This is a genomic window from Streptomyces sp. NPDC048566 (assembly GCF_043199735.1).
Lineage (GTDB): Bacteria > Actinomycetota > Actinomycetes > Streptomycetales > Streptomycetaceae > Streptomyces.
Window position 1 is genome coordinate 1 of sequence record NZ_JBICWL010000026.1, and the last position, 84462, is coordinate 84462.

General features: G+C 74.3%; 73 protein-coding genes, 2 pseudogenes and 1 riboswitch. Of the genes and pseudogenes, 41 read left to right on the forward strand and 34 right to left on the reverse strand.

All coding sequences use genetic code 11. The annotated features are described in order from the left end of the window. A pseudogene (locus tag ACGFS9_RS27605) lies at positions 1-96 on the forward strand (carbohydrate ABC transporter permease); the annotation flags it as partial. Positions 97-188: 92 nt separating this feature from the next. Then, positions 189-356 carry a hypothetical protein gene (locus ACGFS9_RS27610; RefSeq protein ID WP_393256921.1) on the forward strand — a complete coding sequence of 56 codons (168 nt, stop codon included), beginning with the start codon at positions 189-191 and terminating at the stop codon, positions 354-356. Positions 357-382: 26 nt separating this feature from the next. Here the strand turns inward: ACGFS9_RS27610 and ACGFS9_RS27615 are convergent, their stop codons facing one another. Then, positions 383-2368 (reverse strand): hypothetical protein, encoded by a 1986-nt coding sequence (locus ACGFS9_RS27615; protein ID WP_393256922.1) that lies wholly within the window; start codon positions 2366-2368, stop codon positions 383-385. Positions 2369-2735: 367 nt separating this feature from the next. Here ACGFS9_RS27615 and ACGFS9_RS27620 point away from each other — a divergent pair, with 367 nt between their 5' ends. Together ACGFS9_RS27620 and ACGFS9_RS27625 are read left to right on the forward strand one after the other, a co-directional pair. Then, positions 2736-3092 (forward strand): YciI family protein, encoded by a 357-nt coding sequence (locus ACGFS9_RS27620; RefSeq protein ID WP_393256923.1) that lies wholly within the window; start codon positions 2736-2738, stop codon positions 3090-3092. Then, entirely contained in the window at positions 3089-4288 is a 1200-nt protein-coding gene (locus ACGFS9_RS27625; protein WP_393256924.1) for an RNA polymerase sigma factor, read from the forward strand. The genes ACGFS9_RS27620 and ACGFS9_RS27625 overlap by 4 nt, the downstream gene beginning before the upstream one ends. A gap of 273 nt (positions 4289-4561) precedes the next feature. Here ACGFS9_RS27625 and urtE read toward each other — a convergent pair whose 3' ends face one another. The 5 genes from urtE to urtA all read right to left on the reverse strand — a co-directional run bounded on the left by urtE (position 4562) and on the right by urtA (position 9352). After that, positions 4562-5254, reverse strand: a complete 693-nt coding sequence (gene urtE / locus ACGFS9_RS27630; protein ID WP_393256925.1) for an urea ABC transporter ATP-binding subunit UrtE — start codon at positions 5252-5254, stop codon at positions 4562-4564. Then, positions 5254-6072, reverse strand: coding sequence for an urea ABC transporter ATP-binding protein UrtD (urtD, locus tag ACGFS9_RS27635; protein ID WP_393256926.1), 819 nt, complete (start codon positions 6070-6072; stop codon positions 5254-5256). The genes urtE and urtD overlap by 1 nt, the downstream gene beginning before the upstream one ends. Next, entirely contained in the window at positions 6069-7184 is a 1116-nt protein-coding gene (urtC, locus tag ACGFS9_RS27640) for an urea ABC transporter permease subunit UrtC (protein ID WP_393256927.1), read from the reverse strand. The genes urtD and urtC overlap by 4 nt, the downstream gene beginning before the upstream one ends. Continuing rightward, complete coding sequence (urtB, locus tag ACGFS9_RS27645; RefSeq protein WP_393256928.1) at positions 7181-8077, reverse strand: urea ABC transporter permease subunit UrtB; 897 nt, start codon at positions 8075-8077, stop codon at positions 7181-7183. The genes urtC and urtB overlap by 4 nt, the downstream gene beginning before the upstream one ends. Before the next feature lie 63 nt (positions 8078-8140). Further along, positions 8141-9352 (reverse strand): urea ABC transporter substrate-binding protein, encoded by a 1212-nt coding sequence (gene urtA / locus ACGFS9_RS27650; RefSeq protein WP_393256929.1) that lies wholly within the window; start codon positions 9350-9352, stop codon positions 8141-8143. Between the two features lie 630 nt (positions 9353-9982). Here urtA and ACGFS9_RS27655 point away from each other — a divergent pair. Further along, positions 9983-11305 (forward strand): aldehyde dehydrogenase family protein, encoded by a 1323-nt coding sequence (locus ACGFS9_RS27655; RefSeq protein ID WP_393256930.1) that lies wholly within the window; start codon positions 9983-9985, stop codon positions 11303-11305. 80 nt (positions 11306-11385) lie between these two features. Here ACGFS9_RS27655 and ACGFS9_RS27660 read toward each other — a convergent pair whose 3' ends face one another. The 4 genes from ACGFS9_RS27660 to ACGFS9_RS27675 form a co-directional block, all read right to left on the reverse strand. Then, entirely contained in the window at positions 11386-11979 is a 594-nt protein-coding gene (locus ACGFS9_RS27660; RefSeq protein WP_393256931.1) for a hypothetical protein, read from the reverse strand. A 668-nt stretch (positions 11980-12647) separates the two neighbouring features. Beyond that, complete coding sequence (gene gndA / locus ACGFS9_RS27665) at positions 12648-14090, reverse strand: NADP-dependent phosphogluconate dehydrogenase (RefSeq protein ID WP_393256932.1); 1443 nt, start codon at positions 14088-14090, stop codon at positions 12648-12650. A gap of 227 nt (positions 14091-14317) precedes the next feature. Further along, positions 14318-15115: a bifunctional hydroxymethylpyrimidine kinase/phosphomethylpyrimidine kinase gene (gene thiD, locus ACGFS9_RS27670; protein WP_393256933.1), complete on the reverse strand. Its 798-nt coding sequence runs from the start codon at positions 15113-15115 to the stop codon at positions 14318-14320. A 170-nt stretch (positions 15116-15285) separates the two neighbouring features. Then, positions 15286-16689, reverse strand: coding sequence for a purine-cytosine permease family protein (locus ACGFS9_RS27675; RefSeq protein ID WP_393256934.1), 1404 nt, complete (start codon positions 16687-16689; stop codon positions 15286-15288). Then, positions 16681-16775: riboswitch (TPP riboswitch) on the reverse strand. It overlaps the preceding gene by 9 nt. 236 nt (positions 16776-17011) lie before the next feature. On the opposite strand from ACGFS9_RS27675, the gene ACGFS9_RS27680 reads away from it, so the two are divergent. After that, positions 17012-17833: an alpha/beta fold hydrolase gene (locus tag ACGFS9_RS27680; RefSeq protein ID WP_393256935.1), complete on the forward strand. Its 822-nt coding sequence runs from the start codon at positions 17012-17014 to the stop codon at positions 17831-17833. A gap of 109 nt (positions 17834-17942) precedes the next feature. Further along, complete coding sequence (locus tag ACGFS9_RS27685) at positions 17943-18869, forward strand: aldo/keto reductase (protein WP_393256936.1); 927 nt, start codon at positions 17943-17945, stop codon at positions 18867-18869. A gap of 186 nt (positions 18870-19055) precedes the next feature. Here ACGFS9_RS27685 and sph read toward each other — a convergent pair whose 3' ends face one another. Further along, the gene (gene sph / locus ACGFS9_RS27690) at positions 19056-20051 is read right to left on the reverse strand and encodes a sphingomyelin phosphodiesterase (RefSeq protein WP_393256937.1); all 996 of its coding nucleotides are present in this window, start codon (positions 20049-20051) and stop codon (positions 19056-19058) included. Positions 20052-20538: 487 nt separating this feature from the next. Here sph and ACGFS9_RS27695 point away from each other — a divergent pair, with 487 nt between their 5' ends. Beyond that, positions 20539-20931, forward strand: coding sequence for a VOC family protein (locus ACGFS9_RS27695; protein WP_393256938.1), 393 nt, complete (start codon positions 20539-20541; stop codon positions 20929-20931). Between the two features lie 73 nt (positions 20932-21004). Beyond that, positions 21005-22069, forward strand: coding sequence for an adenosine deaminase (locus tag ACGFS9_RS27700; protein ID WP_393256939.1), 1065 nt, complete (start codon positions 21005-21007; stop codon positions 22067-22069). Here ACGFS9_RS27700 and ACGFS9_RS27705 read toward each other — a convergent pair. Together ACGFS9_RS27705 and ACGFS9_RS27710 are read right to left on the reverse strand one after the other, a co-directional pair. Beyond that, a complete protein-coding gene (locus ACGFS9_RS27705; RefSeq protein WP_393256940.1) occupies positions 22057-22566 on the reverse strand; it encodes a DinB family protein in 510 nt (169 codons plus the stop codon). The genes ACGFS9_RS27700 and ACGFS9_RS27705 overlap by 13 nt on opposite strands. A 67-nt stretch (positions 22567-22633) precedes the next feature. Beyond that, positions 22634-23524, reverse strand: a complete 891-nt coding sequence (locus ACGFS9_RS27710; RefSeq protein ID WP_393256941.1) for a LysR family transcriptional regulator — start codon at positions 23522-23524, stop codon at positions 22634-22636. 244 nt (positions 23525-23768) lie between these two features. On the opposite strand from ACGFS9_RS27710, the gene mgrA reads away from it, so the two are divergent. Then, positions 23769-24761, forward strand: coding sequence for an L-glyceraldehyde 3-phosphate reductase (gene mgrA / locus ACGFS9_RS27715; protein WP_393256942.1), 993 nt, complete (start codon positions 23769-23771; stop codon positions 24759-24761). 256 nt (positions 24762-25017) lie between these two features. Here the strand turns inward: mgrA and ACGFS9_RS27720 are convergent, their stop codons facing one another. Beyond that, positions 25018-25395, reverse strand: a complete 378-nt coding sequence (locus ACGFS9_RS27720; RefSeq protein WP_393256943.1) for a nuclear transport factor 2 family protein — start codon at positions 25393-25395, stop codon at positions 25018-25020. 373 nt (positions 25396-25768) lie between these two features. Between ACGFS9_RS27720 and ACGFS9_RS27725 the strand changes: the two genes are divergently transcribed. The 4 genes from ACGFS9_RS27725 to ACGFS9_RS27740 all read left to right on the forward strand — a co-directional run bounded on the left by ACGFS9_RS27725 (position 25769) and on the right by ACGFS9_RS27740 (position 30469). Continuing rightward, positions 25769-26179, forward strand: coding sequence for a hypothetical protein (locus tag ACGFS9_RS27725; RefSeq protein ID WP_393256992.1), 411 nt, complete (start codon positions 25769-25771; stop codon positions 26177-26179). 68 nt (positions 26180-26247) lie between these two features. After that, complete coding sequence (locus ACGFS9_RS27730) at positions 26248-28590, forward strand: FHA domain-containing protein (RefSeq protein ID WP_393256944.1); 2343 nt, start codon at positions 26248-26250, stop codon at positions 28588-28590. A gap of 6 nt (positions 28591-28596) precedes the next feature. Beyond that, positions 28597-29430, forward strand: a complete 834-nt coding sequence (locus ACGFS9_RS27735; protein ID WP_393256945.1) for a hypothetical protein — start codon at positions 28597-28599, stop codon at positions 29428-29430. Between the two features lie 34 nt (positions 29431-29464). After that, positions 29465-30469, forward strand: a complete 1005-nt coding sequence (locus tag ACGFS9_RS27740; protein ID WP_393256946.1) for a serine/threonine-protein kinase — start codon at positions 29465-29467, stop codon at positions 30467-30469. An 88-nt stretch (positions 30470-30557) separates the two neighbouring features. Here ACGFS9_RS27740 and ACGFS9_RS27745 read toward each other — a convergent pair whose 3' ends face one another. Beyond that, positions 30558-31850, reverse strand: coding sequence for a streptophobe family protein (locus tag ACGFS9_RS27745; RefSeq protein WP_393256947.1), 1293 nt, complete (start codon positions 31848-31850; stop codon positions 30558-30560). Between the two features lie 170 nt (positions 31851-32020). On the opposite strand from ACGFS9_RS27745, the gene ACGFS9_RS27750 reads away from it, so the two are divergent. Together ACGFS9_RS27750 and ACGFS9_RS27755 are read left to right on the forward strand one after the other, a co-directional pair. Next, positions 32021-33319 carry a DUF6777 domain-containing protein gene (locus ACGFS9_RS27750; protein ID WP_393256948.1) on the forward strand — a complete coding sequence of 433 codons (1299 nt, stop codon included), beginning with the start codon at positions 32021-32023 and terminating at the stop codon, positions 33317-33319. 150 nt (positions 33320-33469) lie between these two features. Then, on the forward strand, positions 33470-33964 hold the full coding sequence (locus tag ACGFS9_RS27755; protein WP_393256949.1) for a helix-turn-helix domain-containing protein: 495 nt from the start codon (positions 33470-33472) through the stop codon (positions 33962-33964). A gap of 36 nt (positions 33965-34000) precedes the next feature. Here ACGFS9_RS27755 and ACGFS9_RS27760 read toward each other — a convergent pair whose 3' ends face one another. Continuing rightward, a complete protein-coding gene (locus ACGFS9_RS27760) occupies positions 34001-34603 on the reverse strand; it encodes a ClpP family protease (RefSeq protein ID WP_393256950.1) in 603 nt (200 codons plus the stop codon). Position 34604: 1 nt separating this feature from the next. Then, on the reverse strand, positions 34605-35258 hold the full coding sequence (locus tag ACGFS9_RS27765) for an ATP-dependent Clp protease proteolytic subunit (RefSeq protein WP_393256951.1): 654 nt from the start codon (positions 35256-35258) through the stop codon (positions 34605-34607). A 200-nt stretch (positions 35259-35458) separates the two neighbouring features. Between ACGFS9_RS27765 and ACGFS9_RS27770 the strand changes: the two genes are divergently transcribed. Next, a complete protein-coding gene (locus tag ACGFS9_RS27770) occupies positions 35459-35941 on the forward strand; it encodes a VOC family protein (RefSeq protein ID WP_393256952.1) in 483 nt (160 codons plus the stop codon). 116 nt (positions 35942-36057) lie between these two features. Here ACGFS9_RS27770 and ACGFS9_RS27775 read toward each other — a convergent pair whose 3' ends face one another. Beyond that, on the reverse strand, positions 36058-37299 hold the full coding sequence (locus ACGFS9_RS27775) for a PP2C family protein-serine/threonine phosphatase (protein ID WP_393256953.1): 1242 nt from the start codon (positions 37297-37299) through the stop codon (positions 36058-36060). Positions 37300-37455: 156 nt separating this feature from the next. Between ACGFS9_RS27775 and ACGFS9_RS27780 the strand changes: the two genes are divergently transcribed. The 3 genes from ACGFS9_RS27780 to ACGFS9_RS27790 all read left to right on the forward strand — a co-directional run bounded on the left by ACGFS9_RS27780 (position 37456) and on the right by ACGFS9_RS27790 (position 39714). After that, a complete protein-coding gene (locus ACGFS9_RS27780) occupies positions 37456-38253 on the forward strand; it encodes a VOC family protein (RefSeq protein WP_393256954.1) in 798 nt (265 codons plus the stop codon). A gap of 177 nt (positions 38254-38430) precedes the next feature. After that, entirely contained in the window at positions 38431-38970 is a 540-nt protein-coding gene (locus ACGFS9_RS27785; RefSeq protein ID WP_393256955.1) for an ArsR/SmtB family transcription factor, read from the forward strand. A 39-nt stretch (positions 38971-39009) separates the two neighbouring features. Then, entirely contained in the window at positions 39010-39714 is a 705-nt protein-coding gene (locus ACGFS9_RS27790) for a ribonuclease H (protein ID WP_393256956.1), read from the forward strand. 10 nt (positions 39715-39724) lie between these two features. Here ACGFS9_RS27790 and ACGFS9_RS27795 read toward each other — a convergent pair whose 3' ends face one another. Then, a complete protein-coding gene (locus tag ACGFS9_RS27795; RefSeq protein WP_393256957.1) occupies positions 39725-40549 on the reverse strand; it encodes a tyrosinase family protein in 825 nt (274 codons plus the stop codon). A 33-nt stretch (positions 40550-40582) separates the two neighbouring features. Then, positions 40583-40978: a tyrosinase cofactor gene (locus ACGFS9_RS27800; protein ID WP_393256958.1), complete on the reverse strand. Its 396-nt coding sequence runs from the start codon at positions 40976-40978 to the stop codon at positions 40583-40585. A 338-nt stretch (positions 40979-41316) separates the two neighbouring features. Here ACGFS9_RS27800 and ACGFS9_RS27805 point away from each other — a divergent pair, with 338 nt between their 5' ends. The 3 genes from ACGFS9_RS27805 (at position 41317) to ACGFS9_RS27815 (ending at position 44692) form a co-directional block, all read left to right on the forward strand. Beyond that, the gene (locus ACGFS9_RS27805) at positions 41317-42522 is read left to right on the forward strand and encodes an FAD-dependent monooxygenase (RefSeq protein WP_393256959.1); all 1206 of its coding nucleotides are present in this window, start codon (positions 41317-41319) and stop codon (positions 42520-42522) included. 95 nt (positions 42523-42617) lie between these two features. After that, positions 42618-44075, forward strand: coding sequence for an MFS transporter (locus tag ACGFS9_RS27810; protein WP_393256960.1), 1458 nt, complete (start codon positions 42618-42620; stop codon positions 44073-44075). Between the two features lie 5 nt (positions 44076-44080). After that, a complete protein-coding gene (locus tag ACGFS9_RS27815; RefSeq protein WP_393256961.1) occupies positions 44081-44692 on the forward strand; it encodes a TetR family transcriptional regulator in 612 nt (203 codons plus the stop codon). Between the two features lie 55 nt (positions 44693-44747). Here the strand turns inward: ACGFS9_RS27815 and ACGFS9_RS27820 are convergent, their stop codons facing one another. Both ACGFS9_RS27820 and ACGFS9_RS27825 read right to left on the reverse strand, forming a co-directional pair. Then, positions 44748-45374 carry an alpha-ketoglutarate-dependent dioxygenase AlkB gene (locus tag ACGFS9_RS27820; RefSeq protein WP_393256962.1) on the reverse strand — a complete coding sequence of 209 codons (627 nt, stop codon included), beginning with the start codon at positions 45372-45374 and terminating at the stop codon, positions 44748-44750. Between the two features lie 158 nt (positions 45375-45532). Further along, positions 45533-46240 carry an SDR family NAD(P)-dependent oxidoreductase gene (locus ACGFS9_RS27825; protein ID WP_393256963.1) on the reverse strand — a complete coding sequence of 236 codons (708 nt, stop codon included), beginning with the start codon at positions 46238-46240 and terminating at the stop codon, positions 45533-45535. A gap of 103 nt (positions 46241-46343) precedes the next feature. On the opposite strand from ACGFS9_RS27825, the pseudogene ACGFS9_RS27830 reads away from it, so the two are divergent. The 4 genes and pseudogenes from ACGFS9_RS27830 (at position 46344) to ACGFS9_RS27845 (ending at position 51946) form a co-directional block, all read left to right on the forward strand. Further along, positions 46344-47184: pseudogene (locus ACGFS9_RS27830) on the forward strand (helix-turn-helix transcriptional regulator). A 436-nt stretch (positions 47185-47620) separates the two neighbouring features. Further along, a complete protein-coding gene (locus ACGFS9_RS27835; protein ID WP_393256964.1) occupies positions 47621-48676 on the forward strand; it encodes a tetratricopeptide repeat protein in 1056 nt (351 codons plus the stop codon). Further along, on the forward strand, positions 48673-49752 hold the full coding sequence (locus ACGFS9_RS27840; RefSeq protein ID WP_393256965.1) for a polyprenyl synthetase family protein: 1080 nt from the start codon (positions 48673-48675) through the stop codon (positions 49750-49752). Before ACGFS9_RS27835 ends, ACGFS9_RS27840 begins: the two co-directional genes overlap by 4 nt. A 418-nt stretch (positions 49753-50170) precedes the next feature. Beyond that, complete coding sequence (locus tag ACGFS9_RS27845) at positions 50171-51946, forward strand: M4 family metallopeptidase (protein WP_393256966.1); 1776 nt, start codon at positions 50171-50173, stop codon at positions 51944-51946. A 103-nt stretch (positions 51947-52049) separates the two neighbouring features. Here the strand turns inward: ACGFS9_RS27845 and ACGFS9_RS27850 are convergent, their stop codons facing one another. Next, positions 52050-52727 (reverse strand): AIM24 family protein, encoded by a 678-nt coding sequence (locus ACGFS9_RS27850; protein WP_393256967.1) that lies wholly within the window; start codon positions 52725-52727, stop codon positions 52050-52052. A gap of 126 nt (positions 52728-52853) precedes the next feature. Continuing rightward, the gene (locus tag ACGFS9_RS27855; protein ID WP_393256968.1) at positions 52854-53417 is read right to left on the reverse strand and encodes an NAD(P)H-dependent oxidoreductase; all 564 of its coding nucleotides are present in this window, start codon (positions 53415-53417) and stop codon (positions 52854-52856) included. Positions 53418-53553: 136 nt separating this feature from the next. Between ACGFS9_RS27855 and ACGFS9_RS27860 the strand changes: the two genes are divergently transcribed. Continuing rightward, positions 53554-54225: a TetR/AcrR family transcriptional regulator gene (locus ACGFS9_RS27860; protein ID WP_393256969.1), complete on the forward strand. Its 672-nt coding sequence runs from the start codon at positions 53554-53556 to the stop codon at positions 54223-54225. Between the two features lie 87 nt (positions 54226-54312). On the opposite strand, the gene ACGFS9_RS27865 is transcribed toward ACGFS9_RS27860, so the two are convergent. Next, the gene (locus tag ACGFS9_RS27865; RefSeq protein ID WP_393256993.1) at positions 54313-55476 is read right to left on the reverse strand and encodes a glycoside hydrolase family 64 protein; all 1164 of its coding nucleotides are present in this window, start codon (positions 55474-55476) and stop codon (positions 54313-54315) included. Positions 55477-55717: 241 nt separating this feature from the next. Here ACGFS9_RS27865 and ACGFS9_RS27870 point away from each other — a divergent pair, with 241 nt between their 5' ends. The 7 genes from ACGFS9_RS27870 (at position 55718) to ACGFS9_RS27900 (ending at position 65715) form a co-directional block, all read left to right on the forward strand. Further along, positions 55718-56332 carry a GMC family oxidoreductase gene (locus tag ACGFS9_RS27870; protein ID WP_393256970.1) on the forward strand — a complete coding sequence of 205 codons (615 nt, stop codon included), beginning with the start codon at positions 55718-55720 and terminating at the stop codon, positions 56330-56332. A gap of 127 nt (positions 56333-56459) precedes the next feature. Next, complete coding sequence (locus ACGFS9_RS27875) at positions 56460-57083, forward strand: hypothetical protein (RefSeq protein ID WP_393256971.1); 624 nt, start codon at positions 56460-56462, stop codon at positions 57081-57083. A 703-nt stretch (positions 57084-57786) separates the two neighbouring features. Next, positions 57787-58881 (forward strand): DUF1996 domain-containing protein, encoded by a 1095-nt coding sequence (locus ACGFS9_RS27880; protein WP_393256972.1) that lies wholly within the window; start codon positions 57787-57789, stop codon positions 58879-58881. A gap of 97 nt (positions 58882-58978) precedes the next feature. Beyond that, entirely contained in the window at positions 58979-60730 is a 1752-nt protein-coding gene (locus ACGFS9_RS27885) for a discoidin domain-containing protein (protein ID WP_393256973.1), read from the forward strand. Positions 60731-60778: 48 nt separating this feature from the next. After that, the gene (locus ACGFS9_RS27890; RefSeq protein WP_393256974.1) at positions 60779-63589 is read left to right on the forward strand and encodes a glycoside hydrolase family 3 C-terminal domain-containing protein; all 2811 of its coding nucleotides are present in this window, start codon (positions 60779-60781) and stop codon (positions 63587-63589) included. A 62-nt stretch (positions 63590-63651) separates the two neighbouring features. Beyond that, on the forward strand, positions 63652-64692 hold the full coding sequence (locus ACGFS9_RS27895) for a LacI family DNA-binding transcriptional regulator (protein WP_393256975.1): 1041 nt from the start codon (positions 63652-63654) through the stop codon (positions 64690-64692). A gap of 150 nt (positions 64693-64842) precedes the next feature. Continuing rightward, positions 64843-65715 carry a universal stress protein gene (locus ACGFS9_RS27900; RefSeq protein WP_393256976.1) on the forward strand — a complete coding sequence of 291 codons (873 nt, stop codon included), beginning with the start codon at positions 64843-64845 and terminating at the stop codon, positions 65713-65715. Positions 65716-65944: 229 nt separating this feature from the next. Here ACGFS9_RS27900 and ACGFS9_RS27905 read toward each other — a convergent pair whose 3' ends face one another. Next, positions 65945-66298 carry a hypothetical protein gene (locus tag ACGFS9_RS27905; RefSeq protein ID WP_393256977.1) on the reverse strand — a complete coding sequence of 118 codons (354 nt, stop codon included), beginning with the start codon at positions 66296-66298 and terminating at the stop codon, positions 65945-65947. Positions 66299-66405: 107 nt separating this feature from the next. Between ACGFS9_RS27905 and ACGFS9_RS27910 the strand changes: the two genes are divergently transcribed. Beyond that, a complete protein-coding gene (locus tag ACGFS9_RS27910) occupies positions 66406-67071 on the forward strand; it encodes an NUDIX domain-containing protein (RefSeq protein WP_393256978.1) in 666 nt (221 codons plus the stop codon). A 154-nt stretch (positions 67072-67225) separates the two neighbouring features. Here the strand turns inward: ACGFS9_RS27910 and ACGFS9_RS27915 are convergent, their stop codons facing one another. Beyond that, entirely contained in the window at positions 67226-69781 is a 2556-nt protein-coding gene (locus ACGFS9_RS27915) for a SpoIIE family protein phosphatase (protein WP_393256979.1), read from the reverse strand. A gap of 190 nt (positions 69782-69971) precedes the next feature. Next, positions 69972-70889 (reverse strand): LysR family transcriptional regulator ArgP, encoded by a 918-nt coding sequence (locus ACGFS9_RS27920; RefSeq protein WP_393256980.1) that lies wholly within the window; start codon positions 70887-70889, stop codon positions 69972-69974. A 66-nt stretch (positions 70890-70955) separates the two neighbouring features. Here ACGFS9_RS27920 and ACGFS9_RS27925 point away from each other — a divergent pair, with 66 nt between their 5' ends. The 4 genes from ACGFS9_RS27925 (at position 70956) to ACGFS9_RS27940 (ending at position 74511) form a co-directional block, all read left to right on the forward strand. Further along, positions 70956-71567 carry a LysE/ArgO family amino acid transporter gene (locus ACGFS9_RS27925; protein WP_393256981.1) on the forward strand — a complete coding sequence of 204 codons (612 nt, stop codon included), beginning with the start codon at positions 70956-70958 and terminating at the stop codon, positions 71565-71567. Between the two features lie 234 nt (positions 71568-71801). After that, entirely contained in the window at positions 71802-73115 is a 1314-nt protein-coding gene (locus ACGFS9_RS27930; RefSeq protein WP_393256982.1) for an MFS transporter, read from the forward strand. Positions 73116-73152: 37 nt separating this feature from the next. Continuing rightward, positions 73153-73971, forward strand: a complete 819-nt coding sequence (locus ACGFS9_RS27935; protein ID WP_393256983.1) for a methyltransferase domain-containing protein — start codon at positions 73153-73155, stop codon at positions 73969-73971. Positions 73972-74061: 90 nt separating this feature from the next. Next, on the forward strand, positions 74062-74511 hold the full coding sequence (locus tag ACGFS9_RS27940; protein ID WP_393256984.1) for a DUF6479 family protein: 450 nt from the start codon (positions 74062-74064) through the stop codon (positions 74509-74511). Positions 74512-74662: 151 nt separating this feature from the next. Here ACGFS9_RS27940 and ACGFS9_RS27945 read toward each other — a convergent pair whose 3' ends face one another. Both ACGFS9_RS27945 and ACGFS9_RS27950 read right to left on the reverse strand, forming a co-directional pair. Continuing rightward, a complete protein-coding gene (locus tag ACGFS9_RS27945; RefSeq protein WP_393256985.1) occupies positions 74663-75628 on the reverse strand; it encodes an ATP-dependent DNA ligase in 966 nt (321 codons plus the stop codon). Positions 75629-75709: 81 nt separating this feature from the next. Next, positions 75710-76603, reverse strand: coding sequence for a Gfo/Idh/MocA family protein (locus ACGFS9_RS27950; RefSeq protein ID WP_393256986.1), 894 nt, complete (start codon positions 76601-76603; stop codon positions 75710-75712). 237 nt (positions 76604-76840) lie between these two features. Here ACGFS9_RS27950 and ACGFS9_RS27955 point away from each other — a divergent pair, with 237 nt between their 5' ends. Beyond that, complete coding sequence (locus ACGFS9_RS27955) at positions 76841-78268, forward strand: M1 family metallopeptidase (protein ID WP_393256987.1); 1428 nt, start codon at positions 76841-76843, stop codon at positions 78266-78268. A gap of 30 nt (positions 78269-78298) precedes the next feature. Here ACGFS9_RS27955 and glgB read toward each other — a convergent pair whose 3' ends face one another. The 4 genes from glgB to ACGFS9_RS27975 all read right to left on the reverse strand — a co-directional run. Next, a complete protein-coding gene (glgB, locus tag ACGFS9_RS27960; RefSeq protein ID WP_393256988.1) occupies positions 78299-80536 on the reverse strand; it encodes a 1,4-alpha-glucan branching enzyme in 2238 nt (745 codons plus the stop codon). A gap of 115 nt (positions 80537-80651) precedes the next feature. Beyond that, a complete protein-coding gene (locus ACGFS9_RS27965) occupies positions 80652-82028 on the reverse strand; it encodes a maltokinase (protein ID WP_393256989.1) in 1377 nt (458 codons plus the stop codon). Positions 82029-82072: 44 nt separating this feature from the next. Beyond that, positions 82073-83794, reverse strand: a complete 1722-nt coding sequence (gene treS, locus ACGFS9_RS27970; RefSeq protein ID WP_393256990.1) for a maltose alpha-D-glucosyltransferase — start codon at positions 83792-83794, stop codon at positions 82073-82075. Further along, positions 83791-84462: DUF3459 domain-containing protein (locus ACGFS9_RS27975; RefSeq protein WP_393256991.1), on the reverse strand; the 672-nt coding region annotated here is incomplete at its 5' end. The genes ACGFS9_RS27975 and treS, both read right to left, overlap by 4 nt.

Consider the following 84462-nt stretch of genomic DNA (forward strand, 5'->3'; position numbering starts at 1 on the left):
TACCAGCGCGTCGCCGACACCATCCCGGTGTGGGACTACGCCCTCAACTCCCTGAAGGTGGCCGCGGCGAACGTGGTCACCAACTGCACGGGCTCACGAACCTGACATGTCTCGGTGAAACGCGGGCAACCGCATTCCACGGGACCCTTGCTCCGGGTCCGAGGTCATAGGTGGAGGTGCCTGCCGCTATGGGGACGAAGGTGCTCGAACAATTTCCCGCGGGGGCGCCCCGCGGTTCCTGGACCGCCGAGGAGTACGCCGCCCGGCGGCGCACCGAGGGCCTGCCGGCGACGGTCGTGATGGACCTGAAGTCGGACGCCTTCCTCGTGGTCGTCCCCGCCGGCGAGGAGGACTGACCCCCGCGGCGGAGGGCCGTACCGGGTCACCGGCTCGCCCCGCCGCCGACCGGAGCCAGTGACGAGCCGCTCTCCAGACGGGCCGTCAGCCGGGGCCGCGCGCCCCGCGGAGCCCGCACGGCGAGCGTACGGCCGTCCTGCCGGGCCGTGACCGCGCCGGTCACCTCGATCCGCGTGACGGCCCTGCTGCCCGCGGCCAGCAGGTACCAGTGCCCCGCGTCCGACCTCCAGTGGGCGGAGGCCACCACGTGCTGGCCGAACCGGCTGCAGGCCGCCGTGGACCGGGCCCGCGCCACGTCGCGGGCCGGGGCGGACGCGGAGGCGGCGGGCAGCCGCAGCATGATCCGTACGTCTCCCGGACCCCGCCAGGTGCCGGCCCGCGCGCAGGACCAGACGGCGCGCCCGCCGTTCTCCGGCAGGTTCTGCTCCGCGAAGTCCCAGGCGTTGACCTCCCGGACCCCGCTCCCGCGCAGCGTCTCCAGCCCGCACGCCATGTGCGCCCACGCCACCAGCGCGGGGGTGCCCGTCGCCTCCCGTGGCCGGCGGGCCGGAGGGGTCCCGTGTCCGGGCGGCGGGGTGTACGTGAGGTGCACGGGCGACGGCTCGCCCAGGTCGGTCAGCAGGAAGGCGTGCCGCTCCACGATGCGCTCGGACGACCGCAGCTGGAGCACCGGCCGGTGCTCGCAGGCCGCGCCCGCGGTGGGCGCCGCCACCGGCGCGGTGACGCCGTCGGGCGCCACGTCCACCGGGCGCGCGGGGGCGTCCGGCCGGAGCAGGTCGCGGGTCCCCGCCTCAGCGATCCAGGGAGCGAGCAGGAACCTCGTCCCCCGGGCGCCGCGCCCGACGACCAGGGCCGCGGCCGTGGTCACGTCCGCGTCGTCGGTCCGGGCGAAGGCGAGCGAGCCGCGCCCCGGCGCGTCCCGTGGTTCGCTGTAGCGCACCACGCGCTGTCCGTCGTGCAGCAGCACCACGGCCTCGCCGCCGACGTTCCCCGCGTAGAGCAGCCGCGGCGTCCGGGGCGGCGGGTCGAGCGGGGTGGCCGCCGTCCTGGTCACCCGGGCGGCGCGGGCGGGCCGGGACCAGGCGGACAGCGCCCGGCCCAGCAGGTCCCGGTCGCCGGTGCGGCCGCCGCGCGGCGGCCACGCCGTGAAGTCGACCCGGGAGGTGTCGGCCCAGGCGTCCGCCGGTGTGCGCAGGAGGTCCGCGGGGCCCGGCAGCGACGCGCCCGCGGGCCGCCCGGGCCCGTCCGGCACCCGGCCGGGTCCGGGCAGCGACACCACCAGCAGCACCGCGCTCAGCACGACGAGGGACAGCGCGCCCCACAGCAGCCGGAACCGGCGCCTGCGGCGCAGCAGGTCGGTGGGCGCGGTCCGTACCGTGCAGGCGTCGAACTCCCGTGACCTCAGCAGCGTCCGGGCCGTGTCGCCCGCGCTCTCGCCGAGCCGGGCGGCGGAGCGCAGGGCACCGTCGACATCGGCGATCCCCGCGGCGCGCAGCAGCGTCGCGATCGCGGTGTCGGTCCGCCCGTCCACGCTGCCGAGGACGAAGGCGGCGCGCCCGGCGGCCGTCGTCCCCGACAGGGCCTGACCGAGCGCGATCTCCTCGGCGCCCCCGGCGCCGGGGAACAGCCGCAGACCCCAGACGACCGGCAGGGCCGGCAGCAAAGTGCGCGGCGACGGCAGGCGGCGGGGCCAGCCGCGCGGCGACCGCCCGTAGGCGACCGAGGCGCGCACGACCGCGGCGCGCAGCCGGTCGTGCTCGGCCACGGACCGGCGGGCCGTGCCGCGCGGGGTCGGCACGTGCGGCCCCGGATACCGGTCCCGGGCGCCGGGCAGGGACCGCTGCACCACGGAGTGGGCGACCAGGATTCTGCGATGCCTGTTCATCGAGGGAGGCAGCGTGAGGTACGCGAGACGCACCAGGTCGCCGTACTCCTCGACAAGGGCGGACTCGGCCCGGTCGAGTGCGCTCCGGCCGCGGAGGACCGTACGCGGTAGCGAGGGGATGGGCATGGAACGAATGCCTTCCGACGGAGCTGACGTCGTGTCACGCCGCTCCGTCAAACGAGTGACTCATCGGATGGTCACAGGACGGCCGCCCGGGGCGGTGACCGGACGGAGCGCGCGTCGGGGCCTCGCGGGGCCCCGGCGCGCTCACCGCGAGGAGCCCGGGCACCTGCGCCGCCTCGACGCCGCCGACCGGGACCGAGCCCTGGTCCGCGGCCCGCGCGCGGGCAGGCGCGCCACGGCGACGAGCGGATGCGGCGAGGCGGTCCTCGAAGAAGAATCTCCCGCGGGCTTGGCGGTGTGTGTCGATCCGGCCGTCGCCCGTTCGTGTAGTCGGTGGGACACCGCCCGACCACAACCGAGGAGACACGTCATGACGTACTACCTGCTCAGTGTGATGCAGCCGCAGGGCGAGCCGCCCGAGCCCGAGATCCTGCGCGCGATCACCCGCGACCTGGAGGTGTTCCACACGGAGCTGCGCGAGGCCGGGGCCTGGGTGTTCGCCGGCGGCCTGCACGGACCGGACGCGGCCACCGTGCTGCGCGCCCGCGACGGCGACGTCGTCGTCACCGACGGGCCCTACACCGAGAGCAAGGAGTTCCTGGGCGGCATCTGCCTGATCACGGCGCCCGACCTGGACGCGGCGCTCGCCTGGGGGCGCAAGGCCGCGCTCGCGACCACCCTTCCCATCGAGGTGCGGCCGTTCCTGCACGAGGCCGACGACCGGTGACCCCGGACGCCGCCGGGGTGGAGGCCGTCTTCCGGGCCGAGTACGGCCGGGCGGTCTCCGTCCTCATCCGCCTCCTCGGCGACATCGACCTCGCCGAGGAGGCGGTCCAGGACGCCTTCACCACGGCGGTCGCCCGATGGCCCGAGTCGGGAACCCCGCCGAGCCCGGCCGGCTGGATCATCACCACCGCACGCAACCGCGCCGTCGACCGGCTGCGCCGCGAGGCATCCCGCCGGTCCCGGCAGGCCGAGGCGGTGCGCCTGCTGGCCCCGGACCCACCCGTGGAGGAAGGCCCCGTGCGCGACGACCGGCTCCGCCTCATCTTCACCTGCTGCCACCCGGCGCTCGCCCCGCAGGCACAGGTGGCCCTCACCCTGCGGCTCCTGGGCGGCCTCACCACGCCGCGCATCGCGCGCGCCTTCCTGGTCCCGGAGTCCACCATGGCCCAGCGCATCGTCCGCGCCAAGGCCAAGATCCGCGACGCGGGCATCCCGTACCGCGTCCCCCGGGACGCCGACCTCCCCGACCGCGTCCGCGGGGTCCTCGCCGTCATCTACCTGATCTACAACGAGGGGTACGGCGGCCGGGAGGAGCTGTGCGCCGAGGCGGTACGTCTGGGGCGCCTGCTGGCCGACCTCATGCCGGACGAGCCGGAGGCGCTCGGCCTGCTCGCGCTGATGCTGCTCGTCGAGGCCCGCCGGCCTGCACGCACCGGCGCCGACGGCGAACTCGTCCTCCTCGCCGACCAGGACCGCACCCGCTGGGACGCCGGCCTGATCGCCGAGGGACAGGACCTGGTGCGCCGCTGCCTCCGCCGGAACCGGCCGGGCCCGTACCAGATCCAGGCCGCCGTCAACGCCGTGCACGGCGACGCCCCGACTCCGGACGCCACGGACTGGGGGCAGATCGTCCGGCTCTACGACCAGCTCATGGACCTCGCGCCCACCCCCGTCGTGGCCCTCAACCGGGCGGTCGCCGTCGCCGAGACGGAGGGGCCCGCGGCAGCCCTCGCCCTCGTCGCGGACCTCGGTCTCGACGGCTACCCGCCCTTCCACGCCGTACGGGCGGACCTGCTGCGCCGGCTCGGCCGCACGGACGAGGCCGTCGCGGCGTACACCGCCGCCGTCGCGCTGACCGACAACGCGGCGGAACGCGCCCACCTCCGACGGACGCGGGACGCACTCGTCGACAACTGACCGTGCGAACCGCCCCGTTCGCGGGCGGACGCCCCGGCCGGGCCGGTGGCGGCGCGTCCGCGCGCCCGAGCGGTCGCGCGCGTCCCGCGCCCGCGGCCCGTCCCGCGACCGGGACCGCCGGCCCTCCGGGCGTCGCCCCGACCCGCGCGCCGCGCCGGCGGACGTGATCCGGCGCGCCCGGGTGCCGGGAGGGGGCGCCGCCCGCGCGGCCCGTACGCTGCGCCGGCGGGCGTGCACGGGCCGCACCCGAGCATCCCTGGGGCAGCGGGGGCGTCACACGCTGAGCGCCTCCCGCACCGCATGCTCCGCCTCCCGGCCGGCCTCCCCGGACGAGGTGACCCGGCCCGCCTCCAGTACGTGGTACCGCTGGGCCGCCCGCATCGCGAAGTCGACGTGCTGTTCGACCAGCAGCACCGACAGTCCGCCGCGGGCCGACAGGGACAGGATCGTCTCCTCGATCTCCGCGACCACCGAGGGCTGGATACCCTCGGTCGGTTCGTCGAGCAGCAGCACCCGCGGTTCCGTCACCAGCGCCCGCGCGATGGCCAGTTGCTGCCGCTGGCCGCCGGACAGCAGTCCCGCGCGGCGGCCGGTGAGCGCGCGCAGCGCCGGGAACAGGTCGAGCGCCTCGGTGACGGCCCGCTGCCCGCGCCGCCGTCCGTCGGCGACCAGCCGGAGGTTCTCGGCCGTGGTGAGATGCGGGAACACCTGCTGGCCCTGGGGCACGTAGGCCATGCCGCGTGCCACCCGTTCGTGCGGGCTGCGGCGGGTGATGTCCTCGCCGTCGAGGCGGACGGCGCCGCTCCGCGGTGTGAGCAGGCCGACGGCGGCGCGCAGCAGCGTGCTCTTGCCCGCTCCGTTGTGCCCGAGCACGACGGTCACCCCGTCCCGGGGCACCTCGACCCGGACGCCGTGCAGCACGAGGCTGCGGTCGTACCCGACCCGGACGCCGTCGATCTCCAGCATCACGCCTCCCGCACGGCGTTCGGTGCGGGCGCGGTGGCCGCCGGCGCCCCCGGTTCCGGTTCCGGTGCGGGCCGGTGCCCCAGGTAGACCTCCTGCACCTGCGGGTCGGCCTGCACCCGGGCCACCGTCCCCTCGCTCAGCACCCGGCCCGCGTGCAGCACGCTGACGCTGCGGGCGAAGGAGCGCATGAAGTCCATGTCGTGTTCGATGACGACGACCGTGCGGTCCGCGCTGATCCGCCCCAACAGCTCGCCGGTGGACTGCCGTTCGTCGTGGCTCATGCCCGCGACCGGCTCGTCGAGCAGCAGCAGCCGTACGTCCTGCACCAGCAGCATGCCGATCTCCAGCCACTGCTTCTGCCCGTGCGCGAGCGTGCCCGCCGCCCTGTCGGCGTGACCGGTGAGGCCGACCGTCTCCAGCGCGCGGGCGACGGACTCCGGCACCTGCCTGCGCCGCCGCAGCATGGTCAGGGCGCCGCGCCCCGCGCCAGCGGCGATGTCCAGGTTCTGGAGGACGGTCAGTTCCTCGAAGACGGTGGCCGTCTGGAAGGTGCGGCCGATGCCCGAGCGGGCGATCCGGTGCACGCTCCGCCCGAGGACCTCGGCGCCCCCGAAGCGCACCGAGCCCGTGGCCCGCACCAGACCGGTGACCGCGTCGACCAGCGTCGTCTTGCCCGCGCCGTTCGGGCCGATGAGGAAGCGCAGGTCGCCCGGCAGGACGTCCAGGTCCACCCCGTCGACCGCGGTGAACCCGTCGAAGGCCACCCGCAGGTCCCTGATCCGCAGCCCCGCGGGCCCGTCGTCCCGGTCAGCCGTCATACCGTCTCTCCGGCGAGTGCGCGGCCCGCCCGGCGCCGCCTGGCGACGGCGGCCAGCGAGGCGAGTCCGCCCGGCAGGAACGCCAGGGCGACGATGAACAGCAGGCCCTGGAAATAGGTCCAGGCGGCGGGGAACTCCTCCGACAGGGCCGTCTTCGCCCAGGCGACGCCGATCGCGCCGAGCACCGCGCCCGCCAGGCTGGCCCGGCCGCCGACCGCCGCTCCGATGACCAGCTCGATCGACGGCACGATCCCGACCAGTGCCGGGGAGATGATGCCGACGGCGGGCACGAACAGCGCACCCGCGAGCCCGGCCATACCCGCCGCGACCACGTACGCCACCAGTTTGACGTTCGCCGGGTCGTAGCCGAGGAAGCGGACCCGCTCCTCCGAGTCCCGCACGGCGACGAGGAGTTCGCCGTAGCGGCTGTGCATCAGCTGGCGGGCCGCCGCGACGAGCAGCAGCAGCACCGAGGCGATGACGAAGTACACCATCCGCTGATTGGCCGGGTCGTCCAGGGCGTAGCCGAAGAAGCCCCGGATGTCGGTCAGCCCGTTGGTGCCGCCGGTGGTGGCCTGCTGGCCGACCAGCCAGATGGCGAACGCCGCCGCGAGCGCCTGGCTGAGGATCGCGAAGTAGGCGCCCTTCACCCGCCGCCGGAAGACGAACGAGCCGAGGACGGCCGCGACCGCCATCGGCAGCAGCACCGTCGCCGCGAGGGCGAACACCGGGTCGGCGAACGGCCGCCACCACCAGGGGAGGCGGGTGGCGGTGCCGTACAGCTGCATGAAGTCGGGCAGGTTCCCGGGGCCGGCGTCCGCGATCTTCAGGTGCATGGCCATGGCGTAGCCGCCCAGTCCGAAGAACACGCCCTGGCCGAGCGTCAGCAGGCCGCCGCGCCCCCAGGCCAGCGCGATCCCGACCGCGACCATCGCCGTGCACAGGTACTTGGCGAGCAGGCCGAGCCGGAAGTCGGACAGGAGCAGTGGTGCGACGGCGAACAGAGCCAGTGCCGCGGCGGCGAATCCGGCCGCGGGCCTCGCCGCGCCGAGACGGCCCCGGACGGCCGTCGCCCGGCGCGACTTCGGGGGGAGGGGAGCGGTGGCGGTCATACGAGACTCCTCGTGCGCAGGGTGTACAGGCCCTGGGGCCGCCACTGGAGGAAGGCGACGATGGCCACGAGCACCAGCACCTTCGCCACACTGACGGTCGTCGAGTATTCGAGGACCGACTGGAGCACGCCGAGCGCGAACGCGACGATCACGCTGCCCCGGAGCCGGCCGATGCCGCCGACCACGATCACCAGGAACGCGTCGATGATGACGTTGGTGCCCATCGTCGGCCCGATCGGGCCGACCAGGGTGAGCGCGACCCCGGCGACCCCCGCGAGCCCCGAGCCGATGAAGAACGCGGTGCGGTCCACCCGGGCGGTGGAGATGCCCGACACCTCCGCCAGGTCCCGGTTCTGCACCACCGCCCGAATCCGCCGCCCGAGCGGGGTCAGCCGGAGGGTCAGGGACAGGGCCACCACCGCGGCCACCGCGAGCGCGAGGATGAACAGCCGGCTGTTGGCGAAGGTGAGCGGATCGTCGCCGCCGGCCACGGTGACGTTCCCGGTGAGCACGTCGGGGGCGCGGGTCTGGACGTTGGGCGCGCCGAACAGGTCCCGGGCGAGCTGCTGGAGCATCAGGGAGACGCCCCAGGTGACGAGCAGGGTGTCGAGGGGCCGCAGGTAGAGGCGACGGATCAGCAGCCGTTCCAGCAGCGCGCCCAGCGCTCCCGAGACGAGGAAGGCGACCGGCAGGGCGACGACGAGCGACACGCCGGCGCTGGAGATGGACTTCTGCAGGACGTAGGTCGTGTAGGCGCCGGCCATGATGAACTCGCCGTGGGCCATGTTGATGACGTTCATCTGGCCGAAGGTGAGCGAGAGGCCGAGCGCGATGAGCAGCAGGACGGCACCGATGCTGACGCCGGTGAACACCTGCCCGAGGATCACGGTCACGGGGCGGCTCCGGGGAGTCGGGACGCGGGGGCCTTCGCGCGAAGGCCCCCGCGGCACGGGCGGTCAGGACAGGCCGGTCGCCCAGTCGTAGCCCTTGAGGTAGGGGTCCGGCTTGATCGGCTTCCCGGAGTCCCAGATCTGCTCGATGAGCCCGTCGGAGCCGATCCTGCCGATGCGCGCCGTCTTGTAGAGGTGCTGGGTGGCGCCGTCGACGGTCACCTCGCCCTCGGGGGCGTCGAAGGTGATGCCGTCGGAGGCGGCCTTGACCTTCGCGGGATCGAAGGACTTCGCCTTCTCGACCATCGCCTTCCACAGGTACACCGAGGTGTAGGCGGCCTCCATCGGGTCGCTGGTCGGCTTGTCCCGGCCGTAGCGGGCCTTGTACGCCTTCACGAAGCGGGTGTTCGCCGCTCCCGCTGTGGTCTGGTAGTAGTTCCAGGCCGTCAGCTGGCCCGCGAGGTACTGGGCGCCGATCGACTTGACCTCCTCCTCGGCGATCGACACCGAGACCACCGGCATGCTCCCGGCCGTCAGGCCGGCGGACTTGTACTCCTTGAAGAAGGCCACGTTGGAGTCGCCGTTGAGCGTGTTGAAGACGGCGTCCGCCTTCGACGCCTTCACCTTGTTGGCGATGGTGCCGAACTCGGTCGAACCGAGCGGCGCGTAGTCCTCGCCGAGCACCTTCATACCGTTGGCCTTCGCGTACGCCGTGATCTCCTTGTTGGCGGTCCGCGGGAAGACGTAGTCGCTGCCCACCAGGTAGATGCGCTTGCGGCCCTGGGACTTGAGGTAGTCGAGGGCGGGGACGATCTGCTGGTTGGTGGTGGCGCCGGTGTAGAAGATGTACGGCGACTGTTCGAGGCCCTCGTACTGCACGGGGTAGAAGAGCAGCGACCTGTTCTTCTCGAACACCGGCTTGACCGCCTTGCGGCTCGCCGACGTCCAGCAGCCGAAGGTGGCCGCGACCCGGTCCTGGCGGATCAGCTTGCCCGCCTTCTCGGCGAACGTCGGCCAGTCCGAGGCGCCGTCCTCGCTGATCGGCCTGATCTTCTTCCCGAGCACGCCGCCCGAGGCGTTGATCTCGTCGATGGCCAGTTTCAGCGAGTCGCGGACGGTCACCTCGCTGATCGCCATCGTGCCCGACAGCGAGTTGAGCAGACCGACCTTGACGGTGTCACCGCCGACGTCGGCCCGCGCGGCCTTGTCGGACGTGCCGTCCGCGTCGGTCTTGGCGCCGCACCCACAGAGCGCGACGACGGCCGCGAAGGCGGCCACGCCGGCTGCCGCCCGGCGCCGTGGAACACGAGTACCGCTGGACAATGGAACCCCCTCGGGCTGTGGAGGAGACGACCTCCCGCACTGCGGTCCACAGCCTCAAGTCACGCTGTTTCCATGGCGTTTCACCGCACTTTCCCGGTCGTATCTTCCCGCTCCCGGGGAGGCGGAGGGCGGGTGAGCGGGACCAGGGGGAACGCCAGGGGCGGAATGCGGCACGCCGGATGCGCGGCGGGCGTCGCGCGTGACGAACGCTCCCCTCCGTCAGGGGCGGGTGCGGGAGCGGACCGTCCACCGGCGGACCCGCGTGCGCACAGGCGGCGCGTCCACCCCCGCCACACACTCGCATCCGCGCGCCGCCGGCGCCGCGGGAGACCGCCGCGGCCCGGCCCTCCCGGGACGTCGGGCCGCCGCCCTCCGGCGCCGGAGCGTTCGGCGGACACACGCGGCGCGGCGGGGCGCCGGCGCCACTCTCCGAAGCGGAGCGTCGCGGAAAGTAGTGGGGCCGACCCGGAATGCGCCCGCCCGAGAGAAGGTTGGCATATACATCCAGCTGTGGTCGGCGTGTGCCGCCGGCCGCGGAGAGCCGCGCGCCCCCCCCGGGGGGCCGCGCCCGACGAGCGAGGCACCGTGAACCACCCGACCACCGAAGCGCCCGCCGACACCGTCTCCCGGCTGCGCGCCACCTTCCGGTCCGGCCGCACCGCGCCCGTGCAGTGGCGCACCGGGCAGCTCCGGCGGCTGCGCGAGCTGCTGACCACGCACGGCGAGGAGCTGGCCGCAGCCCTCCACACGGATCTCGGCAAGAGCTCCGCGGAGGCGTTCCGCACCGAGATCGACTTCACCGTGCGGGAGATCGACCACACCCTGGAACACCTCGACGGGTGGCTGCGCCCCGAGCCGGCTCCCGTCCCCGCGCACCTCGGCACGGACGCCACCGCCTGGACGCGGTACGACCCGCTGGGCGTCGTCCTCGTCATCGCCCCCTGGAACTACCCGGTCCAGCTCCTGCTCACCCCGCTGCTCGGCGCGCTGGCCGCGGGCAACGCGGTGGTGGCCAAGCCCAGCGAACTGGCACCCGCGACCTCGGCGGCCCTCGCCCGGCTCGTCCCGCGCTACCTGGACACCGACGCGGTCGCCGTCGTCGAGGGCGGCGTCCCCGAGACGACGGCCCTGCTGGCCGAGCGGTTCGACCACATCTTCTACACCGGCAACGGCACGGTTGGGCGGATCGTGATGCGCGCCGCCGCCGAGCACCTCACCCCGGTCGCCCTCGAACTGGGCGGCAAGTCGCCCGCGTTCGTCGACCGCGGCACCGACCCGGCCCAGGTCGCCGAGCGGCTCGTACGCGGCAAGTTCCTCAACGCCGGACAGACCTGCGTCGCGCCCGACTACGTCCTCACCGACCCCGAGACCGCCCGCGCGCTGGAGCCGAGGCTCGCCGAGGCCGTCGAGGCGCTCTTCGGCACCGAGCCCAAGGAGTCCGCGGCGTTCGGCAGGATCGTGAACGAGCGGCACTTCGACCGGCTCGCGGCACTGCTCGGTTCCGGACGCACCGTCACGGGCGGCGACAGCGACCGCTCCGCCCGGTACATCGCCCCGACCGTCCTGGCCGACGTCGATCCGCGGTCGCCCGTCATGGGGGAGGAGATCTTCGGCCCGATCCTGCCGATCGTCACCGTGGCCGGCCTCGACGAGGCCATCGCCTTCGTCAACGACCGCGACAAGCCGCTCGCGCTCTACGTGTTCACCGAGTCGGACACGACACGGGAGCGGATCGCCGCCGAGACCTCGTCCGGCGGGCTCGGCTTCGGCCTGCCGCTCGCCCATCTGACCGTCTCCGACCTGCCCTTCGGCGGAGTCGGCGAGAGCGGTATGGGCAGCTACCACGGCCGGTACTCCATCGACACGTTCAGCCACCGCAAGGCCGTGCTGGACAAGCCGCTGGCCTGACCCTCACGCGCTCCGGAGCGCCGGGCGCGGGACCGCCCGGAGACCGCGTCGCGGGCGGACCGGCCGGGCCGGGGCCGCCGTCACGGCGTCTTGCGCCCCCACTGCGGTCCCAGGCGCTCCCATTCGCGCGCCCACCGGTCGTAGCGGCGCTGGTCGAGCCGCCACCGGGCGAGTCCGCCGACCGCGAGGGCCAGTCCGCCGAGCGCCACGGCCGCCCCGGCACCGAGCAGACCCGCCTCGGTGGCCGCCGCGCCGGCGCTCGGCGGCGCCCCCGTGAGCCGGCCCGCGTCGTCCATCCAGACCACGACGTGCGCACCCGCCTTGTGCCCGGACTCCACTAGGGCGCGGCCGGTCCGCGGCGTGCCGTCCGCGGCGGTCCACCGCACCGTCGCGCGCACCTGTTCGTAGCTCGATCCCTCGCCGGAGGGGACCGCCGCGCCCGTGCCGTCGACCAGCACGGCCGGCACCGGGTGCCTCTCGTCGCGCAGCCGGTCGAAGGAGTCGCCCGCGGCACGCGCCGTGACCAGTCCGGCCGCGGCGCCGCCCAGCACGATCACCGTCCAGACGACCAGCACGATCCACGCTTCGACGACGTCGTCACGGCGGCGCAGCGGATTCCTCCGCCAGCGCCAGCACCACTGCCTCGCACCCCGTGGTCCCTGTGCTCCGCGCATGGCACCGCACCTCCTCGCTACACCACCCACAGTGCAAGCCGATCCCGGCGGGCGCGAGCGGGGGCGCCCGCCGACGCCGAGGCCCTCGCGCCCCGGACGGGCGGCGAGTCCCGCATCGTGCCCGGTCAGAGCGGCGTCACGGCTCGGCCGGGGTTCCCTCACCGGACGCCGACGCGGACCGCGAACCGCCCGTGCCGAGTCCGAACGTTCCCCACGCCGTCCAGGCCGGCCGCGCCGTCCGTGACCTCCTCGCCCCGTCCGGGCTGTCCGCGCCGCCGGTGACCTCCACGCCGTCCGAGCTGTCCGGGTCTGCCCGGGCCGTCCGTGCCGCAGGGCGCACGCCTGCCCACGTGCCCAGGCGTCGCCGGAACCCTCCGAGGCTGCTCACCGGCCGCCGAGCGCGCGGCCGGGCCGCGACGCCGGGACGCGGGCGCGCGCCCCCGGCCCTCCCTCGCGCAGCGGCGCATCCGGACCCGGCGCGCATCCGGACCCGGCGCGCATCCGGACCCGGCGCGCATCCGGACCGGGCGCGGGACGCCCGCCGTCGCGCCCGCCCCGATGCGGCCCCGCCCGCCGGCGGCGGAGCCGGCCCGCACCGGCGAGGACGCCCGGACACCGCGGTGCCCGGGCCGGTCCGCTCCCGCCGGCGACCGGCGCGGCTCCGACGGCTACAGCACCTCGGTCTCCTCGCGCGCCGCCTCGCCCCAGAGGGTGTGGAAGCTGCCCTCGCGGTCGGTGCGCCGGTAGGTGTGGGCGCCGAAGAAGTCCCGCTGGCCCTGGGTGAGCGCGGCGGGCAGCCGGTCCGCGCGCAGCGTGTCGTAGTACGACAGCGCGGCGGAGAAGGCGGGCACCGGGACACCCCGGCGGGTGGCGGTGGAGACCACCTCGCGCCACGGCACCTGCGCGTCCTTGATCTCGCGCGCGAAGCCGGCGTCCGACAGCAGGCTGACCAGACCGGGATCGACGGCGTAGGCGGCCCGGATGCGGTCGAGGAACGCCGCGCGCACGATGCAGCCGCCACGCCAGATCTTCGCGACCTCGCCGAGGTCGATGTCCCAGCCGTACTCGGCGGCGGCGTCCAGGATCATCTTCCAGCCCTGGTCGTAGGCGATCAGCTTCGAGGCGTACAGGGCGTGTTCGACCTGGCTGGTGAACCGCTCGGCCTCGGTGGCGGACAGGTCCCAGTGGGTTCCGCCGGGCAGGTCGCGGTAGGCGGCCCGCAGCGCCGCCTGACCGGAGGCGGCGCGCGCGAACGTCGCCTGAGCGATCGCCGTGACCGGGGAACCCAGGTCCAGGGCGGTCTGCACCGTCCAGCGCCCGGTGCCCTTCTGCCCGGCGGAGTCGACCACGACGTCGACGAACGGTTCGCCGGTGGCCCCGTCCTTGTGGGCGAGGACCTCGGAAGTGATCTCGATGAGGTACGAGTCCAGGCGGCCCCGGTTCCAGCGCCGGAAGATCTCCGCGATCTGCGCGGGCTGGTAGCCGCCCACCCGGCGCAGCAGATCGTAGGCCTCGCCGATGAGCTGCATGTCGGCGTACTCGATGCCGTTGTGCACCATCTTCACGAAGTGGCCCGCGCCGTCCGTGCCGATGTGGGTGGCGCAGGGCTCGCCGTCCACCTTGGCGCTGATCGACTCGAACATCGGGCCCAGCGAGGCGTACGACTCCGGGGACCCGCCCGGCATGATGCTCGGACCGTGCAGCGCGCCCTCCTCGCCGCCCGACACGCCCACGCCGACGAAGTGGATGCCGCGCTCGCGCAGCGACTGCTCACGGCGCCGGGTGTCGGCGAAGTGCGCGTTGCCGCCGTCGATGATCATGTCGCCGTCCTCCAGGAGCGGCGCGAACTCCTCGATGACGGCGTCGGTGGCCGAACCGGCCTGCACCATGATCATCAGCCGGCGGGGGCGCTCCAGCGCCGCGACGAGGTCTGCCGCCGACTCGGCCGGCACGAAGGAGCCCTCGTGCCCGAACTCCTCCATCAGCGCCTTGGTCCGGGCCGGGGTGCGGTTGTGGACCGCGACGGTGTAGCCGTTCCGGGCGAAGTTGCGGGCCAGGTTGCGGCCCATCACCGCGAGCCCTGTGACGCCGATCTGCGCGGTCGCCTTCATGGTGTGCTCCTAGGGTCCGGATCTGCGTCCCCGCGTACCTGACGGGCGAGCAGACGACTGTCGCTGTGCCGATCAGTACGCACGGCGGGGGCCGGGTTGTTCACCGCGGCCGCGTCCCGCCGGACGTGCGGCCGTCGGGGCCGGGCGGCACCGCGGCGGGCACACCGCCGCGCGGGACGCGGCGGCCCGTGCGCGCGGGCCGCCGACGCGGACACCCGCGGACCCGTTCACGGGCTTCGGCGCAGCGCCCATCCGTGGTCGACCGGACCGATACCGGCGCCGAGCGGGAATCCGGCCGCGATCGCCGCGGTGACGTACTCCTTGGCCCGCCGTACGGCGTCCGGCACCGCGCGGCCCTCGGCGAGGCCCACCGCGAGTGCCGAGGCCAGGGTGCAACCGGTGCCGTGCGTATGCCGGTTGTCGTGACGCGGCGCCCGCAGCCAGTGCTCGGCCGTCCCGTCGGTCAGCAGGTCGACCGCCTGACCCGGCAGGTGACCGCCCTTGACCAGCACCCAGCGCGGGCCGTACGCCAGCAGCCGGCCCGCGGCCCGCAGCATGCCCGCCTCGTCGGCCACCCGCACGCCCGTCAGCTGCGCCACCTCGTCCAGGTTCGGGGTGGCCACCGTGGCCCTCGGCAGCAGCCGGGTCCGCACCGCGTCGAGGGCGTCCTCCGCCAGCAGCCTGTCCCCGTGCTTGGAGACGCTCACCGGATCGACGACGACGGGCACGTCCGCGTCGGCCAGCAGCTCGGCGACCGTCGAGACCAGCGACGGCGACGCCAGCATGCCGGTCTTCACGGCCTGGACGCCGATGTCGTCGACGACGCTGCGGTACTGCGCGCGCACCGACTCCCCGGTCAGCTCCCAGGCACCCTGCACACCCACGGAGTTCTGCGCCGTGACCGCGGTGAGCACGCTCATCCCGTGGGCGCCGAGCGCCAGCATCGTCTTCAGGTCGGCCTGGATCCCGGCGCCTCCGCCGGAGTCCGATCCGGCGATCGTCAGGACACGGGGCGGCGTGGTCATGAGGGTGTTCCTCTCGGAGTACGGCACCGGTCCCGCCTGCCCGAGGGGCGGACGAACCGGCGCGAGGCGGAGGTCGGGGCCGTGCCGGGACCGGCGCGGCCCGGCGCTGGGGCGTGTCGCGCGCCCCCTCTGCCGCCCTCCGGGCGAACGAGGGACGTCGGCGACACGCCCTAGACCCGGCGGCGGCGCAACCGCAGCGGGGCGTAGAGGACGAGGGCGACGAGGAACGCCACGTAGTACGAGAGATCGGCGCCGTGCAGGGCGGCTGCCACCGGGCCCACGTACAGGCCGGTGTCCATGAACGGGACCGCGGCGGCGAAGGCGCCGGCGAAGGCGAGTACCGGCGGCCCCACGGCAGGACGCCGGGCCGACTCCTCGGCGAGGTCCGGCGGGGCGCCGCCGCGCTCGCGCGCACGCGCCGCCCAGTCCACGCCGACCACCGCGACGAACCCGGGAATCCAGTACCCCACGAACAGCAGGACGTTCTGGAAGCGGGCCGCGGTGTCGGCGGCGTGCATCCACAGGACGAGCGGGAAACCGAGCGCCGCGGCCACGGCGGCGGCCACCGGGCGCGGCATCCGCACCCCCAGCGTCTGGAGGGCCAGCGAACCGCTGTAGTCGTTCATCGCGTTGCTGCACACCGCCGCCAGCGCCACGGCGAGCAGCCCGAACGCGCCGGCCGCCCCGCCGCCCAGCACCCTCTCCACGCCCGCCGCCGTCTGGTCGGTGAGCACGGACGCGCCCCACAGGCCGAGCACCTGCACGGAGACGAACGACGCGACGAGACCGAGCAGCGTGCACCAGAACATCCGGGGGCGCGAGGTGGCGCGCGGCAGGTAGCGGCTGAAGTCACTCGCGTACGGGGCCCAGGACAGCGACAGGCTCAGCGCGACGGTACTGGTGAGCACGAAGGCGCCCGCCCGGTCGGCGCCGTGCGCGGAGCCCGTCGCGGCGGGGTGGACGCCGTCCAGCATGCGCCACGCGATCACCGCGAAGGCGACGGCGAGCACGAAGGTCATCACGATCTGGAGCCGGTGCACCGCTTCGTAGCCGAGGACGCCGAGCGCACCCTGCGCGGCCATCACGACGAGGACGCCGACCCAGAACGGCCAGCCGCACAGCCGTGCCAGCGCGTCCCCGCCGAACAGCCCGATCAGCGCGTCCCAGGCCACCGAGGACGCCCACTGCAACAGCCCGGGAAGCACCACCGCCCTGCCGAACGCAAGCCGTGCCAGGGGGAGTTGACCGATCCCGGTGAGGCTGCCCCAGGTGCACAGCACGGCGGTGGGCAGCGCTCCGACCACCGTCCCGAAGACCACGGCCGCCAGAGCGGTGCGGAAGTCCAGGCCGAGGGCGATGCCGATGGTCCCCGTGAACACACCCGTCATCGTCAGGTTCGGGGCGAACCACACGGTGAACAGCCGCCAGGGCCCGCCGTACCGGTTGGCCTCCGGCACCGGCCCGATGCCGTGGCCCTCCACCCGCAGGTCGCCGGGGGCGGCGGGCATCGCCCCGTCGAAGACGGCCGCCCGTGCGTCGACGGGCAGCCCGTCGGAAACATGCGCCGATGGCATGGAAGACATCCCTCCGCCAGTACGAACTGGTTCAGGTTCGACGGGTGTGATCTCAGCCCTCGGTCGGGGCACCCCGTGTCCGGTACGACGGACACACTAACCCCATCCCCGGGCTCGCGTGCACGGCGGACCCGCGCCCTCCGGCCGCCTGCGCGGACCACCCGGAACCCCGTGCCCCGCCCCCGTACACCTCACCGGACCCGGCCGGGCCGCCTGCAGCGCGCGGTGTGCCGCCCCTCGGTACTGTCGGAGGTGATCGCCGCCCGCTCTCTCGTTCCCGGGCTCCCGGACCCGGGTGGCCGGGCGGAAGGAGGCAGGCGCCGTGACCGTGATCTCCCTGAAGACCGCGCGACTGCGCGAGGGGCCGACCCTTCCGTACGCGGAGGCCGGCTACCCCGGCGGCACCCCGGTCGTGTTCGTGCACGGCCTCGCCGACTCCTGGTGGTCCTTCGAGCCGCTGCTGCGCCGGCTGCCGCCCTCCCTGCACGGGTACGCGCCCACCCAGCGCGGCCACGGAGACGCGGAACGGCCCCCGGACGGCTACGCCCCGGAGGACTTCGCCGCCGACCTCGTCGCCTTCCTCGACGCCGCCGAGATCCCGCGGGCCGTGCTCGTCGGGGCGTCCAGCGGAGGCATAGCCGCCCGCATCGTCGCGGGCAGCCACCCCGACCGCATCGCCGGACTCGCCCTGCTCGGCGTCCCCGCGACCCTCGCCGGCAACGCCGCCGCGGACGCCTGGGCGGAGCGGCTGGACGGCCTCGCCGACCCCGTGCCCCGCGCGTTCGCCGAGGAGTTCGTCGCCGCGATGTCGGCCGGCCCGCTCGCCCGGGGCTTCGCCGAGACGATGGTCGAGGAAGCCGTCAAAGTCCCCGTCCGCGTCTGGCGGGAGACCGCCCACGCGCTGCGCGACACCGACCTGCGCGCGACCCTCGGCGGCATCCTGGTCCCCACCCTGGTGGTCTGGGGGGAACAGGACCCGTTCCTGACCCGCGACGACCAGCAGACGATCCTCGACGCGGTGCACGGAGCGGCCTTCCTCTCCTACGAGGGCACGGGCCACGCCGTCCACTGGGAGCGGCCGGAACGCGTCCTCGCCGACCTCACCGCCTTCGCCACCCGGGTCGCGCCGGCCGGCCCGGCCTGAGCCGCGGGCCGGCGGACCCGGCCCGCGCATCGCCGCCCACGGCCGGCGGGCCGTGCCGCGGTGGCGGCGACCCCGCGCATCCCGCGGGAGCGTGTGCGAGACTGCCGCGATGACCGCAGAGACGATCACCGCGGCCGCCGCGGGCACCTGGACGCTGGGCGATCTCACCGTCAACCGCATCGGTTTCGGGGCCATGCGGCTGACCGGCAGCGCGGCCTTCCACCACGGCACGCCCAGCGAGCGGGACCGCTCGATCACCGTCCTGCGCACGGCGATCGCGTCGGGCGTCGACCACATCGACACCGCGGCCTTCTACTTCTCCGCGCTGCGCTCCGCCAACGAACTCATCAACAGCGCACTCGCCCCGTACCCCGACGACCTGGTCATCGCCACCAAGGTGGGGCCCTTCCGCGACTACTCGGGGGAGTGGGGGACCTCGGCCCGTCCGGACCAACTGCGCGCCCACGTCGAGGAGAACCTGCGCCAGCTCGGCCGTGACCACCTGGACCTCGTGTACCTGCGGCGGATGCGGCAGGCGTCCGTCGCCGAGCACTTCGGCGCCCTCGCCGAACTGCGCGAGGCCGGGCTCGTCCGGCACCTCGGCCTGTCCGACGTCTCGGTCACCCACCTGGAGGAGGCCCGCGTCATCGCGCCCGTGGTCGCCGTCCAGAACCGCTACGGACTCGGCGGCACCACAGAGGCCGACGAGGACCTGCTGCGGGTCTGCGGCGAACTCGGCATCGCCTTCGTGCCGTTCTACGCCATCGCCGGCCGAGGCGGAGAACTGGGCCCGAAGGAGGACCCGACGGACGACGCGGTGCGCGCGGTCGCGGCGGCGCACGGCGCGAGCCCCGCGCAGGTCCGCATCGCCTGGACCCTGCGGCGCGGCCCGCACGTGCTCGCGATCCCCGGCACGGGCGACCCGGACCACCTGGCGGAGAACATCGCGGCGGGCGCCCTGCGCCTGACGGACGAGGACCTCGCCCGCCTCGACGCGTCGCAGGCGGACCCGGCCGGCGGGTCCGGGACCCGATGAGGCGGGCCCCGGACGCGCCGCACCGACGCGGGCGGCGGGGCTAAGCCACGGCTGCCCGGTGCCCGGTGCCCCGTGCCCGTTGCCCGTTCCCGGGGCGCCGGACGCCGGCGACGGGCCGGCCGGCGAGGGGCGCCTCGCACGAGCCGGCGGCCGGGCCCCGCGGAAGGGACCGGCCGATCCGCCCGCTCAGCCGGCGTAGGCCCTCAGCGGGTAGTGGTCCGAGAGGTTCGTGTACGTGTAGTCGGTGCCCCAGCTCGACACCGTCCAGGGCGCGCACCGCTCCTGCACGACCTCGTTCTTCCAGACGGCGGGACGCGCGTGACCGGCCCGGTGCAGCACGTGGTCGAGATCCTCGCGGGGGTCGTCCGGATAGCGGTCGTGCGCGATCGAGTTCTCCCGGGTGTCGAAGGAGTACGGATGCCCGGTGCGCTCGTCGGCGCCCACCAGGCCTGCGTCCGCGAGCATCGAGGAGTACTCCGCGCTCCGCGAGTCGACGTTCATGTCGCCCGCCACCAGCACCTGTTCGTCGGCCGGGATGTGCCGGGCGTCGAGGAACGCGTCGATGGCGCGGAACTGCCGGGCGCGCACCGCGGCGGCCTCGCCCGCGCCGCAGCCGGGGTCCGTCGACTGGGCGTGCGTGCCGACGACGTGCACCCGCACGCCGTTCACGTCCAGCACCACGTAGGCGAATCCCTTGTCGGACCACCAGTCCGAGCCGCAGGCGTCCTTGTACACGTACTGTTCCCGGTGCAGGATCGGCCACTTGCTCAGGACGGTCACCCCGCCGTCCTCGGGTGTGGCCGAGGAGTAGGCGCCGCCCGTGGCGTCCCAGCCGCTCCTGCCGCGGCCCACCACGGGGGTCTGGTACGGGTACTCGGCCGCCGCGGCGCTCTTCAGCGCGTCCGAGGTCGTGTTGTCGAAGGCCTCCTCCAGCACCACGACGTCGTTGCCGCGAAAGAACGAGGTCTTCGGGATCTCGGCCGCCCGGTGCTGCTGGCCCCAGTTCGGATAGAGGCTCCGGCTCATGAGGAAGACGTTGTAGGTGAGCACGCTCAGCGAGGGCGTCGTCCCGCTCGCGGGGGCGGAGGCCGACGCCGGCGGCGCGCCGACGAGCAGCGCGGCGGTCAGCGACGACGCGAGGGCGGCAGCGCACCGCGCACGGCGCGGTGAGGAGTGCGGCACTGGGGCTCCCTGGGGGTGAGGGGGGTCGGTGTGGCGCCGCACATCCCATCATTCGGGACTACCCCCTGGTAACTCCCGTGCAGGGAAAGGATGTCGAGGAGAAGTACGTCCGGCGACCACCGCCGGGACGGTCCGCGCGCCGACGCGGCGTCGGCCGAGCAGCTCGTACCGGAACGGCGCGGTGCTCGTCCGGGCGTGCTCAGCCCGCCATGCTCGGCCGACGCCGACGCCGACGCCGACGCCGACGCCGACGCCGCCTCTGTGTGTGTGCCTCCGTTCGAAGCGGCCGTGCCCGGCCGGGCACGCCCCCGTCACCCCACCGCCCCCGTCACCCCACCGCCCTCGGCGGCCCGCCCGCCGGTGAGCGGGCACGTGCCGGGGAAGACGACGGCGCGCGGCCGGGGCGAGGGTGGCGGACGGGAGGGGTTCCGGAGCACTTGACGGGATGCCGTACGCTACGTGTTACGTATAACTCCGGAGAGGTCCGATGAGACGCATCGCACTGGTCACCCTGGTCGTGGACGACTACGACGAGGCGATCCGCCACTACACCGAAGCCCTCGGGTTCCGGCTGGCCGAGGACGCCCCCCGGCCCGACGGCTCCCGCTGGGTCGTCGTCGAGCCCGGCAGCGCGGGCGGTGGGACCGGGCTGCTGCTCGCCCGCGCCCGCGGCGACGCGCAGCGCGGCCGGATCGGCGACCAGACCGGCGGCCGGGTCGGCTTCTTCCTCCACACCGACGACTTCGCCCGCGACCACGCCCGGATGCTCGCCGCCGGCGTGACCTTCCTGGAGGAGCCCCGCCACGAGCCGTACGGGTCCGTGGCCGTCTTCCAGGACCTCTACGGCAACCGCTGGGACCTGCTCCAGCCCGCGGAGTGAGCCCCGCCCTCCGCCGCCCGACCTCCCCGCTCCGCTCCTTCCGCTCCGAACGACCTGCCGAGGAACTCCGCACATGACCGCGTCCCGCATCGACATCGACACCATCCGCCGGCTCCCCAAGGCGGTGCTGCACGACCACCTCGACGGCGGTCTGCGCCCGGCCACGCTGGTCGAGCTGGCCGGGGCCGTCGGCCACGCCCTTCCGACCACCGACCCGGAGGAACTGGCCGCGTGGTACTACGAGGCCGCCAACTCCGGCGACCTGGTGCGCTACATAGCCACCTTCGAGCACACCCTCGCCGTGATGCAGTCCCGCGAGGGCCTGCTGCGCACGGCCGAGGAGTACGTGCTCGACCTCGCCGAGGACGGAGTCGTGTACGGCGAGGTGCGGTACGCGCCCGAGCTCATGGTGAACGGCGGGCTGACGCTGCCCGAGGTCGTGGAGGCCGTCCAGGAGGGGCTCGCCGCCGGCATGGCGAAGGCCGCCGCCGCGGGCACCCCGGTACGGGTCGGCACCCTGCTGTGCGGGATGCGGATGTTCGACCGCACGCGGGAGATCGCCGACCTCGCGGTGGCCTACCGGGACGCCGGCGTGCTCGGGTTCGACATCGCGGGCGCCGAGGACGGCTTCCCGCCCGCCGACCACCTGGCGGCCTTCGAGCACCTGCGCAGCGAGAGCGTCCCGTTCACCATCCACGCCGGTGAGGCGCACGGGCTGCCCAGCATCCACCAGGCACTCCAGGTGTGCGGCGCCCAGCGCATCGGGCACGGTGTCCGGATCACCGAGGACATCGTGGACGGCAAGCTCGGCCGACTGGCCGGCTGGGTCCGCGACCGCCGCATCGCGCTGGAGATGTGCCCCACCTCCAACCTCCAGACGGGCGCCGCCCGGTCCATCGCCGAGCACCCCATCACGGCCCTGCGCGACCTCGGCTTCCGCGTCACGCTGAACACCGACAACCGCCTGGTCTCGGGCACCACGATGACGCGCGAGATGGCCCTGCTCGTCGACGAGGCGGGCTGGGGCCTGGACGACCTGCGCACGGTCACGGTGAACGCGGTCAAGAGCGCGTTCATCCCCTTCGACGAGCGCCGGGCGCTCATCGAGGACGTCGTACTCCCGGGCTACGCGCGCTGAAGCAGTCCGCGGACGTAGGCGGCCTGTCCGACGTGCTGGAGATCGTCGGACAGGACGCTGACCAGGCGCACCCCGAGGGTGACGGCCGGGTCCCAGCGGTCGTCGACGACGCGGTCCAGGTCCTCACCGGTCAGGGTGCCGAGGAACGCCAGCGTGCGGTCCCGGACGGCGTCGTGGTAGCCGGCGAGCAGCTCGCCCGACACGCCCCGGACCCGCGCGACCCGGTCGGTGGTGTGGCCGTACCCGGTGTCCCGCGGGGGCAGGTCGAGAGCGAACCGCTCCGACCAGTCGCCGCTCAGCCAGACCTGCGGGGTCCCGGCGGCGTCGGCCACGTGGTCGTCCTGGATGCGGGTGAGGTGCCAGACCAGCCAGGAGATCGAGTTGGCCGTCCCACCGGGGCGGGCGTCGAGGTCCTCGGGCGCGAGGCCCTCGACAACGGCGTGGACTTCTTCGCGGATGCGGCCGAACGCGTCGATGAGGATGTCCTGTGAGTGCATCACTCCACCATCGCCCATCCCGCCCGGGCCCGCGTCCGCCCGGGCCCCGCGTCCGCCGCGTGCGGTGTCAGTCCTGACCCCCGGGGCCGAGCAGGGCCATGAGGGCCCGGGCGGCCGGGCTCGTGGCCTGCGGCGGGGGCAGCATCGCCACCGTCTCGTACGAGGTCTCCGCAGCGCCCTTGAACGGCAGGGCGGCGAGCCCGTCCGCCTCCCGCTTGAGGCCGAAGTGGCGCGGGACGACCGCGATGCCGAGGCCCTCGCGGACCAGCTCCAGCAGGCTGTGCACGTCGTTGACCTCCAGGGCGACCGTGCGCCGCACCCCGGCCGCCGCGAACGCCGCGTCCGTGACGCGCCGCGGACCCCAGTCCGGGTGGAAGTCGACGAAGTCCTGCCCGCCCAGTTCCTCGGGCGTGACCGCGCAGGCCGCCGCGAGGGCGTTCTCCGGGTGGCACAGCACCGTCATCGGCTCACCGGCCAGCGGCACCGAGCGCAGGTGGTCGGAGTCCGCCCGGGTCCGTACCGCGAACGCCAGGTCGAGGCGGCCGGCCGCGACCTCCTCGGCGAGCGCCTCCGCACCCGCCTGGCGCAGCCGGATCTCCACGTCGGGATGCCGGCGGCGGAACGCGGCGAGCAGGGTGGCGCAGTGGACGCCCGCGATGCACTGCTCGGTGCCGAGGGCGAGCGTGCCGCGCAGCACCCCCTGCACGGCGGCCACCGCGTCGTGCGCCGAGCGGACTTGGGCGAGGATCCGCTCCGCCTCGACCAGCAGCGCCCGCCCGGCCTCCGTGAGGGTGACCCGGCGGGTGGTCCGGACGAACAGGGGCGCCTGGAGTTCGCGTTCCAGCGACCGGATCGACGAGGAAAGGCCCGACTGCGAGACCATCAGCCGCTCGGCCGCCCGGGTGAAGTGCTGGTCCTCGGCGACGGCGACGAAGTGCTGGAGGTGACGCAGTTCCATGGGGCACAAGGGTAGACGGCCGGTTGGTACGGCCCCGGACCGATCCCGCCCGCGCTCCCGGGGCGGCGCGGGCGCGGCGGGCGGCCGGTTCGCGGCGCGCCGTCCCGGCGGTGGGTGTCGGGCAGGCCGGGAGCCGACGGATTGAGCGGTTGGACCGCTCAATCCCATCCGATCCTGCTGTTGGACCGATCCCCGGCGGGCGCGCGAGAGTGGAGTCCCCGTTCCCGGCCCCCTGGAGCACGCGTTGTACACCCCCGCCCCCGACCGCTACGCGGACATGCCCTACCGGCGCACCGGGCGCAGCGGCCTCAGGCTCCCCGCGCTGTCGCTCGGACTATGGCACAACTTCGGGCCGGACCGGCCGGCGGAGACCCAGCGGGCCATCCTGCGCCGGGCCTTCGACCTGGGCGTCACGCACTTCGATCTGGCGAACAACTACGGCCCGCCGCCCGGCGCCGCCGAGTCCGCCCTCGGGGACGCCCTGCGGACCGACTTCGCGCGCCACCGCGACGAACTGGTCGTCTCCACGAAGGCCGGCTACCTCATGTGGCCCGGCCCGTACGGCGAATGGGGTTCGCGCAAGCACCTGCTGTCCTCGCTCGACCAGAGCCTGGGCCGCCTCGGCCTGGACCACGTGGACATCTTCTACTCGCACCGCCCCGACCCGGACACCCCCCTGGAGGAGACGATGGGTGCCCTGCACTCGGCGGTCCGCCAGGGCAAGGCGCTCTACGTCGGCGTCTCCAACTACTCGGCCGAGCAGACCCGCGAGGCCGCCCGCATCCTGGCCGATCTCGGCACGCCCCTGCTCATCCACCAGCCGCGCTACTCGATGCTGGACCGGCGGCCGGAGGAGGAGGGGCTGCTGGACACGCTCGACGAACTGCGCGTGGGGTCCATCGCCTACTCGCCGCTGGAGCAGGGCCTGCTCACCGGCCGCTACCTCAACGGCATCCCCCGGGACTCGCGGGCCGCGGGCGACAGCCCGTTCCTCAGCGCGGACACGGTCACCGGGGAACTCGTGGACCGGCTCCGCGCGCTGAACGAGATCGCCGCAACCCGCGGCCAGTCCCTCGCCCAGACAGCGCTGGCCTGGGTCCTGCGCGGCGGCCGGGTGACCTCCGCGCTGATCGGGGCGAGCAGTCCGCGGCAGCTGGAGGACAGCGTCGCGGCGGTCGGCAACCTGGACTTCGACGCGGACGAGCTCGCCCGCATCGACGCCCTGGTCAAGCCGTAGGACCCTCCCCGGGCCGGACCGGACCGGACCGGACCGCGACCCGGCGCGCGGCGCCGGTGCCCCCGCACCACGGCCCGCCGCAGCGTCCGGCGCCGGTGCGGCGGCCCCGGCTGACCGCGTCCCGGCCGTGGAGCGGGGGCGGCTCGCGCGGGGGCGAGCGGTTACCGGTGGCCGCCCGGGTCCTGCCGTGCCCCGGCGGCCGGGCCGCGCGGTCCTCCTCGGCCGCGCATTCCGGCCGCCGCGGTGCCCGCCCCGCTCAGACGGCCGGCACGCGGTCCAGGAAGCCGTGCACACTGCGGATGCGACCGTGGTCGTCCAGGACCACCACGTCGAAGCCGGCGACCGGGGCCGAGCCGTCGGCCTCGGAGACCAGCTCCCAGGCGAAACGGGCCGTGTCGTGATGCCCGTCGACGGTGCCCAGCTGTTGGAACACGTATCCCGGGAACTGCTCGCGGGCGGCCGTGATCACGGCCGCGATGCCGTCGTGTCCCCGTGCGTCGGCGAGCGGGTCGGTGTACCGGCCGTCCGGGGCCCACGCGGCGGCGACCGCCTTCGCGAGCGCGTCCGGCGCGCCCGTGTTCCAGGCGTCCAGGTAGCGGGTGACGGCGGTCGTGTAGCGGTCGGAGCGGGACATGGTGAACCAGCCTCCATCGAGGGACGTATCCGTGGTCGGAACCGATCCGCGTCCCGGCGCCCGTCGTGCCGCTCCGGTCCGCGTGGTGACCAGCCTGACGGGGGTCCCGCCGGCGGTCGATTACCTCGCGGGTCATGGCCGTCGCGGGCCCCCGATGCCGGCCGGCCGACGGCCGGTTCCGTTTCGGCCAAGAGCCACCCGGAATATGCCAGGAGACTGGCTGGAATCGCATGGTGACAGAGTGTCAAGAGTGGCGATACTCAAGTGACAGGGTGATGCAGTCACGCCCTGGCACCGTGACGGTGCCGTGCACATGAGCCGCAGGGAAAGCGAGGCCGGACCGGCGACGAGCGACGCCTATGGGGGAACGATCGTGCACGACGAATTCCTGTGCCACGTCACCGCGTACGGAGTATGCGGAGGTCGGCGCGTCGGCGTACCCCTCGGCACCTACCGCGCTCCCACGCTGGCGCTCGCCCTGTGGTGGATGCGGGACCGCGCGGCCTGGATGGCCGAGCGGCTCGACCCGCAGCCCGAGGACTCCACCTTCCCGCCCGGCGCGATCGCACCGGTGGGGGAGGGGGTGCCCGACGTCCCCTCCATGCTCCGCGCCTGGTGCGGTGACACCAGTCAACAGGAGCTGGTGGCGGAGGAGTTGGCGGCGGGAAAGCTCGTCCGCGTCTCCACGAGCGACGACACCACCGAGTACGAGCTGCTCGCCGAATCGGTCGACGCGCTGCGCATGCACCGCACCGCCGCCGCCCTCGGTGTCCCGGCCGCCTGACGTCCCGCACGCGGCGCCCGTCCCGTCCCGGGCAGGCACGGACAGGGGCGAATAGCTAGAATTCAGGCATGGCAGAGAGGCCGCTCGCGGCGACTGCACCCGAGCTCGTCCTCGAAACCGAGGCGGGCTCGACGGTGATGAGTCCGGGCCACGACTACCACGTCGGCCGTGATCCGCTGTGCGACATCGTGATCGACGACGTCCGGGTCTCGTGGCACCACGCCGTGCTGCGGCCCGACTCCGGCCACTGGACGCTGGAGGACGAGAACAGCACCAACGGCACGTACGCCGACGGCCGCCGCATCCACGAATGGGGCGTCGGGCCCGGCAGCGTCATCCGCTTCGGCAGTCCCGCCGACGGCCCGCGCGCCGTCCTCGTCGGCCGCCCGCCTCCGGTCGTCGAACGCCCCTCGGCCGTCTCCGTGCCCGCCGCGACCGGCACGTTCCGCCGGCCGACCACGGTCCGGCCGCTGCCGTCCCGCACCGTCCGGATCGGCCGCGGCGGCGACAACGACCTCGTGGTGGACGACCTGATCGTCTCGCGGCACCACGCCGAGCTGCTCGCCCGCCCGGACGGCAGCTACGAGATCGTCGACCTCGGCAGCCACAACGGCACGTTCCTCAACGGCCAGCCCGTCGACCGCGCTCCGGTCACTCAGGGTGACATCGTGGGCATAGGTCACTCCGCGTTCTGTCTCGTCGGCGACGAACTCCAGGAGTACGTCGACAGCGGTGAGGTCTCCCTCGACGTGCAGGACCTCGTCGTCGAGGTCGACCGGGGCCGCAAGACGCTGCTGGACGACGTGTCGTTTCCCGTCGGCGAGAAATGCCTCCTTGCGGTCGTCGGCCCGAGCGGTGCCGGAAAGTCCACCCTGCTGAACGCGCTGACCGGTCAGCGGCCCGCCGACCACGGCACCGTCCTCTACGACGGCCGCGACCTGTACCGCGACTACGCCGAACTGCGCCAGCGCATCGGCCTGGTCCCGCAGGACGACATCCTGCACGCCCAGCTCACCGTCCGCCGGGCCCTCGGCTACGCCGCCGAGCTGCGCTTCCCGCAGGACACCGCCAAGGAGGAGCGGCGGGCCAGGGTCGAGGAGGTGATCGGCGAACTGGGGCTGGAGCAGCGGGCCGACCAGCCCATCCACAGCCTCTCCGGCGGCCAGCGCAAGCGCGTCAGCGTCGCCCTGGAACTGCTGACGAAACCGTCCCTGCTCTTCCTCGACGAGCCGACCTCCGGCCTCGACCCCGGCATGGACCGGTCGGTCATGCACATGCTGCGCGGGCTCGCCGACGACGGCCGCACGGTCATCGTCGTCACCCACAGCGTGCTGAGCCTGGACGTCTGCGACCGGCTCCTGGTCCTGGCCCCCGGAGGCCGGATCGCCTACTACGGACCGCCGGACGACACCCTCGCCTTCTTCGGGTACCGGCAGTGGCCCGAGGCGTTCGAGGCCTTCGAGCGGGACACCGACCGGAACTGGGCGGGGGAGTACCGGGACTCGCCCTTCCACCGCCAGTACGTCGACAACTCCACCTCGCAGCCCCGGCGCGCCGACGACACCGCCGCCGCCGCGGTCGGACCACCCCCCAAGGCGCAGAGCTGGGGTGCCCAGCTCCGCACCCTGGTGCGCCGGTACGCCGCCGCGCTCGGCGCCGACCGGACGTTCCTCGCCATCATGATCGCGCTGCCCTTCGTCATGGGCGCGATGGCCCGGGCGCTGGCCGGCAGCAGGCTGACGCAGGAGACGGCGATGAACGCGCTGCTCATCCTGTGCGTCGGCGGCGTCCTGACCGGAGCGGCCAACGCCGTACGGGAACTGGTCAAGGAACGCGTCATCTACCAGCGAGAACGGGCCGTCGGCCTGTCCAGATCGGCGTACCTGATGTCCAAGGTCGTCGTGCTCGGCACCATCACCGTGCTCCAGGCCGTCGTGCTCACGCTCGTCGCCCTGTACGGCGTCGACCTCAACGCCCCCGGCGGCGAGGGGGTCCTGATGCCACCGCTCGTCGAGATCACCCTGGCGGTGGCGCTGCTCGCCTTCACCGCGATGATGCTGGGCCTCCTCGTCTCCGCGCTGGTGCGCAAGGAGGAGGTCACGATGCCGCTGCTGGTGCTCCTCGCCATCGTCCAGGTGGTGTTCTGCGGGGCCCTGCTGAAGCTGCACGGCGTGCCCGGCCTGGAGCAGCTGTCCTGGCTGATCCCCTCCCGCTGGGCCCTTGGCGCCATGGCGGGCACCATCGGCCTCGCCCGGATCGTGCCCGGCGAACTCACCGGCGATCCGCTGTTCCGGCACTCGACGGGCGTCTGGCTGCTGAACATGGGCATGCTGGTCGTGCTCTCCGTCTTCTTCGGCTACCTGGTCGCCCGGCTGCTGCGGCGGCACGAGCCCGCCGTCATGCGGAAGTAGGCGCCGATGACGAGCCCCGCCTTCCGCCCCACGCACGTCGTGCCGCAGGACGGCCTTCCCGCCTGGGAGTCCCCCGACCCGTCCCGGCCCACGGCCGCGCTGGACGCGCTGCTGCCCGTCCAGCTCGTCGACCGCCTCGGCGACTGGGCGCGGATCGTGTGCGCGAACGGCTGGTCCGCGTGGGTCGACGGCCGGCTGCTGGTCGGCGTACCGCAGACGCCGCCCGCCGCGACCGGGCCGGTCACCCGCACCGCCGACCCGCGCCCGTTGCTGGCGCAGGTGGAGGAGGCCCTCGCCCGGTACCGCGAGGCTGCGGGGGAACTGGCTTCCGGACGGCTCGACGGGGAGGAGTTCCGGGCCCGGACACAGGGCCGGCGGATCGGCGTGGTCGTCGACGGCGAGTCGATGTGGCTGTACGACGGCGCGCACGAGCGCTGGGTGTACTGCGACGGGGCGCGGTTGAGCACCTTCGCGGCCGAGCGCAGCCCCGGTACCGCACCCCGTGCGCCCGCGCCGGAGACGCCCGGCGGGCCGGGGGAGCCGGATGCGGCGCTCGGGTCCGCCCCGGGTCCGCCGCCCGTGAAGCCGCCGCCACCGGCCCGGCCGGCCGGGCCGGAATCCGAGCCCGCCGCCTCCGGGCCCGGGCCTGACCCCGAGCGGCGGCCCGCCCCGGACCGCGGCCACGAGCCGACCCGGGTCGTGGCCGAGGAGCCTGCGGAGGAGAGCGGGCCGGCCCGCGGCCGCCGGGACGAGGAGACGCGGGCCGTACCGGAAGCCGCCCCCGGCGGGCACGAGCCCACCCGGGTGGTCGCCTTCGACGACGAGGCGGACCGGTCCTGATGGCGGGCCCCCGCCGCACGGACGGTGACGGCTGATGACGGACGACGGGTCCCGGCGGGAGACCAGCCCGTTCGCCGGACGGCCCTCCGACCTGATCGGGCGGCGCATCGCGGGCTACCGCATCGAGCGGGAGATCGGCCGCGGCGGCATGGCCGTCGTCTATCAGGCCAAGGACCTGCGGCTGGACCGGACCGTCGCCCTGAAGCTGCTCGCCCCGGAACTCGCCCGCAACGACACCTTCCGCGGCCGGTTCACCCATGAGTCGCGGGTGGCGGCGGCCATCGACCACCCGCACATCGTTCCGGTGTTCGAAGCTGGCGAGACCGACGGCGTCCTGTACATCGCCATGCGCTACGTCGCCGGCCGCGACCTGCGGCACCTCCTCGACCGGGAAGGGCCCCTGTCGGTCACCGTGGCCGCACGCATCGCCCTCCAGGTCGCCTCGGCGCTCGACGCGGCCCACGACCACGGGCTCGTCCACCGGGACGTGAAGCCGGGCAACATCCTGGTCGCCCAGGGCACCGACAGCGACCACCCCGAGCACGTCTACCTCACGGACTTCGGGCTGACCAAGAAGTCGCTGTCGCTGACCGGATTCACCAGCGTGGGCCAGTTCGTCGGCACCCTCGACTACGTGGCGCCCGAACAGATCTCCGGCAAGCCGGTCGACGGCCGGTGCGACGTCTACAGCCTCGGCTGCGTCGTCTACGAGACCATGGCGGGGCGCCCGCCCTTCCAGCGCGACGACGACATGGCGCTGCTGTGGGCCCACCAGTACGACCAGCCGCCGGCGCTGACCGCGAAGCGCCCCGACATCCCGGACGAGGTGGACGCGGTCCTCGCCCGGGCACTGGCGAAGAGTCCGGAGGACCGCTACGACTCCTGCCTCGGCTTCGTCGGCGCACTGCGCTCCGCCGCCCGCGGGGCGGCGACCGGCGGCGGGGGGCCGCTCGCCGCCACCGGGGCGCCGGCCGCCGGCGGTCCTCCCGGCCCGCCCCCGGGCGCCCCCGGCTGGGCCCGGCCGGTGTTCCGCTCCTGACCGCACGCTCCCGACCGCGCACCCGGCGCGGGCGGCCGGGTGCGCACCGGGGCGCGGGTGGGGGCGGGGGCGGCGGACCGGCGGCCGGTCAGCGGGCCGGGACCTCGCCGCCCCGCCGCACCCGCCGGGCGAGGAGGGCGCCGAGGAAGCCGCCGACGAGTCCCCACAGCACCGCGAAGCCGAGCGCACCCCCCACCCGCGGCGTGAGCTGCACCTCGCCCTTCAGCCCCCCGCCGATGTCGCCGAGGCCGAGGATGGACAGGCCGTAGTGCGCCGACAGGCGGCCGACGAGACAGATCGTCAGGACCGTGAGCGCCAGCGCGAGGGCCAGGTGGAGCGCGTGCTGCCAGGAGCGCGTCCGGGCCGGTGAGCGCGCCGCGGCCAGGAAGGCGACACCGAGCACGAGCACCGCGTCGACGGCCACCAGCCACCAGACCCGCCCGTCCTGGGCGGCGAGGCTGCGCAGGTTCAGCGTGGAGACGTCCGGCGTGCGCAGGACCTCGTCCAGCAGGCGCGGCATGGGCAGCCCGAAGGGCCCGTCGACACGTCCGTTCCAGGTGGCGCCCAGCCCGATCGTGAACACCGGCCACACGAGGTTGGGCAGACCGAGCAGCAGCACGGCGAACGTCTCCCGCGCGTGCCCGCGGGTCGCGGCGACCACCAGCCCGACGACCAGGCCGATGCCGACACACGCAAGCAGCAGGACCACCATGGCGTAGGCGGCCGGGCGCACCGACTCCTGGAAGCGCAGCAGGCGCGGAGGCAGCGGCGCGCCCCGCGACACCAGCAGCGCGACGACGAACACGCCCGCCAGCCACAGCAGTCCGAAACCGATCGTCGGCCCCGTCTCCGCCCGGAAACCCACCCTCGGTGTCGCGCCGAACAGGTCGCCGATGGCGCCGATGGTGCCGTCGCCGAGGGACACCGTGAAGTCCTGCCGTGCGGCGAGCGTCAGGCCGACCAGGGCGAGTACCCACAGCAGCGCGATCCGCCCGGCCCACCCGGCCAGTTCCGCTGTGCCGGCGACGGCGCGGTGCCGCAGGGGCCGCAGGAAGCCCGCGGCGAGCACCACGACCCCGACGAGCGTCACCGACAGCGGTACCACCGTCAGCCCGGCCCTGGTGTCGGCGATCGCCCCGGCGTCCCCGGTGAACGTCAGGGTGCCGCCGACCGCGCTCACGACGGTCGCGGCCACCACCCGCGGATAGGCGTTGTCGGGCAGCTCCGTGGCTCCGGACGCCCACAGCCCGAGGGCCGCGACGACTCCCATGGCGACCAGGCCCGCCAGCACGGCCGCGAGGGCCTGGAGCCAGCCGTGCCGGGCCGCCCTGCGGCCACCACGGCGGTCGGTCTGCCGGTCGGACGGTGTCTGCGCACTCACACCGCCACGCTAGGCAGCCGCGGCACGTTCCGCCCCCCGGGTGGGCCGACCGCGTCGGCTTGCGGGCGGATGCGGACCGGAGCACACAATGGGGTCGTCGCGGAACATGAGGGCGCACAACGGTGGAAAACACCGCGTCGTGACGCCCCCTCCACCGGGAAGAGGAGCTCGTGAGCGTCGAACCGCCGTCCTCCGGCCGTCCCACCGGCCCGCCCTCGGGGCCGCTGTCGGGTCCCTCGCAGCCCGGTCCCACCGAACCGAGCCCCACCCAGCCGAGCGGCAGCCCGCCCTCCGGCCCGCCCAGCGGCGCCTCCGGTGCGGGCGGGTCGGGACCCGGCGGCCCCGGCCCGGGTGACGGGGCGGGCGGCGGCCCGGGCGAACCTCCCGGGCCCGGCGACTCCGCGGGACCGGGCGGCAGCGGCGGGGGACCCGGCCGGCCCTGGTGGAAGTCCGCGCCGCGCGTCGCGCTCATCACCGGCCTCGTCGCTGCGGCGGTGATCCTCGGCGTCGTCTTCACCGGAGGGGGCGGCGACGGCGGCGGCGGGACGGGGACGGGCCGGACCCAGAACGCCGGCAGCGAGGTCTTCCTCCAGTCCGCCGACACGACGGGACCCGAACCCTTCACCGAGTCGACCGCGAAGGACAGTTCCATCGCGCCGCGGACGCCGACCGCGCCCGGCTCCTCCGAGCCGTCCAACGTGACCCGCGCCGTCGACGGCTCCGCGCCCGGTCTCTACGGGGGCACCCGGGACGTCGCGAGCTGCGACGTGGAGCAGCAGATCACAGCCCTGTCCGCCGACCCCGCGAAGAACAAGGCGTTCGCCTCCGTGGAGGGCGTCCAGCCGTCCGCGGTCCCCGCCTACCTGCGCTCCCTGACCCCCGTACAGCTGCGCATGGACACCCGTGTCACCAACCACGGCTACCGCGACGGCCGTCCCACCGCGTACCAGGCCGTCCTCCAGGCCGGGACGGCCGTCCTGGTCGACGCGCACGGCGTCCCCCGGGTCCGCTGCGCCTGCGGCAACCCGCTCCTGGCACCGGTGCCGCAGAAGGGCACCCCGAAACCGACCGGGGACAGCTGGCCCGGCTACCGGCCGCAGAACGTCGTGGTCGTCGAGCCGTCGAAGACGGTCGTGGAGGTGTTCGTCATCTTCGACCCCGAGACCGGCGAGTGGATCGCCCGGCACACCGGCGCCGACACCCGGCGCGACGAGAAGACCGAGCCGCCGCCCAACCCGTCGCCCTCGGTGAGCGATTCGACCTCCGCGTCCCCCTGCGTGCCGGGTGCTGACTGCCCGCCCTCGTCGGCCGCCCCCGACAGCTCGTCGCCCTCCGCCCCCTCCTCGCCGCCGTCCTCACAGGCGCCCGAGCCCCCTTCCAGCGCGCCTGCGTCCCCCGCGACCGAGTCCGCGCCGGCCTCGGGTTCTGCCGCCGCGGACCTCACCCCTCCGTCCTCCCCGGCCTCCTAGACCCCTCCGGTTCAGAACGGCCGGCGACACGGACCCCGGCGGCGGAGAAGCCGCCGGGGTCCGTGTCGCCGGACCCGGCCGCGTGCCGAATTCACCGAGAGCGCAACGCAGACGGCTTCTCCCGCGGCCCGGCGCTCCTAGTCTGAGAGCGTGAGCGACCACGTGCCGAACGAAGCCCGCGCCATCCCGCCGCGCCCGGTTCCGGCCCGGCGGCCGGGAGCCGTCCCCGGTCTCCGCCCGCTGCGGACCCCGGCGGCCGGTGGCCCGCCCGCCCGGTCACCCGCGGGCCACCGGCCGCCCCAGGGGCGGCCGGCACCGGCAGGTCGCGCTGCCCCGGAGCCGCTGTGGCGGGACCTGGTCGGTGACGTCCTGCGGCGCGAGCGGCTCGCGCAGGAGCGCACACTCCAGGACGTGGCCGACGCGGCACGCATCTCCATGCCCTACCTGTCGGAGGTGGAACGCGGCCGCAAGGAGGCGTCCTCGGAGGTCCTCGCCGCCGCCGCGCGCGCCCTCGGACTGGGGCTCACCGATCTGCTGTCGCTGGCCCAGCGGCAGTTGGCCGGACCCCCCTCCATGCGAGGCATGTCCGGCCGGGACCGCTCCGCCCCGGCCTCCCGCCGCGACGGCATGTGCCTCGCCGCCTGACGACTCCGCGGCCGGACCGTCCGGACGCCCGGACGGTCAGGCCGGTGCCAGCCGGCGGCTCAGCACCTCGTCCGCGAGCCCGTACGCCACGGCCTCGTGCGCGGTGAAGACCTTGTCCCGGTCCGTGTCCGCCCGCAGGGTCGCCGGATCGTGGCCGGTGTGCCGCGCCAGCACCTCCTCGACCTGCGCACGGATCCGGATCATCTCCTTGGCCTGGAGACTGAGGTCGGACACCGTGCCCTGCCGTCCGCCGCTGGCCGGCTGGCCGAGCAGGACCCGCGCGTGCTCCAGGACGAAACGCCGTCCGGGGTCGCCTCCGGCCAGCAGGACCGCCGCGGTCGACGCGGCCTGCCCCACGCAGAACGTGGAGATCGGCGCCTGGACGAACGTCATCGTGTCGTAGATGGCCATCAGCGAGGTGAACGAGCCGCCGGGCGAGTTGATGTACACGGCGATCTCGGATTCCGGACTCGCCGACTCCAGGTGCAGGAGTTGCGCGATGACGACGTTGGCGACGCCGTCGTCGATCTCCGTGCCGAGGAAGATGATCCGTTCGGCGAGCAGCCTGCTGAACACGTCGGAGGACCGCTCGCCCTGCGGGGTGCGCTCGACGACGCTGGGAATCGTGTACGTCGCCATGTCAGAGCCCCGCCCGTCGACGTCCCGCGGCCGGCCGGACGTCGGCCAGCGACTCCACCACCCGGTCCACCATGCCGTACTCGCGGGCCTCTTCGGCCGTGAACCAGCGGTCGCGGTCGCTGTCGCGGGAGATCGTCTCCACGCTCCGGCCGGTGTGCTCCGCGGTGATCCGCTCGATCGCCCGCTTCGTGAACTCCAGGTTCTGCGCCTGGATCTCGATGTCGGCGGTGCTGCCGCCGATGCCCGCGGAGGGCTGGTGCATCATGATCCGTGCGTTGGGCAGCGCGAAGCGCTTGCCGCGCGTCCCCACCGTGAGCAGGAACTGGCCCATGCTCGCGGCGAAGCCCATCGCGAGGGTGGAGACGTCGTTCGGGATGAGCCGCAGGGTGTCGTAGATGGCGAGGCCCGCGGTCACCGAACCGCCCGGGCTGTTGATGTAGAGGGCGATGTCCGTGCGCGGGTCCTCCGCCGACAGCAGCAGCAGTTGGGCGCAGACCCGGTTGGCGGACACCTCGTCGACCTGGGTGCCGAGGAGTACGATCCGGCGGCCCAGGAGCTGGGCGGCCAGGTGGTCGTCGAAGCGGGTCACCGCGGTGTCCCCCTCCTCGGCCCGCGGGGCGGGCGCCGGGGACCGGCCGGAGACGAGTGGCGTCATGGTTCCTCCTGGTCGTCGGGCGACGGGCGTCGCCGCACACCTCACTGTCGACCGGGCCGCGCCGTCCGAGCCGCTTTCTCGGCCCTCGGCAGATTCGCCGAGGGCGGAGCGGCGGCTCATCCGCACCGCGCGGCAGATGAGTTCTCCGCCTCAGGACGGTCGACAGTGGTGACGACACCGCTCCACCCGAGGAGGAACCCATGCCCGCCGACGGTTTCACCACCTGTCTCTGGTTCGACGGCCAGGCCGAGGAGGCCGCGCACTACTACGTCTCCGTCTTCGAGAACTCCGCGCTCGGCAGGATCGGCCGCTACACCGAGGCGGGTCCGGGCCGGGCCGGCACCGTGCTCGCGGCCGAGTTCACGGCCAACGGCCAGAAGTTCGTCGCGCTCAACGGCGGCCCGCAGTTCACGTTCGACGAGGCGATCTCCTTCCAGATCCACTGCGCCGACCAGGAGGAGGTCGACCACTACTGGAACCGGTTCGTCGGGGACGGCGGCGAGGCCGGGCCGTGCGGGTGGGTGAAGGACCGGTACGGGCTGTCCTGGCAGGTCGTCCCCGCCCGGCTGATCGACCTTCTCGGCGACCCCGACCCGGTCAGGGCCGCCCGCACGACCGAGGCGATGCTGGGGATGTCCAAGCTGGACATCGCGGCCCTGGAGAAGGCGCACGCGGGGGAGTAGCCGCGCCGGCCGGGCCGCGGTGCGCTCCCGGGCGCCGGGACGGCCGCCGTCCCTCGGCGCGGCGTCCACGCCCACGGCGTCCCCGCCCGTGACGGGCCGTCCCGGCGGCTCGCCGCTCAGCCGGAGGCGCCGGAGGGGTGCCGCGGACGGATGCGGGCCGCGACGACGGCGACGTCGTCCTCGGCGTGCCGGGCGTCGAGCCGGTGCAGGACCTCGTCGAGCAGCGCGCCCACCCCCGTCCCGAGCGGAAGCCGCAGCGACGCCAGCCGGGCGAGCGAGACGTCGATGTCCTCGCCGCGCCGCTCCACCAGCCCGTCGGTGTACATCACCAGGGTGTCCTCGGGGCCGAGCGCGCGCGTCACCTGTTCGTACCCGCCCACCCCCGTGCCCAGCGGCGGTCCCACCGGAAGGGACAGCAGTTCGCCCGAGCCGTCGCCGGCGAAGACCACCGGGGGCAGATGGCCGGCGCCCGCGATCGCGGCGGTGCCGCGGGCGGGATCGACCCGTACCAGCAGGCAGGTCGCGGGGCGCCGGGTGCCCTCCTCGGCGACCGCCGCGTCCAGTCGGCGCAGCACCCGGTGGGGCGGCAGGTCGGTGGAGGCGACGTACCGGAGCATCGACCGGTACGCGTTCATGTCGACCGCCGCGTCCAGACCGTGCCCCATCACGTCGCCCACCACCAGCAGCGTGCGCCCGTAGTGCAGCCGCACGGTCTCGAACCAGTCGCCGCCCACGAGGGTGCCGCCGCCCGCCGGAAGATGGCGGACGGCCAGGTCGAGGTTCGGGTGAGGCCGGCCAGGTTCGGCGAGCAGCGCGCGCTGCAGATCCAGGACCGTCTCGCGCAGCGCCCGGTGGCGGCGGGCGTGGCCCAGGTGCACGGCGGCGAGGCGTGCGGCGGCGTACAGCGACGCGATGTCCGCGCCCGAGAAGCCCGGCTCCCGCCGGACGGCGACCAGCCTCCCGTGCCCGCCCCCGCGGTCGGGCAGCGGCGCCGACACGATCCGGTGCCGGGCCCGGTCCGGCGACCCGGCCGCCCCCGTGACCGCGGCGCCCTCGGCGGGCGCTTCGCGGGCGGGGGCGGGCGGCGCCGAGGGTGCGGGGAGCAGGTCCGTGCGCCCCACCGCCGCGATCCGGGACAGCGGGGTGTCCCGGCCCGGTTCCGCGGCGGGAGCGTCCGGCGCGGGCAGGTCGACGGCGGCGGCCTCGGCTCCGCGGCGCAGCGCGTACGCGGCGAGTTCCTCGCAGGTGGTGTGCTCGTCGAGCGTGGTGCCGATCGCGTCGACGGCGTCGGCGGGCAGCGCGGCGCCCGCCGCGTCCTCGCCGCCCAGGCCCGTCATCGCACCTCCACCACAGCTCACGCCCGGCTCCATCCACGCACGGCGGCGGCGCCCCCGCACGCCCAGCCGCCCGACGCCGCGCCCGGTGCCGGCCCGCGCGCGGTTCGGCGCGCGACCGCGGCGAAGCCTGGTTAGCGTGAGGAGCGCAACCGTCACCGAACCGAGAAGGTCCTGGCCATGGCCGTAATGCCTGAAGGAACGCCCTGCTGGGTGGACGCGATGTTCAGCGACGTCGAGGGTGCCAAGAGTTTCTACGGCGACGTGCTCGGCTGGACGTTCGGCGACGCGTCCTCGGAGTACGGCAACTACACGCAGGCCTATTCCGACGGGAAGGCCGTGGCGGCGGTCGTCCCGCCGATGCCGGGGCAGGAGGGCCAGTCCGCCTGGTGCCTGTACCTGGCCTCGCCGGACGCCGCGGCGACCGCCGAGAAGATCAAGGACAACGGCGGCGAGGTGCTCATGGAGCCGATGCGCGTCAGCGACTTCGGCACCATGTCCCTGGCCCGCGACCCGGGCGGCGCAGTCTTCGGCGTCTGGCAGGCCGGCGTCCACGAGGGTTTCGAGAAGATCGGCGAACCCGGCGCCTACGCCTGGGCCGAGGTCTTCACCCGCGACCCGGGCAAGTCCGACCCCTTCTTCCCCGCCGTCTTCCCCTTCGGCGCCCAGCAGGTCCAGGACGACAACGTCGACTTCCGGGTCTTCGGCATCGACGGCCGGCCCGTCCTCGGCCGGATGGCGATGACGGACGACTTCCCGCCCGAGGTCCCGTCGTACGTCAACGTGTACTTCGCCGTGGACGACTGCGACGCGGCGGTGGAGCGGGCGACCGCGAGCGGCGCGACCCTGCGGTTCGGACCGGTGGACAGCCCCTACGGCCGGTTCGCGGCGCTCAGCGATCCGCAGGGGGCCGCGTTCTCGGTCATCGACATGTCCACCACCCAGGGCGAGGTGCCCGGGATGGCGGACGTGTCCTGACGCCCCGCCCCGGACCCCCCGCCCGCGGCTGGCCCGCGAGCTCAGCCGGCTGCGCAGTCCCGCCCGCTGCCGGCCTGGACCGACGGGCTCGGCCGCCCCGGCGGCGACACGCTCGGGCCCCTCGCGTCCGCGCTAGCGGCCTACTTCGACACCCTGCTCAAGCCCTACTGGTCGCAGGTGAACGCTGCCGTCGGCAACGACGTCGACCTGCGCTCGCGGACGGTGCTGGACGGCGGTACCCGGGCGCTGTTGGAGGGGCTGCGCCCGCTGGCCCGGTGGCGGGCGCCCGTCCTGGAGGTGGACTATCCCACCGAGCGCGACCTGCACCTGGAGGGACGCGGACTCCTTCTGGTGCCCTCGTTCTTCTGCTGGCGCCGTCCGACCGCGCTGGCCGATCCGGGCCTCGACCCCGTGCTGGTCTACCCGGTGGAGAAGACCCCGCCGGCCCTCGCCCGCACCACGCAGGACGGCGTCGAGCGGCTCCTCGGCCGCACCCGTACCGCCGTCCTGGCCGAGGTCGCCGTCGGCGGCTCCCGCACCACCTCCGACGTCGCCCTGGCGGTGGGGATCGCGATGGCCAGCGCCAGCTACCAGCTGGGCGTCCTGCGCGACGGCGGTCTGGTGGCCTCCCGTCGCGACGGGAAGTACGTGCTGCACCGGGTCACCCCGCTCGGCCTGCGGCTGCTGGCCGTCACCGGGCACCCGGCGCGGTCCTGAGGCCGCTCCCCGTGCACCGGCGCCGCGATCCGGCGTGGCATGATCGGGGCCATGCCTGAACGCGTTGTGGCCGCCTGTGACGGGGCCTCGAAGGGAAACCCCGGACCTGCCGGATGGGCCTGGGTCGTCGCCGACGAGGGCGAGACCCCGACCCGCTGGGAGGCGGGCCCGCTCGGCACGGCCACCAACAACGTCGCCGAACTGACGGCGCTGGAGCGCCTGTTGTCGGCGGTCGCGCCCGAGGTCCCGCTGGAGATCCGGATGGACTCCCAGTACGCGATGAAGGCCGTGACCACCTGGCTGCCGGGCTGGAAGCGCAAGGGCTGGAAGACGGCGGCGGGCAAGCCGGTCGCCAACCGCGAGCTGGTCGTCCGGATCGACGAACTCCTCGCCGGCCGGAGCGTCGAGTTCCGCTACGTCCCCGCGCACCAGGTCGACGGAGACCCGCTGAACGACTTCGCCGACCGGGCCGCCAGCCAGGCCGCCGTCGTGCAGCGGCCCGCCGGCAGCGACCAGGGCTCCCCGGAGCCGCCGGCGTCGTCCGGCACCTCCGGTCCCCCCGCGCCGGCCCGCCGCCGCACGGCCGCCAAGACGTCCCGGCCGGGGGCGACCGGCCGCACCCTGACGGCGAAGTTCGCCGGCCGCTGCGTCTGCGGGCGGTCGTACGCGGCGGGGGAGACCATCGCGAAGAACCCCAAGGGCTGGGGGCACCCCGAGTGCCGTGCGGGGGCGGGCGACGCCTGAGCGGCGGCGGTCAGTCCGTGTCGAAGGTGTAGAACGCGGTGTGGTCCAGGAGGTCCGAGGGCCGGACGTCGTTCCACGGCTTCATCGTCTCGTCCAGGTCGACGACGTCGGGTGTCCCCGCGCGGGGCAGGTAGCCGGAGCCGGGATGGCGCCGCCGCCACCGCGCCCACAGCTTGTCCACGAAGGCGTGGTGCAGCCAGAACACCGGGTCGTTGGGGGACACGCCGGTGCCCATCTGGCCGCCCACCCACACGTGCACCCGGTTGTGCAGGTTGACGCCCCGCCAGCCCTCCAGGTGGTTGCGGAAACCGTCCGAGGCGCTGTTCCAGGGAGCCGTGTCGTAGGTGTCCATCGACAGCACCGACTCCACCTCGGCGCGGGTGGGCAGCTCCCGGACCCCCGCGCCCAGCGCCCGGCGCAGATAGGTCCGGGTGTCCACGCGCACGCTCACCGGCCAGTCGCCGGCCGACGCGGCGAACGGGCCGTCCGTCACCCGTCCGTCGAGGCTGCGGCCCGTTCCCCCGAGGAAGTCCGGTGCCCACAGCGAGGACCGGGCGGAGCGGTCGGCGGTCCAGTCCCAGTACGGCAGCGCCACCGAGGGGTCGACGGACTGCAGCGCCCGCTCGAACTCCAGGAGGAATCTGCGGTGCCAGGGCAGGAACGACGGTGAACGGTGGCCCGTGCGCTCACCGTGGTCGGTGTCGCCGAGGATGAAGGCGTTGTGCGTCGTGACGAAGGCGTCGTAGCGGCCACTGCGCTTGAGCTGGATCACGGCGTCGACGAATCGCCGCTTCTCCTCCCGGGTCAGGTTCGCCTGGTTCTTGCGTACGGTCATGTGCGGAACTCCACGATCTGCTTGCGGGACGGCTCAGTTGGCGGCGAAGGGCACGAGGGGTGCCCCCTGCAGCTCCACGACGGCGGCGCGGGCGGCGGCCCGCGGGGTCGGCACGGGGTCGTAGTGGCTGACGACGCTGATCCAGCTGCCGTCGGCGTTGCTCATCACGTGCAGTTCCACGCCGTCGACGAACACCGCGTAACCGCCGTGGTGGTGGCCGCCCCCGCTGACCGGGCGCCCCGTTATGCGGCGTCCCTGGAAGACCTCGTCGAAGGCCTCCGGGCCGCCGTGGTGGTGGTCGCCGGCCGCGGGGCCGGCGGGTGCGGCAGGCGACGCCGACGCCGAGGGGGTGGTGAGGGCCTGGGCGCCGGCGGCCGTGACGAGTGCGGCGGCTGCCGAGAGGGCGCCGCGGCGGCTGAGGTCCGGCATGCGGACTCCTTCCGGATTCGGTTGGGTTGCGGACCCGATATGCCTATCCGACCGTCGAACAGCACCGGAAATCGCCGCATGCCGGTTGGCCGCGATCAGGACAATCCCGCACATGTCGTGCAGGATTGAACGAAGATGATCTTGCTGTTCCGGGTGGTCCGCGTGGGCGGCGGGAAGCAAATCCTGCGGTGGCGGCCGATGTTGCCGTCGATCTTGCCGGGGCGCCCCGCGGTGAGTGGCGGCGCTCACGCTCCCGAAGTGGCGTGAATTCCGGGAGGGTCGACCCCTGCTACTCTTCGTGGTCAATTGACCGCTTTGTGTAGTGCAAGGGAGTGCTCGTGAAGATCGCGTGCGTCGGTGGCGGACCCGCGGGCCTGTACTTCGCGATCCTGATGAAACTCCAGGACCCGTCCCACGAGATCACCGTCCACGAGCGGAACCCGGCCGGCTCCACCTACGGCTGGGGTGTCACCTACTGGTCGGGCCTGCTCGACAAACTGCGCGCGGGCGACCCGGTGTCGGCCCTCGCCGTCCGCGAGAACTCGGTGAGCTGGCGCGAGGGCGTCGCCCACGTCGGCGGCCGGACGACCGTGCACCCGGGCGACGAGGGGTACGGCATCGGCCGTCGCCGGATGCTCGACCTGCTCGCCGAGCGGGCCCGGTCCCTCGGCGTGCGGGTCGAGTACGAGCGGGAGATCACCCCCGGCGACCTGCCCGAAGCCGACCTCGTCGTGGCCGGCGACGGGGTGAACAGCGCGCTGCGCGAGAGCCACGCCGACCACTTCGGCACCGAGGTCTCCCTCGGGCGCAACCACTACCTGTGGCTCGGCACCACGCGGGTCTTCCCGTCCTTCACCTTCTCCTTCGTGGAGACGGACCACGGCTGGGTCTGGTGCTACGCCTACCGGTTCGCGGAGGACCGCAGCACCCTCGTCGTGGAGTGCTCCCCGCAGACCTGGTCGGGCCTCGGGCTCGACCGGGCGAGCGAGGCCGACAGCCTGGCCCTTCTGGAGAAGGTCTTCGCCGACCTGCTCGACGGGCACCCGCTGATCGGCCGGTCGCAGCCCGACCGCGCCGCCGCCTGGCTCACCTTCCGGACCCTGACCAACCGGACCTGGCACCGCGGCAACCTCGTCCTGCTCGGCGACGCCGCCCACACCACCCACTACTCGATCGGCGCCGGCACCACCCTGGCGCTGGAGGACGCCATCGCGCTGGCCGCCGCGCTGCGGGACCACCCCGACCTGGGCACCGCGCTCGACGCCTACGGGCGGCGGCGCAGGGCGGAGCTGCTGTCGGCGCAGAGCGCCGCCCGCCACAGCGCCCGCTGGTACGAGAACCTGCCGCGCTACATCGGCCTGCCGCCGGACCAGATGTTCGCCCTGCTCGGCCAGCGGCACTCCCCGCTGCTGCCGTACGTGCCGCCGCAGCTGTACTACCGGATCGACCGCGCCGCCGGACGGCTGGAGGCGCTGCGCCGCCTCAAGCGATGGATCGGGCCCAAGGTGGCGCGCGGAGTCCAGTCGCGCACGCGCCGGGGGTGACCCGCGCCCGATGGGGCCGACTGGGGTGAATGACGATTCACCGATAAGGTGAATTGTCATTCACCCCAGTTTTCGTCTCTCCACCGGGAGCGTTCATGGCGGCTCTGCGCGAGCGGCTCGCAATCCCCGTCCTCGCCTTCGGCGGGATTCTCATGGCCGTCATGCAGACGGTGGTCGTCCCGCTGCTGCCCGACCTGCCCCGGCTCACCGGCGCCTCGGCGGGAGCGGTCTCCTGGACGGTCACCGCGACTCTGCTGTCCGGAGCGGTACTGACCCCGGTCCTCGGGCGCGCCGGCGACATGTACGGCAAGCGGCGCGTCCTGCTCATGGCGCTCGGGCTGATGACCACGGGTTCCCTGATGTGCGCGCTCACCTCGGACATCGGCGTGCTGATCGCGGCGCGCGCCCTCCAGGGCGCGGCGGCGGCCGTGGTCCCGCTGTCGATCAGCATCCTGCGTGACGAACTGCCGCCCGAGCGGACGGGCTCCGCCGTCGCCCTGATGAGTTCCACGGTCGGCATCGGCGCCGCCCTGGGCCTCCCGCTCGCCGCCCTGATCGTCCAGTACGCGAACTGGCACGTGATGTTCTGGGCCACGACGGTGCTCGGCGTCCTCGGACTCGCGCTGGCCTGGTGGGCGGTCCGCGAGTCCCCGGTGCGCGAGACCGGCCGCTTCGACATAACCGGCGCGCTCGGCCTGGCGGCGGGCCTGGTGTGCCTGCTCCTCGCCGTGTCGCAGGGCGGCACCTGGGGCTGGACCAGCCCGGGGGTCCTGGGTCTGTTCGCCGGCTGCGTCGTGATCCTCGCGCTGTGGTGGCGACAGCAGTTGCGGACCGCGAGCCCCTTGGTCGACCTGCGCCTGGCGGCCCGCCCCCGCGTCGCCCTGCCGCACGTGGCCGCCCTGCTGACCGGCTTCGCGTTCTACGGGAACTCCCTGGTCACGGCGCAACTCGTGCAGGCGCCGGCGGCCACCGGGTACGGGCTGGGACTGTCCATCGTCGCGACCGGCCTGTGCCTGCTGCCGGGCGGCCTGACGATGCTGCTGCTCTCGCCCGTCTCGGCCCGCATCTCGGCCGCGCGGGGCCCACGGATCACCCTGGCCCTCGGCACGGCGATCATCGCCGCCGGATACGCGCTGCGCGTCCTCGACAGCCGCGACCTGTGGATGATCATCGTCGGGGCGACCGTCTGCGCGGTCGGCACCACGTTCGCGTACTCCGCACTGCCGACGCTGATCCTGCGTGCCGTGCCCGCGGGCCAGACCGCGTCCGCGAACGGGGTCAACGTCCTCATGCGCACCATCGGCCAGGCGGTGTGCAGCGCCGCGGTGGCCGCCGTGCTGGTGCACCACACGAGCGTCTTCCACGGCGCTCCCGTCCCGACGCTGCACGGCTATCTGCTGGCGTTCGTCATGGCGGGCACGGTCGCCCTCGTTGCCTGCGCCGCCGCCCTGTCGATCCCCGGGGACCGCGCCCGGCGGGCGACCCCGCGCGGCGACGGCCCGACCGGCGGCCGCACCGGCGCCTCCCGTGACGAGGCACTCGAAGGAGCCTGAACACCGTGACCACCCCCTCCACCGCCCGCGCCGAGGATCGGACCGCCGAGGCGGCCACCCCGGGCGCGGCCCCCCGCCGCGACGCCGAGGCGAGCCGGGCGGCCATCCTGCGCGCCGCCCGCCATCTGCTCGCCCGGCACGCCCACGCGGACATCACCCTGAAGGCGGTCGCCGACCGGGCCGGGGTGAGCGCCCCGCTGATCCTGAAGTACTTCGGCAACAAGGACGCCCTGTTCGCCCGCGTCATGTCCTTCGAGTCCGACGCCGACGCGCTGCTGGACGCGCCGTTGGAAGACCTCGGCCGGCACATGGTCCGCCATCTGCTCGAAGGGCAGACGCAGCGCGGCGCCGACCCCGTGCTGCGGATCGTCTTCGCGCCCCTGCACGGGGAGCAGGGCGACATACTGCGCGCCAACTTCCGCACCCAGGTCAGCGAGCGCCTCGCCGAGCGGATCGGCGGACCCGGTGCGGGCCTGCGGGCCGAACTCGCGGTGAGCACCCTGCTGGGGCTCGGGGTGATGTACGGCATCGCGCGGGGCACACAGCTGCGCGCGACGCCGATCGACGACATCGTCGACCGGTACGCGCCGGCGGTGCAGGCGCAGCTGGCGCCCTGATCCCGCCGACCGCGCCCGCCCTCCGGGACACCTGCGCGGGCGGGAGCGCTGCCGTTCACCGCACCCCGGCCGGCCGGAACTGGACGCTGATCCGGGGGCCGGTCGCCCGAGCCGACTTGGGGATCGCGTGTTCCCAGGTGCGCTGGCACGAACCGCCCATCACGATGAGGTCGCCGTGCCCCAGCGGGCGCCGCAGGGCCGGCCCGCCGCCCCGGGGCCGCAGCAGGAGGTCGCGGGGCGCGCCCACCGACAGGATGGCGACCATCGTGTCCTCGCGGGAACCCCGCCCGATCCTGTCCCCGTGCCAGGCCACGCTGTCGCGGCCGTCCCGGTAGTAGCACAGCCCCGCGGTCGTGAAGGGTTCGCCGAGTTCGGCCGCGTAGTGGGCGGACAGCGCGTCCCGGGCCTCGGTCAGGACCGGGTGCGGCAGCGGCTCGCCCGCCCCGTGGAAGGACAGCAGCCGGGGCACGTCCACCACCTGGTCGTACATGGGGCGCCGCTCAGCCCGCCACGGGACCTCCGCGGCGAGCCGCGCGAACAGCTCGTCGGCCCCGCCCAGCCAGCCGGGCAGCAGGTCGATCCAGGCGCCGGAGCCCAGCTCGGTGCGGCGGGTCCCGTCGAGCGGACCCAGGTGCAGTTCGTCCCGCTGGTCGAAGAGCGACCCCTGGAGGTGCATGGCCATGCGACCAGCGTACCCCTGTAATCGAATATGCGTTCTATCCGGCATGTTCTGGCAGGTCACGGCACCGCATCACGGCACCGACCCTGCTCCGGTCGGGGCGCCCCGCGGCGGCCGGACCGGCGCGGGGCGAGGCCCCGGCGGGTGGGCGCCCCGGCCGGTCACCAGGGCAGGGAGCCCTGGGCGTCGACATAGCGGCCGGTGGGCCCGTCCCGGCCGACGCGTGCCATGCGGACGATGATCTCGGCGCCCTGCTGCACGCTCTGGACCCCGGTGTTGCCGTTCAGGTCGGTGGCCGTGAAGCCGGGCTCCACCGCGTTGACGCGCAGCTCGGGGAACGCCTTCGCGTACTGCACGGTGATCATGTTGACGGCCGTCTTGGACGCGGGGTAGGCGATGCCGGGGTAGAAGTGGCCGGGCGAGGCGGGATCGCTCATCCCGCCCAGGGACGCCAGGCCGCTGCTCACGTTCACCACGACCGGCGCCGTCGACCGCCGCAGCAGCGGCAGGAAGGCGTGGGTGACGCGCACGACGCCGAAGACGTTCGTCTCGAACAGGTCGCGCAGGGTGTCGGCGGTGGTGTCGGCCGCGCCGACGATGCCGTTCGCCTCGCCGCGTCCCTCGACGCCTGCGTTGTTGACCAGGACGTCCAGGCCGCCGTCCGCCTCGACCGTCCTCGCGGCGGCGGCGACCGAGGCGTCGTCGGTGACGTCGAGGACGAGGAGCCGCGCGCCCAGTTCCTCCGCGGCGCGCCGTCCGCGCCCCGGGTCGCGGCTGCCCACGTAGACGCTGTGTCCCGCCGCGACGAGCCGGCGGGCGGTCTCGAACCCGAGACCCTTGTTCGCTCCGGTGATCAATGTGGTGGTCATGAGCGCCACCCTCCACCGGTCCGGAGGGGGCAGCCAGGCGTCCGGTCTTCCTGGGACCGCGGGTACCAGGCACCCGTGCGCGCCGGGGTGCACAGTGGGAGGCATGGCGAGCACGGAGTTCGGCAGGACGGTACGGCGCTGGCGCGACCGGGTCGCCCCGGAGGCGGCGGGGCTGCCGGGCGGCGGGCACCGGCGCGCGGCGGGACTGCGCCGTGAGGAACTCGCCCTGCTCGCCGGGATCTCGGTGGACTACATCACCCGGCTGGAACAGGGTCGGGCGGCCAACCCCTCGGAGCAGGTCGTCGAGGCCCTCGGCCGGGCCCTGCGGGTGTCGGCGCCGGAGCGCGAGCACCTGTTCCGGGTGGCCGGTCTGGTCCCGCCGGGGCCGCGGCACGGTGCCCACGCACATCACGCCCGGCGTCCACCGCCTGCTGGACCGGCTGACCGGGACGCCCGTCGGGGTCTACGACGCGGCATGGAACCCGCTGCTGGCCAACCCGCTCTACACCGCCCTCCTCGGCGACCCCTCCGAGCGGCACGGCCGCGAACGCAACGGCGTCTGGCGCAACTTCGTCGGGCCCGGCACCCGGGTGCGGCACACGCCGGAGGAACTGCGGACCTTCCAGGCGACACTCGTCGCCGACCTGCGCGTGACGGCGAGCCGCTATCCCGCCGACCCGCGCCTTCGCCGCCTGGTCGACGAACTGCGCGCCGCCAGCGAGCGGTTCGCCACGCTGTGGGACACCGGGACGGTCGCCTCCCACCGGGCCTCGCGCAAGACCGTCGACCACCCGCGGGTCGGCGCGATCACCCTGGACTGCGACGTGCTGGGCGTCGCGGGCGCCGACCTGCGGATCATGGTCTACACGGCCGAGCCCGGCACCGAGGACGCCGAACGCGTCGCGCTGCTCGGCGTTCTCGGGAACCAGGCGATGGTGGACTGAGGGCGCCCGCCCCGGGCCGCCCGGCACGCCTCCGGCACCACCCGGAGCGCGCTCCGGCCCGGGGCGGGCGAACCGTGCGGCCGGCGGGCCGCGGGCGGGAATCCCCCCGGTGCGCATCGGGCGGGCCGCCGCCGGTGCCGCCCCCACCGGGAGGCGAACGGCCCTCCGCCCGCAGTCCGTTCCGCCACATGCCGTGCCGGGAGAGGCAACCTCACGGACCGCGGTGCCGTCTTGATCCGAGACGGGCGACAGGCGCCACGTCCCCACCGAGCGGAATCGCACCGGCACAGGCCGGACCGACTATGAACCGCGCGTATACATGCTGTGTATACACGGAGGTGGGGCCGGCTCCCGCCCACCCGATCCGACGACCGGCCACAGCACCGCCGCCGGACCGCGCCGCCCGCGGCCGGACGGCGAACGACGAAAGGCATCCATGTACGGCAAGGCATCCGCCCCGGAGTACCAGGGCGCCCTGACCACCCTGTCCGTGAACTCCTCGCTGACCGACGTCCTCGCGGCGGGCACCGAGCAACTGCGCGCCGCCGAGCGGGCGGGGCAGCGCGCCGAGGCCGCCCGCTCGGGCCTCGCGGTCGCCGAGGCGCACCGCAGGCTCGGGCAGGTGGCCGAAGCGGACCGCGCCTGGAAGGCGAGCTACCGCACCGCCCGGGACGCGGGCGACGGCGCCGCGATGGCCTGGGCGCTGTGGAGCGGCGGCACCCTGGCCCGTCAGCGCGGCGCGTTCCCGCTGGCCTGGCGGCTGCTGCGGCTGGCCGCCGAACTCGGCGGCCGGTCGGGGGACGTCGTGGTCCGTGGCTACTCCCTCGCGGGCATGGCCGAGACCGGCCGCATCCAGGGCGACTACGAGGCGGTGACCGCCCTCCACGAACAGCTCCTCGCCGAGGCGCGACGACGCGGCGAGGCCCGCCACACCGTATGGGCCCTGGAGGGCATCGCCCAGATCCACCGCAACTCCGGTGCGTACGACACCGCGTACACCCTCTTCGAGGAGGCCGCCGGGATAGCCGCCGCGGCCGAGGACCGGCGCGGGCACGCCTGGGCCCTGCGCGGCCTCGCCGACATCGTCTCCGTCCGGGACGGCGACACCGGGCGCGCCCTGGACCTGCTCACCGAGGCGGAGCGGTCCTGCCGGGCCATGAACCTGTCCGGCGCCCTCGCCTACAACCACAAGATGCGCGGCAACGTCCTCTACCGGGCCGGGCGGTACGGCGAGGCCCGCGACGTCTACGCCCGTGCGCTCGCCGAGTTCGAGGAGATGAGCGAACCCCGCGGACGGGCGCTGTGCCGGCTCGGTCTGGCCAAGGCCCTGGCGCGGCTCGGCCGCGACCGTGCGGAAACGGCCGCCGAACTGGACGAGCTGGCGGTCGCGCTGGACGCCATCGGGCTGCGCCACGCCCGGCGCATGGTCGAGCAGGCCAGGACGGAACTCGGCCTGACCGCCGCGCCCGCGGACACGGAGGCCGCGCGATGACCCCGACCGCCCTGCGCCGCGCGACGCCGCCGGTCGCCGGACCCCCCGCCTCCGACGAGTCCTTGTCCACCGCCGCACACGTCCTGCGCCGCTGCCGCTCCCTCGCGGCGCCCGCGCTCGCGGCGGCCGTCGGCCAACTCCACCCGTGGGTCGCGGAGATGGCCCGCTACGCACTGGGCCGGGACGCGGGCGGCGACGTCGGTCACGGGGGTGGCAAGGGAATCCGCCAGGCGCTCGCCGTCCTCGGCGCGCAGGCCGTCGGCGGCGAGCCGCGGGCGGGGGTGCCCGCCGCAGTGGCGGTGGAACTCGTCCACACCTTCTCGCTGCTCCACGACGACATCATGGACGGTGACGCGCTGCGCCGCGGCCGTCCCGCCGTGTGGAAGGCGTACGGCACCGGACCGGCCGTGCTCGCCGGTGACGCGCTGTTCGCCCTGGGAGTGGACACGCTCGCCGCCGCACCGCACGCGGGACCCGCCGTGCACCGGTTGAGTGCGGCCCTCAAGGACCTGACGAACGGTCAGGCGGACGATCTGCGGTTCGCCGAGCGGCCCTGGACCGGCTCCACGTCGGTCGGCGCGGACGAGTACGCGGCGATGGCGGAACGCAAGACGGGATCGCTGCTCGGCTGCGCGCTCGCCCTCGGGGCGCTGCTGGGCGGCGCGCCCGCCCCCACGGTCGCCTCGCTCGACCGCGCGGGCCGCCACCTCGGCGTCGGCTTCCAGATCGCCGACGACGTGCTCGGCATCTGGGGCGACCCCTCCCGCACCGGCAAGCCGGTCCACGGCGATCTGCTCCGGGGCAGGAAGACCCTGCCGGTCCTCGCCGCCCTCGGTGCGGCTCCCGAGGGCGGTGAACTCGCCGACCTGCTCACCGCTCCGGGTGCTCTCGACGGTGCCGGTGCCCGCCGTGCGGCGGAGCTCGTGGAGCAGGCGGGGGGCCGCGCCCACGCCGAGCGCGAGGCGCGCCGCCGGCTGGCCGCGGCGGACGCGCTGCTGGCGTCCTCGGATCTCGCTCCCGGCCCCCTCGGTGAACTGCGGTCCCTGGTCTCGGCGTTGTCCGGACGGACGGTCTGAGAAGCCCGGTCCGCCGGTGACCGGAATCGGAGCGGCCCGCCCCGGGGCGCTCCGATCGAACGGCGCCCCGCCCCACCACGCTCCGCCGAGGGGGCCGGCACCGCGGGCGGTACGCGCCGGAGGGGGCGTTCCGCATGCCCCGAGCGCATCCGCCCCGTCCGGCCTCCGAACCGCCGGCGCCGCCGTCGGCCGGGCCGCTCCGCCCGGTCCGGCCGACGCGTGCGATGTGTGTCACATCCGCCTGTCCGCCGGGGAGTTGAGGCAACCGCGGGGTGGGCGTCCGCCTCTGTCCGGTCGACGCGCCGCCCGGTCTCCGGAGCGGTCGGCGCGCCGGGGCCTCGACGGCCCCCGCGGCGCCGGACGGCGCCGTGCCGACGGGCGGCCGGCGACTCCGGCCGCCCCGCAGAAGAGAGAGCCGATGCGGAGACCCCCCATACGCAGCGTGGCGATCGCCGTCGCCGTGACGACGGCCGCCACGCTCGCCGGACCGGCCGTCGAGGCCGCGCCCGAGGCACCCGCCCGCACGTCGTCCGCCTCCGACTCGCCCGTGACGGCGGCGGAGGCCGCCGCCTTCGCGCACGCCGCGGCCACGGGTGTGGCCGCGGGCGACACCCTGCGGGCCACGGACGTGATGGCGGACCCCGACGGGAAGCGGCACGTCCGGTTCGTTCGCGCCCACCGGGGTCTGCCGGTCCTCGGCGGTGATCTGGTGGTGCACCTCGACGCGCGGTCGCGGTACCTGGGAGTGACCCGCGCCGCCGGCCACGTCGTCGCTCCGGCGACGGTCACGGCGGTACTGACGCCTGGTCAGGCGCGGCGCCGGGCGGCCCATGCGGCCCGGGGGGAGGCGGGTGCGGCCACCCTCGTCGTGGACGCCCGGGCGGGAGCCACCGCACTCGCCTACCGGGTGAGCGTGACAGGCAGCGGCACCACCGAGGCCGGAGGGTCGCGCACGGTGGTGGTCGACGCGCGCGACGGCCGCATCCGCAGCAGCGTGCCGGACAACGACGAGTTCATCTCGCCCGCGCTGGCCCGCACCCTGCGCGAGCGCGGCACCGCCGCCACCCCGCCGGCCGGGCTCGCCGACGGCGGGGCCGCGCGGACGCGTGCGGCGCGTGCGGGCCGTTACCCGGTGAAGGCGACCGGCAGCGGAGCCTCCCTGTTCGCGGGCAAGGTGACCCTGACGACCACCCGGACCGCGCGCTCCCGCTACCTCCTGAAGGACCCGACCCGGTGGAACACCGAGACCCGGGACGCCGGGGGCCGGGAGCTGGAATCCTTCGCCCGCGGGCGGAAGCTCACCGACAAGAACAACAAGTGGGGCACCGGCACCACGGCCTCCCGGTCCAGTGCCGCGGTCGACGCGCAGTACGGCATCACCAAGACCCTGGACTTCTACCGGTCGGCCTTCGGTCGCAGGGGCATACGGAACAACGGTGCCGGCGCCCGCGGGATGGTCCACTTCGGGCGGAAGGTGGGCAACGCGTTCTGGGACTCGACGTGCGGCTGCATGCTCTACGGCGACGGCGACGGCCGGTACTTCAAGAAGCCGCTCGTCGTCCTCGACGTCACCGGACACGAACTGACCCACGGAGTGGTCGACGCGACCGCCGCGCTCGAACCGACCCGGGTGGACGACGAGGGCAACCAGTACGGTGAGGCGGGTTCGCTCAACGAGTCGCTCGCCGACATCTTCGGCTCGAACGTCGAGTTCGCGGCGAAGAACCCCCGGAACCCGCCCAACTACCTGGTGGGGGAGAAGCTGGGCCTGGCGCAGAAGTTCCTGCGGCGTCTGGACCGCCCCTCCCTCGACGTGCTGGAGGAGGCGGTCGACTACTGGTCGCCCGCTTCCTACGACACCGAGGTGCACGCGGGTTCGGGCGTCTCCTCGCACGCGTACTACCTGCTCGCCGAGGGCAGCGGACGCAAGAGGATCGGCACGGTCACCTACGACTCGCCGACCTACGACGGCGCGCGGGTGACCGGCATCGGCCGGACCAAGGCCAGTGCCGTCTTCTACCGGGCGCTCACCCGGTACATGGTCTCCACGACCGACTTCCACGACGCGCGGAAGGCCACGCTCAAGGCCGCCGCCGACCTGTACGGGGCCGGCGGCACCGAGTACAAGGCGGTGGGCCGGGCCTGGGCGGCGGTGAACGTCACCGCCGCGAACACCCCGGCACGCAGGCGCTGAGGCGGCCGGAGGGGGCGCCGCGCCCGCGGCGCCCCCCTTCCCCGCGCCGCGCCTTCTCCGGCGCGGCCCCCGGCGGGCTCCCGGCCCGCACGGCAGGCGCCGGTCAGTGCTGCTGCGGCTTCTGCGGGGTCACCTCGCTCGGCCGCACCACGACGTACCCCTCGCCCTCCAGCCGCAGTTGGACCACCTCGCCCGACCCTCCGCGGATCATCGAGCCGATGGACTGCGAGCGGTGCAGCGTGGTCCGCAGCTGGGCGGTCCAGCCGACGACGGCGTCCGTGTCGACGAACACCGGCTGGTGCGGGGTGACGGGTATGACCAGAGGGCTGCCCTCGCAGATCAGGCCCAGCGCCCCGTGACCGGTGAAGACGCTGTTGAACAGACCGCCGCCGGTGATGCCCGCGCCCTTCACCGTCTTGATGTCGTACGTGAGGGTGGCGTCGAAACACAGCACGTTGCGGCCGTTGACCGTGAAGACGTCGCCGGGCTCGATCTGCACGAGGAAGCAGTTCTGCGCCTCGTGCGCGAACCATGCCTCGCCCTGCCCGCGGACGGCCATCAGCGGAAGGCCCTCGCCGGTCATCGCCCGCTTGAGCATGCCGCCGACGCCCTGGCCCTTGCGCTCGAACCGGAGGTCGCCCCGGTAGGCGACCATCGCGCCCTGGCGCGCGAACATCTCGCCCTGGACGGCGTACTTGATGGACTTGGAGTTCTCCAGCGTCATGCCGGGCGCCGCGGCGGGCCGCACCATGTGGTCGCTGGAAAAGAGATCGCTCTTCATGCGGGCATCCTGTCGCGGAGCCCACAGCTCCGCCAGGGTCCCGGCGATCTTGAGCCACCGGGTGGCCGGACCGTGACACCCGACGGGCCGGCCCGGGGCAACCGGACCGGCCCGCACCGGAGTTGCTCAGGCGACCGCGGCCGCTCCGACGTGGCCGTGCAGCCGGCTCACGACCTCGGTGATCTGCGCCGCGACCTCCGCGTCGTCGGCCGGGTGGGTCTCGGCGAAGCGGACCACCGAGCCGGGGACGGAGAGCTTGACGTCCTCCAGGACGGTGGCACCGGCGATGCCGACGGCCTTGCGGGCCTCGTCCTGCGCCCACACGCCGCCGAACTGGCCGTAGGCGGTGCCGACCACGACGGCGGGCTTGCCGGTGAAGGCGCCGGCCCCGTAGGGGCGCGACAGCCAGTCGATGGCGTTCTTCAGGACGGCGGGGATGGTGCCGTTGTACTCGGGGGAGAAGAGCAGGAAGGCGTCGGCCGCACCGGCAGCCGCGCGCAGCCGGGCCGCGGCGGCGGGGACGTCGCCCTCGACGTCGATGTCCTCGTTGTAGAAGGGGATCTCGGCGAGGCCCTCGAACAGCTCGACCTCCGCGCCCTTGGGGGCGAGCCGGACGGCCGCCTCGGCGAGCTGACGGTTGTGGGAACCGGCGCGCAGACTGCCGACGAGCGCGAGGATGCGAACGGACATGGATATCTCCCGACACTGGAAACACTGAAAGATCACTGAAACACTGCCGCAACAAAACGGACCGAGGTCCGCTTATAGGTGTACCACCGAAGCGGACCGCAGTCCAGTTGTCCCCGGTCGGCGTTACGCTGGCTCCATGCCCTCTGCACTACCGCCGTTCCCGCAGCTGCCGGAACCGTCCGGCGAGCCCGTCCTGATGGAGCTGCGCGCTCCCGGCGCCGCCCCGCTGCGCGCCGACGCGGCCCGCAACCGCGCGCGCCTGCTGGAGGCCGCGGCCCTGCTCGTCGAGCGGGAGGGGGTGGAGCGGCTCACCATGGACGGCGTCGCGGCCGCCGCGGCGGTGGGCAAGGGGACCGTCTTCCGCCGCTTCGGCGATCGCACCGGCCTGCTCATGGCGCTGCTCGACCACACCGAGCAGCGCTTCCAGGCCGCCTTCATGACCGGGCCTGCGCCGCTGGGGCCCGGAGCCGGCCCGGTGGAGCGACTGCACGCCTTCGGCCGCCGCGCGCTGCGAGAGACCTCCGACCGGCTGGACCTGTACCTCGCCGCCGAGCCCGACGCGGCGCGCCGCTTCACCTCCGCGCCGTACCGGGTGCGCCTCACCCACGTGAGCGTGCTGCTGCGCCAGGCGCGCCCCGAAGCCGACGTCGACCTGCTCGCCCGCACCCTCATGGGCTATCTCGATCCGGCGCTCGTCGGCCACCTGATCCGGCAGTGCGCCATGTCGCCGGACCGCCTGGAGGCGGGGTGGCGCGACCTGGTCGACCGCAGTGTCGCTCCGCCGCCCGCACGGCCGGCCGGCGCCTGACCGGAGCCCGCCGGCCCGCACCCTTGCCGTCACGTGGCGGCGGGGCGGGGACCGGACCAGGCCCCGCCCCGCCGCCGGACGGTCCGATCAGCTGAAGGGGTCGAGGGTCACGTACGCCTGCTGCGGGTTGCCGTCGTGGACGAGGGACTCGTGGTTGCCCACGTCGTCGAAGGCGAACGCGTACGCCTTGCCGTCGGCCATCCGCTCGTGGATCAGGCGGGCGTACTGGTTGGTCACCGCGTCCGCGTAGAAGCCGGCCGAGCCGGCGTCCGGCTGGTTGGGGTTGGTCAGCAGGGTCGACCGGTTGAAGCCCGCGCACAGCGTGCGCGAGATCGGCCCGCGGACCAGGTCGTTGGGCGCGTCGAGCTTCTTGTAGCAGCCGAAGATGCTGTCCGAGTCCGGCTTCTGGAAGCTGGTGACGACGGCGCCGGAGCCGTTCGTGAAGTTCATGACCCCGCCGGAGACCCGGCCGTAGTACTTGGTGTTCGGCTGGTCGCCGAACGGGGTCACCGTCAGGGTCGAGGAACTGTACTTCTGCCACACGCGATTGACGTAGTCGTCCATCACGCCGGCCGGAAGCGCGCCCGCCTCGATGCCGTGGCCGGGGGCGAGTGCCCGCAGGACCGTGCCGTCGGAACGGGTCTGGACGAGCCCGGCCCAGCCGCCCGGCCGGCTGCGCAGCGCGTCGAAGAAGCCCGTGTACCCGCCTGCCTTGAGGTGGCCGGTGCTCTTCGTCGATCCGTCGGCCGCCTTGACGCCGACGGCGTAGGGGGCGGAGAACATGTCCACCTGGGTGCTGTTGATCCACAGGCCGGAGTCGTTGAGCGTGTACTCGGACCAGTTGAACAGGATGTCGTGGTTGGGATCGCTCGGGTTCTGCACGGCCGGCTGCACGAGTCCGCCGGTCGTCACCCGGAAGTCCAGTTTCCGGCCGTACGAGAAGTACAGCCGCCCGGAGAACTTCGGCAGCCGGATCGTCTTGGTCTGGCCGTCGGCCGGACCCACGATCGACGCGTCGGGCGCCGGTGTGGGCGGATTGCCGCCCGCGGGCCAGGCGTGGAACGCGCCGCCCGCGTCGGCCCAGCCCTGCCGGCCCGACGAGAGCTGTGTGCCGAGGTCGTAGATGTAGACCGGGCCGCTGCGGCCCGAGTTGTTGGTGAACGTCAGGGGGACGGTCGCCGGGACCGCGGCCTGCGCGGGGGCGGGCGCGCCGAAGGCGAGCAGGGTCGTGGTGAGTGTGGCAGCGGCCAGGGTCCAGGTCGTCCAGCTGGATGTCGCGCGCACTCTCTGCCTCCTTGATGTGGGGGTTCAGCGAGGTGGATTTCCCGCGGACGCGGCTCGTCCGCTTCCATCTGAGAGCGCTCTCAGAATTGCGCGGAGCGACGTGCATGTCAACGATTCATCCAATGTTGGTCCGGTCCAACTCGCCTCATCGACAACCGAGTTCGATGGGACGGATGGCAACTGCCGATTCGGTGCGCGGTATTGACTCGTGCGCGCTCCATTGGTTCAGTGGCTCAGCCACTCGACCACTGCCCTGAGGGGGAACCGTGGAGGCACTGCGCCGGGCCTGAGCAGTTTCGTCCTGCCGGGCCTCGGCCGGGAACTCCGCCGCGAACTGGAGGGCTCCGGCCACCTGGCCACGCTCGGAGCCATGATCGCGGACCGTCCCTCGGGGCGGGTGGCGGGCCGCGGCCCGTTCCCGGTCCGCTACCGCCTCGACCCGCGCGACGGTGACCGGCTGATGACGGCCGTGCGCGCCATGGGACGCCTGCTGTTCGCCGCCGGCGCCGAGGAGGTCCTCACCGGCATCCCGGGCGCGCCCCGCGCCCGCTCGCTCGACGCGCTGGACGAACTCCTCGCCGGGACGGGGCCCCGCGCGCTGCGCCTGTCGGCGTTCCACCCCACCGGCAGCGTCGCGGCCGGTGCCGATCCCGCCCGCGCCCCCGCCGACCCCGAGGGGCGGCTGCGCGGCGTGCGCGGGGTGCTGGTCGGGGACGGCTCGCTGCTGCCGGGATGCCCCGAGGTCAACCCGCAGCTCAGCATCATGGCGGCGTCCCTGGCGGTCTCGCGGGCGTGGCTCGACCGCACGGAGCGGGAGGGCTGAGGGCGGCGCGCCACCCCAATGGGCCCGCGCGGTTCGCCGTCACCGCCGGCGGCGCGGAGCATGAGGGGGTCCGTACGAACGCACGTGGACGCGCCCCGTGCCCGGTCCGTCAGGAAGAGGCGACCCCATGAGCAGACGCCCAACGCCCGGCCCCGGCGGAGCGCGGCGCATCGCCGTCCTGCTGACCGTGATCGCCTGCGGCTCCGCTCTGGTCTCGTGCAGTTCGGGCGACGACAACGGCGGCGGTGCGGCCTCGGCCACGCCCACCCCGCCGAACGCGTCGAACTTCACGGGGACGCCGCCTTCCGCCATGGCCTCGGCCGCCTCCTCGATCATCGAGTCCGCGAGCGGCCGGGCGTCGTCCGCCGCCGCGTCCGCCTCGGCCCGCGCGTCGGAGTTCGCGGCCTCGGTCGACGCCGCCACCGAGCGCGCGGCCGCCGCCGCACGCAACGAGCTGAAGGGCGTCCAGGGGGCGGGCAACGCGACGGCCGACGTCAGCATGACCGGGCTGCCCACCGCGGAGACCGGCGGGCTGCGGGCCGTGGTCCTCACCATCACCAACACCACGGACCAGAAGGCGTCGTACGCCGTGCAGGTCGATTTCAAGGACCCCGACGGCAAGGTCGTGGAGACCCGGTACGCGGGCAAGGAGGACCTGGAACCGGGCAAGCGGGCGCAACCGGTCGTGGTCAGCCGAGAGCCCGCCGAGCCCCGGCTCACCCCGGTACTCGCCAAGGCCCAGCGCTACTGAGACCCGCGCGGCCCGTCCCCGGACGGACCGCGCGCAGCCGCGGGACCGCGGTCGCGGTGCATCGGGCGGTCCCGATGGTGCGGGCGGGGCGGCGCACAGGCGGGCTCACCGGCACGGCGGACGCCCGGGCGGACACGGGCGGGAGTCAGGCCGCCGCCCCGCCGGCGGCCATCGCCGCGAAGGCCGCCGGGCCGGGGGAGGGGCGGGGGGATTCCGGGGCGTTCCCGGGGCGTACTCGGGGGTGGACGAGCAAGGGGGGCCACCTTCCTGGTTCAGGAAGTGAAGGGTGGAGTGTTCGGGAGGAGATGCAGGGGAGCGCTCTCCAGCAGCGCCGCGGCATGTTTTTCATCCTCGTGAACGACGCGTCAAGACATGTGTCCCCGACCCGGGCGCTGGTGCCGCGCACCCGGCCCGACCGACAGGTCCCCGCCCCGGTCAGCGCCCCTTGTCGGGGTGAAGGGTGTACCGGGCGGTCGGGCCGGCGCGTTCACGAGGTGCCCCCGTCGCACACGATGAATTTCCGTCAGCTCTCTTGACGCCCCCGCGTCGCCGCCACAACACTCCTCGACGGGAGAGCGCTCTCCCAGTCTCTTCACCACCTGTGATGGACCGTCACGCGGACGGCTCGGGGCGGCACTCGGCGCATGCCGCCGCCCCGGCCGCCGGCCCCCACCGTCCCCCATCGACGTGGCAGGAGGTCTCCATGGCACGGAGATCGAGAATCGTCTCAGGAATACTCATGTCCAGCGCTCTGGTCCTCACCACGCTCGGCCTCGCCGGCGTGGCGGTCAGCGCCGATCCGACGTCAGGCGCCGGGGTTTCGGCGGCCGAGGTGTCCGCCGTGCACGCGGGGCACGCCATGGCCGCCTCGACGGCGGCCTCGCCCGAGGACCCGGACGGCGACGGCTACATCCCCGCGAATCCGCCGGTCACCGGAGTCGTCCCGTCGAAGGCGGAGCCGGCCCACCGGTACTTCCACGAGTTCCAGGCGAACTGCTCGGTGTCCCACACCCGGCCGGACGACCCGATCGTCTTCCCCGGCCAGCCGGGGAAGTCCCACAACCACACCTTCATGGGCAACACCACGACGGACGCGGCCAGCACCACCGCCTCGCTCGCCGCGGGCCCGACCACCTGCAAGGCCCCCGGCGACACGTCGGCCTACTGGATGCCGACCCTGTACAACGGCAGCACGCCCGTACTCCCGGTCGGCCCCCAGGTCATCTACTACAAGGCGGGCGTCACCGACTACACCAGCGTGCGCCCCTTCCCCAAGGGGCTGCGCTTCGTCGTCGGCAGCCCCATGCAGTCGGCCGCCGACTTCCGCAACCACCCCGGTTTCGTGGAGGGCTGGGAGTGCGGTGACAGCTTCTTCAACGTCGAATTCCCCGCCCAGTGCCCGAACAGGGCCGACGTCCAGCTCAACATCCGCTTCCAGGCGCCCAGTTGCTGGGACGGCAGGTATCTGGACACGCCCGACCACCAGAGCCACATGGCGTACCCGGTGGTCAACCCCGGCACCAACAACAATATCTGCCCGGACGATCACCCGGTCGCCCTGCCGATGATCGAGTTCAAGATGGCCTTCCCGGTCAACGGCGACATGTCCCAGGTACGGCTGGCGAGCGGCACCGGCCATTCCTTCCACTACGACTTCTTCAACGCGTGGGACGCACCGACGCTCAAGGCCCTGGTCGACCACTGCGTCGTCGGCGGACTCCAGTGCGACGCCCGCGGCTACGACCAGACCCACCCCGAAGCGGGCGCGGCGCTCGACGCGAACTACCGGCTGCCCTGACGCCCGCACCCCCGCCGGCCGGTACACGGCCCGGCCGGCGGGGGCCCGCCCCTCCCGGACTCCCGCTCCCCCCATCCCGCACACCGGACGGACACTCATGACCGCATCCCGTACCACCCGGCGCCGCCGCACGGCGCCGCTCGCCGCGGGCCTGCTCGCCGCCGGGGCCCTCGTCGCGCTGCCCTCCGCGCCCGCCCGGGCCGCCGGCAACGTCGTCAAGGTCACCGGCACGCAGGGCAACTGGCACCTGACCGTCAACGGAAGCCCGTACCAGATCAAGGGCCTCACCTGGGGGCCGTCCGTCAACGACGCCCCGCGCTACATGCCCGACCTGAAGTCGATGGGCGTCAACACCGTCCGCACCTGGGGCACCGACGCCTCCAGCAAGCCCCTCTTCGACGCCGCCGCCGCCCAGGGCATCAAGGTGATCGCCGGGTTCTGGCTGCAACCCGGCGGCGGCCCGGGCAGCGGCGGCTGCGTCGACTACGTGACGGACACGTCCTACAAGAACCAGGTCCTCACCGAGTTCCCGCAGTGGGCCGCCACCTACAAGGACAACCCCGGCGTCCTGATGTGGAACGTCGGCAACGAGTCCGTGCTCGGGCTCCAGAACTGCTACAGCGGCGACGAACTGGAGCGCCAGCGCACCGCGTACACCACGCTCGTCAACGACATCGCGAAGAAGATCCACGCCGTCGACCCCGACCACCCGGTGACCTCCACCGACGCCTGGACCGGCGCCTGGCCCTACTACAAGAGGAACGCCCCCGACCTCGACCTCTACGCGGTCAACGCCTACAACGCGGTCTGCGACGTCAGGTCGGCCTGGGAGCAGGGCGGCTACACCAAGCCGTACATCGTCACCGAGACCGGTCCCGCCGGGGAGTGGGAGGTGCCCGACGACGCCAACGGCGTCCCCGCCGAACCCGCCGACCGGGCCAAGGCCGACGGCTACACCCGGGCGTGGAACTGCGTCACCGGTCACCGGGGTGTCGCGCTCGGGGCCACGATGTTCCACTACGGCACCGAGTACGACTTCGGCGGCATCTGGTTCAACCTGCTCCCCGCGGGCGAGAAGCGGCTGTCGTACTACGCCGTGAAGAAGGCGTACGGCGCGGACACCTCGCACGACAACACCCCGCCGGTCGTCTCCGGTCTGACGGTCGAGGGCGACGCGGCCCGGGTGCCCGCAGGCGGCGCCCTCACCCTCGCGGTCCAGGCCGCCGACCCCGACGGCGACCCGATCGGCTACGAGGTGCAGGTCAACAGCAACTACATCGACCAGAGCAAGCAACTCGTCACGCTGCCCGCCACCGACCTCGGCGGCGGCCGGCTGCGGGTCACCGCACCGGACCGGCCCGGCGTCTGGAAGGTCTACGTCAAGGCCAAGGACGGCAAGGGCAACGTCGGTGTGGAGACCCGTTCGTTCCGGGTCGTCCCGCCCGTCCCGGCAGGGACCGACATCGCCCGCGGCAGGCCGGCCACCGCCTCCTCGTTCCAGACGGGCGGTGGGGACTGCCCCTGCACCGCCGCGGGCGCCGTCGACGGCGACCTCTCCACCCGCTGGGCCAGCGACTGGAGCGACCCCCAGTGGATCCGCGTCGACCTCGGCAGCCGCACCGCGTTCCGGCACGTGCAACTGGTCTGGGAGACCTCCTACGCCAAGGCCTACACCGTGCAGACCTCGGACGACGGGCAGAACTGGACGACCCTGCGCAGCGTCACCGACGGCAACGGCGGCGTCGACGACCTCGACGTCTCCGGGACCGGGCGCTACGTCCGGGTCAACGGGACCGCACGCGGGACCGGCTGGGGCTATTCGCTGTACGAGTTCGGCGTCTACAACTGAGTCGGACACCGATGGGAGAGCGCTCTCCCGGAAACGAGGCCGGATTCCATGGACACTGCGGACGCCGAGGCGGAGCGCGAACGGCTCCTCGGCAAACTGACCCTCCGCGAGAAGATCCGGCTGCTGACCGGCGCGACCACCTGGCGCACCCGGGGCGAACCCGCCCTCGGGCTGCGGGAGATGGTGCTGTCGGACGGTCCCGCCGGGGTCCGGGGCCAGTCGTGGGACGAGCGCGAGCCCTCCCTGCTGCTGCCCTCGGCCTCGGCCCTCGGGGCGATGTGGGACGACGGGCTCGTGGAGCGCCTCGGCGGCCTGCTCGCCGCCGAGGCGCGCCGCAAGGACGTCGACGTGGTCCTGGCGCCCACCCTCAACCTCCACCGCACCCCGCTGGCCGGCCGCCACTTCGAGTGCTTCTCCGAGGACCCCGAACTCACCGGCCGGACCGGAGCGGCCCTGATCCGGGGTATGCAGGCCCACGGGGTGGCCGCCACGGCCAAGCACTTCGTGGCCAACGACTCCGAGACCGACCGGCTGACCGTCGACGTCCGCGTCTCGCAGCGGGCCCTGCGCGAGGTGTACCTGGCTCCGTTCGAGGCCGCCGTCGCGGCCGGGGCGCGCGTGGTGATGGCCGGCTACAACGGCGTCAACGGCACCACCATGAGCGCCAGTCCGCTGTTGACCGACCCCCTCAAGGGGGAGTGGGGTTTCGACGGTGTGGTGGTCTCGGACTGGGGCGCGCTGCGCGAGAGCGACCCGGCCGCCCGGGCCGGCCTCGACCTCGCGATGCCCGGACCCGACAGTCCCTGGGAGGCGACGCTCGTCCGGGCCGTGGAGGAGGGGCGGGTCCCCGTCGCGGCCGTCGACGACAAGGTCCGCCGACTGCTCGGACTCGCCGCCTGGTGCGGAGCGCTGGGCGATCCGGCTGCCCCGGTCTTCGCCCCCGCCGCCGGCGGCGGGGGACCGGATACCGGCCCGGGCGGCGGCGGGAGGCCGGGCACCGGCCCGGGCGGCGGCGGGACGGCCGGTGTCACGCGGGCCGCCCGCGGTGCCGCCGAGGGGAGCGCCGGGCCGGGCCCGGCGGCGTCCGCGCCTCCGCCGTCCGGTCCGGAAGCGGGCGGGGAGGGCCCGGCGGGGGCGCCCGGCCCCGTGTCCCCCGGGCCCGGTGGCCGTGGCTCGGCCGTGGCAAGGTCCGTGGTCCCCTGCCCTGCCGGCGAGCCCGCAGGCCACGGGGCCGGCGGGGAGCGCCCGCGGGCGGGAACCGCCGCCTCGCCTCCCGGACGGGCGCGGGCCGGAGACGACGGCGGGGCGGCCGGGCCGGACGAGCGGGCCCTGCTGCGCCGGGCCGTCGCCGCGGGCGCCGTCCTGCTCCAGAACCGCTACGTCCTGCCGCTCGACCCCGGCCGGCTGCGCACCGTCGCCGTGATCGGGGCGCACGCCGCGCAGCCCCGCACGCAGGGCGGCGGCAGCGCCGGCGTCTTTCCGTGCGGGGTGGTCACCGTGCTGGACGGCATCCGGTCCGCCCTGGGCGACCGCACCCGGGTCGTCCACGTACCGGGCCCGTCGACCGGTGCCCCGCCCCGGCCGCTGGGCCCGGACCTGTGCACCGACCCCGACACCGGCGTCCCCGGAGTGCGGCTCCGCGTCCTGGACGCATCGGGTGCCGCGCTGCACTCCGAACACCGTGACAGCGGACGCCAGTTGGAGCCACCGCTGGTCCCGGGCGCGCACACCGTCGAGATCGGCGCCCTGCTGCTGCCGGGCAGCACCGGCCACTGGACGCTCGGCGTCGGCGGATTCGGCCGCATCACCCTCCGCGTGGACGAACGCGTCGTCCAGGACGGGGAGTTCGCCCGCGAGACGGACGACCCCGCGGTCGTGCACGTGAATCCGCCGGTGCACCGCGTGCGCGTCCCGCTCACCGCCGGGCGACCCGTCCGGGTGACCGCCCGCCGCGAACTCGCCGCCGGCACCGGCCGGGCCACCGTCGCGACGGCCGCCCCGCCCCGCCCCGACGACCGGACGGCCCTGGCCGAGGCCGGGCGGGCCGCGCGGCACGCCGACGCCGCGATCGTCGTCGTCGGCACCACCGAGCACGGCGAGTCCGAGGGCCGCGACCGGACGCACCTCGGCCTCGGCGGCCGCCAGGACGACCTGGTCCGGGCCGTCACCGCCGCCAACCCGCACACCGTGGTCGTCGTGAACAGCGGAGGCCCCGTGGAGATGCCCTGGCGCGCCCAGGCCGGTGCCGTCCTGCTGGCCTGGTTCCCGGGCCAGGAAGGCGGGGCGGGTCTCGCCGACGTGCTGTTCGGGCGCGCCGAGCCGGGCGGCCGGCTGCCCACCACGTGGCCGGCCGCGCTCGCCGACGCCCCGGTCGCCCGCACCGGCCCCGCAGGGGGCCGCCTCGACTACGACGAGGGCCTGCACATCGGCTACCGCGCCTGGGCGCGGCACCACCGCACGCCCGCCTACTGGTTCGGCCACGGACTCGGCTACACGACGTGGGCCTACGAGGCGCTCGACGTCCCCGGCGATCTCGCGGCCGGGGAGCCCTTCACCGTCCGGGTCGCCCTGCGCAACACCGGTGGGCGGCCCGGACGCGAGGTCGTCCAGGTGTACCTCGCCGCGCCCCCCGGACCGCCGGACCGCCCGGAGCGCTGGCTCGCCGGGCACACGGCCGTGTACGCCGCGCCCGGCGAGCGGGTGACCGCCCGGGTGGCGGTCCCCGCCCGCGCGCTGCGCCACTGGGCGACGGAGGAGCAGGCGTGGCGGACCCGGCCGGGGCCCTACCGGGTCCTGGCCGGCCGCTCCGCCGGTTCGCTGCCGCTGACGGCCGTCACCCTGCTCCGGGCGGCCGGCTGACCTCCCCGCGGTCGCGGAGAGCGCTCTATCCCGGGACCCGGCCGGGCGGTTAGGGTGCCGCCATGAGCAGACAGGCTCCCACGCTGGAGGATGTCGCGCGGGAGGCCGGAGTCTCCCGCGCGACCGTTTCCCGGGTCATCAACGGCGTCCGCAACGTCGACCCCGGGATACAGGAAGTGGTGCGCCGGGCCATCGAGCGGACCGGCTACGCCCCGAACCGGGCCGCCAGATCGCTGGTGACCCGCCGCAGCCAGACCGTCGCCCTGATCGTGTCCGGGGCGGGAGACACCCCGGGGGAGGAGCAGAACGCCTTCGCGGCCAGGATCTTCGCGGACCCCTTCTTCGGACGGGTCGTCAGCGGTGTGGTGGGCTACCTGCGCCCCAGGTCCATGCACCCGCTGCTGATGTTCGCGGAGTCCGCCGAGACCCGGGCGCAGGTACTGGACGACCTGCGCCAGGGGAGCGCCGACGGGGCGCTCGTCGTCTCCACGCACGCCGACGACCCGCTCCCGGCGCTGCTGGCCGGCGCGGGGCTGCCGGCCGTCCTCTTCGCCCGCCCCTCCCGGCCCGTGCCGCTGAGTTACGTCGACCTCGCCCACCGGGACGGGGCGCGTCTGGCCGCCGAACACCTGCTGAACCGCGGCTGCCGGCGGATCGCGACCGTGACCGGTCCGCTCGCGGTCGCGGCGAGCCAGGACCGGCTGGCCGGGTTCCGCGACACGATGGCCCGCAGGGGACATCCGTATGTTCCGGTCGTCGAGGGCGGTTTCACGCTGGACAGCGGCATGGCCGCGATGTCCGGCCTGCTGTCCGAACACCCGGACGTGGACGGGGTGTTCGCGGCGAACGACCTCATGGCGCAGGGCGTGTGCCAGGTGCTGCGGGAGCAGGGCAGACGCGTGCCGGACGACGTCGCGGTGGTGGGTTTCGACGACTCCAGCGTGGCGGTGACCTGCCGGCCCGCGCTGACCACCGTGCGGCAGCCGGTGGAGGAGATGGCCGCGGCCATGGCCGGGCTCCTCGACGAGCACATCCGCGGGGTGCGCACCGAGCCCACCTCGTTGATCTTCGACCCGGAGCTCGTCGTCCGGGCGTCGGCCTGAGGGCCGCCGCGCACGGCACCGCGCACGGCACCGCGCACCGGGCCCCCGCCCGCTGCCGTACGGGTCCGTCCCCGGTGTGAAGGACACTGGAGCGGTCAGAATGGAAGATCCACCGGGCGTGCGGACGCGCCGGCGACGGAAGGCGGACGCATGACCGACCCGATCACCGTGGGCGTGGACGGTTCACCCGAGAGCCGGGCGGCGCTCGCGTGGGCCGCCCGGGAGGCGGTCCGCCGCGATGCTCCGCTGCGCGTGGTGTACGCCTGGCACTGGCCCCCGCACGACATGGTCGGCGGCGGTGACCGGGAGGACCAGGAGCGCTGGGCCCGCGGTATGGCGGAGGACGCCGCCCGTACGGTGACCGAGCGGCACGGCGGTCTGCGGGTCACGGCGGAGGTGCTCGACGGCGAGGCGGTCGAAGCCCTGCTGGGCGCCGCCCGCGAGGAGGGCGTGCTGGTCCTCGGCTCGCGGGGCTACGGCGCGTTCGTCGGATTCCTGCTCGGCTCGGTCGGCCAGCAGGTCATCGCCCGCGCCGCCGGCCCCGTCGTCCTGGTGCGCACCGAGGACCGCCCCGAGGGCGAGGCCGGCGGCCGGGAGATCGTGGTGGGTCAGCAGGGCGATCCCGACGACAGCGCGCCCGGACTCCGGTTCGCGTTCGAGACCGCGGCGGCCAGGGGAGCCGCGGTGCGGGCGGTGCGGGCCTGGAGCCTGCCCCCGGTGTTCGCCTACAGCCCCGCCTCGCTCCGCCTCCTCGACGAGGCGGGCGGACTGGAGCCCTACGAGAGGAAGGCACTGGCCGAAGCGGTCCGGCCGTGGCGGGAGCGCTTCCCCGGAGTACCCGTCACCGAGCATGTGGAGATGGGCAGCGCGGGCCAGGTCCTGCTGTCCCTCTGTGGCCGGGCCCAGCTGGTGGTCGTGGGACGGCGCGCGGAGCGGTCCGCGGTGGGCGGACGCATCGGGTCCGTGGCGCACGCCGTCATGCACCACGCTCCCTGCCCGGTGGCGGTGGTTCCGCACTCCTGAGGACGCCCCGCTCCGGCCGCCCCGGTCCGGGGGGCCGCCTCCCGTGCACGGGGGCCGATCGGCGGCCCCCGGGGGGTGCCGCACCGGATGCGGCGCGGCGACGGCACCAGGTCCCTCGGGCCGACGCGGGCGGCAGCCTCCCGTTCCGGCTCCGTCATCGGTTGCGGAACCGGAGCGGGTCCTCGCCCCCGCGCGGCCGCGCACCGCCCGAAGCGGGCCGGGAGCCGGGCTATCCCTCGCCGGCCCGCGACATCCGCAGCGCCAGATCCTGGAGCAGATCGGCCGTACTGACGTCGGTGCGTCCGGCGTCGTGCAGGTCGGCGAGTTCGGAGAAGAGGAAGGCGAAGGCGCCCACCAGCGACACCGCGGCGGGCAGGTACGCGTCCGCGACCGCCTGCCCGGCCTCCGCAGGCCCGGCGTCGCCCGGCACCTCGACCCGGGGGAACACCTCCGTGACGAGGGCGCCCAGGTTGTTCTCCGCCGACTCGACGCCGGTCTCCTCGTCCCGGGCGATCCTGCGCACCATCGCGTTGGTCTCGGTGAGCACGCCGATGGCGCGCAGGATGATCTCCGTCTGTTCCATGCCGTGAGCCTAAACGGGCGGGGCCCGCAGCGGGCAGGGATCCTGCCGCCGGGATGGTAGACAGGGCGCATGAACGACCTCTCCGCCTCCCGCCGGGCCGGCGCGCGATGACCGCGGGCATCGACACCCCCGACCGCAGGGGCCGCACCGGGCTCGACCGGGTGGGCCGCGACCTCACCGGCAACCCCCGGGTCAAGATCCGCGACGTGACCCTGCTGTCCTGCCACTGGTACGTCGAGCGCAGCACCACCTTCGACCTCCAGCGGGCCGACGGAACCTGGAGCACCCAGGAACGCGAGACCCACGACCGGGGCAACGGCGCCACCCTGCTGCTCTACGACACCGACCGGGAAACGGTGCTGCTGACCCGGCAGTTCCGCTATCCCGCGTATGTCAACGGGCATCCCGACGGCATGCTGACCGAGACACCCGGCGGGCTCCTCGACGAGGCGGACGAGCACCCCGAGGACGCGGTCCGGCGCGAGGTCGTGGAGGAGACCGGGCACACCGTCTCGGCGGTCGAGCACGTCTTCGACGTCTACATGAGTCCCGGGTCGGTCACCGAACGGGTGAGCTTCTACGCCGCCTCCTACGGGCCGGCCACCCGTACCCACCGGGGCGGCGGACTGGAGGAGGAGGGCGAGGACATCGAGACCGTCGAACTGCCCTTCCGCGAGGCCCTGTCCATGATCCGAACCGGCGAGATCGCCGACGCGAAGACGATCATGCTGCTGCAGTGGGCCGCTCTGGAGGGCCCGTTCAGCCGGAGGTGACCGCCGGAGCACGCCCGTGGCCCCGATGCCCGTCCGGTCGCGAGGCAGGCCGCTGCCCCGCGGCCGGACGGGCATCGGCGGCACGGGCGTCGGTCTCGCCCCGCCGGCCGGCAGCCCGCGACGCGCGCCGCGCCACCGGGCCGGCCGCGGATTCTCAGACGAAGCCCGGGGCGTCACCCGCCCCCGGCGCCCGGCGGGTGGTGAGCAGCAGGGCGATGTCGTCGGGGCGTTCGCGGGCCTGCCGCGCCTCCGCCGTGAGCAGGTCGGCCGCGCGCGACAGGGAGTGGCCGCCGGGCCGGAATCGCTGGGGTGTCCCCGCCCGGGCGAGGGTCGCGCGCACGGCCTCGACGCCGTCGTCGATGTCCTTGCCCGGCTGCTCGACCAGGCCGTCCGTGTAGAGGGCGAGTACGGCCTCCGGCTCCAGGACCAGCTCCGTCACCGGGTACACGGCCTGCGGGTCCACGCCGAGCACCACACCGCCCGGCAGGTCCAGCACCTCGGTGCGCCCGTCCGGATGGCGCAGCAGCGGCTGCGGATGCCCGGCCCGCGCGGCGCGGGCGACGCCGGTGACCGGGTCGACCCGGACGTAGCAGCAACTGGCGAACTGGCCGGGGTCGAGGTCGATCAGCAGCCGGTTCGTCCCGCTCATGACCTCGTCCGGAGAATGGTCCCCCAAGGCGAACGCCCGGACCGCGCTGCGCAGTTGGCCCATGGTGGCGGCGGCCTGGACACCGTGGCCCTGGACGTCGCCGATGACGAGCGCCAGTCCGTCCCCGGCCTCCACGACGTCGTACCAGTCGCCACCCACCTCCATGCCGACCGTGCCGGGCAGGTAGCGGCCGGCCGTCTGGACCATCGGGTGGGCCGACAACCGGTGCGGCAGCAGCGCCTCCTGGAGCCCGCGGGCGAGGGCGGCCTCGTTGTCGTAGCGTCGCGCCCGCTCCAGCGACTGTGCGATGAGGCCCGCCAGCGCGGTCCGTTCCTCGCTGCTGAACTCGTGCGGCCGGTCGAAGCCGAGAATGCAGGAACCGACCGGCCGTCCGGAGGCGATCAACGGCAGGAACGCCCGCGCGCCGACCTTGGCGTCCAGGGCGATGCCCGGATACGCGGCGGTCATCTGCTCCATCGACTCGAAGAAGAGCGGCCGGCCGCTGGTGAGCGTCTCCACGCCGGGAAGCCGGGCGTCCAGGCCGACCCCGTCGAAGGGGGCGAGGAAGCCCTGCGGGAACCCGGTCTCCCAGGCCAGGTAGAGGCGGCGGTCCTGGACCAGGTAGATGGCCAGCCGGCGACTGCCGAAGGCGGGCAGCAGCTCGCGCATCACGACCTCGGACACCTGCCGTGCCGTCACCGCCTCGGCGAGGGCGATCGCGAGGACGATCGGCCGGTACACCGGGGCGGTGGCCACGTCGGCCGCGCCGGCCTCCGCGTCCTCGGCGGCCCCAGCGTCCGGCCGCCCCGCCGCGGCGGTGTCCGTCCCGAACGGCGCGTCGGTCTCCGCGGCCCGGCCGACCGGCACGACCTTGCAGGTGACACCGCCGGGGCCGGGATAGACCGACAGACTCAGCCAGGTGCCGTCGGCGGTCCCGGGCGCTGCGGTGCCGGGGTGCGCCAGCGGGCTGCGGGCCCGGAAGTGCACCGGATCGGAGGAGAGCAGCGCGCCGCGCAGGTGGTCCTCGTAGGCGGGCCGGCCCATCCACGGCACCGCGTCCCACAGGGCCCGCCCGAGGAGTTCCCCGCGCGGACGGCCCAGCAGTTCCGCGGCGCGCGGATTGGCGTAGGTGATCAGCCCGAGCCGGTCGAGGGCGAACACCCCCTCGGGCAGCTGGTCGGCGGCACCGCCGGCGGCGGGACCCGGCCCCGGGTCGACGAGCACGCCGCTGACCCGGTACGGCGCCTCGTCGCCCCCGCCCGACGGCCACAGGTCGAGCAGGCGCAGCCCCCTGCCGGTGCGGACCGGCAGCGGATGGGCCGGCGGGCGGCCGGCGGCCGTCTCGCGCAGCGCGGCCAGCAGCAGCCGCGGTTCGTCGTGGGCGATCGCGTCCGCGAGCGCCTCGGGCGTGTTGGAGACCGTCCCGTGCCCGGTGCCCAGCAGCGACCACAGGGCGTCGTCCGCGACGACCGTGTCGGCGCGCGGGTCCCAGGTGAAGCCGCCGACGGTCCGCGAGGAGGGCCCCTCGGCGGGCGGTCGGGTGCCCAGCGGCTCGCCTTCCCACACGACCGGGCAGCCGTCCTTGGCGAGCCGGGTCAGCGCCGCCCCGAGCTCCTCCGCCACGGCCGTCATCCGGTCCCGGTCCGGGAGCACCTCGGTGGCGTCCGAGGCGGGCGGACGCAGCACGGTCAGTACGCCGTACGGCGTGCCGTCGCCCACGACCGGGACGTACAGCGAGCCGAACCGGAACGGCAGCCCCGCGGCCAGTTGCGGATAGCGGCGCATCGTCTCGGTCGAGTCGGAGAGGAGGACCTCGATGCCGAGCCGGTGGGTGTCGGCGACCGGGAACGGGCGTTCCATGTGCATGCGCCACCACGGTCGGAACAGCGGCACCGGAAGGCCGGAGAGGACCGCCAGACGCAGCAGGCCGGGTGTCCCGGACCGCAGGTACACCCCGCCGGCGAAGCCCCGGGCGGCCCGGATCGCGTCCCGCACGGCGTCACTGAGGACGGTGACCAGGCCGTCGGGAGCCCGCTCCTCGCGTTCGGCGCTCCCTGTCATCGATCTGCCCTCGTCCGCCCGCCGCCAGGTGGGTAACACAGCAAGAATGCGCCTTTCCTGTCCCGGACCGCACCTCGGCACCGTCCGCGGTGCCGGGGCGGGGACCCGGGCCTTCCGGTCGGGCCCGGATGTGCTCAGCGCGAAGATACCGGGTCAGGCGGGGTCGGGAACCCGCCGGGAGGGCGGTGATTCAATCGGCGGCCGCCTGGCGCAGGGTCTCGGCGGCGACGGCCGCCCCCGCCTCGGCGAGTGCCCCGAGTGCGGGGAAGTCGAGTCTCCACTGCTGCCAGAACAGGGGGAGATCCACGCCGCGGCCGGGCAGCAGGGACACCAGCCGCCCCTCGCGCAGCAGCGGCAGCGCCTGTACCTCCGGCACCATGCCCCAGCCCATCCCGGCCGCCACCGCGGCGACGAAGCCCTCGCTGCTCGGCACGGAGTGACGCAGCGAGCCCGCCGGCGCGCCGGTCAGTCCGCGGGCGAAGTCGTCCTGGAAGTCGTCGTTCCGGTCGAACACCACCACCGGGGCGGCGCCGATCACCTCGTGCAGCGGTGTGCCGGCTCCCTCGCCGAGCCACCGCCCGGCGAAGGCCGGGGCCGCCACCGGCAGGTAGCGCAGCCGCCCGAGCGCGCGGACCGAACAGCCGGCCACCGGCTCCGGTGAGGACGTCACCGCCGCCATCACCTCGCCCTCGCGGAGCAGGGCCGCCGTGTGGTCCTCGTCGGCGCGGCGCAGCTCGAAGCAGAGCGGCTGCCCGGAGGGTACGCGGGTGAGCGCGGGGAGGAACCAGGTGGCCAGCGAATCGGCGTTCACCGCGACGGACAGGCGGGTGGGCTCGCCGGTGCCCGGCATGCCCAGTTCGGCCCGCGCCTCGTCCTCCAGCCGGGCGAGCCGGCGGGCGAAGCGGACGACGATCGCGCCGGACTCGGTCGGCCGCACCGGCTTGGTCCGCAGCAGCAGCACGCGGCCGGTGCGCTGTTCCAGTGACCGGATGCGCTGGCTGATCGCCGAGGGTGTCACGTGGAGCGCCGCCGCCGCGGCGTCGAACGTGCCCTCGTCGACCACCGCGAGCAGCGTGCGCACCTGGTCGAGCGGGAGATCCGACATCACGATCGCTCATGTTACGTAAGAATCTTTAGCTGTACTCCCGGTGATCGGTTTCCTAGCGTCGGCGGCATGACAGACGCCCTCACCGCAGCGGCCGCCGGATTCGGCTCCGGCCTCTCCCTCATCGTGGCCATCGGCGCGCAGAACGCCTTCGTGCTGCGCCAGGGCGTCCGGCGGGACGCCGTCCTCACCGTGGTGGGCCTCTGCGCCCTGTCCGACGCGCTGCTCATCGCCCTCGGGGTCGCAGGGGTCGGCGCCCTGGTGGTGGCCTGGCCCGCCGCGCTGACCGGTGTCGGGCTCGTCGGCGGCTGCTTCCTCGTCGGCTACGGCGTCCTCGCCGCCCGCCGGGTCGCGCGGCCCTCAGCGCTGCGTGCGGCAGGCGGTACGGCGGGTTCCCGGCGCCGGGTCGTCCTCACCTGCCTCGCCCTGACCTGGCTGAACCCGCACGTGTACCTCGACACGGTGTTCCTGCTCGGGTCGCTCGCCGCCGACCGCGGGCACCTGCGCTGGACCTTCGCGCTGGGCGCGGCGCTCGCCAGCCTGTGCTGGTTCGCCGCCCTCGGATGCGGTGCCCGGCTGCTCAGCCGCCCGCTGGCCCGGCCCGCGGCCTGGCGGGTGCTGGACGGCCTGGTCGCCGTGACGATGATCGTCATGGGGGGCACGCTGATCGCCGGCGCCTGACCGCGGCGGTCTGCCCCGCGTGCCGCCCGGCGCCCGTGCCCACGCCCGCCCGCCGCGTCGCCGTCGGCGCGGTGCGGCGCGCGGCACCGCGCCGTTCCCGGCCGGTCACCCCGTGTCCGGTGCCGGGCCCGCGCCCCGGGGCGCCGCTTTTCGGTCCCCCGGGGGACCGGAGCCGTCCGGGCTCGGCCATAGTGATCCCCGAATCGAAAGATGTATCGAGCAACCAGGACGAGCGTGGACACCAGCGAGAGCAACCAGGACGGCGCGACGGCGCCGCGCGAGGACACCGCGGCGACGGGCGGCCCGGCGGCCGGCACGGGATGGCGCCGCTGGGCCATGGACACCCGGCCGCTGCGCCGCCCCGCCTACCGCCGCCTGTGGTCGTCGACCGCCGTCACCGCCGTCGGCAGCCAGCTCACCGCCGTCGCCGTGCCCAAGCAGATCTACGACATCACCGGCTCCTCGGCCTGGGTCGGCTACGCGAGCCTCGCCGGCCTGGTGCCGCTGGTGGTCTTCGCGCTGTGGGGCGGGGCCATCGCCGACAGCATGGACCGGCGCAGGCTGCTGCTCGTCACCAACACCGGCATCGCCGCCACCTCGCTGCTCTTCTGGCTCCAGGCCGTCATGGGCCTCGGCTCGGTGGCCGTGCTCATCGTGCTGCTCGCCCTCCAGCAGGCGTTCTTCGGCCTCAACTCCCCGGCGCGCAGCGCCTCCGTCGCCCGGCTGGTCCCGGCCGACGAACTGCCCGCCGCCAACGCACTCGGGTCGACCGTCATGCAGACGGGATCGGTGGCCGGCCCGATGCTGGCGGGCGCCCTCATCCCGGTCGTCGGGCTTCCCGAGCTGTACCTGATCGACGCCCTCGCCCTGTGCGTCACCGTGTGGGCCGTCTTCCGGCTTCCCGCCCTGCCGCCCCTGGACGGCGGCGGGTCGCGGCGGGCCGGCTGGCGCGAGGTGGGGGCCGGATTCCGCTACATCGCGCTGCACAAGGTGCTGTTGCTGTCCTTCCTCGCCGACATCATCGCGATGGTGTTCGGCATGCCCCGCGCCCTCTTCCCCCAACTGGCGGCTCAGACGTACGCCTCCTACGGGGAGGGACTGGCGCTCGGCCTGCTGTTCGCGGCCGTCCCGCTCGGCGCCGTGGTCGGGGGGCTGCTGTCGGGCACCTTCTCCCGTGCCCGGCGGCACGGAGCGATGGTCCTCGTCTCCGTGGCCGCCTGGGGCGCCGCCGTGGCGGGGTTCGGACTGAGCCGCAGCCTCTGGGCCGCGGTGGGCTTCCTCGCCCTGGCCGGTGTGGCCGACATGGTCTCGATGGTCTTCCGCGGAGCGATCCTGCTGTCCGCAGCGACCGACGAGATGCGGGGCCGCCTCCAGGGCGTCTTCACCGTGGTCGTGGTGGGCGGCCCGCGCGTCGCCGACGTCCTGCACGGCACGGCCGGATCGCTGTTCGGGGCGCAGGCGGCGGTCACCGGTGGCGGCCTGCTGGTGATCGTGGCGGTACTCGCCCTGGCCTGGGTCACCCCGGCCCTGAGGCGTTACACAATCTGAATACGGAAACGACCAAGGTGGTTCTAGAGTGACCGCCATGCGGGACACGCGACCCTCCTCGGAATTCCACGCGCCCAACATCAGCATGGACAGCACGGCCCGGTTGGTCGGTGCCCTGGACGCGCAGGACGTCAACAACGGTGTGCACAGGCTCCGTTCGTGGGCCCACGCGGCCCTCGCCGTCCGCACCGGGGAGCGTGCCCTCGACATCGGCGCCGGGACGGGCTCGCAGACCCGGAACCTCGCGGACGCCGTCGGCTCCCGGGGCAGGGTGCTCGGCCTCGAACCGCACCCCGGTCTGCGGGCCGTCGCCGAGCAGCGGGCCACCGAGGCGGGCAGCACGGCCCGCTTCGCCGACGGCGACGCCCTCGCCCTGCCGCTGCCCGACTCCACCGTGGACGTCGTGTGGTGCGAACGCGTCCTGCAGCACCTGGCCGAACCGGATCAGGCGGTCGCCGAGATCGCGCGGGTGCTGCGCCCCGGCGGGCGGGTCGCCCTGCTGGACACCGACTGGGCGACCACGATCCTGCACCCCGGCGACCCCGCCACGGTCGCGGCGCTGACCTCCGGGGCGCTGTCCGCGGCGGCCGATCCCTACTCGGGACGCAGGCTCGTGGGCCGGCTCACGGCCGCCGGACTGGTCGTCGACGACCGTGGTTCGCAGGCACTGCTCCAGGACCACACCTCGGTGGCCTGGCCGCTGATCCGCATGATGGCCGAGTCGGCGATCCGCCGCGGCCTCATCGGGGAGGCCGAGCGCGACCGGCTCTACGAGGATCTCGCGGAAGCGGCGCGGCAGGGCGCCCTGCACATGTCGGTCACGATGTTCGGCGCCGTCGCCCACCGCCCCGCCTGATCGCCGCCCCGCCGCCCGGTCCCGGACGCCCCGGCGGAACGGACCGCGTCCCCTTCGGCTCCTCCGCACGGACCGGAAGGGGCGCCCGAAATGATCCGGAATATAATGGAAAGGCCGTCGACGACGGCTCAGTACGCCGATCTCCCCTGGTATTGGGGGTACGCGACCATGACGTACATCGCGAGCCAAGACGTGGTCCTGGCGAGCTCGACGACCAACGTGGTCGCCGCCTTCATCGGCGGCCTCGTCATCGTGGCCGCCCTGATCTGGGCAGTCCGCCTGGGCATCCGGGTCAGGGGAGAGGAACCGGCCCCGCCGACCGCCGAGGAGCAGCCCCGGCTGCCCGAGGGCGGAGCGGTCTACGAGGAGCGGGAGGTGCGGGAGCCGGACGAGGTGCCGCACGCCGGCCGGGAGAGCGAGCGCCTCATGCCGTACAACATGCACTCCGCCGGCACCAAGCACGCCGACGACCAGCACCGCAAGCGGTGGCAGCCGGGCTCCAGCGGATCGTTCGGCAGCGGCGGACCGGGCAGGACCTGACCGGCGCCGGGACGCAGGGCGAGCGGGGCGGGCCGTTCCCGGGCGGCCTGCCCCGCACCCGTCGCACCTGCGCGGACCCGTTCGCGGGGTTCGTGCTCCGGCGCCGCGGCGTGGCGGTCCCTGGCGGATCGGGCCGCTCCCGGCCGGCGGACTACGGCAGGTCCGCCGCCGACTCCTCGGGGGTCAGGTCGGGCCGCAGCCGCGACCACGACGGCTGGCGCAGCAGCCCGGCACGGGTACGGGTGCTGTAGCGGACCTCGCCCACCAGCCGGGGCAGCACCCAGCGGGCCTCGCTCGCGCGGGGCACCGTGTCGAACGGGCAGTGGTCCGTCCCCGACGCCTCCAGCAGCCGGGCCAGTTCGACGCGTTCCGCCGTGCTCCAGCCGGTGCCCACGCTCCCGACGTAGCGCAGCCGGCCACCGGCACGCTGCCCCACGAGGACCGCGCCCGGCAGGCCCGACAACCGCCCCCGCCCCGGTACCCAGCCGCCCACGACGACGTCCGCCGTCCGCAGGTTCCGGATCTTGATCCAGGACCGGGACCGCCTCCCGGGCTCGTACACCGAGTCCAGCCGCTTGCAGACAACGCCCTCCAGGCCGCTCTCCCGGGTCGCCCGCAGCGCCAGCTCGCCGTGCCCCACCAGGGCCGCGGGCGTCGACCAGTGCGGTCCGTCCAGCGCGAGGCCCTCCAGCTCCCCCCGCCGCCGGGTGTACGCCAGCCCCGTCCGGTCGCCGCCGAGCCACAGCACGTCGAAGAGGACCAGATGGGCCGGCGCCCGGTCCGCGCGCCGCAGGGCCCGCGCGGGAGACCCGGCGAGGCCCATCCGGGACTGCAGCAACTGGAAGTCGCCGCGGCCCTGTTCGTCCAGGACCAGGACCTCCCCGTCGAGCACCGCAGGGGTGCCGCCCAAGGCGCCGCCGAGGGCGCCCAGTTCGGGGTAGGCGGCGGTGATGTCCTCACCCGAGCGGGCCCGCAGCAGCACCGTGCCGTCACCGGGCAGGTAGACCACCGCGCGCTGCCCGTCGTGCTTGGTCTCGTACGCCCAGTGCGGGTCCTGGGCCGGGGGCGGCAGCGTTCCGGGGGTCGCGAGCATGGGGGCGATCAGCGGCAGGTTCACAGCAGGTGTCTCGCCGCGGCGGGCTCCGCCCACGCCGGCCCGCCGCCCCGTTCCCCTGAACGGGCGTGCTCCCGAACCGTGTCAGCCGCCCGCCGCCTCGGCGATCAGGGTCTGGAGCCGCAGGCCTCGATGGGCGTCGAGTTCGCCCGGCTGCCCTGCCCGCACCGCCGCGGCGAACTCCCGCCGCAGAACGGGCCAGGACTCCTCGTGGTCGAGCGCCCCGCCGTCGAAGACCAGTTCCGGATGCCGGCCGTACAGCTCGATCCGGGTGATGCCGCGCTCGACGTCCACCGCACCCGACAGCGACGCCTGGCTGACGGCGCCGCTCTCGTGGTCGCAGCTCAGCTCGACCCAGCGGCGTGGATCACCCGCGCCGCGGATCCGGACGATCGGCCCCAGCGCCGCGTCCAGCAGATCGATCAGATGCGGCCCGATGTCCAGCAGCGCCCCGTGTTCCAGCCGCCAGGGGGTCGCGAAGTCACCGCCGAGGAAGGCTCCGCCGAGCATGCACGACCGGGCCCCCGAGACGTCGAGGGCCCGCGCCGCTTCGAGGAAGCGCCGGGTGGCCGGGTGGTAGCGGTTGCTGAGGACCAGCTGGGAGACGACCCCCGACGCGTCGACGGCGTCCACCAGCCTCCGGGCCGACGGCAGATCGAGCGCCAAGGGCTTCTCCAGGAGGAGCGCCTTGCCCGCCTCGGCGGCGCGCACGGCCAGCTCGGCCTGCACCGCGGGCGGCACCGAGAAGGCGACGGCCTCGCAGGAGCCGAGCAGTTCCTCGAACGACGCGGCCACGGCGGCGCCGTACGGTGCGGCCGTCTCCCGGGCGGCCTCCGCCCGGCGCGCCCACACCGACGTCAGCCGGGTCTCCGGCCCGGCCGCCAGGACCCGGGCGTGCACCGCGCGCGCCCACGGTCCGGCGCCGACGAGCCCCACGCGGACGGGGGCCTGGGTCCAGGCGGACGACGTTCCGGTCACGGGCATCTCCTCGGTGGGGTGGGGCGCCTGACATGCCGTCGGCCGGGGGGAGGTGCGCCCGGCCACGACGGCGACCGGGCGCCGCCCGGCCGACGCGTGCACGACTCCATCATGCCGACCCGCCGTGCGGCCAGGGGCCGGGACGGGGCAGCGGCACCCGACCCGATCTCGGGGTCCGGCAGCGGCCGGCCTCATAGGCTGTGCGCGACGATCGCCGTCGAACCGGAAGGAGCGCACGTGAGATCACGCCCGCAGCAGCCCGCGCGACGCAACGCCGTCCTGCGGCGCGAGGCCGTCGTGGCCGCCGTGCCCGTCGCACTCGCCGCACTGCTCACCGCCGCCGGGCCCGCGACGGCCGCCGGCACCGCGGGCGCCCCGGGAGCCGGCGACCCGTACTTCCCCCTCTCGGGCAACGGCGGCTACGACGTCCGCCACTACGACCTGACCCTCGGCTACGACCCGGCGACCCGCCACCTCGACGGCAGAGCCGTCGTCACCGCCCGGACCACTCGGCCGCTGACCCGCTTCGACCTCGACCTCGACGGCCTGAAGGTCACCGGCGTCACCGTCGACCACCGGCGGGCCGCCTTCCACCGCACCGGGCAGGAACTCGTCGTCACCCCGCGCAGGCCCCTGCGCGCGGGCCGGGAGTTCCGCGTCACCGTCGACTACGGCGGCACACCGCGGCCCGTCACGGACCCGGACGGCTCCCCGGACGGCTGGATCCCCACGGACGACGGCGCCTTCGTCGCCGGCGAACCGCAAGGCGCCATGACCTGGTTCCCGGCCAACGGCCACCCCACCGACAAGGCGTCCTTCGACTTCACCCTGACCGTTCCGCGGGGCCGTACCGCCGTCGCCAACGGAATCCTGCTCGGGCAGCGAAGCCACCACGGCCGGACCACCTTCCGCTGGCGTCAGTCCGAGCCGATGGCCGCCTACCTCGCCACGGCGACCGTCGGCACCTTCCGCGTCGAGCGGTACACCACCCGCGACGGCGTCGAGGTCTACAACGCGGTCGACCCGCGGGAGGCGGCCGAGGCGGCACCGGTCCTCGGTAAGCTGCCCTCCGTCCTGGACTGGGAGAGCGGGCTGTTCGGCCCCTACCCCTTCCGGGCCGCGGGGGCCGTCGTCGACCGCGCACCGCGGGTCGGCTACGCCCTGGAGACCCAGACGCGGCCCCTGTACGACGCGGCGCCCGACCTGGGCACCCTCGTCCACGAGAGCGCACACCAGTGGTTCGGAGACTCCGTCTCGCTGACGAGGTGGCAGGACATCTGGCTCAACGAGGGCTTCGCCACCTACGCCGAGTGGCTCTACACCGAGCAGCACGGCGGCAGGTCCGCCCGGCAGGCGTTCGAGGCGCTGTACGCGACCCCGGCCGGCAAGGACCTGTGGGCGTTCCCGCCCGCCGACCCCGGCGGCGGTGAGCACATCTTCGAGACACCCGTGTACGCCCGCGGCGCCATGGCGCTGCACAAGGTGCGCACCGCCGTGGGCGACCGCGCCTTCTTCCGCATTCTGCGGGCCTGGGCGGGCGGGCACCGCCACGGACACGGCACGACGGCCGCGTTCGAACGGCTCTGCGAGCGGGAGTCGGGCAAGGACCTCTCGGGCGTCTTCCGCACCTGGCTCCACACCGGCGGGAAGCCCGCCTCTCCCTGAGAGACGGGCTTCCCTCCTGCTGCGGTCGGTTCAGGCCGGCCGCAGCCACACCGTCGCCAGCGGCGGCAGCGTCAGCTCGATGCTCGTCGGCCGGCCGTGCATGCCGATCGCCTCGGCCTTCACCGGCTCGGGGTTGGTGACGTCGCTGCCGCCGTAGCGCAGGGCGTCGGTGTTGAGGACCTCGTGCCAGGCGGGGACGTCCTCGGGGACGCCGAGGCGGTAGCCGTGGCGTACGGCGGGGGAGAGGTGCGAGACGGCGAGCAGGGGCGTGCCGTCGGCGGCGTGCCGCAGGAACGCGAAGACGTTGTCGTCCGCCGCGTCACCCATCACCCACCGGAAACCCGAGGGGTCCGTGTCGCGCTCCCACAGGGCCGGATCGGCGCGGTACTCACGGTTCAGGTCCCGCACCAGATCCTGCACGCCGCGGTGGTCCGCCTCGGCGCCGTACGCCGGATCGAGCAGCCACCAGTCGGGCCCCTCGGCCTCCTTCCATTCGCCGCCCTGGGCGAACTCCTGGCCCATGAAGAGGAGTTGCTTGCCGGGGTGGGCCCACATGAAGGCGAGGTAGGCGCGCAGGTTGGCGCGCTGCTGCCACCAGTCGCCGGGCATCTTGGAGACGAGGGAGCGCTTGCCGTGGACGACCTCGTCGTGCGAGATGGGCAGGACGTAGTTCTCGCTGTAGGCGTACACCATCGAGAACGTCATCTCGTTGTGGTGGTACTTGCGGTGCACCGGCTCGTGCTGGATGTACTCCAGGGAGTCGTGCATCCAGCCCATGTTCCACTTCAGGCCGAAGCCGAGCCCGCCGTCAGAGGTCGGGCGCGTGACGCCGTCCCAGGCGGTGGACTCCTCGGCCATCGTGACGACTCCGGGGTTGCGGCGGTAGACGGTGGCGTTCATCTCCTGGAGGAACGCCACCGCGTCCGGATTGTCCCGCCCGCCGTGCTCGTTGGGGCTCCACTGCCCCGGCTCGCGGGAGTAGTCGAGGTAGAGCATGGAGGCGACGGCGTCGACGCGCAGGCCGTCGATGTGGAACTCCTCGCACCAGTACGTGGCGTTGGCGACGAGGAAGTTGCGCACCTCGCGGCGGCCGTAGTCGAACTCCAGGGTGCCCCAGTCGGGGTGGTCGGCGCGCTGCGGGTCGGGGTGCTCGTAGAGGGGGCGGCCGTCGAAGGAGGCGAGTGCCCAGTCGTCGCGCGGGAAGTGCGCGGGCACCCAGTCCATCAGCACGCCGATGCCCGCTCGGTGCAGCGCGTCGACGAGGTGCTTGAAGTCGTCCGGGGTGCCCAGCCGGGCGGTCGGCGCGTAGAACCCGGTGATCTGGTAGCCCCAGGACCCGCCGAAGGGGTGCTCGGCGACCGGCATCAGCTCCACGTGCGTGAACCCGAGGTCGGCGACGTAGGCCGGCAGCTGCTCGGCGAGCTGACGGTAGGTCAGCCCGGGCCGCCAGGAGGCCAGGTGGACCTCGTAGACCGAGAACGGCGCCTCGTGGAGCGGGCGGCGCTTCGCCCGCTCCTCCATCCATGCCGCGTCCTGCCACACGTGCGCCGAACGCGTCACCACCGAGGAGGTCGCGGGCGGGACCTCGGTCCGGCGGGCCATCGGGTCGGCGCGCAGGGTGCACGAGCCGTCCGGGCGGGTGATGTCGAACTTGTACAGCTCGCCCTCGCCGATCCCGGGCAGGAACACCTCCCAGACGCCCGAGGAGCCGAGCGAGCGCATCGGGAAGCCGGCGGCACCGTCCCAGTGGCAGAAGTCCCCGCACACCCGGACGCCTCGCGCGTTCGGCGCCCACACCGTGAAGCGTGTGCCGGTGACGCCCTGGTGCTCCATCGGGTGCGCGCCGAGCGCCTTCCACAGCTCCTCGTGCCGGCCCTCGCCGATCAGGTGCAGGTCCATCTCGCCGAGCGCGGGCAGGAAGCGGTAGGGGTCCTGCGTCTCGAACTCGGTGTCCCCGTAGGCCACCGCCAGCGAGTACGCGGGAATCGCGTCGAGCGCCAGCACCGCCCCGAACAGGCCGTCGCCCAGGTCCTCCAGCGGCGTGCGGCACCCGTCCACCACCACCGCGACTCCGCGGGCGTACGGCCGCAGCGCCCGGAACAGCACACCGCCGGGTACCGGATGCGCGCCGAGCAGGGCGTGCGGATCGTGGTGGGAGCCGGACAGCAGCCGTTCCCGGTCCGTGGGGTCCAGCGGTGCGGGAGGCTGTGCCGATGGGGCGGCGGGCTTGGCACGCCGTACGCGGGGGGTGGCGGAGCGGACAGTCACGGCTCGGACCTCTCGGGGTGGGGGATGGCTCGGTGTCGGGTGGGGACGGTAGGCGCGCCCGGCGGGGCCGGAGCGGAGGGGACGGCTGGCGAGGGAACGGGACGGCGGGGCGGGGTCAGGGCCGCGCGGCGGCGAGCCGGCCGACCGCCGCCATCGGGACGGGCAGCCAGTCGGGGCGGTGCCGGGCCTCGTAGAGCACCTCGTACACGGCGCGGTCCGTCTCGTAGGCGCGCAGCAGCTCGGGTTCCTCCCGCGGGTCCCACGCCGCCGCGGCGGCGTAGCCCGCGCAGAAGGACTCACGGCAGTGGTCGGCCCAGTCGGGACGCCAGGGCCGACGGGAGCGTGCCGCGTAGTCGAAGGACCGCAGCATGCCGGCGACGTCGCGGACGGGGGACTGGACACGCCGGCGTTCGCTGATCGGACGAGCGGGTTCACCCTCGAAGTCGATCACCGACCACCGCCGCCCGGCCCGTAGCACCTGGCCGAGGTGGAGGTCGCCGTGGATGCGCTGGGCGGGGCGGACCAGGGAGTCCAGGTCGGCGAGCGCGTCGAACGCCGAGCGCAACCCGGCCGTGTGCGGCCGGAGTTCGGACACCGAGCGGACGGCCGCGTCGAGTCGCTCGTGCATGGCCTCGGCGAGCCGCTTGGTGCCGCCCGGACTCGGCGGGTCCACCGGGAAGGCGTCGGCGAGGGCGAGATGCACCTCGGCGGTGGCCCGGCCCAGCTCGTACGCCTCGTCGCCGAAGTCCCGGTCCGAGGCGAGGGACGACAGGGCGAGCGCCCACCCGTCGGACGCGTCGCGCAGATAGGGCTGGAGCACGCCGAGCGTGGCGTCACGCGGCTGCGACGTGCCGAACCAGGCGGCCGGTGCGGGGACGCGCGCGCAGCTCTGCCGGGCCAGCGCCAGCGGCACCTCGAGGTCCGGGTTGACGCCCGGCTGGACGCGCCGGAAGACCTTCAGTATGAACGCGTCCCCGTACACCAGGGAGGTGTTGGACTGCTCCGCGTCGAGCAGCCGCGGTGTGAGGCTGCCCGGCACCGCGACGCCCGGGTCACGGTCGAAGCGCAGCGGGCCGGCCGAGCCCGGGACGCGCAGACGCTCCAGGAGGAGACCCGTCGCCTTGGGGTCGTGGAAGGCGTCGTACACGGTCAGTCCGCCGAGCGGGCCGGTCTCGGCCCGGCCGATGACGGCGTGCGCGAGGTGCGGGGGAAGGGTCCGCGTCACGCCGAGGAGCAGTTGGTAGCAGTCCTCGGCGGCGGGAGTGCCGGCGCCGCCGTGGGCCGGTGGTCCCGGGTGCTCGGTGCGCACGAGCAGGTGCAGGCACCCCGGGTACAGCTCGGTCGACGACACCAGCGTCAGGTCCGTGACGGGCCGGCCCTTGCCGGCGAACCAGCGCTGGCGGGGCAGCCAGGCGCGCAGCAGCTCGGCGAGCGAGGGCGGCAGCGGAGCGGGACCGAGGCCGCTCGGACGGTGCAGAGCGGTCTTCGCCATGGCGCACGTCCTTTCAGAGGCGGGCGGGCTGGGGGTCGTAGGGGTCACGGGCGCTTGGCGGCGACGGGCGCGACCCCGTTGCGCAGCCGGAACCAGTAGAAGCCGTGTCCGGCCAGGGTGAGCAGGTAGGGCAGTTCCCCGATGGCGGGGAAGCGGACGCCGCCGATCAGCTCGACGGGATGCTTTCGGTCGAAGGCGCCGAGGTCGAGTTCGGTGGGCTGGGCGAACCGCGAGAAGTTGTGCACGCAGAGCACGAGGTCGTCCCCGTGCTCGCGCAGGAAGGCGAGGACGGCGGGGTTGGAGGAGGGGAGTTCGGTGTAGGAGCCGAGTCCGAAGGCGGGGTTCTGCTTGCGGATCTCGATCATGCGGCGGGTCCAGTGCAGCAGCGAGGAGGGCGAGGACATCGACGCCTCGACGTTGGTGACCTGGTAGCCGTAGACGGGGTCCATGATGGTGGGCAGGAAGAGGCGGCCGGGGTCGCTGGAGGAGAATCCGGCGTTGCGGTCGGGGGTCCACTGCATGGGGGTGCGGACGGCGTCGCGGTCGCCGAGCCAGATGTTGTCGCCCATGCCGATCTCGTCGCCGTAGTAGAGGATCGGGCTGCCGGGCAGGGACAGCAGCAGGGCGGTGAAGAGTTCGATCTGGTTGCGGTCGTTGTCGAGCAGGGGGGCGAGGCGGCGCCGGATGCCGATGTTGGCCCGCATGCGCGGGTCCTTGGCGTATTCCGCGTACATGTAGTCGCGTTCTTCGTCGGTGACCATTTCGAGGGTGAGCTCGTCGTGGTTGCGCAGGAAGATGCCCCACTGGCAGTTGGTGGGGATGGCGGGGGTCTTGGCGAGGATCTCGGAGACGGGGTGGCGGGACTCGCGGCGGACGGCCATGAAGATGCGGGGCATGACGGGGAAGTGGAAGGCCATGTGGCACTCGTCGCCGCCGGAGGGGAAGTCGCCGAAGTAGTCGACGACGTCCTCGGGCCACTGGTTGGCCTCGGCCAGCAGCACCGTGTCCGGATAGTGCGTGTCGATGTCGGCCCTGACCCGCTTGAGGAACCGATGCGTCGCGGGCAGGTTCTCGCAGTCGGTTCCCTCCTGCTGGTACAGGTAGGGGACCGCGTCCAGCCGGAAGCCGTCGATGCCCAGGTCCAGCCAGAACCGCAGGGCCGCCAGGATGTCCTCCTGGACGGCCGGGTTCTCGTAGTTGAGGTCGGGCTGGTGGGAGAAGAAGCGGTGCCAGTAGTACTGCTTGCGGACGGGGTCGAAGGTCCAGTTGGAGGCTTCGGTGTCGACGAAGATGATGCGGGCGTCCTGGTACTGCTTGTCGTCGTCGGCCCAGACGTAGTAGTCGCCGTAGGGGCCGTCGGGGTGGGCGCGGGACTCCTGGAACCACGGGTGCTGGTCGCTGGTGTGGTTCATGACGAAGTCGATGATGACGCGCATGCCGCGCTGGTGGGCGGCGTCGACGAACTCGACGAAGTCGGCGAGGTCGCCGAACTCGGGCAGGACGGCGGTGTAGTCGGAGACGTCGTAGCCGCCGTCGCGCAGCGGGGACTTGAAGAAGGGCGGCAGCCACAGGCAGTCGACGCCCAGCCATTGCAGGTAGTCGAGTTTGGCGGTCAGGCCCTTGAGGTCGCCGATGCCGTCGCCGTTGCTGTCCTGGAAGGACCGCACCAGCACCTCGTAGAAGACGGCGCGCTTGAACCACTCGGGATCGCGGTCCTTGGCCGGGGTGTCCTCGAACGTGTCCGGGACGGGCTCGTTGACCATCATGCGGGGGACCCTCCGATCCGCGGTGCCGGGCCGACAGCGAAGACATGTGCACCGCCCGGACCCAGGCGCACAAAATTGGACCTGCCCCAGTTGTAGGTGTCGCCGGTGAGCTCGTCGCGCACCGGCACGCGGGCGTCCGGGCTCAGGCCGAGACGCTGCATGTCCAAGGACACTGTGGCGTGCCGGGTGTGGTGCGGGTCCAGGTTCGCCACGACGACCACCGTGTCGTCACCCGAACGCTTGCTGTACGCGATGAGGGAGTCGTGGTCGACGTCGTGGAAGCGGAGGTTGCGCAGGGCGCGCAGCGCCGGATGATCGCGCCGGATCCGGTTCAGCCGGGTGATGAGCGGGGCGATGGTGCGGCCCTCGCGCTCGGCGCCCGCCCAGTCGCGCGGGCGCAGTTGGTACTTCTCGGAGTGCAGGTACTCCTCGCCCTCCGGCCGGGCGGGCGTGTTCTCGCACAGCTCGTATCCGGCGTACACGCCCCAGCTGGGGGAGAGGGTCGCGGCGAGCACGGCCCGCACCTCGAAGGCGGGGCGGCCCCCGTGCCGCAGGTAGCCGGGGAGGATGTCGGGGGTGTTGACGAAGAAGTTGGGCCGCATGTGCGCGGCGGCCTCGCCGGAGAGTTCGGTGAGGTACTCCGTCAGCTCCTGCTTGGTGTTGCGCCA

Coding starts and splice junctions, on each gene's coding strand:
- ACGFS9_RS27705 (WP_393256940.1), bottom strand. CDS start 22,566: ATGCACTCACAGGACATCCTCATCGACGCGTTCGGCCGCATCCGCGAA.
- ACGFS9_RS27935 (WP_393256983.1), top strand. CDS start 73,153: ATGCGGGACACGCGACCCTCCTCGGAATTCCACGCGCCCAACATCAGC.
- urtE (WP_393256925.1), bottom strand. CDS start 5,254: ATGCTGGAGATCGACGGCGTCCGGGTCGGGTACGACCGCAGCCTCGTG.
- ACGFS9_RS27720 (WP_393256943.1), bottom strand. CDS start 25,395: ATGTCCCGCTCCGACCGCTACACGACCGCCGTCACCCGCTACCTGGAC.
- ACGFS9_RS27735 (WP_393256945.1), top strand. CDS start 28,597: ATGACGAGCCCCGCCTTCCGCCCCACGCACGTCGTGCCGCAGGACGGC.
- ACGFS9_RS27770 (WP_393256952.1), top strand. CDS start 35,459: ATGCCCGCCGACGGTTTCACCACCTGTCTCTGGTTCGACGGCCAGGCC.
- ACGFS9_RS27925 (WP_393256981.1), top strand. CDS start 70,956: ATGACAGACGCCCTCACCGCAGCGGCCGCCGGATTCGGCTCCGGCCTC.
- ACGFS9_RS27850 (WP_393256967.1), bottom strand. CDS start 52,727: ATGAAGAGCGATCTCTTTTCCAGCGACCACATGGTGCGGCCCGCCGCG.
- ACGFS9_RS27895 (WP_393256975.1), top strand. CDS start 63,652: ATGAGCAGACAGGCTCCCACGCTGGAGGATGTCGCGCGGGAGGCCGGA.
- ACGFS9_RS27820 (WP_393256962.1), bottom strand. CDS start 45,374: ATGGCCATGCACCTCCAGGGGTCGCTCTTCGACCAGCGGGACGAACTG.
- ACGFS9_RS27880 (WP_393256972.1), top strand. CDS start 57,787: ATGGCACGGAGATCGAGAATCGTCTCAGGAATACTCATGTCCAGCGCT.
- ACGFS9_RS27940 (WP_393256984.1), top strand. CDS start 74,062: ATGATCCGGAATATAATGGAAAGGCCGTCGACGACGGCTCAGTACGCC.
- ACGFS9_RS27695 (WP_393256938.1), top strand. CDS start 20,539: ATGAGACGCATCGCACTGGTCACCCTGGTCGTGGACGACTACGACGAG.
- ACGFS9_RS27615 (WP_393256922.1), bottom strand. CDS start 2,368: ATGCCCATCCCCTCGCTACCGCGTACGGTCCTCCGCGGCCGGAGCGCA.
- treS (WP_393256990.1), bottom strand. CDS start 83,794: ATGATGGTCAACGAGCCCGTCCCGGACACGTTCGAGGACACCCCGGCC.
- ACGFS9_RS27835 (WP_393256964.1), top strand. CDS start 47,621: ATGTACGGCAAGGCATCCGCCCCGGAGTACCAGGGCGCCCTGACCACC.
- ACGFS9_RS27905 (WP_393256977.1), bottom strand. CDS start 66,298: ATGGAACAGACGGAGATCATCCTGCGCGCCATCGGCGTGCTCACCGAG.
- ACGFS9_RS27800 (WP_393256958.1), bottom strand. CDS start 40,978: ATGCCGGACCTCAGCCGCCGCGGCGCCCTCTCGGCAGCCGCCGCACTC.
- ACGFS9_RS27780 (WP_393256954.1), top strand. CDS start 37,456: ATGGCCGTAATGCCTGAAGGAACGCCCTGCTGGGTGGACGCGATGTTC.
- ACGFS9_RS27825 (WP_393256963.1), bottom strand. CDS start 46,240: ATGACCACCACATTGATCACCGGAGCGAACAAGGGTCTCGGGTTCGAG.
- ACGFS9_RS27885 (WP_393256973.1), top strand. CDS start 58,979: ATGACCGCATCCCGTACCACCCGGCGCCGCCGCACGGCGCCGCTCGCC.
- ACGFS9_RS27965 (WP_393256989.1), bottom strand. CDS start 82,028: ATGGCGAAGACCGCTCTGCACCGTCCGAGCGGCCTCGGTCCCGCTCCG.
- ACGFS9_RS27875 (WP_393256971.1), top strand. CDS start 56,460: ATGAGCAGACGCCCAACGCCCGGCCCCGGCGGAGCGCGGCGCATCGCC.
- ACGFS9_RS27915 (WP_393256979.1), bottom strand. CDS start 69,781: ATGACAGGGAGCGCCGAACGCGAGGAGCGGGCTCCCGACGGCCTGGTC.
- ACGFS9_RS27860 (WP_393256969.1), top strand. CDS start 53,554: ATGCCCTCTGCACTACCGCCGTTCCCGCAGCTGCCGGAACCGTCCGGC.
- ACGFS9_RS27760 (WP_393256950.1), bottom strand. CDS start 34,603: ATGGCGACGTACACGATTCCCAGCGTCGTCGAGCGCACCCCGCAGGGC.
- ACGFS9_RS27700 (WP_393256939.1), top strand. CDS start 21,005: ATGACCGCGTCCCGCATCGACATCGACACCATCCGCCGGCTCCCCAAG.
- ACGFS9_RS27740 (WP_393256946.1), top strand. CDS start 29,465: ATGACGGACGACGGGTCCCGGCGGGAGACCAGCCCGTTCGCCGGACGG.
- thiD (WP_393256933.1), bottom strand. CDS start 15,115: ATGACCACGCCGCCCCGTGTCCTGACGATCGCCGGATCGGACTCCGGC.
- ACGFS9_RS27840 (WP_393256965.1), top strand. CDS start 48,673: ATGACCCCGACCGCCCTGCGCCGCGCGACGCCGCCGGTCGCCGGACCC.
- ACGFS9_RS27620 (WP_393256923.1), top strand. CDS start 2,736: ATGACGTACTACCTGCTCAGTGTGATGCAGCCGCAGGGCGAGCCGCCC.
- ACGFS9_RS27810 (WP_393256960.1), top strand. CDS start 42,618: ATGGCGGCTCTGCGCGAGCGGCTCGCAATCCCCGTCCTCGCCTTCGGC.
- ACGFS9_RS27675 (WP_393256934.1), bottom strand. CDS start 16,689: ATGCCATCGGCGCATGTTTCCGACGGGCTGCCCGTCGACGCACGGGCG.
- ACGFS9_RS27660 (WP_393256931.1), bottom strand. CDS start 11,979: ATGCGCGGAGCACAGGGACCACGGGGTGCGAGGCAGTGGTGCTGGCGC.
- ACGFS9_RS27890 (WP_393256974.1), top strand. CDS start 60,779: ATGGACACTGCGGACGCCGAGGCGGAGCGCGAACGGCTCCTCGGCAAA.
- urtC (WP_393256927.1), bottom strand. CDS start 7,184: ATGACCGCCACCGCTCCCCTCCCCCCGAAGTCGCGCCGGGCGACGGCC.
- ACGFS9_RS27855 (WP_393256968.1), bottom strand. CDS start 53,417: ATGTCCGTTCGCATCCTCGCGCTCGTCGGCAGTCTGCGCGCCGGTTCC.
- ACGFS9_RS27795 (WP_393256957.1), bottom strand. CDS start 40,549: ATGACCGTACGCAAGAACCAGGCGAACCTGACCCGGGAGGAGAAGCGG.
- ACGFS9_RS27685 (WP_393256936.1), top strand. CDS start 17,943: ATGACCGCAGAGACGATCACCGCGGCCGCCGCGGGCACCTGGACGCTG.
- urtD (WP_393256926.1), bottom strand. CDS start 6,072: ATGACGGCTGACCGGGACGACGGGCCCGCGGGGCTGCGGATCAGGGAC.
- ACGFS9_RS27730 (WP_393256944.1), top strand. CDS start 26,248: ATGGCAGAGAGGCCGCTCGCGGCGACTGCACCCGAGCTCGTCCTCGAA.
- ACGFS9_RS27900 (WP_393256976.1), top strand. CDS start 64,843: ATGACCGACCCGATCACCGTGGGCGTGGACGGTTCACCCGAGAGCCGG.
- ACGFS9_RS27710 (WP_393256941.1), bottom strand. CDS start 23,524: ATGGAACTGCGTCACCTCCAGCACTTCGTCGCCGTCGCCGAGGACCAG.
- gndA (WP_393256932.1), bottom strand. CDS start 14,090: ATGAAGGCGACCGCGCAGATCGGCGTCACAGGGCTCGCGGTGATGGGC.
- ACGFS9_RS27765 (WP_393256951.1), bottom strand. CDS start 35,258: ATGACGCCACTCGTCTCCGGCCGGTCCCCGGCGCCCGCCCCGCGGGCC.
- ACGFS9_RS27790 (WP_393256956.1), top strand. CDS start 39,010: ATGATCGGGGCCATGCCTGAACGCGTTGTGGCCGCCTGTGACGGGGCC.
- ACGFS9_RS27845 (WP_393256966.1), top strand. CDS start 50,171: ATGCGGAGACCCCCCATACGCAGCGTGGCGATCGCCGTCGCCGTGACG.
- ACGFS9_RS27910 (WP_393256978.1), top strand. CDS start 66,406: ATGACCGCGGGCATCGACACCCCCGACCGCAGGGGCCGCACCGGGCTC.
- ACGFS9_RS27610 (WP_393256921.1), top strand. CDS start 189: ATGGGGACGAAGGTGCTCGAACAATTTCCCGCGGGGGCGCCCCGCGGT.